The organism is Rhodococcus olei (assembly GCF_039540555.1).
Lineage (GTDB): Bacteria > Actinomycetota > Actinomycetes > Mycobacteriales > Mycobacteriaceae > Rhodococcus_G > Rhodococcus_G olei.
In genome coordinates, this window is the sequence record NZ_BAABFB010000023.1 from 1 (window position 1) to 115,343 (window position 115,343).

Below are 115,343 nucleotides of genomic sequence, written 5' to 3' on the forward strand. Positions count from 1 at the left end.
CAACGCGACCGAAGGCTTCGGCATCGTCGCCCCGCTCGCCGCCGCCGGGACGCGGCCATCCTGGGGCCGGCTGGCCCTGCTGGGTCTGATCGCCGGCGGTCCCACGTTCCTGGGTACCGTCGTCGGTCAGCACGTCACCAACAACACCCTCTCGATCGGATTCCTCGCTCTGGCCGCCGGATCGATCCTCTACGTGGTCATCGAGCTGCTCGCCGTTGCCCGCAAGAGCGGAATGAAGGAACTGGTGGCCTGGGGCATCCTGCTCGGCGTGGTGTTGGGCTTCGTCACCGATGCGGTGGTCACCGCTGCCGGTGCCTGACCAGCTGGCGTCGCCACACCGACCTCGATGCACGGGCGGTAAGGGAGCGATCGAGGGCCGAGTGCGCGAAACTCGACGAGGACAGGTTGGTGTTGGCCGAGGACACCCTGCCGGTACACCGGCCGATCCGGCCATCGGTGACGACGCCGGAAGATGCCCGGTCAGTGGCCCTGGGGCACAACTCACGCTCGGCGGTGGACGGTGGACGGTGGACAGGGCGGTGGCCCAGCCGATGGAGATCGGCCTGCGCGTCCGCCAGGGCCACTTGGTCCCCTTGTCAGCTGTGGCGTGCTCCGGGCTCGCCGGCTCTGGGCGGCTCCACTCCGTGGGGTCAGGTGGCCGTGGCAGACGGGCCGGGCACCGGCATTCGGTGGTCAGGTTCCGTTGTCCTGGTCGTGAGGACCGGTCGCTTCCGCTGGCAACCCGGAATCGCCGCTGGCGTCGCCTGTCGCCCGCGAATCTGGACCACTTGTTTGACACGTGTCCGCACCGAAGTAGAAGACGACGACTGTTGCGGTGAGATAGGTGAAGTTGCTGATGAGCGTCTGGGTCAGGGGGAGAGAGCGCGTCCTGCTCGCTGGGTTGGACGTGCACCGCGTTTGGGGCAGGTTTCGCCGGGGGTGGCTCCTTGCATGAATGCTGTGATGGTGGCTTGGTCTCCGCCGACCCCACCGTTGTGCGGATCCGCGCCTTACGAGCCGCCAGCCGCTCCGGTCAACCGGGAGGCTGACCCCGCCGGGGCTCCTCGTCGAGCACTACGGCGGCTGTGCTCCTACCGCGTCACCAACTATGTTTGTGTCTTCGCGCGGTGCCGGGCACCCCGAGTGGAATGCTCGGCTCGTGTGGGATCGTCTGGAAGCGCAGTGGGTGGATCCCACATGACGCCTTCGTAGGTGTGTAGGACGACGCGTTCGGTGGCTGCCAACGACACCGCATCCGATGCAACCGCGTACGCGCATCGGGGGGCGGAGGTGCTCGTCACGGTCACCATGTTCCCGCCCTGGGGCCCTGACGACCTCGAGGAGGCCGCACACCCGCTGCGGGCGCACGCGGTCGGCGCCTACCGCAACTTCGAGTCTCCCCCTCCCCTGTCACGTTCGACCGGGCGTTCCCCGGTGCGACGGGTGAACGCGTCCGCGAACTCGCCGCGCGCTACGACCCGGAGGGGGTGCTGCGCCGGGTCGGTGCTGTGTGAAGTGCCAACTCGTGGCGCCAGCGCGGTGCCACCGTGCCGCTTTGCGCGCTCACTTCGCCTGGGCGAGTCGGACCGCGTCGGCGCCGGCGGGAAAACGCAGTAGACCGGTCGTGTCGTGGACGGCCCGCCACACCGTCTCGGCGACGTCGCTCTCCTTGGTGTACAGGTCCTGGCTCGCGAAGTCGTGCATGACACTTTTCGCCCACGGTGCGTAGGGCTCCGGGACGAGCTCGTCCACCGGCCCGCCGTTCGTCGCCCGGGCCGCGAAGTTCGTTGTCAGGCAGGCGCCCGGCTCGACCACCTTCACCTGAACCCCGAAGGGAGCGAGCTCGAGCGCGAGGGATGCACTGAATCCCTCGACGGCCATCTTGCTCGCCTTGTAGACAGCCGAGAGCGGCATGTGTCCGAGTACCACGCTGGAGGTCACGTTGACGACCACGCCGGAGCCGCGCTCGCGGAACTGTGGCAGCACCGCCTGCGTCGTCGCCATCACGCCGAACGTGTTGGTCTCGAATACTTCCCGCACGCGGGCCATGGGAGTCCCCTCGAACACGCCGATCGACGGAACGCCTGCGTTGTTCACCAGGACGTCGACGGACCCCGCGGCTTCGAACGCGGCGACAATGGTCTCGGGCTCGGTCACGTCGAGCTCGACGACGCGGAGCCGGCCCGACTCGGGCAAGACACCCGCAGGCCGGGTGCGCGTCGTGGCGATGACGTTCCACCCCTGCGAGTGGAAGTGACGAGCGATCGCCCGCCCGTATCCGGACGAGGCGCCGGTGATCAGAACTGTCTTCATGTTGCGATCCTTGGGATGTGGTGGGATCCGCGGATCGGAAAGACATCTTCCTGCTCCGGCGGACCTGCTGACCTTCCCATTGAATCGCTGTGACCAGTGCAATCAGTAGAACTATCGGACCTTGTTCTTGCATGATCCTCCCACGGTCAGGCCAGGACGCCTGCCGGGGTGCGGGCGGTGTCGCGCAGGCGGGCCGCGTCCCGGCTCGGAGGTGCACCGAACTGGCGGCGGTACTCGCGGCTGAACTGTGACGGGTTGTCGTAGCCGACGCGGCGGCCGACTCCGGTGACGTCGCCCGGGTGGGTGGCGAGCAGCAGTCGAGCCTCCTGGAGTCGAAGCTGTTTCTGGAACTGGATGGGGCTCATCGCGGTCACCGCCTGGAAGTTGCGGTAGAAGGCGGACACGCTCATGCCGGACAGGCGGGCCACGTCCTCGACCCGGAAGGGCTGCGCGTAGTTCTCGCGGATCCAGCGAACGGCACGGGAGACGTGGGCCAGGCCGCTGTCGGCGAGGCCGAGCTGGCGCACGGTCGCGCCCTGTTCCCCGGTGATCAAGCGCCACAGGATCTCTCGTTTGATCAGCGGGGCGAGCACGGCGCGGTCGTGGGGTTCGTCGAGCAGGCGTAGCAGCCGGACGACCGCATCGAGCAGTGCCGGCGGGGCGTCGCTGACGGCGAGCGCCGACGGCGCACCCCCACCGTCGCGGGGGATGTCTCCGGGGCCGGCCTGCAGCAGCAGTTCGGCAACCGCGGACGGCTCCAGCGTGAGACCGAAGCCCAGCGCCGGCTGTTCGGGGTCGGCCCGGGTGAACTGTCCGGTGACGGGCAGGTCGACGGATGCGACCAGGTACTGGCCCGCCCCGTACTCGTAGACCCGGTCACCCAGCGCGAGACGTTTGGCTCCCTGGGCGATGACGGCGAGCACCGTGCCGGACATCGACGGTGTCGGCGGATCCGAACGATCGATCTTCGAGATCAGAACGCCGTCGATGGCCGTGGTCCGGTCGGGGCGGGTATGCCGGGCCAGCAAGGTGCGGAGCTCGTCGAGGTACATGCCTCTATTGCAGCACTGTTTGGCACCGCCAGCTCCCGTGATCGCGAGGATTGTGCAAGCAGTAGCGAGCATCGTTCTAACATTTCCACAGGTCAGGCCGGTTCAATGGAGCCATCCCATTTCCAGAGCTGGACAGGAATACACCATGATCGCCAACTATGGCTTCAACGCCACCCTGACCGCAAAGCCCGGCTCGGGTGACCGGCTGGTCGACGTGCTGCTGAACGGCCTGAACGAGGGCAGACCCGGCGCGAGCGAACACTGTGTCGTCTACCTCGTCTCGCGTTCCGCGTCCGACCCCGACGTCGTCCACGTCACCGAGGGCTGGACCAGCGAGGAGGACCACCACCGGATCTTCGCCGGCGAAGCCGCACAGGCCATCGTGGCGCAGATCGGCTCACTGCTGGCCACGGAGTCCGAATACACCGACTACGTCCCGGTCTGCGGCAAGGCCGACTTCTGATCCCGCGGAACGAAACCCACCCGTCCAACCGTCCGACACCACCGAGAGAGGCCTACGGCCATGACCCTGGCACGACCCGCCCTGGACCCCGAACTGCGCGAGCTCCTGGCCGACATGCCACTGATGTCCGAGCTCAGCCAGGAAGTTCTCGCCGAGCTGCGCCGGCTCCCCTCGACGCCTGTCGAGTCCCTTCTCGCCGACCGGAAGGTGGACCGGCGGGAGATCACGGTGGCCGCCGAGGACGGCACACCGATGCCGTTGTCCGTCTTCAGCCCTGCGAACCCCGACCGCATCTCGCCGGCACCCTGCATCTACTGGATGCACGGCGGTGGAATGGTTATGGGCGACCGCTTCTCGCAGATCGACATACCCCTGGACTGGCTCGACGAGTTCGGGGCGGTCGTCATCTCGGTGGACTACCGGCTGGCACCCGAGGCCACCGGCAGCACCCTCGTCGACGACTGCTACCAGGGACTGCGCTGGGTCACCGAACACTCCACCGAACTGGACATCGACCCCGCGCGGATCGTCGTCGCGGGCGTCAGCGCGGGTGGCGGCCTGGCCGCCGGTGTCACCCTGCGGGCCCGCGACCTCGGTGGCCCGGCGATCGCCGCGCAGGTACTGGTCTGCCCCATGCTCGACCACCGCAACACCAGCACGTCCAGCCACCAGTACGCCGGCGTTCCCGGCGTCTGGACCCGCGAGATGAACGAGTTCGGATGGCGCGCAGTCCTGGGCGACCTCACCACCGACGAGGTGTCCCAGTACATCTCGCCCGCGCTCGCCGACGACCTCTCCGGCCTGCCGACCACCTACATCGACACTGGCTCCGCCGAAGTCTTCCGCGACGAGGACATCGACTACGCCACCCGCATCTGGACGGCCGGTGGCCAGGCCGAACTCCAGGTCTGGGCGGGCGGCTTCCACGGCTTCGACACCCTGTACCCGCAGGCGCAGATATCGGCCACGGCCCGCCGAACCCGCACCGACTGGCTGGCCCGACACCTTCCCGCGTACGCCGCCGAATGAGGACGTAGCTGACTCGGACGTCCCGATCGTTGGCCAGTGTCCGGGGGAGGCGTGCGCGGAACCCCGGGGGACGGGCCAGGGATCACCACCGGTGCGAGCGCTGCCTGCCCCGAGGACTGTCGGAGTTGCCCACAACGAGGCGCGCATCGCAAGGAGAGAATCATGAGCACGAGTCCCATCGATCCGCAGCGCATCACTGTCGACGGCCTGTCGATCCGGTATGCCGAGAGCGAGAACCGCGGTCCCGCCGCGCTGTTGCTGAGCCCGTGGCCCGAGAGCGTGTATGCCTTCGAGTCATCCTGGGCGGCCATGGCGGAGAACCTTTGGGGGGACCTTCACCCAGCTCCTGGTCAACCGCGGCCTGGGAGCCGCGGCCGTGACGATCGACTCGGCGCCACCCGAGGGCGTGCGGGTCAATCCGCCGTTCCAGATCAAGTCCCTGTTCCCGGTCTTGTCGAACCCGGCCAACCGGCACCGGGCAGTGGGCTTCACCAAGGAGCAGTTCCACTACGCGTTTGCCAACACCTGTAGCCGTGAGGAGTCCGACGCGGCCTACGACCGTCTCCACATCCCTGCGCCCGGCAGCTGGGTGTGGTCGTACGGCCTGATAGCGAACTGGAAGCCGGGGCATCAGGAGACCTGGGTCGACTACGACCTGGACGACCGTGCCCCGCTGCTGTTCATCAGCGGGGGCATGGACCACCTGATACCGCCCGCGGTGATCCGCTCAAACGCCAAGAAGTACCGCAACTCTGAGGCGTTGACCGAGGTCGACGATTCTCCGGACCGCTCACACTTCACCGGCCTCGGCGGAGGTGGCCGGCGTGAACACCCTCACCGGCGAAGGACTGAAGGAGGTGCTCCAGGATGCGAATGTGGTGGTCGATGTATCCAATTCGCCGGCGTTGGCCGACGACGACGTCATGGCAATCGGGCCGCGCAGCTGCGGATCCGGATCGTCGGCACCTGCTATGTCACGCGAATTCTGGTGCGCGACAACGTGGTGTTCGGTGCGTACGGGTTCGGTCTCGACGACGGCGGGCGGTACCTGATCCTGGCCGACGCGGTGATCCTCGCCGCGGGCGGGCACACCCGGATCTGGCGTCGCACCTCCTCCAGGCGCGACGAGAACACCGGGGGAGCGGTTCATGGCACGGTACGACCTCAACCGAACAGTTCGGGGTGTTCGGTGATGTATTGACCGACCGTTGACGCGGGCTGTCCGGTGATTTTCTCCATGTCATCCGTCGCGCGGTCGTAGCGTCCAGCTCGGTGTAGCAGCGCCATAGTGGCCAGGTGCTGTTCGAGGTGGGCGGGTAGACCGAGTGGTTTGAGTACGTTTTCGACCCAGGTTTCATGGGAGATGTCGGCGCCACGTATCGGTCGGCCCAGGCCTCGGGTGTATTCGGTGGCCAGGCCGTCGATGTCCAGGCTTGTCGGGCCGGTCAGTTCGTAGATGTTGCCGATGGCCGGCGCGGGATTCTGGAGCACTAGTGTGACTGCGCGGGCTACGTCGCTGGTGGCGATCGGTGATGTTCGTCCTGCACCGAAGGGTAGGGCAAGCAGGTTGTTTTCCCGCAACGAGGGTGCGGCGAACCGGGTGAAGATCGGGTTGTCCAGAAAAGCAGTCGGCCTGACGTGCACGACCGGGATCTGCGACCAGTTCATGACATGTTCGGCGAGGTAGTGCAGACGATGCTGGTGGGATTCGCCCTCGCTCGTCAGGGTCATTTGCGAGACGGTCATCTGGGACATATTGACCACCGCTTCGAGGTGGCCGTTTTCTCTTGCGGCGTCGCAGATTACGGCTGTGGCCGTGAGGTAGTCCGGTGAAACACTCATAGAGAAGAACATGCGGTCGACGCCCTCCATCGCCGGGACCACGTCGCGGGGTTCTGTCAGGTCCGCGACCACCACCTCGGCGCCGAGTGCGCGCAGCGGGTTGGCTCGCGCGTCGTCTCGGTGCACCAACGCCCGAACGCGGTGCCCGCCAGTGCGCAGTCGCTCGACAACCTGTGTGCTGACACCTCCGGTACCACCGCCGGCGCCGGTGATCAGGTATAAGGGATCAGCCATACCCGCCGCCTTACGGGGTGCCTTCCCAGTGTTTGGCTAGCGGTGTCCCGATGAACCTTTCCAGCATCGCCCGGGAGAGCTCCAACACGGAACTGCGCGGACGGTGGTTGACGATCAGCCGCTGGGCTTTTCCGTCAGCGTTGAATGTGACCAGAACGACGACGCAGAGCGGAGCGCCGTGCACCGCCGATGCGTAGTCCTCGAGGAAACTGTTGTCGCCGCACGGGCCGGCGTACCGGAAGTCCTGGAACTCGTATATTTCCCGGGCTGCCACCACGACCTCGTGGACGGCTTGTGCGCCCTGGATGGCTCCGTCCCACGCAGGGCCTTCACCGGTGACATCGTCGGCAAGGTTGTCGAGCCACGCCGGGTAGTACGGTTTTCCCTGATATGTCGACGCCACGCTGACCTCCATCCGTGCCCGTTCGCTGGCCGACTGTTGACGGCTACCTGTCGGGTGCGTTTGTTGCTAGGGGGTTCCGTGCCAGTACTTCGCGTACGGGGTGCCGGCGAATTTCTCCAGCATCAGGCGCGAGAACTGCAGCATTGCGCTGCGTGGCCGGTGGTTGACCACGACACGCTGCGTCTTTCCGGCTGAGTTGAGGGTGACCAGGACAACCACATGGGTGGGCATGCCGCGGACCGAACTGGAGTAGTCTTCGAGAAAGCTGTCCACGCCGCACGGGCCGGCGTAGTTGAATTGCTGGTCGTGGTAGAGCTGGCGGGCCGAAGTGAGGATGGTCCGAACATCATCGGCGCCATGCGCGGAGCCGTCCATCGCTGCGGCCTCCAGGGTGACGTCGTCGGCCAGATTGTCCAACCACGTTGGGTGGTAAGGCGATCCCATGTACGTCAAGCGGCGCCTCCTGTCGGAGTCGGCAGCGAATCTGTCCGGTGGTGTGACGGTCGCGAGTCGAGACGATGTGAGTATGCCCCCACAACGTGCCGTTTAGATGGGATCGGTAGAAATCGGTTGCTCCGAAGGCATTTCGTGCCGCCCGTCTGTGGGCGGTTGGCGCGTGGGTTGCTGCATCCCGGTAGGTCGATCGATTGCCGCCCAATCGACCCGGAGCACATGGCCTCCGGCGCACACTGTTCTCGACACAGGACGCACGACAAGAGGGTGGGCGCCCGTGAACGCAGTCCGAGCTGCCGCTGTTCGACCTAGCCCTGTGCGTTACCGTCGCGACGGAGCTGTCAATCGGGTTGTCGCCTGGGGTCGCCGCGGTGGCGGCAGGCGTGGGAGTCGCTCGGGTCGGAGGCCGGTCGCGCCGCACTCCAGCAGCAGGCGTGGGTGAAGATCGCCATCGCCGAACTGGCCGGCGTGAATCCGCACCACGAGATCGACCGGGCCTGACGACGCGCACCATGACCCCGGTGCGGTCACCCACAGCCTGTAGGTGGCTTTGACGGCGATCTGTCGTGCGACATACGTGCATCGGTAGGCGGGGTTCGGGGGTATCCAGGTCGCGGCGTCGCCGTCGCCCTTGCGTTGGTTGGTGGGCCCGTCGACCGCTTGCAGGTTCAGGGGGTCGTTGGCGAAGTCACGGCGGGTGCGTTCGTCGAGCTGCTGGGCGCCCTTATGCCCGGCGTCCGCCAGGGCGACGACATGGTCGATCTCCACAGCGTTCGACGTGTCCTCGACGCGGGTGAAGGCGATGGTGGTGCCCGTGTACGGGTCGTCGAGCACTCCGGTGGCGACGGTGCATCCGTTCGTTCCGGGTTTGAGGGTGATCTCTCGGAGGTCCCGCCGAAGGATGTCGTTGCGGGTGTCGCAGCCGTTGTGTCCGCCGTCGACGGTGACGTCGTCGGACCAGGTCTGTCCGAATAGTTTCCGGTCGTATCCGGTCATCGGGGCGCGCCCCTTGACCGGTAACGTCTCGAGCCTGTCCTGTGCGGCGGTCGCGGCATCGGGGGTGTCGGCGGATGCAACCGGTGCCGGTGCCGCCATCGGGGTCGGCTGGGAGGTCGTCGGTTCGGCCACGTTCGTCGAGGCATTCACCGACGTGGTCGTCGGAAGGGTCGACGTTGCAGGCGGCGGCTCGGACGATGCCGGGGTGTGGTCAGCGAGCTGGTCCCGCGGGGGCGCGGGGGCCACGGCGCCGCCGATCGCCGCGAACGCGCCCGCACTCACCCAGGCGGCGGTCCTGCGGCGGGTGATCCGCATCCAGTCCAGGTGCCCGCGAAGCAGTGCCAGGATGCGGTCCGGGCAGTTGATGGCGTGCGGAGGTCGACGACGACCACTGCGCCGTGTCCGTCCAGAGCGCTGGTGACCGGGTCGGCGCTGATGACCGAGGCGGCTCGCCAGTTTGGCGGCGGCTGCGGACGAGATGGCGGGAGCTCGCGGAGGTCGGTCCCAGGGGGTCAGCGCACTGAGAGCGATGACCGGATCCGGCCGACCGTGAGGTACGTCGCGATCATCAGCAGTCCGACGTAGACGTCGTTCTCGAACCAGCCGAACACGGTCTGCTTTTCCGCCGTGAACGTGGTCGGGTAGTAGAAGACGCTGACCGCCAGCAGGACGACGAGGTAGGCGAGCACGCCGACCTGGGCCCAGGCCTGCTGTCGCCGGGCGAGCCACACCGAGCCGAATCCGACGGCGTAGAAGAGCCAGGCGGCAGGTGTCGTCATGGTGAAGGTCGGGTCGGCGATGCCCGCGATCGCCGCGTACCCGGTGTGGACGGCGGACAGTGTGAACGCGGCCGCGAGCACCCGCGGGACGGCGCTGGTGGTCGCGGTGGCGGGGGTGGTGGCGGTGGTGGTCGGCATGGACGGCTCCTTGCTCGGGCGACCCTCGCGGTCGCCGTACGGCCCGATCGTCGGTCGGAAGCCCGGCGGGGCGACAGCCACAGCGGCGAACTGTGGGGGCAGCGTGGGGGTCGCGTGGCTGGGCGCCGGGCGCTGCGCCGCACAGGCTGGATGTGTACCGAACACACCCATCCTGGAGGTCAACATGAAGGTCGTCAGCCCCACCACCCAGTCCCGCCCCGACGTCAACGAGATGGTCGTGATCCACCGCGCCTTCCGGCGCGAGTTCACCGCGCTGCCGAAGCTGATCCGGGCTGTCGCCGAGGGTGATACGGCGCGGGCCGCGCTGGTCGCGGAGCACCTCACGCTGATCCTCGACGGGCTGCACATGCATCACACCGGCGAGGACGCGGTGCTGTGGCCGCTGCTGCAGGTGCGTGCCGCCCCGTCGACGGCACTCGTCGAGACGATGCAGCACCAGCACGAGCTCGTCGACGGCCGCACCGAGGAGGTCCGGACGCAGAGTGGCGTCTGGGCGCAGGCCCCGACGTCGATCGGCGGCGAGCAGCTCGCGCAGCTGGTCGACGACCTGGCGGCCGCGCTCTTCGAGCACCTCGAGCTCGAGGAGCGGGAGATCCTGCCGCTGGTGTCGCGACACATCACCGGCGAGGAGTGGCAGAGCCTCGGAGACCACGGTCGCGATGCGATGTCCACCCGGCAGCTCCCGCTGATGTTCGGTGCCATCCTCGAGGAGGCCGACGCCGACGAGCGGGGCCGGATGCTGGCGCAGTTGCCGGCCCCGGTGCGTCTGATCCTGCGCACCATGGGCGCCCGTCAGTACCGGCGCTACATCACCCGCGTGCGCGCCGCGTGAGCCCGGCGACCAGGTCGGCGAGCTCGGGCGCTGCTGCGGCGCGGCCGGCGTTCCAGGCCGCCTGGAAGGCGTCGTCGCCGAGGAGGCTGCGCGTGGTGGCGAGGTCCTGCGCCGCGAGCTCGCGGGACACCGGGAACCGGGGGTCGACCGCGTCGGTCACCGACAGGGACGCCGACGCAGCGAGGAGTGTGGCAGCGGCCCGCGGCTCGTCCAGCCGCACGGCGACCCCGGCCAGGGCGGGCAACGCGTAGCTCAGGGGCCAGCTCATCCGGGCGTCGAGCGACAGGGTGATGGACTCGCCGAGCAGGGCTGCCGTGCCGGCGATGTCACCCCGGAGAGCGGTGACCGTGGCCCTGCGCGTCAGGCAGGTGGCGAGGGTGAAGTCGTTACCGAGGCTCCGTGCGATCTCGAGCGCACGGCCGAGCACCCGGTCAGCCTCGTCCAGGTCGCTGCGGACCAGTGCGAGCTGACCGAGCGCGACCAGCGTGTGCGCCTCGACCCACGTCAGGCCGGCTCCCGAGGCGCCCGCCAGCGCCTCGTCGAGCAGGTCGCGGGCCTCGTCGAGCGCTCCCACGAAGACCGCGGCGTGCCCTGCCAGCGTCGCCGCCTCGGCCGCGAGGCCGGCCTCGTCGACGCGACGGGCGATCGGGACCACGGCGTCGGCCACCTCCCGCATCCGGGTGATGTCACCGGTGGCGAACAGCAGACCCATCCGGCCGATCAGTCCCCTGGCCCGGACAGCGTCGGAGGCCGGCGGTTTCGCCCGGTCCAGCCACTCGAGCCCCTCGCGGGCATGCCCTCGCAGAGCGAGGTAGAGCCACAGGGTGGCCGCCAGCTCCGCGGCATCGTCGTCGCGGTCGAGTTCGAGCAGACGCAGGTACGACGAGCGCACGTTGGCGTGATCGGCCTCCAGCCGGTCGAGCTCGACCCGCAGATCCGGACCGCGCAGCCGCGGGCCGGCGGCGAGGGCGCTGGAGTGGAACCACCGGGCGTGGCGATCGGCTGCGGCCGCCGCACCCCCGGCGGCAACGAGTCGCTGCCCGGCGTACTGCCGCACCGGCTCGAGCAGCCGGAAGCGCGGTTGGTCATCGGTCGGCGCGCTGCGGGCGACCAGTGAGTGGTCGACGAGCACGGTCAGCGGGGCGAGCACGTCGGCGATCCCCGTCACCGCGGCGGCCGCATCGAGGGTGAAGCCGCCGGAGAAGGCCGCGAGCTGCTCGAACACCGCGGCGTCGGTGGGGGCGACGAGGTCGAGGCTCCAGCCGAGCGCGGCCGTCATCGTGCGCTGGCGCTCCGCGAGGTCACGCGGCCCCGGGGGCGCCCCGTGGACCTCGAGGCGAGCGAGCAGCGCCGCCGGGGTCAGCAGCCGCGCGCCCGCCGCGGCGAGCTCCAGCGCCAGCGGCAGCCCGTCGAGGCGACGGCAGATGGCCGCCAGGACCGGGGCATTGTGTGCGTCGAGCGTCAGATCGGCTCCCGCCGCGGTGGCGCGGTCCAGGAGGAGCTGGACCGCCGCGGCAGTTCGCACGTCGTCGTACCGGTCGCTCCGGGGGAGGGGCAGCGGGCCGAGACCGACCTCGTGCTCGGACCGGACGCGCAACGCGGCGCGGCTCGTGACCAGCAGCACGAGCCCGGGGCACCGGGTCAGCAGGTCGGCCACCGCGGGCGCCGCGTCGAGGAGGTGCTCGAAGTTGTCCAGGAAGACCAACGCGCGGCGGCCCGCGAGCGCGGCGACCAGCCGGCCGGTGACACCGCCCGCGCCGCGCTCGGGCAGGTCGGCGGCGGCGGCGAGCTGCGGCAGGACCTGCGCCGGATCGCGGACGAGGGCCAAGTCGACGGCGACGGCGACGTCGTAGGAAGGAGCCAGCTGCTCCAGAACCGCGAACGCCACCCGGGTCTTGCCGACGCCGCCCGGTCCGGTGACCGTGATCAGGCGCCTGCCGGACGACACCAGCGCCGCGATGCGCTCGATGTCGCCGTCCCTGCCGATCAGGTCGGTCGGCGGCGCGGTCACCGACCAGGTGCCCGCGCTGCGAGCGGCGGGACGCGCGGACGCGGGAACCGCAGCGCCGAGGAGGGCGCGGTCGGCGTCGTCGAGGTGGAGCGCGGCGGCCAGTGCCCGCACCGTGTGCGGGTAGGGCCGCTTGCGCTCCCCGCGCTCGAGCGCGCTCACGGCTTTCACCGAGAGACCGGCTTGCTCGGCGAGTTCCTCCTGGGTCAGGCTGCGGGACGTGCGCAGACGCCGCAGGACGGCACCGAAGCTGTTCTCGTTCGCCTGCGCCACGGCAGGGACGCTAGTTCACTGGCGGCACCATGACACGATTCAGGGGTAAGCCAGGTGTGGCGTGAGGAGCAGTGCAATCGCCGAGGTTATGCAACCGGGTGGCGAGGGTGGGGACCGCAAATAGGGGTTGGCCCCGGCATTGGGAATCGCCTCGGCCCCGCTTCGAAAGTCGAGGGTCAGGCCGTCAGTTGTCCATCGTGCGCTTCCTTTCCCAGTCGGGTCCAGGGCCGGGATCGCCAGATGCAGGTATTTGAGGATGGATTTTGCTCGTTCGGAAAGTAGCCGCTGGCCCGCATCGCGCGCCTGGTTCGGTCAAACTGATCCGGCCCCACCCGGGCGGCTCGGGTTGGACCCAACCGAGCCTTGCTCGGTGACGGTGTGACGGCTTGAAATGGCCCCACCACTGTCCGGCGTGGTGCCCGGTCCGCGTGTGCGGGGGATCTCCACCGCCGAATACGCCTGTCTGGAACCACAGGACGGGCACGACGAGCCCGTCGGCGACCCGCCGCACTGCGTGTATCTACGCGGGGGTGATGCGCGAGCACCTTGCTGGAGGAGACGGACCGGCCGCGGATCGCGACACCGTACGACCTGTCGGTCAGGTGTGGTCTCGCCGGCAACGCCGTCGAGCGTGAGTTCCCGCGGGGCCCCCGGGAAGTCTGGGCGACGTCCGTGCAATCGTCTCGGGCGGCGGTTGTCGTGCGGGACCGTGTCAGAACTGGAAGCGGGTCAGGCCGCCAGGCTCGGTTGTCGAGGTCACGATCGCCGAGCGTGGCTCAATGCGGTACACGTTCCACGGCGGCGGCCCCTGCGCCGGCGCGTTGAACGGGGCGGTGATGCCCGACCCGCTCTCGTCCGGCTCCGCCGGCCAACCCTGGTCCGCCCACGCCTTCGCGATGCGCGCCACCGCGCCCTGCTCGGTTACCCGCACCGCGTCACCCTCGAGCACGACATCCGCGCCGCGGATCGACACTGCCACCGAACATCGGCGATCGCGCGCGACGTTGCGCCCCTTGCGCGTACCCGAGCCTGTCTGGAACCAGAACGTGCCGTCCACCCAGAGGGCACCGACCGCAGTCACGTGCGGACTGCCGTCCTCGTTGACGGTGGACAGCCACGTCGTGCGGGAGTTCACTGCATCTGGACCCGGCGCCGCCCCCGCATCGAGCGTCTCGACGACGGCGGCCCAGTCCACCGGGGGCAGCCCATCGGTCTTACCCAGATTGATGGTCTCCATCTCATGAACGTACCCGCCTGTATGTTCCCGCAAGCACAATCGGCGACGAGACTGGCGGCCAAAATGTCGGCGCTCCGAACGAGCTGGCAACGCGGTGATGTCGGTGGACGTGGAACACTCCGCCTGGGAATGCCATAGTCGCTCTTACCGGCCCTGCCACTGCAACGGCCCGCTTGGGTAACACCGAAGCCTGTGGGTCGATTGTCGTACACGGTGACCGCGTGTGGTCACAAGGGCGGGCAGGGGAACACGGGAGGGTTTGGTGACCGAGGCCAAGAAGTGCGCGCGCTGCGGCCATGCGTGGGCGATCGCTCGGCACGAGCTCTGTGGGCAGTGCGAGTCACGGCAGAGGGCCGCTGATGCGTGCAAGGCACGGGAACAAGCCGCCGTACTGGCAGCCGGCGTCAACGTGACGTCAAGGACTGGGGTGAAGCCGTGGCGGTTGCCGCTTGCCATCGCGGCTGTGGCCGGTGTGGTCCTGGTTGTCACCGTGGTCGTCAGTGGAGGTTCTGATTCGGGTGACCCGTCAGTGGTGGCGGATCCGACGATGACGGAGGTGTTCACCACCACTGAGACACCGGATCCATACCTGGTGGAGTCGGATCCGACTTTCACCGATGCGGAGATCCGGTCTGTGGCTGCAGAATCGGCCTACATCGCGACTCTCGACGAGGAGGGCGTGCCGTACAACAGCCGGTCCCGAGTCATCGAGCTCGGTAGGACTGCATGCGAATCGTTGACGATCGCCATGAGTCAAGGCGTGGACCGGAGAACTGCCCAGTTGCTCCTTGCCGATCAGTACCAGCAGGCATCTGATGGTTACAGCCTCCAGCAGACCCTTACGTTGGTTGCAGCGGCATCCGGCGCGTTCTGCGCACGCTGACCTAGCGGGACGGTCAGCTGAACGGTGTGTGGGCCCGGTGATTTCCCGTCGAAGAGCGCTTCAATCAGTTCGGGGTAGGAGTTGGTGGCCTCGTTGCCGTTTGCGGCTGAACAGGCGGAATTCGCTGTCTCGGACGGTGGTGATCGCGCGCTGTCCGTCCCACCTCCGTTCGACGGCCCCGGCGAAGGTGATCCATTGTCGTGGCGGCGTATCCCTGGACAGTCAACAGGCTGCGGAATTCGGGGATGCCCGCGACGACTTACGGGCGATCGTGTCACGAGTGGGGCAGGCGGCCCGGCGCGATGGGCGGGAACTCGTCCTGGTCCTGATCGTCGACGGCGATGTCGTCGAGTTCGGCGGCCAGTTCGAGGCCGGGGCGCGCCATCTGTGGAGCAGGGGGAGCGGCAGACCCAACCCCGCCCGCCGTCGCGGTACTCGCTTGTCGACGGAGCGATCCCAACATCGACTGTCGACGCCCTCCACAATGTCGATTCCCCCGTCGAGCCACCTAACGGTTCTCAGCCCTGAAGGCGGTGTCGTCAAGGTCGAGTACCTGAAATGCACTCGGCCGCAAGCCTTAACAGAAGTCTGACGAACCTATGGCGCCTCGGCGAGACGGTCGCGAGCCGGCCGGGGAGGGGACCGACCCCATGCGGACACCTCGTCCCGGACACCTCGTCCCGGACGACACTGGTGGACGAAGGTGCGAGTCTCACTGACGCAGCGGCCCGCAGCCCCCAATGAGAGTCAGCGGGTCCGGCGATACGGCAGACTCGTTACCGGTAGCGGCGGGCAGGCCTGGGCGGCAGCAGCGGAGCCACCCGCTCCCACAGATCATCCGGAACAAGATCGACAGACACCGCCCGCACCTTGCCCAAAACCCCCGAGTCACGCCATCTGCCACGCCGAACTCATTCTGAAACGGTCAGTAACCACGCGGCATTGCGATTAACACGGCATTGATCGCCTCGGCGAGGTCGGCCACGTACCACCCATTTCGGCGGAGGTGCGCTACCGTGCCAGCTGCGCCTCCTCGTCGAGCCGGCCGAGCTTGTACGGGTTCGCGATAGAGAAGATGCGGGTGATTTGCCCGCCCTCGATCTCGAAGCTGATGGCGCCGGCGAGCGCGCCGTCGACCTCGCCGCGTATCGCCGGATGGCCGTTCACCCACGTGGGCCGCGCCTCGAACGGCAGGCCGAGCTTCGCGAGGCCGCCGATCAGGTAGCGGGTGATCTTGTCGGCGCCCACGATCGGGTGGCGTGCCGCGCCGCGCACGAAGCCGCCTCCGTCGGCGACCGACACCACATCAGGTGCGAGCACATCCATGAGGCCCTGCAGGTCGCCCGAGTTCACCGCCGCGACGAAACGGGCGACGACCGCCTCCTGTTCGGCTCGATCGGCTGTCATCCGCGGTCGCCGCGCGGCGACGTGCTCCTTCGCGCGGTGGGCGATCTGGCGCACGGCGGCAGGCGTCTTGCCGACCGCATCGGCGATCTCGTCGTACGACACGTCGAACACCTCGCGCAGCACGAACACTGCGCGCTCGGTCGGCCCGAGCGTCTCGAGCACCGTCAGCATCGCGATCGACACGCTCTCGGCGAGTGCCATGTCGTCCGCGACATCCGGGCTTGTGAGCAGCGGCTCGGGCAGCCACTCCCCGACGTACGACTCGCGCCGACGCGAGATCGCGCGTAGCTGGTTCAGTGCCTGGCGCGTGACGATCCGCACGAGGTACGCGCGCTCGTCGCGTATCTCGGCACGGTCGACGGCGTCCCACCGCAGCCATGCTTCCTGCAGCACGTCCTCCGCGTCGGCCGCTGACCCGAGCATCTCGTAGGCGACGGTGAAGAGCAGGTTGCGGTGGGTGACGAACGCGTCATCGGTCACGACGACGAGCCTACGACCTTGGCCGCGGCCTCCGACGACACCGGCCCAGCCCCGGACGTCGACGCAGGCGCAGACGCAGACCCGGCCGCCGTGGTCGCCAGGGGCGGCAGCTTGCAGGCGTCGGCGTAGCCCTCCGAGCGGATGCCGAGGGCGAGGTTCATGCGCGAACTCATGTTCATGAAGGCGATCTTGGCGGTGAGTTCGACCAGCGCGGCGGGGCCGAGCTCGTCGAGGAGTGCGGCCGACAACTCGTCGGTGACGGCGGGTGGTGTCTGGCTCATCGCCTCCGCGTACTCCATGACGTTGCGTTCGAGTGGCGTGAACTCCGATGCCTCGCGCCAGTTCGGCACCTGCCTCGCCTTGGCCTCGTCGAGCCCGTCGTTGTGCGCCTTGTAGTAGTTGAAGTCGAGGCACCAGCTGCAGCCGAGGTAGGCCGCCGTCGACATCACCGCGTAGCTCGCGAGGTTGCGGTCGAGTTCGTCCAGTGCCTCGATCTTGCGGCCGATGCCCATCGATGCCCGCATGAGCGCGGGATGGTGTGCGAGCACGCCCATCGCGTCCGGTACCTGGCCGAGCATCCGGCGGGCGGCGACCTTCACGACCGTGCCGAAGAGTCCGGTGAGCTCGGTCGGTGGGATGCGGCTCTGTGTGGTCATCGTGTCCTCCTGAGATCGTCGACGGCCGGGATTCGGTTTCCGGGCCATCCGTCGACATGAAGACACCGCTCGGCGCGCGGTTGTGACATCCGCCTCGAAATCGCCTCGCAGCGCGCGCCGCGTTCACCTGTCCGATTGAGCACGATGGCTGCTGTGAACAGGGGAGGCTGAGCATTCGGCGGAACAAGCCGCCCATAGTGCCGGTGATGGCGCTCGTTGAAACCGGATCTGTCGCACTTTCGTGATCCTGTTGTGGCACTGAGCTATCGAGCGGCTCCTCAGAAGTGTTGCCCGCTGTACGCGTGGCAGCGACCTCGTGCGTGGTCACCGCGATCTGATGTTGGCCCTCTCTGCGGCGTTCTGTATCGGCGTTGCGTTCGTAGACGGTCCCGGTCGATCGCCCCGTTGATCAGGCGTCGGGGTGGTGGCCGATGTCGAACAGGCCCGGGGTGTGCACGCACGGGTAAACGCCAGGCCTTTTCGCCGGGTGGCGTTTGCGGACGGCTTTTGCGTCGCTGTGGGTGTGGCAGCCGCGGTGTTGGCAGGTGGTGCACCAGGTCCAGTGGGCGGCGGGGTTAGCGCGGGAGTTCAGGCGGTACGGGAGCTTCGTTGTGTGTAGTGCCCTGGGATCGAGTGGGCTTCCGTGGCATCGAAGGGTGTTGCCCGAAATTCAGCCCGGCAGGTTGGCCCTGTACAGGTTCTCGATGGCCTTCCAGTGCCGGGCGGCGGCGTCGGGGTCGTAGGTGGCGTTGTCCGACACCGCGAAGCCGTGGTGCGCGGGGTAGATCTCGAGTGTGTGGTGGACCCCGGCCTCGGACAGCGCCGAGTCCAGCAGATGGGCCTGTTCGGGGGTGAAGGAGGCGTCGTCCTGCGCGCCGGCGACGTACACGACGGCGCTGATGCGGCCCGCCGCGAGGTGGGGGCTGTTCGGGTCGTCCGCGACGGCGATCCGGCCGCCGTGGAACGATGCGGCGGCGGCGACTTTCTCAGGGTGCTCACCCGCGGTGATCAGCGACATGCGGCCCCCCCATGCAGTAGCCCGTCGTTCCGACCCGGGAACCAGTGACCTCCGGCCGCGTGAGAAGGAAGTCCAGCCAGGAACCGGTGTCCGCGATGATCCGGTCCCGCGTCATCGTGCCGACCAGGCCGAGGAGGCGGGCCCGCTCCTCGTCGTCGGTGAACACGGTGGCCATGTCGAACGGCGCCCAGTCGCCGGAGCGGTAGTACGGATCCGGTAGCAGGGTCACGTAGCCCATGTCTGCGAGACGGTCGGCCATCACGCGGAAGGTTTCGCGTGCACCGCCGGCGTCGGGGAACACCAGCACCCCTGGCCACGGCCCGTCACCGTGGGGGAGGTGCATGGTGGCGGGGCATTGACCATCCGTGGTGGTGATCTGCACGTCGATGCGGGTCATGGGCAATCCTCCTGCGACCTCGATTCGTCCTTGCTCCGCGCGGTGCGACCACAGCTCGGGTCCGGCGTCGAGACGACAACATTGTCCCAGCTCGGTTTTGGTGTCGCATCGATCGCGATGAGCTGGAGTGCGAGCGCTGCGCACAGTGCTCGAGGACAGGATATTCCGGTATGGGTCAGCTAACCCGGACCAACATGCAGGCCGTGTGAACTGGACACTCGGAGGGGTGGTCGGGCAGGCGGCGATCGAGTCCGACCCCGCCGGTTGCTGTCCGGTCTGAGGGTCGTCAAACGGGAGAGGCTGTTGACGCGCAATTGATGTCGTAACGCCGTTACCGGTCGGCGGGTCCGTCGGGGGCGTCGAGGACGACGCCGAAGTCGGCAGATAGCGACTCCTCCACGAGATCGCGTGCCCACCCCGGCCGGCGCAGTTCGCCGGTGTCGACGACCTTGATCTCCGGTGCATGGCCCCGCTCCACCAGCAGCAGCGACCGCTCGTCGAACCCGTTGCGGCACCGGTACAGAACGCCCTGCGCGGTGGGAGTTCCGACGAGGATCGCGGTGCACGTGGCGCGGCTGCTGCCGTACTCGCGCCACGTGCGTCCGGTCAGTGAGGTGTCCTGGTTGATCGCGGCGAGCCCGGCCTGGGTGTCGAGGACCGCCACCGTCACCTCGTGTTGTAGGACCATCCGGGTCAACGACAGTTCGATCAGTGCTGCGGCAGACAGGATTCCGGACTTCGGGATGTCGGCGGACCGGAGAATGCCCTCGGCGACCACCGCCCCGACCGTCAGACCTACCTACAGGTACCCGCCCGGCGACGACCCACCGGAGCAGAGCGTGTCGTCGTGGACCGGGTCGAATCGGCCCTGTCTCGGGATCCGCTCCCGTCGCAGGTCGATCCCGCGGGGGTTGACGAGCGGCGCGATATTCGTGGAGTTGAACGAGTTCGCCGGGTGACTGCTGTGGGTGCGGTGGACGCGCCACAGCTCGGTGCCCGCGGGGATGACATGGGCGTGCGCGGGTCCGCCGTTGTAGGTGCGCACCCGGTCACATGCCCCGGCGGGCGGTGTCGAGGACGTTGTCGATCGCCATCTCGGTGAGGTCGCCGGCCTCGAGGTCCTCGAGCGGGGTGCGGCCGTCGAGGATGTCGGTGGGGGTGAGCCACCAGCTCGCCGCACCGTACGGGTCGTGGTCGACGTCGAGGTGCTTGTTTGCGTGCCTGACCAGCGGGTGGATGCGGTGCTGTGTGCGGTCGAGCTGGAAGGCCGGGTACCGGTAGTCCGGGCGGGTGCCGACCGGCAGTCCGATCAGATCGCCGGCCTTCCGGCGTTTCTGCGCCACGCTCCGCGTCGGTGCGCTGGTGGGGGCGAGGATGTGGGAAATGTCCATCGAGTCGAGGTGCTCGAAGGAGTCGAGGATCGACTCGCGTCCGGTCGCGCGGGCCCGTTCGCGGGGGCTGTCGGTGCGCCCGGTCACGGTTCCGATCAGGTCTTGAGCAAGTTGGAGGCGCTGTTGCTCGGTCAGCGTGGTCATGCCGAGCTCTGTGAACACCGCGACAAGATCGTCGTGAGCGGGGCTTACCGCGCGGGCGGCCCTGCGTCGTGTCGCCAGGGCCGGGTGGCCGCCGACCTTGTGGAGGGCTGCTGTGAGCAGTGTGAGGTTCGAGCGAACGGCGTGATCCGCGCCTGTCGCGGCGATCTCGGCGGCATACGCCTCGACCGTCGCAGCAGCGTCGCTCGGGTCGTGGGCGGCGCCGGCTGCGGAAAGGACGTCTGCGGCCATTCAATCCTCCACCGGGTACGTACCAAATTTACGTACCTATCGTACCTTCGAGTTGACGGCGATGTCGAGAGTGTCGGTGTGACGCCAGCCGGCTCGAGCCCTTCGACGTTCCGCGCAGGGAGCATCGTCAGGCGGCGACGCGATGTGATCCCGGGGGCGTCTTTCCGGGGCCTGACTGGTGAGGGGAGCCGCCGAGTCGTACCCGAGCGGCGGGCGCCGGTGACGATCGCGATCGCCGGGCCGGCCGGTGGATCCGCGCCACGAGATCGAGCGCGCCCGCCGCGCAGGAGCGCGGGCCCGCGTGCGCATGGCGTGACCCTCCCTACCCGTGGACCCGCCCCGACCCTGCCGCACAAAGGCTACTGGCCGAACACTCGGCTCCGGCCCGTTGCCGGGGCGGTCCGAACCCGCCGTGGATCGTGGTGCCGAGCCCGGTCGAACAGATGATTTTCGGCCGGCCGTCTTCGCGTGCCGGCCGACCGAACGGTTGTGATCGTTCCGGAGCGGGCGAAGCCCAGGACACGCCGTGTGACCAGGGGAAGGTCGCCGATCGGGGCGCGTGGCAGTGCGTTCCGCGAAAGGGCGTAGGCCGCCGAAACACCTGCCACCAACGGAAACTGGACGGTCGCCCAGGGTGGCGTCGGCCGCGATCGTGATGTAGAAAATATGCCTACGGGATCCAAATTTGATGTGCGTCACACTTTGATGTGACCGCTGGACACACCCGGAAGGCGCCTGAACACACAGCTCCGTCGGGGAGCTGGACCGCTCGCGGTCCTGCACGGACTAGATGGAAGGGCCGAAGCTTTTGCTGTTGCCGATGTCGCCGACCGATTCGATGTTCCTGCTCGGCGAGTCCCGCGGCCATCCGATGCACGTCGGCGGCCTGGCGGTGTTCGAACCGCCGGACGGCGCCGACGCCCGCGACGTGCGGGCGCTGCTCGATGCGGCCCTCGCGCGTGGCGAGGTGGCCCCGCTGCTGCGCAAACGCGCCGCGAGATCGGTGACCTCGCTGGGGCAGTGGGGCTGGGAGCACGAGACCGACGTCGACCTCGGCCACCACGTCCGCCACGACGCGCTGCCCGCGCCCGGCGGCACCACCGAGCTGATGGACCTGGTCTCCCGCCTGCACGCCGGACTGCTCGACCGCAGCCGCCCGCTGTGGGAGTTCCACCTGATCGAGGGCCTCGCGGACGGCCGGTTCGCGGTGTACATGAAGATCCACCACTCCCTCGCCGACGGGGTGTCGGCGATGAAGCTGCTGCGCAGCGCGCTCACCGAGGACCCGGACAAGCGCGGGATGCCCGCGCCCTGGGAACCGGTGGTGCGGGAGCGGCACCTGGCCGCGGCCGGCGCACCGACCCCGGGCGGGGTGAGCCCGCTGGACCTGCCCGCTGCGGCGCTGCGCGCGGTGAGCGGTGCCGCCCGGGAGGTGGCCGGGCTGCTGCCCGTCCTCGCCGGCACCGTCGACCGGGCGCTGCACCACCGCGGGGGCGCGCTCACTCTGTCCGCACCGAGCTCGATGCTCAACGTGCCGATAGGCGGGGCGCGGCGGTTCGCGGCCCGGTCCTGGCCGCTGGAGCGGCTGCGGCTGGTCGCCAAGCACGCGGACGCGACCGTCAACGACGTGGTCCTCGCGATGTGCTCGGGGGCGTTGCGCACGTTCATGGGCGCCCTCGGCGCGCTGCCCGAGCACCCGCTGATCGCGATGGTGCCGGTCTCGCTGCGGGGCGAGAAGCGGGAAGCCAAGACGGGCAACGAGATCGGGATGCTCTCGTGCAACCTCGGCACCCATCTCGACGACCCGGCGCTGCGGCTCGAGACGGTCCGCGCCGCCATGAGCGAGGGCAAGGACGCGATGGCCGTGATGAGCCGCACCCAGGTCCTGGCCGCGAGCGCGCTCGGCACTGCCGCGTTGGCGTTGGGCATGTTCGGGATCGGCGGCCCGGTCCGGCCGCCGAACGTGATGATCTCCAACGTGCCCGGACCGCAGGCGCCGCTGTACTGGAACGGCGCCCGCATGACCGCGCTGTACCCGCTGTCGATCCCGGTCGACGGGCAGGCCCTGAACATCACCTGTACCAGCACCGGCGACGAGATCGCGTTCGGGCTCACCGGCTGCCGCCGCGGCCTGCCCGGCCTGGCGCCGATGCTCGATCACCTCGACGACGAACTCGGCGCTCTCGAACACGCCGTCGGCCTCTAGCAAAGAATCCGGAACCCGGACCAGACAGGACACGCATGCCCGACCGCACTCCCGACCGGAACCCGACCCCGCCCCCTTCCCGTCTGCGGGCGCCGTCCGCGATCGCGGTCGGCGCCGCCGTGCCGGCCGCCGCCCCGGCCCTGGCGGTGACCGGCTCGATCGCCTTGTGCGCGCTGATCGCGGCGCTCGTGATCGCCGCGGTCGGCCTCGCCGCACTGATGATCTGACCGCCCCGGTGAACGACTCACCGCCACGGGCCGTGTTCGACCGACGACAGGAGAAGGTCACGTGTATCCGACACCGACGACGACCCGGCCCACCGCGGGTGGTGGCCCGATGAGCACCGCGGAGATCAAGGCCCGCGTCGAGGCCATGTACCCCAGTGAAGGCAGCGAACCAAGGGAGAGGGAGTCGGGATGAATTCGAACGTGGCCCAGCTGCTGGCGGTCCTGGCCGCCGGGATCGGCGGCACCGCGATGCTCCAGGGCGCCTTCCGGCAGGCCCCCGGCGGCCGTGGCCCACGCCGCCGCTCCTTCCGTGCGGGGGAACACCTCCTGTACCCGCACGGATAGAGACCGACAACGGAGTCCCCGCCGACCGCATTCGGCCACCGCCCGGGCAGGGGGCGTGCGGTGATCGTGGCCGGCCGCGCGGGCGGGGCCCGAATGGCGCCGGACCCGGGCCTTCGCCCGGGTGAACCGGTCGCACGTCCGGGTGGACGCCGGTGTGCGGTCGCGTGAGGGGTCGCGACCGCCCGCCGGAGGCACGCGGTCACAGTGACGGGGTGTCGAGTGGCGGCCGGTCCCGCCCCGGGATGGAAAAAGTGTGTGACGCCGGTCGCATTCGTGTGACGGAGAGGTACGGACACCATGCGTTCGGCGTCGCAGCCTCTGCCCGCCGTGGTCGGGCCGGCCGGGACCGGTGCCTCGCGCGTGGACGTGGCGGGAAGGGTTCGGGTGAGCACACCGACCAAGAGGGTGTTGTTCGTCGGGAGTCCCGGCGCCGACGAGCTGGGGCAGCGGGCGACGCTGCGCGGGTGGGCGACGCAGCAGGGCTTCGAGTGCACCCGCACCCCCCACCGCCGCCGGGGTGCGATACATCGTGGCGACCGACGAGGTTCTGGGCGGGATCCGCTCGCCGGAGCAGGAGCGGATCCTCCGCGACGTCGACGCCGCCGGCCTGCGGTGCCTGAGCATTCACGCGGCATACGGGCGGACCGACCGCAAACTCCTCCCCGGTCGGTCCGGTGTGACGCGAACGTGCTCGAACTGCTGGTGGTGCTGTCGGCCGCGATCGGCGACGTTCTCACGATTCGGGCTGCAGTGATGCGGCGGAGGGCACCGACCGTCCGGTGTACGGGGAAGCGCAAGCCCACGAAACACGCGGCTCTTCCGTCACCGAATCCGTGCGATCAAGCAAGGCCGGCGGCTTGGACCACACAACGTCGGAAGACCCATAGCTCGGACGTTGTCGACCGTTGTTGGCGGGTGGTCGGCACACGCCGGGATTCGTCCTCGCCTGGTTCGGGCCCCGCGTCCCCACCGTGCTGGTCGGCCGCTCATCGCTGCGGGCACGGTGTTCCGGGTGCACGGACATGGCGGCCCCGCTCGATCACACCGGGGTCCCCGGCCGGTGTCGAACATCCAACGGTCGCTACCCGGACAACAAGACGATGGGTGCATGCGCCGGTCACCGCGCGAGAGGACGGTCCACCGTTGGCACCCATAGCGTTGGTCAGGTGCCGGTGAGTGTGACCACCACCGACGACCCCTTGAGCGCGACCGTGCCGGCCGGTGGCTGTTGGCTGCTGACGGTTCCGGTGGTCGGACTGCCCGGTGCGAGTTCGAACTTCAGTGAGGTCATCCCGAGAGCGGTCTTGGCGTCGTCGTGGGACTTGTGGTCGAGATTCGGCACGGTTTCGGTTCCGACGGTGGCGTTGAGCAGGTCCTGACGGGCCTGCTCGGAGGACTTCGTGGAAAAGTAGAACGCGACCGCGGCGCCGACGCTGGCGGTCAGGGCGCCGATCAGTGTGCTGCGCAACGCGGTGTCGTCGACGGCGAAGGTGAACGCGCAGAACAGCACCAGTCCGACCACCAGGCCGACCGCGATCCAGCTCCGGACGAAGCTGGCCGCAGGTTCCTTCCGCCCCTTCCCCGACATCGTTGATCGTGCCCACAGGACGATCAGTCCGGAGGCCAGCACCGCGACCGCGGTGATACCGGCAACGAGAAGGGTCTGACCCCATGAGAGGGTCGCGGCGGCGGGGTTGACGGTGCTCGGCTGTGCCCACATTCGTCGTCTCCCTGTCGGACGCGTGTTTGGGTGTCGGCATCGAGCATCCCGCATGTGACCGTGTAGCACTGGGCTTTTGCGCAACCGCAGCCGTGGGCGCGGGCGGTGTTGCGGGCCGGGCGCCGGGCGGGGGACGTGGCCGAATGTGTCTGGTGGTGCGCGGACGTCGCCGACCGGTGACGGTCATTCGCTCCGGAATCTCAAATTCGGCCCGATTCTCGGCATCTGTTACGGCGACCCCGGCCACCACGGTCGGTGAGCCTTCGCGCGGGGTGCGGCACGGTCGACGACCCCGCCAGGCGAGCACCGGAACGGTCCAAATGCCGTCCAGGTCGGCATGGATACTCGAGCCGGATGAGCAGTCGACGACGGGTGGAGGGTGCGGTGCGACGGTTGAAGGAGGCAAGGACGACGGATGTCATCGCAGCCGGGCGGGCCGACGCGCCGGCGGACATCGCGGGCCTGCCGAGACTCGAGCGAGGACAGCGGCTGTACATCGTAAAGGGCACTGCTGGGCGGCCGCGGTCGAGGACTTCACGTCGACCGAACCGGATGCACCGGTGTGGTCGTGTGCTCCCGGCTGGCGGCACGACGACCTGCTGCTGACGATCCTCGGCACGACACCGCGGGTGTTCCTGTGCCTGGAATGGGCCGACGGCAAAGACAACGGCACAGAGATCAATGTGCGGGAGTCGATCATCACGGTCCCGAACGGACTGTCCGTCAACGCGGTGCAGGATCAACTGCCGTTCGAGATCCGCGCCGGCCGCTACTACTCCGGCGTGCAGGGCGATCAACTCCTCACGGCGCTCGAGTCGGAGTTCTGGTCACCGTCACCGTGGTTCGCGCCGGCCGTGCAGTACCCGGGCCCCATCTGAGCTGAGCTTCCCCCGGGTGGCCCCCTGCTCTCGGACAGGGCCGCACCGGCCCCGGAAAGTCGTGTACCCACCCCAGGGGCGAACCGTTGTGGCGCAGAGCGGTCACAACGTAGCCGCCATCCGTCGTGGTGTTCCCGCAAGCCGATTGGCCAACGGAACACCACGACGGGTGGATCACCGCCCTGTTCCCGGGTGTTCCGTCGAGGTGTTCCGCGAACTGTTCGGGTGATCCCCCGTCAAACTGCTTCCTCGAGCACGTCATTGACCAGGACGAAGGCCGAACCTCGCTGGATTCTTGGCGATTTCTACCGGTACCCGGTGTCGGCAGTGGCACTTCATCTGTCGTGGGCACTCCAGCGATCCGCGAGCATCCGGAAGATTCTGGGCCGAATGGTTGAGGCGGGCGGAACCGGCGGGATCTGGCGACGACCGACCAGGCGATCACCCGCCGTGGAGCCTCGTCGGGACCCACGATCCAGCAGGGGAGATGTCATCTTGGTTGTTCACGCCGCGCACACGTCCTGGCGCCGTCTCTACTGCCTCGGCGACATCGGCGACTGTCGTGATGCGCGAGGATGCTCTACCCGAACGCATGTTCGAATCTCGCCTGAAGCGCCCGGGCCAGGGCTTTTGCTCGATCAGACGATCTCGCTGCGCGCTTCCTCGACCTCGTGAGGACTCCGGTCGGGGCGGATGATGACGTCGGTGGTCCGGGGTCGGTCGACGCATCCGGGAAACGTGACGTAGCTTCGGCGCGTGGGGGTGTCGACGGAGGATGCGGCCGACGCCACGGCCGGTTCGGCCACCACGAGAATCAGAGGGTCCCGGCGCCGGCGTGCAATGTCGGCCGCGTCGACAGTGGATCTTCCCCAACGGTGCAGAGAGTGGTGTTCCATGGTTGAGAGACTCGAAGTGGCGCGCGACATCGCCGCCTCCCCTGCGGAGGTGTACGCCGCGATCTCGGACGTCACCCGAATGGGGGAATGGTCCGAGGAGTGCCATGCCTGCCACTGGCACGAGGGCGTCGACGGTCCGCTGCCCGGCGCAACCTTCGACGGACACAACCGCAACGGTGAACACGAATGGACCACGCAGGGCCGGGTCGTCGAAGCGGAGCCGGGCCGCAGCTTCGTGTTCGAGTGCTCGATGTACGGCGTCCACTACGCCACCTGGGGATACCGCATCGAGCCCGTCGCGGGTGGATCCCGGGTGACCGAGTGGAGCGATGACCTGCGGTCGGAATCCGCGCGGGAGTACGGCACGCGGGTGTCTGGCGTGGCCGACCGGGCCGCCCGCAACCGTCAGACCATGGGCGGGACACTCGATCGGATGGCGGCGGCACTGGAACGGTGACGCCGGCCGAGTCGTCCTGTCGGCGCGCGCCCCGGGTCAGACGCGCGGCTGGCCGGTGCGCACGCAGGACGTCACCGCGGCGACCCGGGCGGTGCGGACCGCCGCCCACAACGGTCGCAGGGTGTCGTCGCGGGCGGCGGCGCCCGCCGCGGTCTGTGCCCGGCCCGACGACTCGCCGGCAACCGTCAGGATCGCCGCCACCTGGTCGGCGGTGTCGAGGATGCGCAGCGCCCGCGCCGGGGTGCCGTCCGGTGTCGTCTGCCGGGACGTGTCGGCGAGGGCGTCGGCGATCCGGGCGCGCGGGTCGCCCTCGCCCGCGTCGAATCCACCGTGCATCGACGTCAGTGCGTCGGCGGCGTCGCGGACCGCCTCGCGCAGCGCGAACTCGGCCTCGCCGAGGCCCGGCTGCTCGACCGCCCGGGGGATCTCCGGGACACCGAAGACCGTCCACCGCAGCACGTCCGGCCCCTCCACGCTCGGCACCACTCCGAGCCCGGGCGCACCCGGCGCACCCACCATCACACCCTGCCCGGCCGCCAGGGCCGCCGCGGCGAACTCGGTCCGCGCCGGCAGTCCGCGCACGTCCCCGGGGGCAGGAAGCACCAGGATCGGTGCCGCTGCGGGCTCGGCCGTGGTCATCGAGCGCAGCGCCCGCAGCAGCACCACCGGGCCCGCGTCGGTCGGGTCCGGCCACGGCAGGTCCCACCGCAGCGCGACCTCGGCGTCCGCGGCGCCGACCAGGTGCATCGGCGCCCACGCGTGGACGGCGTCGATCACGTCGTCGGGCGCACTGGCACCGGCGAGCCAGGACGCGGACCACAGGGTCAGGGTGATACTCGGGCAGGACACGGTAACCAAGCTTAGGACGCCGGGGCGGGTGACGGCACTAGCCTGGACCCTCGTGAGTGGACGCGACATGTACGGCGGCAACATCTTCGACGGGCACACCCGGCGGCGGGCCCGCGAGTACCCGAAGGTGCCCGCCGACCGCGGCCTCGTCGTCGAGGATTCGGCCACCGGCTGGTGCGGTGCAGTCGTCGGAATGGAGAAGACGTACGACGGCGACTACGTCCGCCTCGAGGACTCCCGCGGACAGACTCGACTGTTCGCGATGCGCGAGGCGGCGTTCCTGATCGACGGCAAGGCCGTCACCCTGATCCGGCCGACCGTCACGCGCCCGGCCGCGCCGACTCGGTCCGCGTCCGGTTCCACCCGTGTCGAGGGGCTGAAGGCGCGGACCGCGCTGCCCAGTCGGATCTGGGTGGAGGGCGTGCACGACGCCGCGATCGTCGAACGGGTGTGGGGTCACGACCTGCGGGTCGAGGGTGTCGTCGTCGAGCAGCTCGAGGGTCTCGACAACCTCCCCGAGCGACTCGCCGCGTTCGGGCCCGGGCCGGGTCGCAAGGTCGGTGTCCTCGCGGACCATCTCGTGGAGGGCTCGAAGGAGACCGCGCTGACCCGGGGGCTCGGTCCGTACGTGATGGTGACCGGTCACCCGTACATCGACGTGTGGGAGGCGGTTCGGCCGAAGGCCGTCGGCATCGACGCCTGGCCGACGATCCCGCGCGGTCAGGACTGGAAGACCGGGGTGTGCCGTGAATTGGGCTGGGGGACACCACAGGACGGGTGGCGTCGTGTGTACGGTGCGGTGTCGAGCTTCCGGGATCTCGAAGCTCCGCTGATCGGGGCGGTCGAGCGGCTCGTCGACTTCGTCACCGTCGACTGACGTCAGCGCGGCGGTCGCGGTCCTCGCGGCGGGTGGAACCGCGAGCGGTTCGGTTGTGCGGCAACGAGCGTGAGCGGGTTGTGTTGGAGCGCAAGCCCGCCGACTTCACCTGGCCTGCCTGCGACCCGGATCCGGGTGGTTAGATGGGGGCGTGGCGGCACTGGTCTGGTTGGTGGCAGGCGTTCTGCTCGCCGCCGCGGAAGCGGCGACGGGGGACTTCTTCCTGCTGATGCTCGCCGGCGGGGCGCTCGTCACCGCCGGAGTCTCCGCGGTCACCGATGCCCCCGTGTGGATCGACGCGGTGGTCTTCGCGGTCGTGTCCCTGGCGCTCGTCGTCGGTGTCCGCCCCGCCCTGTTGCGCCGGTTCGCGAAACCCCCGATGCTGGCGACCAACACCGCGGCGCTGCCGGGCAAGCATGCGCTGGTGCTCGAGGAGGTCTCCGAGCACCGCGGGCAGGTCAAGCTCGACGGCGAGGTGTGGACCGCCCGCCCGCTCGATCACACCGAGGTCTATCCGCCCGGCACCACCGTCACGGTGATGGAGATCAACGGCGCCACCGCCGTCGTGTGGCGCGGACCCTAGACGCACGTCCGACCGGACACAGGGGTGACCGGTCGCCGGACCGACTGGAAGGAATTCGTATGGCCGCCCTGATCGTCCTCGCGGTGATCGTCGTGCTGGTGGTGATCGTGGTGGCGAAGGCCGTCGCGCTCGTCCCGCAGGCCGAGGCCGCCGTCATCGAACGACTCGGGCGCTACCAGCGGACCGTGTCGGGGCAGTTGACCCTGCTGGTCCCGTTCGTCGACCGGGTCCGGGCGAAGGTCGACCTGCGGGAGCGGGTCGTCTCGTTCCCGCCGCAACCGGTGATCACGCAGGACAACCTGACGCTCAACATCGACACGGTCGTGTACTTCCAGGTGACGAACCCGCAGGCCGCGGTGTACGAGATCAACAACTACATCGTCGGCGTCGAGCAGCTCACCACCACGACCCTGCGCAACGTGGTCGGCGGCATGACGCTGGAGGAGACACTGACCTCCCGCGACTCGATCAACGGGCAGTTGCGTGGCGTGCTCGACGAGGCCACCGGCCGCTGGGGCCTGCGGGTGGCGCGCGTCGAACTCAAGAGCATCGATCCGCCGCCGTCCATCCAGGAGTCGATGGAGAAGCAGATGAAGGCGGACCGCGAGAAGCGCGCGATGATCCTCACCGCCGAGGGCAGCCGCGAATCCGCGATCAAGACCGCCGAGGGTGCCAAGCAGAGCCAGATTCTCGCCGCCGAGGGTGCGAAGCAGGCCGCGATCCTCACCGCGGAAGGAGAGCGGCAGTCCCGCATCCTGCGGGCGCAGGGTGAGCGTGCCGCGAAGTACCTGCAGGCACAGGGCCAGGCGAAGGCGATCGAGAAGGTGTTCGCCGCGATCAAGTCCGGCAAGCCGACCCCGGAACTGCTTGCATACCAGTACCTTCAGACACTGCCGCAGATGGCGCAGGGTGACGCGAACAAGGTGTGGCTGGTGCCCAGCGACTTCGGGGACGCGCTCAAGGGGTTCGCGAAGACGCTCGGCGCGCCCGGGGAGGACGGGGTGTTCCGGTACGAGCCGAGCGCCGAGGAACCCGTCGCGCCCGTCGACGACTCCGAGGAGGTCGCCGACTGGTTCGAGTCGAAGACGGACCCGTCCGTCGCGCGGGCCGTCGCGGCCGCGGAGGCGGTCGCGCACGCACCGGTCGACACATCCCTGATGCCGGATCCGGAACTGCGGTCGCGGTCGGCACAGCATGCACTGCCGCCGCAGGTGGAGCCCGCCGGCGGCGAGGTGCCGCCGGGGCTCCCACCGGAGGGGCACCCCGGATCGGTGTGACGATCCGCCGGGTCCGGACGGTCCGTCCGTGCGGACCCGGCCACCCGCCACCGGCCGCGCGGCCGTCTATCGCATAACCCGGTCGGACGCGGGTATCTCCCGTTCACATGCAGAGTTTCTCCTGCTTGTGAATTGCGAGTAAGGTCAGTCGACCATCGATCTCGGATCGGTGAGCGACGAGGGAGAGCGACTGTGCCGGTGAAGAGACCCCGCGACCGCAAGCAGCAGATCCTCGCGGCGGCGAGTGAGCTGTTCCGCGAACACGGATACCACAACGTGTCCGTCGCGGACGTCTCGACCAAGGTCGAGATCACCGCGTCGGCGCTCTATCGGCATTATCGCAACAAGAACGACATGCTCTACAACGCGGTGTTGGACGGGCTCGGATCGCTGCGGGACGCGGTGGGCGGCGCCGCGGATCTGTCCGAGCTGCTGTCGGCGATGGCGGCCCGGTCCGCCGACCGGGTGGACCTGCCGCTGCTGTGGCAACGGGAGGCCCGCTATCTGGACGCCGACCAGCGCAGGGAACTGCAGAAACAGCTCGGCGTCGTGACCGCGCGGGTGGCCCACCTGATCGCGGCGGACCGTCCGCGGCTGCCCGAGCGGGACCGGGAACTGCTCGCCCTGTCCCTGCTCGCGGCCTTCGGTAGCGTCGCCGGCCTGCGCGTGCACCTGTCGCGCCGCCGCATGGAGGCCGTGCTCCGCCAGATCGGCGAGCGGATCGCAGGGTGCCCGCTCGGGCACGGAGCCGATCGGCCTGCCCCGGCGGAACCGACTGTGTCGATGCCGGTTTCGCGACGCGAGCAACTGTTGACCGAGTCGATCCGGCTCTTCGACCAGCGGGGCTACCAGTCCGTGCTCACCGAGGACATCGGCGAGGCCTGCGGCACCACGGGGCCCAACGTCTACAACCATTTCGACGCCAAGATCGACATCCTCGTCGCCGCCGTCACCCGTGGTTTCGACCGCCGGGGTGTGGGTGCGAGGTTGGCGTTGTCCCGCGCCACCGATCCCGCCGACGGGCTGCGGAAGTTGTTGGCGGCGCACATCGAGTTCGCGCTCGAGGACGGTCACCTGATCGGGTTGATGGCCACCGAACTCGACGCTCTCCCGGCGAACATCCGCAAGGTGGTCGCGCAGCAGCAGCGCGACCACCTGGACCAGTGGGTTCGGATCCTGGCGTCGGTGCGGCCCGAACTCGAGCGTGCGGAGGCGCGGATCACGGTCAACGCGGTGCTGACGCTGGTCGCGAACGCGGCCCGGACCCGGGCCCTGCGCGCTCGCGTGGACCTCGGCGACCGGCTCGACGAGATCGGTCTCGCGGCGCTACTCGGCACCGACGATCCCGCCGGGGTGCGGGCCGGCGCGGCCGCCACCGACGCGCGGTGACGCGCCGCCGGGACGTCAGCGCCGGCGCCGGCGCTCGTGCTCGGCGAGATCGGTGAGACGAACGTTGTAGTGCAGCATCGCGATCGCCGTCGGATCGTCGAGGTCGTCGGTGGTCACCGTCGCCTCGCGCCGCGGCGGCAGCAGACCGGCCGGGATCTCGGTGGGCAAGGTGCCCTGCCGGATCGGCCGTCCCGGCAGGGCCCGCCAGGCGAGGTACGCGACGAGCACGAACGCCGCGAACACCGGCCACAGCATCACGAGCAGCCAATCGGGCCCGGCCGTGCTGTCGGCCGCCCGCACGCCGTGCACGACACCGGTCGTCAGCAGGCCGGCCGCGACCAGGCCGGCCACCGCGGCCGGGACTTTCGAACTCGGTTGCGTCACAGCCGCATGGTAGCGAGCCCGGAGGCAGATCGGGTCAGGTGATCAGTGCCTTGGCGACTCCGCACACCGCGACCGCCCAGAGCACCGAGGTGAACGTGCCGATGATGAACTGTTCGGACGCGTGCGGCTCGCGCAGTTCGGGGTACCGGGCAAGCCCCTTGACGGCCAGGACCACCGCGAGACCCTCCGGCCAACCGGCGAGGATCGCCACCGCCACCGCGACTCTTTCGAGCACGCCGATCGTCCGGCCGCCGCGGAGCGGGCCGGCGTCGGGCCTGGCGCCGGTCTCGTCGCGGCGCCGCGCGATCCGGAACACGGCCCGCACCAGCGGAGCGCCGCCGGTCGCGGCGGCCAGCACCGCGGTCACCAGAGTCGCCCCGAGCGCGAACCCGGTGACCGGTTTCGTCGCGGTCGCCGCCAGTGCGGCGCCGCCGAGGGCGAGTGCGGTAGTCGTCGGGCTGATCCATGCCGGAACCCGCCTGCTCGCCAGGGCGATCGGCGCCAGCGCGGCGAGTCCGAGCAGGGCGATGGCCAGCGCGGTCACCGGTCGGCCTCCACGAGCAGTCGTGCGGCGAGCCGGCGTCCGGCCACCTCGGCCTGCCGGCCTGCCACCGACAGCCGTTGCGAGACGGCCTGTTTGCTGATTCCGAGGCGCTGTGCGGCCTCGGCCTGGGTCAGGCCCGCGGCGACCGCGGCGACCGCGGCGCGGCCCGCGTCCGAGCGCCGGGACACGGTCAGCGACAGCAGCATCAGCGCGGCCTCCGCGTCCGCGACGCGCCCGGTGTCGACGCCGGGCGGTCCGGCGACGGCGATCGCGCCGGGGAGTCCCTTCGCGCGGTCGACCGCGGCGCGCGCGGCCTCGAACGCCGGTCCGCGTCCCGCGCGGGTGCTCGCCGGCAGTGGCATCCGCACCGGGCCAACGCCGATGCCGACGCTCCAGGACCCCGTGGTGGCGAGGTCGAGGGCGATGTCGACGACCTGGTCGGCGCGGTCGCTGACCGCCTGGACCTCGTCGCCGGCGGTGCGTTCGAACCCGCGCAGCAGGGGAGCGGCGTCGTAGTGGTCGAGCAGATCCGGGACCCGGTCGACGTCGCGGCGGCTGCGGCGCTGGTCGATCGTCAGCACGAACATACGACAAGGCTAAAACCTTGATATGGCAAGGTCAAGGTTCAGGGCTTTACATGATCCATGTCCGGGTGAGGCCTTGACCGCTGCGGTTCGGCCGGTGTCCGCTCGGGGCCGGCCGGGACGCCGAGCCGGGAGTCGAGGACCAGCCCGACGACTCCGATCGCCAGGCACAGGGCCGAGACCGCGAGCAGGGCGGGGGAGGTGCGCCCGCCGATCGCGTCGCCGAGCACCACGACCCCGATGGTGCCGGGCACGATGCCGACGAACGTCGCGAGGAGGAACGGCACGAACCGGATCGACGACAGCGCCGCACAGTAGTTCGTGATCGAGAACGGGACCGGGGCGATCAGGCGCAGTGACCCGACCGCCAGCCAGCCGCGGCGCGCGAGGCGGTCGTCGATCTTCTGCACCGCGGGATGCGTCAACCGGGCCGCGACCGCGTCCCGGCCCACGGACCGGACCAGCACCAGCGCGATCGCCGCGCTCACGGTGGTGGCCGCGACCGCGACCGCGATCCCGGCCGCGGCACCGAACAGCACTCCGGCCGCGAGCGTGAAGACGGTCCGGGGGAACGGTGCGACCGTGACGATCGCGTGCACCGCGAAGAAGGCCAGCGGAAATGCGGGACCGAGGGAGTCCGACCACTGCCGCATCTGCTCGATCGACGGATGCGGAAGGAGCATGGCCACCGCGGTGAGGGCGAGCAGGGCGGCGACCAGGCCGAGTGTCTTCGGCGTGCACAGCCGCCGGAACGCGGCGGTCAGCACGGGGTCGGTGACGACTGCGGGGCGCGCTGCGGATCGGCGGCGGGGCTCATACCGCGAGGTTACCGAACGGTAGGCGATCCACTGGTCAGGGCCGGAAAGGGTCGGGTTAGCATCACAGAAAACAACGACTGTGTCCGAATATCGAGAGGAAGCAGACACCGTGTCACAAGCTCCAGTGTCACACGCTTCACAGGCCGAGGAGGCCGCCCGCGACTACGCGGCCTGGCAGCAAGCGGTGGCCGCGGTGCTCGCGAAGGCCCGCAAGGTCGACGTCGCCGAGCTGCCGGCCGACCCGGAACACCTCCTCGACACGACCACCTACGACGGGGTCACCGTCACGCCGCTGTACACGCGGCGCGTGGAGTCCGCCGAGGCGCCGCTCCCGGGTGTGTTCCCGTTCGTCCGGGGTCGCGACGCGCACCGCGACGTCAACCGCGGCTGGCTGGTCAGCGCCGCGTTCGGGGCCGGCGAGGGTGACCCGAAGAAGGTCAACGAGGCCATCCTCGACGGCCTCGAGAACGGCGTCAGCGCGGTCTGGCTCGGTGTCGGCGGTGACGGGCTGTCCGCCGACGCGCTGGGCGAGGCGCTCGACGGCGTCCTCCTCGACCTCGCGCCGCTCACCCTGGACGCGGGCGCCGACGTCGCCGCGGCCGCCGAGCGGCTCTACGCACTGATCGACGAGCGTGCCGCCGCGGGCGACGGGGTCACCGACCGCTCGGCGATCGCCGTCGCGCTCGGTGCCGCCCCGCTCACCGACCGGTTCGCCGGGGCGGACACCGGCGTCGACCTGGCCGGCGCGGTCGCGTTGGCCGGTGCCGCCGCCGCGCGCCCGGAGACCGTCCGCGCGATCACCGTCGACGGCACCGCGTTCCACAACGCCGGCGCCTCCGACGCCGAGGAGCTCGGTGCGTCCGTCGCGGCGGGCCTGGAATACGTTCGCGCGCTGGTCGACTCGGGCATCGCGATCTCGAAGGCGTTGGGGCAGATCGAGTTCCGGCTCGCGGCCACCGACGACCAGTTCCAGACGATCGCGAAGTTCCGCGCCGGCCGTCGACTGTGGGCGCGTGTCGCGCAGGTGTGCGGCGCGCCCGAGTCCGGTGGTGCCCCGCAGCACGCGGTCACCTCCGCCGCGATGATGGCGCAGCGCGACCCGTGGGTGAACATGCTCCGCACCACCCTCGCCACGTTCGGTGCCGGTGTCGGCGGAGCCGACTCGGTGACGGTGCTGCCCTTCGACGCCGCGGTCCCCGCGGGCACCCTCGACACCTCGGTGTCCTTCGCGGCCCGCATCGCCCGCAACACCCAGCTGCTGCTGCTCGAGGAGTCGAACCTCGGTCGCGTGCTCGACCCGGGCGCCGGCTCCTGGTACGTCGAAGACCTGACCGAGCAGGTCGCGGCCAAGGCGTGGGAGTTCGTCCAGCAGATCGAGGCCGCGGGCGGCTACGCCGCGGCACTCGACTCCGGCCTGGTCGCCGAGCGCGTCGCCGCCACCCGCACCCGGCGGGACGCGGACATCGCGCACCGCCGCACGGCGGTCACCGGCGTCAACGAGTTCCCGAACCTCGCCGAGGCCCCGCTCTCCGACGCCCCCGCGCCGCTGGCCGGCGTCGCCCGCTACGGTGCCGCGTTCGAGGCCCTGCGGGACCGCTCCGACCGGTTCCTCGCCGAGCGCGGCCACCGGCCCAAGGTGCTGCTCGCGGCGCTCGGGCCGGTCGCCGAGCACAACGGCCGCACCACCTTCGCCGCGAACCTGCTCGCCTCCGGCGGCATCGAGGCGGTCAACCCCGGCACCCTCGACCTGGCCACCGTCGCCGGGATCGTGCGGGAGTCGGAGACCACGATCGCGGTGCTGTGCGGCACCGACAAGCGGTACGGCACCGACGGCGTGCCCGCGGTCGACGCGCTGCGCGCCGCCGGCATCGAGACGGTCCTGCTGGCCGGATCCGAGAAGACGTTCGCCGACGCGCGGGGCGCGGACCGGCCCGACGGCTTCCTGACCGCTCGTATTGACGCAGTGTCGGCCCTGACCGGTCTGCTCGACACCCTGGGAGCGAAATGAGCATCAAGCACGAGATCGGCAGCTTCGCCGACGTGCCGCTGACCGACCCCGCAGCGCCGGCGCCGTCCGCGCCGACCGAGTCGGAGGTCGCCGCGCACATCGAGGAAGCGGCCAAGGCGAACAACTACACCGTCGAGGACGTCGTCTGGTCGACGCCCGAGGGCATCGACGTCAAGCCGGTCTTCACCAAGGCCGACCGGGACGCCGCCGAGGCGTCGGGCTACCCGCTCGACAGCTTCCCCGGCGCCGCGCCGTTCCTGCGCGGGCCCTACCCGACGATGTACGTCAACCAGCCGTGGACGATCCGGCAGTACGCCGGCTTCTCCACCGCCGCCGAGTCGAACGCCTTCTACCGCCGCAACCTCGCGTCCGGTCAGAAGGGCCTGTCCGTCGCGTTCGACCTCGCCACCCACCGTGGCTACGACTCCGACCACCCGCGCGTGCAGGGCGACGTCGGAATGGCCGGTGTGGCGATCGACTCGATCCTCGACATGCGGCAGCTCTTCGACGGCATCGACCTCTCGCAGGTGTCGGTGTCGATGACGATGAACGGCGCGGTGCTGCCGATCCTGGCGCTGTACGTCGTCGCCGCGGAGGAGCAGGGCGTCACGCCCGAGCAGCTGGCCGGAACCATTCAGAACGACATTCTGAAGGAGTTCATGGTCCGCAACACGTACATCTACCCGCCGAAGCCGTCGATGCGGATCATCTCCGACATCTTCGCGTACACCAGCGCGAAGATGCCGAAGTTCAACTCGATCTCCATCTCGGGCTACCACATCCAGGAGGCCGGTGCGACCGCCGACCTGGAGCTGGCGTACACGCTCGCCGACGGCATCGAGTACATCCGCGCCGGCCTCGACGCGGGCATGGACATCGACAAGTTCGCTCCGCGTCTGTCGTTCTTCTGGGCGATCGGCATGAACTTCTTCATGGAGGTCGCCAAGCTGCGCGCCGGGCGTCTGCTCTGGAGCGAGCTCGTCGCCAAGTTCGACCCGAAGTCCAGCAAGTCGCTGTCGCTGCGCACCCACTCGCAGACCTCCGGCTGGTCGCTGACCGCGCAGGACGTGTTCAACAACGTCGCCCGCACCTGCGTCGAGGCGATGGCCGCGACCCAGGGCCACACGCAGTCGCTGCACACCAACGCGCTCGACGAGGCGATCGCGCTGCCGACCGACTTCTCGGCCCGCATCGCCCGCAACACCCAGCTGCTGCTGCAGCAGGAGTCGGGCACCACCCGGCCGATCGACCCGTGGGGCGGCTCGCACTACGTGGAGTGGCTGACCAACGAGCTCGCGAACCGGGCCCGGGCGCACATCGCCGAGGTCGAGGAGGCCGGCGGCATGGCGCAGGCCATCTCGGAGGGCATCCCGAAGCTGCGCATCGAGGAGGCCGCGGCCCGCACCCAGGCCCGCATCGACTCCGGCCGCCAGCCGCTGATCGGCGTCAACAAGTACGTGCCGGACGAGGACGACAGCATCGAGGTCCTCAAGGTCGACAACACCAAGGTGCGTGCCGAGCAGCTCGCGAAGCTGCAGCAGCTGCGCGCCGAGCGCGACGAGGCCGCCGCCCAGGCCGCTCTCGCCGAGCTGACCCGCGCCGCCGGTTCCGCTGACGGCGGCATGGAGAACAACCTGCTCGCGCTCGCCGTGAACGCGGCCCGCGCCAAGGCCACCGTCGGCGAGATCTCCGACGCGCTGGAGAAGGTGTACGGGCGTCACCAGGCCGAGATCCGGACCATCAGCGGGGTGTACCGGGACGAGGCCGGAAAGTCGGAGAACATTTCCACCGCAACGGAACTCGTCGAGAAGTTCGCGGAGTCCGAGGGTCGCCGCCCGCGTATCCTCGTCGCGAAGATGGGCCAGGACGGCCACGACCGCGGCCAGAAGGTGATCTCCACCGGCTTCGCGGATCTCGGCTTCGACGTCGACGTGGGACCGCTGTTCCAGACCCCCGAGGAGGTCGCCCAGCAGGCGGCCGACGCCGACGTGCACATCGTCGGTGTGTCCTCCCTCGCCGCCGGGCACCTCACCCTGGTGCCTGCGCTGCGGGAGGCCCTCGCCTCGGTCGGTCGACCCGACATCATGGTCGTGGTCGGCGGCGTGATCCCGCCCGGCGACTTCGACGAGCTGTACCGGGCCGGTGCCGCGGCGATCTTCCCGCCCGGCACGGTCCTGGCGGACGCCGCGATCGGTCTGCTGCAGAAGCTGTCGGAACAGTTGGGACACGATCCGATTGCCGCCGGTTAAGCGTCCACCCCTGGACCTGACCGCCCTCGGCGACGCGGTCCTCGCCGGCCGGCGCGGGGAGATCTCGAAGGCGATCACGCTGGTCGAGTCGACCCGGACGGACCACCGGGAGCAGGCGCAGCAGCTGCTGCTGCGCCTGCTCCCGCACGCGGGCGGAGCGATCCGGGTCGGCATCACCGGAGTCCCCGGGGTCGGCAAGTCCACCACGATCGAAGCCCTCGGGATGCACCTGATCTCGTTGGGGCACAAGGTCGCCGTGCTCGCGGTCGACCCGTCGTCCACGCGGACCGGCGGGTCGATCCTCGGTGACAAGACCCGGATGCAGAACCTGTCGGTGCAGCCGAACGCGTTCATCCGGCCGTCCCCGACCTCGGGCACCCTCGGCGGGGTCGCGAAGGCGACCCGCGAGACGATGGTGCTGCTCGAGGCCGCCGGTTACGACGTGATCCTGGTCGAGACCGTCGGTGTCGGGCAGTCCGAGGTCACGGTCGCGAACATGGTCGACACGTTCACGTTCCTGACCCTGGCCCGCACCGGGGACCAGCTGCAGGGCATCAAGAAGGGCGTGCTCGAACTCGCCGACATCGTCACCGTCAACAAGGCCGACGGCAGGCACGAGTCCGAGGCGCGTGTCGCGGCGCGGGAACTGGCCGGGGCGTTGCGGCTGATCTACCCGCACGACGCGCTGTGGAAGCCGCCGGTGCTGACGATGAGCGCGCTCGAGAACATCGGTGTCGACAGGTTCTGGGACGAGGTGCTGCGGCACCGCAAGGTTCTCGGCGACGCCGGTGAACTCGAACGCAAGCGCCACCAGCAGCAGGTCGACTGGACGTGGTCGATGGTCCACGACCAGCTGCTGCGGCGCCTCGACACCGATCCCGCGGTCAAGGCGATCCGGCACGACGTCGAGAAGCAGGTCCGCGACGGTTCGATCACCGCGGCGCTCGCCGCGCACCGCATCCTGGACGCGTTCGACACGTAGACGGCCGCGGAGCCCGTGAGTGGCCCTCGCCCCGACCGGGACGAGGGCCACTCACGGGCGCGCGAGCGCGGTCCCGATCAGGTCGTGGCCGAGGTCGAAGCGGATGCCGTCGGGGTTCGTCAGACCCGGTCCGCGGTACCAGGATTCGTCGGCCTCCGGGTGCGGGCCGACCAGGCCGACGCGGCCGTTGCCGTACGGTGTGACCACGGCCGCGACGGTCTCGTTGGGGTAGCGCGCCAACACCGTCGCACCGACCGCGTCCCAGTCGCCGCCCGGAACCGCGAACGCCGCCCCGTCCTGGAAGAACATGTGGCGGGGCCGCCCACGCCAGCTCACGTCGACGACGGTGTCGGCGGTGTCCGCGACGGTCGCGTCGTCGGTGCCGATGTACTGCCGCACCCGGCCGGGGAACAGCCGGTAGCCGGGATCGCTGCCGGCCAGGTACGCACCCAGACAGAAGCCGAGGTAGGTCCCGCCGGCCTGCACCCACTCCCGCAGACACGGTGCGTACGCCCGCGTCCGCCGCCACGCCGGACCCACCGTCCCGCCGCCGGGCTGCGCGTACAGTGTTGCGCCGGCGAGGGATTCGGGGGTCACGTCGACCTCCTCGTCGGGCCCGACGTACACGGCGCGGAGCGGGGTCGGAGCCGTCTCGAGCAGGTTCGCCACCGACTCGGCGCACCCGGAGCAGGTTGCCGGGCCGCGGTGGACCAGCGCGACGGGACGGTCGTCCCGGCGGGTCGCGTGCGGCAGCCCCAGTGCGGCGACCGCGCCCACGGCACCGACCCCGGTCGCGCCGATCAGGAACCGGCGCCGGCTGACCGGGCTCACGCGCGGTGCTGCCGGGTGGCGAGGCGGTTCTCGACGCCGCGGCGGACGCGGGTGGTGACGACCCGGACGAGTCCCTCGAGGGGGCCGCGGCCCGCGGTGGCCCGCCACGCGAGCGCGGCGACCGCCATCACCGTCACCTGCCGCAGGTAGCCCTCCCACGGTCCGTACACGTCGAAGTCCGAGTTGACGAACATGATGTGTCCGACGTAGATGGTCAGCGACATGCTGCCGACCGCCACCAGCGGGGCGGTGACGATCCCGATCACCCGGGCGGCCGGCGGCCCGATCCGGAACAGCAGCAGGCACGACCCCAGCACCAGCAGCGCGCTGCCGAGCGTGTTCGCGAGATCGAGGGAGGTCCCGGTGTGCGGGCCGTTGACGGCCAGCCACCACCACGTGTCGACGGGCACGGTGCCGTCCGCGCCGAAGGCGAGAATCTCGGCGACGGTGTCCGGGTCGGACGCCGCCTCGAGGTGCGCGAGGCCGTCGAACGGGTGCAGGAGAATCCACGACACCGTCGCGGACAGCGACATCAGCAGCGCGCCGATGCCGACCAGCCAGGCGTCGACCCGCCCGGAGGTGAGGTCGAGCCTGCCGATCACGATGCCGACGACGACGTACGTCATCCAGACGACCACGGGGAACTCCCCGGTGAACAGCAGGTTCACGAGCGTCTCGAACGGTTTGAGCGACAGCGTCTCCCACGACAGCTGCCGGGTGAAGGGTTCCGGCAGGTGTGGTCGGATCACCTGGCCGAGCACGGGTGTCAGCGCGGCGCCGAGCACCGCGATCACGGCCAGGGCGCGGGTGCTCAGGTACACCAGCGGCACCGCGAGCAGGAACATCACCGCGTAGTAGGTGAGAATCACCACGCCGTACTCGATGTCGGTGTAGCCCAACGTCAGCCCGATCACGCCGATCACGACGGCCCGGGCGGCGAGCGCCGCGGCGACACCGTACGACCGGGGTCCGCGGGGTAGGCGCCGGCGCCCGGACAGGAACGCGATCGCGACGCCCGCGAGGACCGCGAACATCGCCGACGCGTGCCCGGCCGAGATCGTGTAGGACAGGGTCGGCTCGCCGCCCTCGGTGTAGTCGTCGAGCGAGTGCACGGCGATCATGCCGAGGACGGCCAGCCCGCGTGCCAGGTCGACGCCGGTCAGGCGCGGGCGGCGGCGCCGCTCGGTGGACGGCACGGAATCTCCGGGGGCGGACAGGATCTCGGAGGTCATCAGGTCATCACCGCATCGATGAGGTCGAGGCCGGCGGCGGTGCCGGCGGCGGGGGCGGGCAGTCCGGAGTCGGTGAACCAGTCGGCGTCGGCCTCGGGGTGGGGACCGACGACGGCGACCCGCCCGGCGCCGAACCTGGCGGTCAGTGCGGCGACCTGGCCGTTGGCGTATGCGGCCAGCACGTGCAGTCCGGGCGGGAAGGGCCGCGTCAGTTCGAAGACCGGACCGTCCTGGAAGTACATCGGTTGTGGCCGGCCCCGCCACCGGACGCGGACGACCGTCGCCGCGGGCCCGACGACTTCGGAGCGGGCGGTGGCGATGTACCGGTCCGTGTCGCCGGGCAGCAGGTCGAAGCCGGGAGTGGCGCCGGCGAGGTACCCGCCGAGGCAGAACCCGAGGTAGCGGCCGCCCCCGGCGACGTAGTCACGGATCGTGTGCCGGTGCCGGCGCATCCGCCGCCACGCGGGTGCGAGCCGGTCGCCGCCGGGCTGGGCGTAGATCGCAGCGGCGTCGAGGACGTCGGGATCGAGGTCGAGTGCCTCCTGCGGCCCGACGTAGCCGATGTCGAAGTTCCATCGGCTGCGTGCCAGCAGCGCGGCTACCGCTTCCGCGCAGCCGGGCAGCGTGGCCTCGCCGCGGTACACGAGGGCGAGCGGTCGGCGATGCGAATGCCTCACGGGCGTACCACCTGTGCCGGAACGCCCTCCCACCGCGTGTGGGCGGGCAGCTCGTCGCCCTTCATCAGCAGCGACAGCGCCGAGAGTTCGGCCTGCTCCCCGACGACCGCGTCGTACAGCACGACGGCCCGGGTGCCGACGGTGGCGCCGGGGGCGATCGTCACGGTGGACATCTTCATCACCCGGTCCTCGAACAGATGGGTCTGCAGGGACACCCCGGCGCCGACCGCTGCGTCGTCGCCGACCCGCACCAGATCGAACTCGGTGAGGTACGTGGTGCCGATCCACACCCGCCGGCCCATTCCGGCGCCGAACCAGCGCAGGATCATCGGGAGGAACGGTGTGCCGGTGAGCTGGTTCAGCAGCACCGGCACGGCCGCGGATTCGTACATGCCGGTCGCGAACTCGGAGCGCCGCACGAACGTCGCCCACAGCGGCTCCACCCGCGGTCGATAGGTGCCGACGAGGTTCCTCTTGACCGCGGCGCAGAACAGCACGACGCCGAGCGCGGTCGCCAACGCCAACGGCGGTGCCCACAGGATCGTCCAGAGCAGCGACGTGCTGCGGGCGATCAGCGACAGTCCCAGCAGGTAGAAGTAGAGACTGATGCCGATCACGGTGGGGGGAAGCACGATTCGGAAGAACTCGATCCACAGTCGGTGCGCGACGACGGCGCGGCCGGGGGAGAACGTTTCCTCCTCGGAGTAGTCGCCGCTGTCCTGCCTGGCCGGCAGGACGAACGCGGGGTTGCCGAGCCAGGACGTGTCCGGCGGGACACCCTCGGCCGGCGGCACGGTGAGCACGCCGACGAGCGAGCCGTCCCCGGTGGCGGTTCCACTCGGCAGCACCGCGGCGTTGCCGACGAACGCGCGAGTGCCGATTCCGGTGGGCGCACACGTCATCCGGCCGTTGCAGAACGTGGTTCCGCCGAGGCTGGCCATGTCGGCGACGAAGCTCTGCTCGCCGACGGTGAGCAGATCCGGATCGATGTGCGCGACGGTGGACACCTCGGCGCCGGGACCGACTCGGGCGCCGAGCAGCCGCAGCCACGGTGCCGTGTAGAGGGTCGCGTACAGGGTGTTCGTGTAGAGCAGGCTCATCTCGAGCAGCTTGTCGGTGGCCCACTTGCGCACCCCGAGAGGCGAGGCCTCCGGGTGGGTGCCGACCGGGAGCGTCGGCAGGATCAGCTTCTTGCCGACGGCGACGAGGGCGCAGACGCTGGCCACGTAGACGGCGCCGGCGGCCAGCGTCGCGAGCAGGGAGGCGACCATGCCGTACTCGAGCAGCACCGCCCACACCAGCACCAGGCTGGGCACGATCGTCGTGATCGCGAGCACCTCGAGACCGATCACCCCGAAGCCCGTCAGCACCAACAGGATCGGCGTCCATCCGGGCGCCGGACCGGCCGCGGCCATCGTCTCGACCCGCGGATCGAGGGCGGGAACCGGCCGCGGCGGCGATCCGGACCAGCGGGTGCCGTCCGGTATCGCGAGACCCTCACCGAGGACCGACTGGTCACCCAGCATCGCCCCGGCGCCGACGGTGGTGCCGGGCTCGAGTGCACAGTTCGCGGCGACGTGGGCGTGCTCGCCGACGACGATCGGGGCGACGACGACCGTGTCGCCGACCACCCGCCACGGTCGGATGTCGGTGTTCGTTCCGATCGACGCGCCCGTCCCGACGGTCACCAGCGCGGGGAACGACACGGTCGACGTGCCGATGTGGGTGTCGGCGCCGACGCGGGCCCCGAGGGCCCGCAGGAACGGCGCCATCAGGGGGGACCCGCTGAGCACCTGCGCCGGTGCCAGCATCATCAGGTGGTCGACCATCCACAGCCGCAGGTAGGTTGCCCCCCAGAGCCGGTGGCGCCCGGGTTCGATTCCGGCGGACAGCGGCCGGATCGCCAGGACCGGAAGGATCCACCGCACGACCAGGTAGGTCGGGACCGTCGCGACGAGCAGGTCGACCAGGGCCTCGAACGAGGGCTGGCCGTGGTGGGCGTCGTAGACCACCGACACCGGAATCGTCACGACGAGGAGCACCAGCAGGACGAACAGTGCCTGGACGGCACCGGACCGGCGGACCGCGGCGTCGCCGACCGGATCCCGGTCGGTGCGGTCGTCCGGCCGCACCGGAGGCGGGGGAGGCCCTCCCGCCCCGCGCGGGCAGGCACCGGGCACGGCACCGGCCATCGCCCGGATCGTCGGGTGGGTGTAGACGTCGCGGATGCCGGCACCGGGATGCATCCCGCTCTCCCGCAGCCGCGTCACCAGCTGTGCGGCGGCGAGGGAGTGACCGCCGAGGTCGGTGAAGAAGTCGGCCTCGACGGACACCTCGTCGGCGGGCAGTCCGAGCAAGTCGGCCCACAGTCGGCGCAGCTCGTGCTCGACGTCGGTGCCGGCGGGGACGACCGGCCCGGCCGGCCCGGCGAGCCGGCGGCCGGTGGGGGCGGGCAGCCGGGGGCGGTCGACCTTGCCGCTGGGCATCATCGGCAACTCGTCGACGACGTCGAGGAACGTCGGGACCATGTAGTCGGGCAGCCGCCGGCCGATCTCCGAGTGCAGGCGGGTCAGCAGCGCGGCGACGGCGTCGGGGCCGGCCTCCGCGCCGGGCATCAGGACCACCCACGACGCGAGCTGCTCGACGTCGGCGACCGTGACCAGCGACACGACCGCGCTCGCGACGGCGTCGTCGACGAGCAGAACGCTCTCGATCTCGCCGAGATCGACGCGGTGGCCGCGGATCTTGACCTCGCTGTCGGCGCGGCCGAGGTACTCGATCTCGCCCCATTCGGTCCAGCGTGCGAGGTCGCCGGTGCGGTAGATCCGACCGGTGATGCCGCTGTCCGGGACGTCGAGGAACCTGTCCGCCGTCAGGTCGGGGCGGCCGACGTAGCCGCGTGCCACACCGGGGCCGCCGATGCACAGCTCACCGACTTCGCCGTCCGGGACCACATGCCGGTCCTCGTCGAGGATCACGCACGAATACGTCGGCAGTGGCACTCCGATCGTGACCGGCCGGCCGGGAACCAGCTCGCACCAGGTTGCCGTCACGGTGGCCTCGGTGGGGCCGTAGGTGTTCAGGATCCGGCGTCCGGGACGGCCCCAGCGCTCGACGAGTTCGCGTGGGCAGGCCTCGCCGCCGACCAGGATGTTGCGCAGCAGCGGAAGTTCCCGGGGGATCGTCGCCAGCAGCGTCGGCACGCAGTACAGAACGGTGACCGTGTTGCGGTCGAGGAAGTCCGCCAGTTCTCCGCCGAGCCGGCCGGCGCCGGTCGGGCCCGCGACGAGGGTGGCGCCCACTGCCCAGGTCGGCCAGATCTCCTCGATCGAGAAGTCGAACGAGATCGTCATCCCCTGGTACACGCGGTCCGTGGGACGCACGTCGTAGACGGTGGGCACGATGTCGAGGAAGTTGCAGATGCTCGACTGTGCCACCTCGACGCCCTTCGGTCGGCCCGTCGAGCCCGAGGTGTAGATGATGTAGGCGGCCGGGTCGCGGTGGGTGACGTGAAAGACGGGCCGGGTCACCGGCTGGGCCGAGATCAGCTCGGCTTCGCCGTCGACCTCGGTCCACGGGACCCCGAGGGGCGCCAGCAGATCGGCGAAGGACGCGCTGGTGAGCACGAGGTCGACGCCGGCATCGCCGGTGATGTAGTCGACCCGGTCCGCGGGCGAGGCCGGGTCGATCGGCACGAACGCGGCACCGGCCTTGAGCACTGCGAGCAGTGCGATGTAGGTGTGTGGCGACCGCTCGAGCAGGATCGCGATCCGGGCTCCGACGCCGGCGCGGAGGCTGATCAGGTGATGCGCCAGCTGGTTCGCTCGCCATTCGAGTTCCGCGTACGTGAACGTGCTGCCCTCGCACTCGAGTGCGAGGGCGCCGGGAGTGCGGTCGCAGGTCGACTCGAACACGTGCTCGAGGCGGCGTGGCGGGGCCGGCGGTCGCGGGGCATGGACCGCTGACCGCTGCGGGTGCGCGATCGGCATCAGCATCCTCACAGTCAGTAAACATCTGGCAAATATTGGTTCGGCGCGGGCGATTGAATCACGTCGGTGGAGCGCGGACGCGTGTCCGACATGTCGCCCCGGGGGCCGGGCGGCGAGGTTTGTCGGACGCTCGGACCGGCCCCAAGTCGGTATTCGTGCAGGAAGTATCCGAGTTCCGTCGGGTGGGGCCCGCGGTCCGGGGATCGCGCGGGCGGGGCGCCCGGTCTCGGGTGAATCACCCGCGAAATCACCCGGCGGGGCTTCCCGACGTGAGTGGTCTCACGCCAGTGACGGGCACCGCCACGCGACCGGCAGATATCGTTAAGCTAAATTCGGACATGGCGTCGGGGTAATCGAAGGGGGAGGCCGATGACACCTGCGCCGACGCCGTGGGCGCGTCCACGCCTGCTGCGCCGAATGGGCGAGTCGCCTCTGACGGTGCTGTGGGGGCCGAGCGGATACGGAAAGACCACGCTGATCGAGTCGTGGCTGTCGAATCACCCGGACACTCCGGCGATCCGGATCGGCGCGCCGCCTCCGGGCGGCGCGCCGGAGGCGTACTGGACCGGGGTGAGGCGTGCGGCGGCGGATGCGTCCACGAGCGTCCTGGTGCTCGACCTTCCGGACCGGATCGCCGACCCGAACGCCTGGAGCCGGTTGCTCGCGCTACGCGCCGCCCACCCGCGCCGCCGTGTCGTCGTGGCCGTGCGCGACCACACGTTCGTCGCGGACCGGCGGGCCGCGGCCGCGAACGCGGCGGTCGTCACGCCGGCGGAACTGGAGTTCACCGAGACCGAGATCGCGGACCTGCTCGACCGCGGCGGATCGCCGCCGTCGGCACGAACGGCGCGTGACGTGTGGCGCCGCACCGCCGGCCACCCGGCCCTGGTCGCGGTCGCGGAGGGCGTGATCCGGGTGTTCGGCAGCGACCTGGACTTCGAGCGCGAGCGTGCCTACGCCGCGCTCGACGCACAGTTCGACGACTTCGTCGCGCACCGTCTGCTCGCTCCCGGACTGTCCCCGGGGTTGCGCGAGGCGGCCGGCACGATCGCGACGGTGCGTCGACCGACCACCGGATCGGTGCGCGCGCTCGGAATCGAGGACGCCGCGGCGGCCGTCACCGCGCTCGAACGAGCCGGCCTCCTCAGGTGGATGCCCCCGGCACCCGTGCCGTACTGGGTGTACCCGCCCGCGGTCCGCCGGTCACTGCTCCGCATCGCGGCGGCCGAGGGGACTCGCCCGCCTCGTGAGACGTCGCTCCGGCTCGCCCGGTGGCTCGCGGACAACGGTGATCCCGTCGAGGCGCTGCGGCACGCGACCGACGGAGAGGACTGGGACCTGGTCGTGGAGGTTCTGGCGGCGCACTGGATCGACATCGCCACCACGAGGCTCGGCGTGCTGACCAGGGCCCTGACCGCGCTGCCGGACCGGGTCGTACGATCGCGAGCAGCGCTGCACTACGCGCGGGAACTGGTGGTCCGGCTGGAGCCGGGCGAGCATGGATCGGCGCGTCCGGTGCCGGACGTCGACCCCGCGCTGTCGGACATCGCCGAGCGGGACTCGGTCGGGCTCGCCCTCGCGACGGGTGCGCTGCGGTCGACGGTGATGCGGTGGACCGGTGACTACGACGCGGCGGTCCGAGACCACCCGGTGCTCGTCGAGTTCGCGACCCGCGTCGCGGACGGTCTCGAGGGAGAGCGCCGGGCGATGCTCGGGGCGGTGTGGATGCACCTCGGCCTGGCCAGCCAATACCGCGGTGACCACCTCGTCGCGGCGGACCTGTTCGAACGGGCCGCCGACGGGAGATCCCGTGGCCCGAGTGACTTCGCGGCACGGCAGTCCGCGGGACAGCTGGCGCTCCTGAACGCGGTCCTCGGTGAGAGTCGGCGCGCGGTCGGCTGGCTCGACCGTGAATCGGTGTTCGGGGACCGTCCGGGATGGCTCGGTGCGATGATCCGGCTTCCGGCGGTGACCGCGCGCCTGCTGCTCGCGTTGGACCGCCTGGACCTGGCGGCCGCCGAGGCGGCGCGGGCAGAGCTGCCGGAGCTCGCCGGGAACGTCGAGAACTGGGCGTTCGTGGTGTACGCGCACAGTCAGTTCGACCTGATGTGCGGTCGGCCCGACGCGGGACTGGACCGGCTGCACCGCAACCGGGCCGAGTTCGGAAAGTGGTTCGGCCCGGCCGCATTCGCGCGTCCGCTGCTCGGCTCCGCAGCGATGGACCTGCGCACCGCGGCCGGGGAGGGCGCCGCGGTGCTCGAGCGGGCGGAACGGGTCAGCGGGCCGATGCACCCGATGATCCGGCTGTCGGCGGCGCGCGCCGCGCTGCTGACCGGAGACGCCGCGATCGCACTCCGGCACACGACCGTCCTGGCCCGCCGCCGCAGCATCCACACCCGGGTTCGACTGGAGGCGTTGCTGATCCAGGCGACCGCCTCGCTGGAGTCCGGCGATCGCGACGCGGCCCGGGTCGCGTGGAACCGCGCTGTCGCGTTGTCGGAGGACAGCGGGCTCCTGCGGCCGTTCGTGACCGTGCCCGCGGACATCCGCAGCGCGTTGTCGGAGGCGGGTGGCACGATGCCGGCGGGCTGGGCCGCGGCCGCCGGGTGGGGCGACGGTCCCTACCCGCCTCCGGTTCCGGTCGTGCACCTGACCGACCGCGAGGCGACGGTGCTGGACGGTCTGGTCCGCGGCGACAATGTCGCGCGGATCGCGCAGTCGCAGTTCGTGTCGCCCAACACCGTCAAGACGCAGCTCAAGAGCCTGTACCGGAAGCTGGGCGTGCATTCGCGCGCCGAGGCGGTTCGGGAGGCCCGGCGCCGCGGGCTCGTCTAGGAGGTCGGCCGCAGCGCCGGCCCTGGGCCGGCCGCACCGATGAACTGCTGCATCAACGGCAGTTCGGCGAGCCTGTCGAACGGCCACGGCAGCTGCACCCGCGCCGGCCGTGGCGCCGGCGTGGTCGTCGGGGGGACGGCAGTGGCGATCGGGGGGACGGGCGTGGTCGCCGGTGGAACGGCCGGGCCGGGCGCCGCGCCGGTGTTCGGAGCGACCGGGGCGGCGACGGTCCCTGTCGGCGCGGACGGCGCGGTGGTGGTGGTCGGCGCCGGCGGCGCGACCGGAGCCGGGGCCGGGGTGACGGCCGGCACGGCAGTGGTCGTGGGTGCGGCCGCGGGGACGGCCGGGACGGTCCCGGACCTGTTGCCCCGCACGGTGGTCTCGATCAGGTCGTACGCGAGCTGGGGGTTCACCGCGCCGTCCGCGGACAGGCCGTCGTCGACGAACCAGCTGCGGTCCGCCTCGACGTGAGGCCCGGTCACCCCGACTCGCCCACTGCCGTAGTCGACGGCGAGCGCGGCGATCTCCCCGCCCCTGTAGGTGCCGAGGACCGTCGCGGTGTTGCCGGGCTCGAGATCGAACGCCGGGGGATCCTGGAAGTAGGTGGTGTACGCGGTGCCCCGCCAGACGACCTCGGAGCGGTGCGGCGCGGTGTCCCACACCGTCGCGCCCTGCTTCGCGCTGTACTGCGAGGTGTCGCCCGGTAGCAGGTCATAGCCGGGGGTCGCGCCGGCCAGGTAGCCGCCGACACAGAATCCGAGGTAGTTGCCACCCTTGGCGATCCAGTCCCGGATCAGCCCGGCGAACGGCTTCATCGCCTTCCACGCCGTGCTCAGACTCGGCCCGCCCGGCTGGGCGAACACCGTGGCCCGCGCGAGGGTGGCCGCGGTGATCGGTGTGTCCTTCGGGCCGACGTACTCGACCCGGAATCTCGACGGCGAGTTGCGCAACACCGTCGCAACCGATTCCGCGGTCCCCGGTACCGAGGCCGGGCCGCGGTACACCAGCGCGAGGGGCTGGGCCTGCGCCGTCGAGGTGCCGGCCTGGGCGGCGGCCGCGACCGGCACCCCGAGCAGGGCCGTCACGACTGTCAGGACGATCAGGACCCGCCGGTGAAGGTGCACCCGTACCTCGCTTCGTTCGCTCGTGGCCGCCTGCGGGCGAAAGCCGACGGTGCCGTTGAGGTTACAACGCCGCAACTAGTTGCGAGACAATTGCCGCATACCGGAACCGACCCGGTCCACGAGGTGGTCGAAGAACGCGACGGGATCGGTACCGACCGCGATGTCGGCGTTCGGGGCGCGACCCCACATGCCGTGCCAGTCCGCGACCGTGCACCCGCGGGTCAGTCGACCGGTGAGCTCGACGTCGACGGTCGCGGGCCGGGTCCGCGCCCAGGTCGGGTCCAGGGCGAGTGCCGCGGCGAACGGGTCGTGCATGTGGGCGAGGAAGCCCTGACCGTGATCGCGGTGGAACTCGAAGTAGAAGCGCACCGCGTCGGACAGCACCCGGAGTGCCGGATTGCCGGTCCGCGAACGTGTTCCGGGCGGATCCTGCTCGGTGATCAGCTCCACCGGGCTGCTGCCCGCACGTTCCGCGATCCGTCGCAGGTGCTCGGGCTTCATCTCGATCGTCTCGGTGATGTCCAGCGGGCACACCAGTGGGCGGCGGTCCGGTGGCGCGGCGGAGAACGCGTCGAACACCTCCCGGGCCGCCTCCGGATCGACCGAGATGTTCCACTCCGCCTTCGGCGTGGTGTTCCCGGGATGGTTGAACGCCCCACCCATGACGACCAGCCGGCGCAGCAGTACCGGCAACGCCGGCTCGATCCGCAGTGCCAGTGCGAGATTGGTCAGGGGTCCGGTCACCAGCCCGGTCACCTCGCCCGGTCGCGACCGGGCGATCTCGACCCACGCCGTCGCCGAGTCGCGGTCGGAGAGCGGGCGGGTCGACGCGGTCAGCTCGGCGTAGCCGAGTCCCTGCGGGCCGTGGGTGTCCTCGGTGGTGCGCAGGTCGTCGTCCAGCGGGACCGCCGAGCCGAGCGTGACCTCGATGTCGGGCCGCCCGCACAGGTCCAGCCAGGCGAGATTGTTGGCGGCGACCTGGGCCGCCGGAACGTTGCCCGCCGTGCTCGCGACGGTGAGGATCTCGGCGTCGGGGCTGGCGAGCAGGTAGAGCAGTGCGAGTGCGTCGTCGATGCCGGTGTCGACATCGACGATCAGGGGTACCGGTGTCGCCATCGGCCGATCATCTCAGATCCAGTGCGGTGCATCGGCTCCCCAGTCGTGCGCGGGGAACGGGTACTCGGGGTGACCGGGCAGCGCGGGGCGGGCGGTGGTGATCGCACCGTGGGTGACGACGGCCGCCGGTCCGGGTGCCAGTGCCTCGGTGGGATCCCCGACGCGACCGGTCAGGTCGAGGAGCGTGCGCGCCGTGCGGGCCAACGACACCGAGACCTCGCGTCCGCCGCCGCCGGTGCCGCGCAACGCCAGTGCGTCCACGATGCCTGCGGCCAGCAGGTGCCCGCTCGCGTGGTCGAGCGCCTGCACGGGCAACGCCCCCGGATGCACACCGCCCTCGACCAGGGAGATTCCCGACGCCGCCTGCACGATGCTGTCGAAGCCGCGGCGCCCCGCCCACGGTCCGGTCGTCCCCCAGGCACTGACCGAGGCGTGTACGAGACCGGGACGTTCGTGCAGACCGAACCGGTCGAGCGACCCCGGCCGGTAGCCGGTGACGAGCACGTCGGCGGTCGACAACAGCTCCCGCAGCGTCTCGAGCTCCTCGGCGACGGTCAGGTCCAGCAGTGTCGACCGTTTGCCCTGCCCGGTGTCGCGGTGCTGCCAGTCGATCTCGTGCAGGTGTGGCGGGTCCACCCGCAGCACCTGGGCGCCGAGCAGGGCCAGATCGCGTGCCGCGACCGGTCCGGCGAGCACCCGCGTCAGATCCAGGACCCGCAGTCCGGCGAGGGGCCGCGCCGGATCCGCGACGGACAACGCGACCACGGAGGGCGGCGCGGAGGTCGCCGTCGACGAGACCAGCGGACCGTCCGCCGACGCCAGTCCCTGTGGGTGCTCGGCCCATTCGCGTTCCGTCCGGACCCGCGCCGCGACCGCGTCGGCGTCCGCGCACCGGTCCTCGACGTCCTGCGCGGTCAGTTCCCCGATCCGCGTCGACACCGTCCCGGGATCGGCGTCGGCAGGCAGGTCCAGCGCGGCGAGCAGTCGCGTGCGGTGATGCGGATAGTTCGCGTGGGTGCGCACCCACCCGTCGGACGCCGCGAAGAACCCGGACATCGGCGCGAACCCGGCCACCGGCTCGGCGTCGACACGCATCACGCGATCGCCCGCGAACGAGGCCGCGACGCGCTCCGCGTCGAGCGGCCAGGGATGCGGGTCACGGCCACGGGATGCGAGCAGCCGGTTCACCGCCGACGCCAGCGCACCGACCGACCCGAGTGCCAGCGCCGCGGTCGGCAGTCGCGACGCGAGGAACCCGGACGGCGCCGGGTAGCGGACCGTGCCGGGATCGGCGGGCAGCCCGCACCCGCGCTCGTACTCGTCGTGGACCAGTTGCGGTGACACCACCTCAGCACCGTACCCCGCTCCCTACGATGACCCGGTGATCCTCGATCGGCCGCCCCGCCGCTCCGCCACACTCACCGCAGCCGGATTCGCGACGGTCGCGGTCGTCCACCTCGGTGCGCAACTCGCCGACGCCGGCGCGGTGTCCCGCGTCAGCCAGTGGCTGCTGATGCCCCTGCTCGCCGCGACGATGGCGCTCGCCACAACGGCACCGCGATCCCGGCTCGTGCGGACGACGCTGCTGGCGCTGGCGTTCTCGTGGCTCGGGGACACCGCCCCGTCCCTGTTCGACGGCGACGCGGCGTTCCTGGTGATGATCGCCTTCTTCCTGCTCGCGCAGCTCGCGTACGTCGTCGCGTTCCTGCCGTATGCGGCGGCGTCGGTCGCCACCCGGCCCGCGGTCGTGATGTACCTCGCCGCTGTCGCCGGACTGGTCGTCGCGTGCGCGCCCGGCGCCGGCGTCCTGCTGGTCCCGGCCCTGATCTACGGCCTCTGCCTCGGCACCACCGCCGTCCTGTCCACCGGTCTCGGCCGGGTCGCCGGGACCGGCGGCGCGCTGTTCCTGCTGTCCGACGCGATGATCGCGCTCGGTGCGTTCGCCGAGTGGTTCACGCCGCCGGCCGAAGGGTTCTGGGTGATGCTCACCTACATCGCCGGTCAGACCCTGCTGGTGTGGGGGGTCCTGGCCACCGACAAGGCAGAGTCGGCGCCGGAGCGACTACGTCCTCCGGACGGTGAGTTCGGCGCCGGAGCGACTACGTCCTCCGGACGGTGATCTCGAACCCGGCGCCGCGTAGTCGCTCGACGAGACGGTAGCCGATCGCCGTCGCGGGCGTGAGAACACCTGCCGCGTCCGGCAACACGTCGTGGTCCAGCGCGAGGGCGAGCGCGGATTCACCCAGCATCACCGCGGTGGCCGCGTAGCCCGGGTCGCCCTGCGCCCGGATCCGCGCCACGTACCGGGCGCCCGTGGTCGTGGTCGTGTGTACGTCGCTGGTGAAATGTCCCGTCCGCCGGGTCTTCTCGCTCGGGCCCGCGCCCGGCTTCGGCAGCACCCGGTCGAGAACCCAGCGGGTCGGGGGAAACGACAGGCCGGCGATCAGCCCGCCGAGCCCGGCGGCGACTCCCGCCGCGAGCACCGGCGACAGGGGAGAGGACCCCACGCTCATCACCTCCCGGTAGCGGAACGTGCGGCCGTACGCCCAGTTCCGCAACGCGTTGCTGCGCCGGACCACCCGGGTGTTCGTCGACGCCATGAGGAACGGGGCGGTCATCCCCTTCAGGTCCGGCGAGATGTCCGAGCCCTTGACCAGTTCGGCGTCGGGCTGCCGTCCCAGGTCCGGTTCCGCGGCCACGTCGGGGCTCAGCGAATACGGTTGCAGCGCAACCGAACGCGCCCGCCTGTCCGACTTCACGGTGTCGACGAGGGTGCGCATCGAGTCGATGGTGCCGCCGCTGATCCCGCCGCGCAGCGACGCCACCAGTGTGGTGTCGGCGAGGGTGCCCTCGCCGTCCGCGGCCACCCGTTCGTGCAGCACGTGCACCCCGAGGTCGGACGGGATCGAGTCGTATCCGCAGGCGTGCACGATGCGGGCGCCGCTCGCGGCGGCGACGTCGTGGAACCGGTCGATGGATTCGCGGCCGAACAGCACCTCGCCGGACAGGTCGGCGTAGTCGGTGCCCGCCTCGGCGCAGGCCCGGACCAGGTCGATGCCGTACTTGGCGTAGGGGCCGACGGTGGTGACCACGACATGGGTCGCGTTCGCCAGTGCGGTCAGCGAATCGGCGTCGTCGGCGGACGCGACCAGCACAGGCCAGTCCGCGGCCCCGGGCAGTCCCTCCCGGACCCGCACGAGCCGCTCGCGGGAGCGACCGGCCAAGCCGATCCGGGTACCGGCGGGGGCGTGGCGGGCCAGGTATTCGGCGGTGAGCCTGCCGACGAAGCCGGTGGCGCCGTAGACGACGACGTCGAGGTCGCGCGTGCGGGTCATGGCCCGACCCTACTCGGAGCTCGGGGCGCCCGAGGTTCAATCCCAGGTGTGGACCGGCCCTGCCGAATGCATGCGGTCGAGGTACTCGGCCAGCATCGAGTTCAGTGCCGAGTCCCGGCTCTCTCCCGCCTTCTCCCGCGCCGCCACCGTCGCGCGCTGCCATTGCGCCCCGTTGCGGCGGGTCCTGCAGCGGTCCTCGACGATCCCCAGGTACGTGTCGCGGACGGCGGGTGCGACCCCCAGCGCGTCCAGCCCCTCGTGTGCGAGTGGCAACAGCGTCCCCGACACCAGTTCCCCCGGGGCGATGGCGCCGATGTCGGGCCAGAACACTCGCGCGTCGAACCCGCGCCGTGCTCCGGCTCGAAGATTGGCGGCGGCCGCCTCGAACGGCATGCGCGACCACGACGGTCGGTCCGCATGCGCCAGCGAGTACACCGTGCCGTAGTAGAACGCCGCGTCCGCGACGGTGTCCCGGACGGTCGGACCGCCCGGCAGCACCCGATTCTCCAGGCGCAGATGGTGGTCGGTGTCGGTGGTGTCGTAGATCGGCCGGTTCCAGCGGTAGATCGTCCCGTTGTGCATGCGCAGTTCGGCGAGTTCGGGGGTGCCCCCGGCCGCGACCACGGCGCCGGGCTGCTCGTCCGTACACTCCGGGAGCAGCGACGGGAAGTATCGCGAGTTCTCCTCGAACAGGTCGAAGATCGACGAGATCCACCGCTCCCCGAACCACACCCGCGGCCGGACGCCCTGATTCTTCAGTTCGAGCGGCCGGGTGTCGGTTGCCTGTTCGAACAGCGGGAGACGGGTCTCGTGCCACAGTGCGAGGCCGGCGAAGAACGGCGAGTTCGCGGCCATCGCCACCTGCACTCCGGCCAGCATCTGCGCCGAGTTCCAGTACGCGCCGAATTCGCGCGGTGACACCTGCAGGTGGAGTTGCGTGGACGTGCACGCGGCCTCGGGGAGGATCGTGTCGGTCAGGGTCGCGAGCCGTTCGGCGTCCCGACGGCCCGGCAGGGGCACCCCGGTGATGTCGAGTTCGATGTCCTCGCCGCGGGCCGCGAGGATCTGCCGGGCGAGCGCGGCGTAGCGCGGGTCCGGCGACATCCAGCGTTTGTCGAGATGTCGTCGGCGCAGGGTCGGCAGGATGCCGATCATGGCCAGGCGGCCGCCGCCCGACCGGGCGCGTTCGTCGGCGTGGTTGAGCGTGTTGCGCAGCTGGTCCTCGAGTTCGGCGAGGTTGGTGCCGTCGAGGTGACGGGGCGGGACGTTGACCTCGATGTTGAACTGGCCCAGTTCCGTCTGGTATGCGGGGTCCGCGATGGCGGCGAGCACCGACTCGTTCGCCATGGCCGGTTCGCGGTTGCCGTCGACGAGATTCAGTTCGAGTTCGAGCCCGACCGTCGGGTCTCCGGGCTGCGCCTGTTCCCTGGCGAGCAGTTCCGCCAGGGCGTCGAGGCAGTCGTGCACCTTCTCACGGAACACCTGCCGGTCCTTGCGGGTGAACACCACCCGGGTGACCTCGCGGCCCATGCGCGTCTCCCTCGGTCGACATCACATGTGAGGCCCAGTATTCCCGAGAGGACGCGGGGATGCGCGTGGTGGCGGGACCCCGAGGTGGCGGGACCCCGAGTGTGCTACCAGGGTGAGGGCTCGAAGTCCTTGAGGAAGCAACCGTACAGGTCGACGCCCTCCTCGCCCTGGACGATCGGGTCGTAGACGCGGGCGGCGCCGTCGACGAGGTCGAGGGGGGCGTGGAAGCCCTCGTCGGCGAGCCGCAGCTTGGTGTAGTGCGGGCGCTCGTCGGTGATCCACCCGGTGTCGACGGCGGTCATCAGGATGCCGTCCTGTTCGAGCATCTCCTTCGCGCTGGTGCGGGTGAGCATGTTCAGGGCGGCCTTGGCCATGTTGGTGTGCGGGTGGCCCGGGCCCTTGTACTTGCGGGCGAACTGGCCCTCCATCGCCGAGACGTTGACGACGTACTTGCGTCGGGCGGGAGCGGCGGCCATCGCGGGACGCAGCCGGTCGACGAGGATGAACGGGGCCACCGAGTTGCAGAGCTGCACTTCGAGAAGTTCGATCGGGTCGACCTCGCCGACGGTCTGCACCCAGCTGTTGGTGTGTGCGAGGTCGGGTACGAGACCGCCTGCGTCGATCGCGATGCCCTGCGAAATGCGTTCGGGGGTGGCCGATCCCGCGACCATGGCCAGTTCGCTGACCTGGTGGACGATCGACTGCGTCGCCGCGGGCAGGGAGCCGGCGAGGGCGGCCGGATGGGCGTCGCTGGTCTTGCCGAACGTGACGACCTCGGGCAGGTGCCCGGCGGGCAGCGGACCCGACTCGGCCTCGACGAGTGCGGAGTAGGCGCCGGGGGAGCGGCGCACGGTCTGGGCGGCGTTGTTGATCAGGATGTCGAGCGGTCCCTGTGCGGCGACGTCGTCGGCGAGCGCGACGACCTGAGCCGGGTCCCGCAGGTCGATCCCGACGACCCGCAGGCGCTGGATCCAGTCGGCGCTGTCCTCCATCGCGGTGAAGCGGCGGATCGCGTCGTTCGGGAACCGGGTGGTGATCGTCAGGTGGGCACCGTCGCGCAGCAGCCGGAGCGCGATGTACATGCCGATCTTCGCGCGGCCACCGGTGAGCAGTGCGCGCCGGCCGGTCAGGTCGGTGGACGCGTCCCGCTTGGCATGGCTGCGCGCGGCGCACTCGGGGCACAGCTGGTGGTAGAACGCGTCGACGACGGTGTACCGCTGCTTGCAGATGTAGCAGGGGCGCGGCCGGATCAGCGTGCCCGCGGTGGAGCCGACGGTCGGCGACGAGATCAACACGCCGGCGGTCTCGTCGTCGATCCGGTTCGGGGAGCCGGTGGCGGTCGCCGCGACGACCGCGCGGTCGGCGGCGGACTTCGCGTCCCGCGCCTCGATTCGCTTGCGGCGCTTGAGCCGTTTGAACATCCTGCCGCTTGCGCGCTGCAGCGCGATCGAGTCGGGGTGCTCGGCGTCGAGCTCCCCGGCCGCGGCGAGGACCCTCAGACAGGTCTCCAGGTCGGTGGGATCGATGCCTGTCGTCGGTTGTGCCATCGGTGAAGGTGCTCAGTCCTGATCTCGTCGCTGCGGTCCGGGGAGAGTCTACCGACTCCGCGTCGACCAGCCGATTCGGGCGGATCGGGGCGGCGCCGCGGAAGCCGTGACATCCGGTCGTGGCGCGAGGAGGATGACCGTTGTCGGGGAATGGTCGGGGGATCGTCGGGCCTGCGACGGCCCGACCGCACGAAAGGCCAGCATCATGGACAAGCCGAATCGCCTTTCCTCTTCACGAGAGACCGCGATCGTCAACGCGGCCACCGTGGCGACCGTCGAGAAACCCGTGCAGAAGGACGGTCCGTATCTCCCCGAGCTGACCGACATCGACCAGCTCGTCCGGGCGCCCGAGGCGCGCCGTGACTTCAACGTGTCCGGATCCGGGGTCACGGTCGCGGTGCTGGACACCGGCCTGAGATCGACGCACGTCGACTTCGCGGGCCGGGTGCTGCCCGGCCGGAACTGCACCGGAGGCGCGGTCGACGACACCGCCGACCGGTACGGCCACGGCACCAGCGTGAGCGGCATCGTCTGCGCCGGACGCATCCACACCGGAATCGCGCCGAACGCGCGGATCGTGCCGGTGAAGGTCCTCGGCGACGAGGGCGAAGGCTCCTTCACGCACGTGCGCGACGGGCTCGAGTGGGTGCTCGAGCACTGGGCGCAACTGGGAATCTCGGTGGTGTGCATGCCGTTCGGTGCGTCCGACAACCGCACGAGCGACGGCGACCTCGCCGGGGACGAGATCGGGTCGCTGCTGCACCAGCTGACCGAGCGCGGCATCACCTGCTGCGTGGGGTCCGGCAACGAGTACTACGCGCACGGCGGACTGCAGGGCATGAGCTATCCGGCGATCTTCCGGCAGTGCCTGAGTGTCGGCGCGGTGTACGACGCGGACGAGGGCCCGTTCCGGTACCCGGACGGCGCGAAGGCGTTCTCCACGGCGCCGGACCGGATGACGCCGTACTCGCAGCGCCTGCACCACAAGGTCGGCGGGCCGTGCGCGACGGACATCTTCGCGCCCGGATCGCCGGTGACGTCGACCGGAATGCGCAACGACACCGGTGAGTCGCTGCAACTCGGCACCAGCCGCGCCACGGCGGTCACCGCCGGGGTCGTGCTGCTGCTCCAGTCGTACTACCTGCGCACCACCGGGGAGCTGCCGACCGTCGCCGACGTCAAGAGGTGGGTGCTGCGCGGAGCCGAGGTCATCTACGACGGTGACGACGAACACGACAACGTCGGGCACACCGGTCTGACGTTCTCCCGCCTGAGCGCGTCCGGGTCCCTGTTCTCGTGCGCGAAGGAGCTGGCGATGCGCGAGCTCGCCGGAAAGGAATGAGGCACAACAGGATTGGTGGCAACCCACTGACGACGAAAGCCCCGGACCGAGGTCCGGGGCTTTCGTCGTCTGTCTCAACTCAGAGTGCGCGAGGGGGGACTTGAACCCCCACGTCCATTAGTAGGACACTAGCACCTCAAGCTAGCGCGTCTGCCATTCCGCCACTCGCGCTTGCACACTCTTTGTTTCGCTCGCCGCTCTCGCTGCGTGCTGGGAAAGATTAACCCAGTCGGGCCCAAAGGCCAAAATCGCCTCGTTTCCGCTGGTGAAAGGGGGTCGCGCGACGGCGATGACGCGTGCGGGAGCCGGGCACGGTGGTAGGAAAGGGGGGTGCCCGACATCGACAAGTCATCCCCGTCCGGAAAACCCGCCCGCGGCGCCGCCGAATCCGAGGTCGTCGACCTCGTCAGCGCGCTGATCCGGTTCGACACCTCCAACACCGGCGACCTCGCCACCACCAAGGGCGAACGCGAATGCGCCGAATGGGTCGCGGCGAAGCTCGAGGAGGTCGGCTACGAGACCGTCTACGTCGAGTCGGGGCACCCGGGTCGCGGCAACGTCTTCGCCCGGCTGCCCGGAGCCGACCCCGGTCGAGGCGCGCTGATGATCCACGGGCACCTCGACGTCGTTCCCGCCGAACCCTCCGACTGGAGCGTGCACCCGTTCTCCGGGGCCGTCGAGAACGGCTACGTGTGGGGTCGCGGCGCGGTCGACATGAAGGACATGGTCGGCATGACCCTGGCGTTGGCCCGGCAGTTCAAGGCCGAGGGGACGGTGCCGCCGCGCGACCTGGTGTTCGCGTTCCTCGCCGACGAGGAGGCCGGCGGCACCTGGGGTTCGCACTGGCTGGTGAAGAACCGGCCCGACCTGTTCGAGGGCGTCACCGAAGCGGTCGGGGAGGTCGGCGGCTTCTCGCTGTCGGTGCCGCGGCCGGACGGCAGCGACGCGCGGCTGTATCTCGTCGAGACCGCCGAGAAGGGGCTCGGCTGGATGCGGCTGACCGCGAAGGCCCGGGCCGGGCACGGCTCGTTCCTGCACGAGGACAACGCGGTCACCATCCTCGCCGACGCGGTCGCGCGGCTCGGCAAGCACACCTTCCCGCTCGTCGTGCCCGACTCGGTCGCCGAGTTCCTCGGTGCCGTGAGCAACGAGACCGGCCTGGATTTCGATCCCGGGGCTCCCGACATCGACACCGTACTCGAGAAGCTCGGCCCCATCGCCCGCATCATCGGCGCCACTCTCCGCGACACCGCGAACCCGACGATGCTCGACGCCGGCTACAAGGCGAACGTCATCCCGCAGACCGCGACCGCGGTCGTCGACTGCCGGGTGCTGCCCGGCAGGCAGGCGGCGTTCGAGAAGGAGGTCGACGCGCTGATCGGACCCGACGTCACGCGCGAGTGGATCACCAAACTCGACTCCTACGAGACCACCTTCGACGGTCACCTGGTCGACGCGATGAACGCGGCGATCCTCGCCAACGACCCGAACGGCCGGACCGTGCCCTACATGCTGTCCGGCGGCACCGACGCGAAAGCGTTCGCCACGTTGGGGATTCGCTGCTTCGGGTTCGCCCCGCTGCAGCTGCCTCCGGAGCTCGACTTCACCGCCCTGTTCCACGGCGTGGACGAACGGGTGCCCGTCGACGCACTGGAATTCGGCACGCGGGTGCTGGGGCACTTCCTGCTGAACAGCTGACCGCGTCGTCCGATCGCGTCGCGCGGACCTCGGCGAAGCCGAAGCGAGTCCGAGTCGGGAATGTCGGAGTGTGCAGCAAAAATGGGCGGCATGAGCTCACCGCAGATCACCGCAGTCCTTGGTGACATCACCAACGTGCGGGTCGACGTGGTCGTGAATGCAGCGAACGGGGCCATGCGCGGTGGCGGTGGCGTGGACGGCGCGATCCACCGTGCCGGTGGTCGGACGGTCCTCGCCGAGTGCATTGCGCGATTCCCGAACGGCTTGGCAACGGGCGACGCCGGTTGGACGAAGGCCGGAAAGCTGCCTGCTCGCTGGGTGGTCCACACGGTCGGACCAAACCACCGCGCCGGCGAAACCGACCGGGGCCTCCTCGAGTCCTGCTATCGCAGAGCTCTCGAGGTTGCCGACGAACTCGGCGCCCGGAGCGTTGCCTTCCCGCTCATCAGCACGGGGTCCTACGGGTGGCCGCGTCGAGATGCGATCGCCGTGGCAGTGGCAACCATCGCCTCGGCCAGGACATCGGTGACCGAGGTGCAACTCGTGGCCTTCGACGTGAACGCATTCGAGGCGATCGAGGGCCAGCTTGCCCGCGTGACTGCGCTGCGGATCCTGGAGGGCGTACGAGTGCTCCATCAGCGCGGTTACCACGCCGTACGAATTCTTCCGGGCATGAGCGCCTCGGGTATGCATTGGCGGGTCAGTGTGACCCACTGTGCCAACCTCCACGACGCCGCGGGCCACCCGAGCATTCGGGACTGGGATCGCGCGATCAACTACACCACTGGCGCCGGTGCCGCGTTTGCAGGCGGACGAGTCACTGCCGCCACCGACCCCTCGACTGTCGCCGATCTCGCGTTGCGTGCGCTCCCGGAACTTGCGACGGTCTGGGCGGATCCGGGATACGTGCGGTGGTACGAGCAACTGATGGAGATCGTCGAGGGGCATGGCGGGCTTCCGATTTCGTACGCCGACCACTTCGGCGGCGTGGACGGTTGGGAGATCGGTTGGGGCAGCGGTGTGCGTCATCCCCATCCACCTCAGCCCCCGGTTGCCTGAACGAGCCTGGGCTTCATTGGGCGTCTGCTGTCCGGGGGAACGACGCACTAGAGTCTGGTACCCGGTGCTCGAGCACTTCTTGTCGAACAGCTGAAGCGGTCTCACGCCGGCTGATCGGCCGAGCCGCCCCTTCGACGAAAGGACCCGCATGTCGCACGATCCGTACGGACCGCTCCCGGACCTGCCGACGTTCACGCTGACCTCCGAGCAGATCACCGAGGGTGGTGAGGTGCCCGCCGACCAGCGCAGCGGCATCTTCGGTGTCCCCGGCGGCAAAGACGTCTCCCCGCAGCTGTCCTGGTCCGGGTTCCCGCCCGAGACGAAGAGCTTCGTCGTCACGATGTACGACCCCGACGCGCCGACCGCGTCGGGCTTCTGGCACTGGGCCGTCGCCGACATCCCGGCGTCGGTGACCTCGCTCGCCGAGAACGCCGGCGACGCCGGCGGTGCCGGACTGCCCGCAGGCGCGATCACGCTGAAGAACGACGGCGGCGGCCACCGCTACCTGGGTTCCGCGCCGCCGGAGGGCCACGGCCCGCACCGCTACATCTTCGCCGTGCACGCGCTCAGCGTCGAGAAGGTCGACGGCCTGACCACCGACTCGACGCCGGCGTTCCTCGGTTTCAACCTGTTCAGCCACGCGATCGCCCGCGCGACGCTGACGGCCACGTTCGGCCGCTGATCCACGCGATGGGGTGAACGGGGGTTCGTGTGCCGGATTCCGTCGGCGGAAGTCACATGAACCCCCGTTCATCGCGTCGGGGAGGTGGGCTCAGGCGCGGGACGCGGCCCCGACCGCGTCGGCGAGGGACGCGTAGCCACCGGCGTGCAGCCGCTCGGCGAGGCCCTTGTGGATCTTCTTCATCCAGAACGGACCGCCGTAGATGAAGCCGGTGTAGCCCTGAATCAGGGAGGCGCCCGCCAGAATCCGCTCCCACGCCTGGTCGACGGACTCGATGCCGCCGACCGAGATCAGCACCAGCCGGTCACCGACCCGCGCGTACAGCCGGCGCAGGACCTCCACCGACCGGTCCGCGACCGGCGCCCCGGAGATGCCACCGGCTCCCAGCGCCGACACCTCGTCGGCGGGCGTGCGCAGGCCGGCGCGGGAGATCGTGGTGTTCGTCGCGACGATGCCGGCGAGCCCGAGCTCGACCGCCAGATCCGCGACCGCATCCACGTCCTCGTCGGACAGATCCGGGGCGATCTTCACCAGCACCGGCACCTCGACACACGACAGCACCGCCGCGAGGATCGGGCGCAGCGACTCGACGGCCTGCAGGTCGCGCAGCCCCGGCGTGTTCGGGGAACTGACGTTCACGACCAGGAAGTCCGCGAGCGGCCCGAGCAGCCGCGCGCTGGCCGCGTAGTCGTCGGCCGCGTCCTCGGCGGGCACCACCTTCGTCTTGCCGATGTTCGCGCCGATCGGCACACCGGTCTGCCGCCGGCGCAGCTGGTTCGCCGCGTTACCGGCGCCGTGGTTGTTGAACCCCATCCGGTTCAGCAGCGCGCGGTCCGCGGGCAGCCGGAACAGCCGCGGCGCCGGGTTGCCCGGCTGCGCCTGCGCGGTCACCGTGCCGACCTCGGCGAACCCGAAGCCCAGGGCGCCCCACACGTTCACGCCGGTCGCGTCCTTGTCGAAACCGGCCGCCAGGCCCAGCGGCGCCGGGAAGTCGACACCGAAGACACGGGTCCGCAACACCGGATCCGGCACCGTCAGCACCCGCGCGACCAGCGACCGCACCGGGCCGAGGAACGTCACCAGGCGCATCGCGCGGAACGCCAGGTGGTGCACGCGCTCCGGCGGTATCAGGAACATCAGGCGCAGCAGCAGGTGGTACACGAAGGATCTCCTCGAATGTCCGTACTCGGGCGGTCGGTGACTCGGGCGGTCGGTGACTCGGGCGGTCAGTGGCCGGCGACGTCGATGCGCTGCACGCCCTCGCCGGTCGCCGACGCCACGAACACCACCCCGGTGTCGGAGTCGACGGCCACCGAATTCGGCTGGCGGACCGTGGGGTAGCGGTGCTTCTCGACCGGGATCCCGGTCGACAGGTCGAACCCGACGACCTCGTTCGTGCCGGTGACCGTCACCCACACCAGGCCCGTCTTCTCGTCGACGGCGACCCCGAACGGCGAGTTCGGCACCGGGAACCGCTGGTGCATCATCAGCGGGTCGGTCGTGAACGAGAGCAGCTCGCCGCCGGTGGTGTCAGTGACCAGGATCCGCCCGAAGCCGTCGGTGGTCAGGTTCGTCGCGCCCTCGCCGGCCCGCAACGCCAGACCGAGATTCCCGTCGGCGAGATCGACCTCGGTCACCGACGTCTGCCTGCGGTCCAGCGCCGCGAGCCGGTCACCGGTGACGCCGAGCGCGTCCACCGACACCAGTCCGTCGGCGCGGTGCGACTCGGTGCCGTTCGCGTCGACCTCGTGCACCACGCCGTCCGCGGTGCCGACCGCCATCCTGCCGTCGCCGAGCAGCGCGACCGACTGCACGTCACCGTCGACCGGGGTCGTGGCCGTCTCGCCGGTCGCGAGATTCACCCGGACCACCGACCGGCCGGCCGGCACCGCCACGGTGCCGTCCCGTGGGGCGCCGAGCGCGGCGACACCGCCGGGCAGCGACACGTCCCGCAGTGCGCCGTCGGGCAGCGGAGTGCCCGGTGCCGTCGCAGGCAGGATCAGCAGTCGCCGACCGTCCGGTGTGAGCATCGCCACGGTGTCGGTGGCGCCGTCGAACACGGCCGCCGAGACCGGGTTCCCGACCGGGATCACGGCACCGGCCGGCTGCGTCGACACCGCCGGGGACACCGCTGCCGTCGCGGCCTCGATGGTCTGGACCTTGTCCGTCCCGCTGTCCGAGGAACAGCCGGTGACCAGCAGTAACAGCGCCCCCGTCAGGATGGTCGTGGTGCGCACGGCAGGTCCCGGCATGTACGTCTCCTCATGGTGTCGCAACTGGTTCGTGGTGTTCACGCGAACGAGGTCGTCGTCCAGCATTCCCGATCGGACCCGACATCCCGAAACCGGCATCGGGCTTCGACGCCCTGTGCGGGTTACCGTGGGTGACAGCCACGGGGGTGGACGGTCGCCACGACCACGGGGGAGGACGCGATGGACCCGGAGGGCACCGCACGGTTCGTGCTCGAGGACCTCACGGTCGGGGCCCACGCGCACGGTTTCGGCTGCACCGACACCGGGCAGACCTTCGCGTTCCGGGTTCAACGCAGCACCCTGCACATCGAGGTGTACCGCGCCGACCTCGACGCCGACGTTCCGGATCCGTCCGACATCGTCGCGGTCGCCCACTGTTCCGTCAACGACGTCGACCTCGACGACGAACGCAGCGTGTCCGCGCTGGTGCGCGACGTCGTCGGTGGCGCGACACCCGTCGCCGTCGGCGGAGACGGCCTGACCCTGCGGGCCCTGCTGGCACGACTCGGCGCCGTCATCGACAGCATCACCGACACCCGCTGACCGCGCGGCGCAGCCGCGGTCACACCGCGCGGCTCAGCCGCGGCGCGGCAGGACGAGCTGCGCACCCGTACGCGGATGCGTCACCACCTCGACCGGATGGCCGTAGACACGACTGAGTCGATCCTCGGTGAGCACCTCACGGGGCGTGCCGACCGCGGCGAGCCGGCCCGCCTCGAGGACCGCGACCCGGTCGGCGTAGGCGGCCGCCAGCGCGAGATCGTGCAGGACCACCACGACCGCCGCCCCGGCGCGCGCCCGGCCCGCGGCCAACTGCAGCACCGCCTCCTGATGGCCCAGGTCGAGGGCCGCGGTCGGCTCGTCGAGCAACAGCGTCGCGGTCCGCTGGGTGAGCACCCGGGCCAGCGCCACCCGGGCCTTCTCGCCGCCGGACAGGGCGGCGAACGGACGGTCCGCGAACCCGGTCACGTCGCAGGCCGCCATCGCCTCCGCGACCGCGGCGTCGTCCTCGTCGCGCAACGGGGTGCGGATCCACGGCGTGCGGCCCATCCGGACCACCTCACCGGCGGTGAACGAGAACCCGACCGTGTGCTGCTGCGGCAGCACCGCGCGCCGGCGTGCCATCTCGCCGCCGGTCCATTCGCCGAGCGGGCGGCCGTCCAGCTCGACGTGCCCGCCGCTGACGTCGCAGTCGCCGGACAGCGCGGCCAACAGCGTCGACTTGCCTGCACCGTTGGGGCCGACGAGGGCGAGGACCTCACCGGCGAGGACGTCGAGGGACACCGACTCCAGGACCCGGCGGCCCCCGCGGTCGACGTTGACCTCGGCGGCGCGCATCGTCACGGCACCGGGGGCGGTCGGTCGCGGGACGGGTACCTCGCGGGCGAGCAGGTCACGAAGGCGAGCGGTCACGGTCACGCCCAGCCCCCCTGTTGCCGGCGGGTGCGACGCAGCATCCAGAAGAAGAACGGCCCGCCGATCAGCGACGTCAACATGCCCAGCGGCAGATCCGCGTTCGGGACCAGGGTGCGGGCCCCGAGGTCGGCGGCGAGCAGCACGATCGCGCCGCACAGCGCGGACGCCGGGATCAGCAGCCGGTGGCCGGGCCCGACGATCATGCGCATCAGGTGCGGGACCACCAGGCCGACGAACAGGATGATGCCGGTGAACGCCACCGACGCGGACACCAGCAACGCGACCACGACGATCGCGACCTGCCGAAGCCGCTCGACGTTCACCCCCAGGTGCGCGGCCGCGGACTCGCCGAGCGCGAGCAGGTCCAGGCGGTGGGCCAGCAGCATCGTCACCCCGATGCCGATTGCCGCCATCGGTGCGACGATCGCGACCGCCTGCCAGGTGGCGCCGTTGAGGCTGCCGAGTTGCCAGAAGACGATCTGGTCGCGGGCGGCGGGGTCGGCGACGAAGGTGAAGAACGCGATCAGGCCGCCCGCGAACGCGTTGATCGCGACCCCGGTGAGCACCAGCGTGACCACCTCGGTGCGGCCCTCGGATCGGGCCAGCAGGTAGACGAGGATCGTCGCGACGAGGCCGGTGAGGAACGCGGCCGCGGCGACCGCCGACCCGGCGACGAACGCGCCGCCGGTGACGATCACCAGGCTCGCGCCGACCGCGGCACCCGCCGAGACACCGATGACACCGGGTTCGGCGAGCGGGTTCGCGAACACGCCCTGCAGCAGCGCGCCGGCGCACGCGAGCCCGGCGCCGACGACGATCGCGAGCGCGACCCGCGGGAACCGGACCTGCCACAGCGTCACCTCGCCGGCCGGGTGCGCCGGCATCGGCCCGATGTCGAGACCGACGCGGTGCGCGATCGAGCCGAGCACCTCCGCCGGGGACGTCGGGACCTGCCCGACGCACGCGGACACCACGGCGAGAACGAGCAGCCCCAGGGTGAGGGACGTGAGCACCACCGCGGCACGGGGCCGCCGGGAGGGCGGCGCCGCCACCGGTGCGGTGTCGGCGGGGGCGGTCACTGCGACGCGGTGCCGTACAGCGCGCCGGACAGGGCGCGGAGCACGTCGCCGGTGCGGGGACCGAAACTGAGCAGCACGCCGTCCTGCATGTCGACGACCCGCTGATTGCGGCCGGCGGGGGTCTGCGCGACACCGGGGATCTTCGCGAGCCCGTCGATGCCGCCGATCGAGTCGAGCCCGTTCGTCATCATCAGGAACACGTCGGGGGCGGCGGCGATCAGGGCCTCGCTGGTGATCGGCGTGAACTGCTGGGTCAGCCCGGACGCCGTCCCCGCGTCGACGCCGCCGAGGGCGTCGATCAGGGAGTCGGCGCCGGAGCCGGGGCCCGCGAGCATCGTGATCGACGTGCCACGCATGTACAGGAACGCGATCTTCGGCGGCGTGGCGTCGGCCGGGGTGAGAGCCTTCGCGGCGTCGATCTCGGTGGTCGTGCGGTCCGCGAGCGCCTTGCCCTGGTCGGGGACCCCGAGTGCGTCGGCGACGGCCTGGATCTGCCCGGGGACGCCGGCGAGGGTCCGGGTGGGGTCGAAGAAGACGACGGGGATCCCGGCGGCCCGCAGCTGCTCCTGAACCGAGCGCGGTCCGATGCTGGTGTCCGTCAGCACGACGGTCGGGTGCAGGTTCAGGATCGCCTCGGCGGACATCGAGTGCCCGGACGGGGTGATGTCGGGAACCTGCTCGACCGCCGGGAACTTCGCCGCGGTGTCCCGGCCGACGAGCCGGTCGCCGAGGCCGAGCGCGTACACCGTCTCGGTGAGGGTGCCGTACTGGTCCGCGGCGACGATGCGGCTGGTGTCGGTGATCGTGACGTCGACGCCGTCGTGGCCGCGCACCGTCACCGGGAGCGCGGGCGCCGGGGCCTGCGCGACCGGCACCGGATCGAGGGAGTCGAGGGTGGCGGTGGTGCGGCCGGCCGGCCCGGCGCTGTCGGACGAACCCGAGGTGCACCCGGTCGCGAGGGCGGCCGCCGCGACCAGGGCCACCATCGCCCGGAGCGCGGTGCGACTGCGCAAGCCGATCACTTGACCAGGTAGGTGTCGATATCGGCCTCGAGGTCGGCGAACAGGGCGCCGTTGAGGTCGTACGCGAGATTGACCTCGTCGATCAGGCGCTGCTGCTCGTCCGCGGTCAGCGGCGCGTCGTCGAGCTTGGCCCGGTAGGCGTCCTTGTACAGCTTCGGCTTCTCGATCCGGTCGAAGATGTAGAAACGCAGCCCGTCGGTGGTGTAACCGTAGGCGCGTTCGAGCATGCGGCGGATGATCTGGCCGCCGGACAGGTCGCCGAGGTAGCGGATGTAGTGGTGCGCCACGAAGCCGGCCGGCCAGTCGAACGCGACTTCGTTCAGGCGGTCGATGTACCGCTGGGTGGCGGGCAGTGCGGTGACCTGGTCCCGCCAACCGGCGCCGAGCAGGAATTCGAGATCCGCTTCGAGTGCGTCGGTGCGCAGCAGTTCGTCGCCGAGGAACGGGGCGACGACCGGGTGGTCGGCGTGGGCACGGCCGGCGTCCTCGAGTGTCCGGTACACCAGGTAGGTCTGTCCGATCAGGGCTGCGTGCGCGGCGGGGGTGAGCTTGCCGGCGAGCAGCTCGCCGACGAAGCGGGACTGCTCGGTGCGGCGGTGGGCGGCGTCGGTCTGCGTCTTGATTCGCTCGGCCAGGCCGGGTGTCGTCGTCGCTGCCGAGTCGAGCGCTGTCATCAGTTCCCCTTGGTTACGAAACGCGGTGTCGGTAAGACGGATTGTCAACAGGTTAGCCTGCCCTATCCGATTCGTGCTCGCGGGAGGACCACCAGATCCAGCGTCGCGGTCGCACCACGATCACCGGGCCCGCCGGCGCGGCCTCGGTGTACTGCGGGTACTTGCCGACCAGCGCGCGGATTCCGGTGTCGCCGGGCGCGGTGGTGGCGTCCACCACGTCCGCGTCGCCGTCCACCCGAACCCACCAGAGCCGCGTCCAGTCCTCGTCGTATCCGTCGACCAGCAGGCTCGCGCGGTGACGCGCGCGGACGTGGTCGAGTCGGCGCAGGTGCCGCGTCGACTTCGGCTTGTCGTCGACGGCGGTGTACACCCGGCCGCCCGCGACCGCGAACACCACCGGAACCAGGTGGGGGAGCCCGTCGGCGGTGACGGTTCCGAGCGTGGCCACCCGGGCCCGCTCGAACAGGTGTCGTGCCTGTTGCTCCTGCACGCTGCCCAGGCTAGGGATCAGGCGCTGACGTCGTCCAGTGCCGCCGCGATCGCGTCGGGCAGTTCGAGTTCCTCGGCCGCGAGGACACCGGTGTGCTGCGCGTAGTCGCGGGCACCGACGATCGCGCTGGCGACGCCGGGCCGGTCCCGCACCCAGGCCAGCGCGACCGCGAGCGGGGAGGCGCCGAGACCGTCGGCGGCGGTGACGACGGCGTCGACGACGCGGGCGGTGTCCGGTGTCAGGTAGCCGGCGACGGCGTGCGCGCCCGACTCCGAGGCGCCCCGCGAGTCGGCCGGGATGCCGTCGCGGTACTTGCCGGTCAGCACGCCACCGGCGAGCGGAACCGCGGCGAGCACGCCGACCCCGTGGTGCTGCGCCGCCGGGACGAGCTCGTCCTCGACTCCGCGGGCGAGCAGCGAGTACTCGGCCTGCGTCGCGGCCAGTGACGAGGAGGCGGCGGCGGTCGCCAGCTGCCAGCCCAGGTAGCCGCGGGCACCGACGTAGCGCACGCGGCCGGAGTCGACGGCGTAGGCGAGTGCGGACGCGACCTCGTCGATCGGGGTCTGAGGGTCCCACGTCGCGACCTGCCAGAGGTCGAGGTGGTCGGTGCCGAGGTCGCGCAGCGTCGCGTCCAGCTGGGCGAGGAGCCCGCGGCGCGAGCAGTCGACGCCGCCCGGATGGACGCCGCCGCTGCTCGAGATCACCAGTTCGGTGCGGGGGATGACGTCGTCGAGCAGTTCCGCGAGGACCCGCTGGGCCGCGCCGCCGCCGTAGAAGGGTGACGAATCCACCAGTGTGCCACCGGCTTCCACGAAGCCGAGCAACTGTGCCGCGGCCTCGTCGCCGTCGGTGTCCCGACCCCACGACAGGGTGCCGAGACCGATCCGGGACACGCGCAGTCCACTGCGTCCGAGCGTGCGCTGCTTCATCGTTCGATCACCACAAGATCGGAAGCGTAGTGCCGTGGCGCGGTGCGCGGCACCTTGACTCGCCGGGTGCGGAGCACCGTGACTCGCGGTCGCGCGTGGTCCGGTCGTCTTGGGTACGGTGCACCCCGTGAAGCGTCACCCGACCCCGTTCCCGTCCCCCCGTTCCGCCACATCCGCTCCCGAGGACGGACGGCCCGCCCGGTGACCGGCGAGTCGATGACCTGGCTGCAGGCGATCGTCCTCGGAATCGTCCAGGGCCTGACCGAGTTCCTGCCGATCTCGTCGTCCGGGCACCTGCGCATCGTCTCGGAACTGTTCTGGCAGGACGACGCGGGCGCGTCGTTCACCGCGGTGACGCAACTCGGCACCGAGGCGGCCGTGCTCGTCTACTTCGCGCGCGACATCGCACGCATCGTGATGGCCTGGCTGCGCGGCCTGCGCGACCCCGCGAAGCGCGGTCACGACTACAAGATGGGCTGGTACGTCATCGTCGGCACCATCCCGGTCGGTGTGCTCGGGTTCGTGTTCAAGGACCAGGTGCGCACGGGTGCCCGCAACCTGTGGCTGATCGCGACGATGCTCATCGTGTTCGCGCTGGTGATCGCAGCCGCCGAGTACTACGGACGCAAGAAGCGGCCGATCGAGGAACTGACGCTCAAGGACGGCATCGTCATGGGCTCGGCGCAGGCGCTGGCGCTGATCCCCGGCGTCTCCCGCTCCGGCGGCACGATCAGCGCCGGCCTGTTCCTCGGGCTGACCCGTGAGGCGGCGGCGCGGTACTCGTTCCTGCTGGCGATCCCCGCGGTCACCGCGGCCGGACTGTTCTCGTTGCCCGACGCGTTCGCGCCGGCGGGGGAGGGCCTGAACGCCAGCGGCGCCCAGTTGATCGTCGCGACGATCATCGCGTTCGCGATCGGCTACGCGACGATCGCGTGGCTGCTGCGATTCGTCGTCAACCACTCGATGTACTGGTTCGTCGGATACCGCATCATCCTCGGTGTCGTGCTGCTGGTGCTGCTCGGGACGGGAGCCCTCGCCGCCACGTAGGGCGTTGCCCGACCGCCCGTCCGCGTTGTCGTCGGAGATGCACGCGACGGTGCCGGCTCGTCCTCCGTGTCCGGGCGGCGGTCGTTCCGCCCGGCGCATCCGGACGGAGTGGACAGACACGTCCTAGGCTGTCCCCATGACGGTGATCCTGCTCCGGCACGGCCGGTCCACGGCCAACACGTCGGGCATCCTCGCGGGCCGCAGCTCCGGCGTCGATCTCGACGATCTCGGCCGCGAGCAGGCGGAGTCGCTGGCGGCGCGGCTGGCCGGGCTCGACGTGGCGGCGATCGTGCGGTCGCCGTTGCTGCGCTGCGAGCGGACCGTGGCGCCGCTCGCGGCCAAACTGGACCTGACGCCGGTGGTCGACGACGCGCTCGCCGAGGTCGACTACGGGCGGTGGACGGGGCGGCCGATCAAGGAGCTGCTGGACGAGCCGCTGTGGAAGGTGGTCCAGCAGCACCCGTCGGCCGCGGCGTTTCCCGACGGCGAGGGGCTCGCGCAGGTGCAGGCGCGGGCCGTCGCCGCGGTGCGGACCCACGACGCGGCGCTGGCGGCCGAGCACGGTCGGGACGTGCTGTGGATCGCGTGCAGTCACGGCGACGTCATCAAGGCGGTGCTCGCCGACGCTCTCGGCGCACACCTCGACGGGTTCCAGCGGATCGTCGTCGAGCCGGCATCGATCAGCGTCGTCCGCTACACCCCGACGCGCCCGTTCGTGCTGCGGACGAACGACACCGGCGCCGACCTGTCCGGGTTGAACGGATCGGCGAAACCGACGGGTGTCGGGGCGTCCGACGCGGTCCCCGGCGGTGAGGTGGGGACCGACGGAAAGGGCGGATAATGGGACCGGGTGGGACCCGAGTGGCAACCCGAGCGTGTGACGACCCGACCGTGTGGAGGTGCTGAATGTCCCGAGCGATTCACGTCTTTCGCACGCCCGACCGCTTCGTCGCCGGCACCGTCGGCGAACCGGGGGACCGCGCGTTCTATCTGCAGGCGGTGCACGACACCCGGGTGGTCAGTGTGCTGCTCGAGAAGCAGCAGGTGCAGGTGCTCGCGGACCGGATGGGTCTGTTGCTCGACGAGGTGCACCGGCGCTTCGGCACCGCGGTGCCGCCGCACGAGGCCGAGCTCACCGACACCAGCCCGCTGGTGATGCCGATCGACGCCGAGTTCCGGGTCGGGACGATGGGGCTGGGCTGGGATTCCGACGCGGGCGCGGTCGTCGTCGAACTGCTGGCGGTGTCGGAGTCCGAGGTGGACGAGTCGGTGGTCCTCGACGACGTCGAGGACGGACCGGACGCGGTGCGCGTGTTCCTGACCCCGGAGCAGGCCCGCGAGTTCGCGGTCCGGTCCGAGCGGGTGATCTCCGCGGGTCGGGCGCCGTGCCCGCTGTGCGGGGAACCGTTGTCACCGGAGGGTCACGTCTGTGTGCGGACCAACGGGTACCGGCGCGGGGCGACGTTCGCCCGACCGGACGGTGAGAGCTGAACCGTTGACGAACCCGAACGACTCGACACCCGACGGCGACCTGCTCGTGACCGGCGAGCTGACCGTGCTCGGCCGCATCGTGTCGGCGAGCAACGCGACACTGGTCTGCGAGGCCCGCGCCGACGGCCGCAGTCAGAGGTGTGTGTACAAGCCGGTGCGTGGCGAGCGGCCGCTGTGGGACTTTCCCGACGGCACCCTCGCCGGCCGGGAGGTCGCGTCGTATCTGATCTCCGAGGCGTTGGGGTGGGGCGTGATCCCGCGGACGATCCTGCGGGACGGGCCGTACGGGCCCGGCATGGTGCAGCGGTGGGTGGACACGCCGGAGTCGGCGGGGGAGCGCGGCGAGCGTCTGGACCTGGTCGACATCTGCCCGCCGGACCGGGTGCCCGAGGGCTGGTTCCAGGTGTTGCTCGCCTACGACGGGGAGGGCGAGGAGGTCGCGCTGATCCACGCGGACGACCCGCGGCTGCAGCGGATCGCGGTCCTCGACGTACTGCTCAACAACGCGGACCGCAAGGGCGGGCACGCACTCGAGGGCGTCGACGGGTCCGTGTACGGCGTCGACCACGGGATCTGCCTGCACCGGGAGAACAAGCTCCGCACGGTGCTGTGGGGGTGGGCCGGGCAGCCGATCGGGGGCGTGTTGCTCGCCGACATCGAGGCGTTCGCGACGGCACTGGACGGCGACCTGGCGGACCGGCTCGGCGAGCACGTGACCGTGGCCGAGGTCGACGCGCTGCGGCGCCGGACCCGGGACCTGCTCGCCGACCCGGTGATGCCGCAGCCCAGCACGCATCGTCCGATACCCTGGCCCGCCTTCTGATTCGCGGCTCCCCGGCACCGCCGGAGAGTGACTCCCCGGCGGTGCCGGACATCGTCTCCGATAGGCTCGGCGGCATGCAGTCCTGGTCCGACATCGCCGTTCCCCCCGTCCCCGGTCAGGGCCCGCCGTTGCGGCTCTACGACACTGCGGACCGCCGGGTGCGGCCGGTCACGCCGGGGCAGACGGCGACGATGTACGTGTGCGGCATCACCCCGTACGACGCGACCCACCTCGGCCACGCCGCGACCTACCTCGCGTTCGATCTGGTGAACCGGCTGTGGCGCGACGCCGGACACGACGTGCACTACGTCCAGAACGTCACCGACGTCGACGACCCGCTGTTCGAGCGCGCCGAGCGGGACGGCGAGGACTGGGTGGTGCTCGGGATGCGCGAGACCGCCCTGTTCCGCGAGGACATGGAGGCGCTGCGGGTGCTGCCGCCGCGCGACTACATCGGTGCCGTCGAGTCGGTGAACGAGGTCGTGGAGATGGTCGGCAAGATGCTCGCCGCCGGCGCCGCCTACACCGTCGACGACGCGGAGTACCCGGACGTGTACTTCCGGGTCGACGCCACCGAGCAGTTCGGCTACGAGTCCGGCTACGACCGCGAGACGATGGAACGCTTCTTCGCCGAACGTGGCGGCGACCCGGACCGTCCGGGCAAGCAGGACCGCCTGGACGCGCTGGTGTGGCGGGCGCAGCGGCCCGGTGAGCCGTCGTGGCCGTCGCCGTTCGGTCCCGGCCGTCCCGGCTGGCACATCGAGTGCTCGGCGATCGCACTGAACCGGATCGGCGCCGGGTTCGACCTGCAGGGCGGCGGCAGCGACCTGATCTTCCCGCACCACGAGTTCTCCGCCGCGCATGCGGAATCGCTTGTGTGCGAACGCCGTTTCGCGCGGCACTACGTGCACACCGGCATGATCGGGCTGGACGGCGAGAAGATGTCCAAGAGTCGCGGCAACCTGGTGTTCGTCTCCAAGCTGCGCGGCGAGGGCGTCGACCCGATGGCGATCCGGCTCGGCCTGCTGTCCGGGCACTACCGCACCGACCGCGCGTGGACCGGCGAGGTGCTCACCGCGGCGCAGGAGCGTCTGGCGCTGTGGCGGCGCGCGGCGGCCCTCCCGACCGCGCAGAACGTCGAGGACACCATCGCCCGGATGCGTCAGCACCTCGCCGACGATCTCGACACCCCGAAGGCGTTCGACGCGCTCGACGGCTGGGCCCGCCGGGCCGTCGACCACGGCGGGTCGGACGCCGCCGCGCCGGGCCTGTTCTCCGACGCGGTCGACGCGCTGCTGGGAGTCTCGCTGCGCTGACCGGCGCGCACTCGCCCTCGGTCGATACCGACTCCTCGGTATCGACCGAGTCACGGACGACGACTGCCGAGTCCCGATATCATGTACGGGCAGCCCGTGGCACTCCGACGATGACGTGACAGCATCTGCGTGAGGATTCGGATGAAGGATTTCTCATCGCCCGATCCAAACCAAGAAGCCGCGCAGCCGCAGGTCGTCGGACACCACCCGGACGGCTTGTCGGATGCGTTTCCGTTGTCGGCGGTCCAGAGACGCGTGTGGTTCGGTCAGCAGCTCAGCCCGACGGCGCCCATCTTCATCGCCCAGTACGTGGAACTGCACGGCGACCTCGACGTCCAGCGGTTGCGTTCGGCGGCGGTGACCGCGGCACGTGAGTTCCAGTCGCCGTTCCTGCGCCTGGTGGACGTCGACGGCGAACCGAGCCAGGTGGTCGACCATTCGATCGACACCACGATCGAGTTCTTCGACTTCCGGCCGGAGACGGACCCGCTCGGTGCCGCGCACGCGTGGATCGACAACGACTACGCCACCCCGATCGATCTGACGCGCGACCGCCTGGTGGAGATGACGATTCTGCAGGTCGGCGACAGGGACTATCTGTGGTACACGCGAATCCACCACGTGGCGCTCGACGGCTACAGCGGTATGACGATGGTGAACCGAATCGCGGCCCTGTACACGGCAGCCTCCACCGGGGTCGAGCCGGAACCGAACCGGGCTCTCGATCTGTACACGCTCTACGAGCTGGATCAGAAGTACCGCGCATCGAGCCGGTTCGCGGCCGACCGGAGGTACTGGGCCGAGCACGTGCGCGGGATCGAAGCCGGTTCCACGCTCGCGCACCGGGACGGACCGGCCGCGGTCCGCAGCCGCCTGGAGAGCGCGCCCCTGACCGATGCGGCGCTCGATCGGTTGAACTCCTCCGACTCCCTGGTCGGTGCCACCCCAGCGGCCGTCCTGGTCGCGGCATTCGCGTGTTACCTGTCCAGGATGACGGGCGACCGTGACGTCCTCGTGAACGTGCCCGTGTCGGCGCGCACCACGGCGCCACTGCAGCATTCCGGTGGCATGCTCGTCAACGTCGCTCCGCTCCGGATCACCGTCGATCCCGACGACACGGTTGCCGACCTCATCCGACGGGTGCAGCTGGAACTGATGGGTGCCCTCCGTCACCAGCGGTGCAGCCTCGAGGACATCCGGCGCGACGCCGGGTTGACCGGACCACGGGAGGGCCTGTCCGGGCCGATGGTCAACGTGATGCTGTTCCGGCAGGAGATCACCCTCGGGCCGATCGTCGGCGAGTACCGCATCGTCACCTCGGGGCCGGTGCAGGACCTGCTGGTCAACATCTACCAGAGCGGCACACCCGTCCGGACGCTGGTCGACTTCCGTGGCAACCCCAACCGGTACGGCGAGGAGGAGTTGCACACCCACCACCGGCGCTTCGTCGAACTCGTGGAGGCCCTGCTGGCCGCCGAGCCGAGCGCCGTGTTGGCGGACATCCATGCCGAGTCGGCCCGGATCGGGGCGCGCATGCTGCGCGAGCGTGCCGAGCTGGCGTTCTGGACGCAGGAGCTGGCCGGGCAGCCGGAGTCCGCGGTGTTGCCGCGCGCCGGCCCGGCGGCGTCCGTCGGGACCGGACGGGGCTCGGTCACCCGCGCGCTCGACCGCGACCTGCACGCCGCGGCGACGGCGCTCGCCCGTCGTCTCGGCATCGGGCCGTTCACGATGCTGCACACCGCACTGGCCGCGGTACTGAGCAGGCTGACCGACACCGACGACATCGTCGTCGCGGCTCCGGTGCCGGGCCCGCCCGACCGGTCGACCGAGGCGAACCCGGACGGGTCCGCCACCACTGCCGCCCGCAACACCGTGGCCCTGCGCTCTCCGATCGACCAGTCCGCCGCGTTCACGGCGCTGGCGCGCGAGATCGGCGAACGGGAACGTCGGGCCTTCGCCCACTCGGAGACTCCGTTCGAGCAGGTCGTCGAGACCCTGGGAGCCCCCCGCCCGCGCGTGGCGTTCGGCGTCCGTGCCGGTGGCGTCGCCGCGGCACCTCCGGAGAGCACCGACCTCACGGTCGACCTCACCGAGCGCGTCACCGCGGACGGCATGCCTGCCGGTGTCGACGCGCGACTGACCTACGACAGGGCCGCGCTCGACGAACGAACCGTCACCGTCCTGCTCGATCGCTTCGAGCGCCTGCTCACCGGGGTCACCGAGGATCCCGACCGGCCGGTGGGGGACGTGCCGATCCTGGCGGTTGCGGAGTCCGCGGGGCTGACTCCGGTGGCGGGTCCGACGGGTGTCGCCCCGCGGACCCTCGCCCGGATCCTCGCCGATGCCGTGGCCGTCGACCCGGACCACGCGGCGATCGTCGCCGACGGGCGCACACTCACCTACCGTGACCTCGACGAGCGCGCAGACCGGCTGGCCGGGCGTCTGCTCGATCACGGCGTAGACCCCGATTCCGTTGTGGCCCTCGCGATCACGCGCTCCATCGAGTCGGTGGTCGCGGTGTGGGCGGTGGCGCGGGTCGGCGCCGCATTCCTGCCCGTGGACCCGGGTCACCCGGCGGAGCGGATCGAGCACATGCTCGCGGACTCCGGTGCCGTCCTCGGCCTGACCGTCCGAGCGCACCGCGGCCGACTGCCCGACAGGGCCACCTGGCTGGTCCTCGACGACCCCGTCGCGGCGTCGGTTCCCGCGTCCGCCCGCACCGCGCCGGCCCGTCCGATCCACCTCGACGATGCGGCCTACGTGATCTACACGTCCGGGTCGACGGGGCGTCCCAAGGGGGTGGTGGTCACCCATCGCGGGCTGGCGAATCTGGCCGCCGAGGAACGCGAACGATTCGCCGTCACCGCGGACTCCCGCACACTGCACTTCTCGTCGCCGAGCTTCGACGCGTCCGTGCTCGAACTGCTGATGGCGGTGGGCTCCGGCGCGACGATGGTCGTCGCCCCGCCCAACGTGTACGGGGGCGAGGAGCTGGCGGACCTCTTGCGCCGCGAGCGGGTCACGCACGCGTTCATCACCCCCGCCGCGCTGGCGTCCGTCGATCCCACCGGACTCGACGACCTCGAATGCGTGGTCACCGGCGGTGACGTGTGTCCGCCCGCGCTGGCCCGGCAGTGGGCCGTTCCGACGTCCCCGAGTACCCGCGAAGCCCCGACATCCCCGAGTTCCCGCGCAGCAGGTCGCCGGATGTTCAACGCCTACGGCCCGACCGAGGCGACCGTCGTCGCCGGTGTCAGCACCGCGTTGCGGGCCGGTACCCCCGTGACCATCGGCGGGCCGTCCCGCGGGTGCGGCGAAATGGTCCTGGACCGGCGGCTCCAGCCGGTGCCGGTGGACGTGGTGGGGGAGCTGTACCTGACCGGCGACGGTCTGGCCCGTGGGTACCTGCATCGGCCGGGGCAGACCGCCGACCGTTTCGTGGCGAACCCGTTCGGCGCGGCCGGGGAACGGATGTACCGGACCGGCGACCTGGTGCGGTGGACGCGGGCGAGGGGCGCGACCGCGACCACGACGGCGCTCGAGCTCGAGTACCTCGGCCGCAGTGACTTCCAGGTCAAGATACGCGGCTTCCGGATCGAGCTCGGCGAGGTCGACAGCGTGCTCCGGTCCCATCCGACGGTCGCGTTCGCGGTGACCACCGGGCACACCGGTCCCTCCGGCGACGTCGTCCTGGTCGGCTACGTCCTGCCCGCGACCGGTGCCGCGATCGACGAGGCCGAGCTCCTCGCTCACGCCGCCGAGTCTCTGCCCACGCACATGGTCCCGGCCGCCCTCGTCACCCTCGACCGGGTGCCGCTGACGCCCGCGGGCAAGGTGGACCGAAAGGCGTTGCCGGAACCCCGGTTCGGTGGATACGCCGCCGAGTATCGGGCGCCGCACACGTCGACGGAGGAGACGGTCGCGGCGGTGTTCGCGGACCTGTTCGGTGCGGCGCACGTCGGCGTCGACGACAACTTCTTCGATCTCGGCGGCGACTCCCTGGTCGCCACCAGGGCGATCGGACGGGTGAATTCCGCGCTGCCGGTGCAGCTGACCGTGCGCGACCTGTTCGAGGAACCGACCGTTGCGGGACTGGCGCTGCACATCGACCGGACCCTCGAGGGGGCGGGCCCCGAAGGACCGGCACGGGACCGGCCCGCGCTGGTGGGGCGGGAGCGCCCGGACCGGCTTCCGCTGTCCCCGGCGCAACAGCGAATGTGGGTGGTGAACCAGTTCGACACCGCGTCGCCGGTCTACAACATTCCGTTCGCGGTGACGTTGACGGGCGCGCTCGACCGCGCGGCGCTGCAGGCGGCACTGGGTGACGTGATCGAGCGTCACGAGGCCCTGCGGACGGTGTTCCCCGTCGACGCACGCGGCCCGTACCAGGTGATCCTGCCTGCGTCGGGCGTGGCAGTGGACCTGGCCCCCGTCGTCGTGGACCCGGACCGGGTGCAGGAGTCGGTCGCGGCGCTGGCCGCCGCCGGTTTCGATGTCCGCGAGCAGATTCCGCTGAGAGTCACCCTGTTCCGGACCGGGCCACGCCGGCACGTCCTGGCCGTGGTGCTGCACCACATCGCGGCGGACGGGCAGTCCGTCGGAGTGCTGGCCCGAGACGTGGCGGCGGCATACGCGGCCCGGGTGGCCGGCGGTGCGCCCGAGTGGGATCCGCTGCCGGTGCAGTACGCCGACTACGGTCTGTGGCAACGCGAACTGCTCGGCGCGGAGGGCGATCCGGAGTCGCTCGCGGCCCGCCAACTGGCCTACTGGGGTGACCGGCTGGCCGACCTGCCGGCGGCGATCTCGCTGCCGCACGACCGTCCGAGGTCGGCACGTGCGGCCGCGTCCGGCGACCGGATCGCGTTCGAGGTCGAGGCGCGGATCCACCGGGACCTCGTCCGGATCGCACGCGCGCACGACTGCACGCTGTTCATGGTCCTGCACGCCGCGCTCGCGGTGCTGCTGGCCCGCCTCGGCGCGGGGCCCGACGTCGCGGTGGGGACACCGGTCGCCGGCCGCGGCGAACCCGAACTGGACGAGTTGGTCGGCATGTTCGTCAACACGCTCGTCCTGCGCAGCGACGTCCGGCCCGACGCGACGTTCGCCGACCTGCTCGCACAGGTGCGCGAGACCGACCTGGGGGCCTTCGCGCACGCCGATCTGCCGTTCGAGCGCCTGGTCGACGAGTTCGCCTCGGACCGGTCTCCGATGCACGCGCCGCTGGTGCAGGTGGTGCTCGAGTTTCAGCACGGCGAGCCCAGGGCGGCGGCGATGCCGGGCCTGTCCGCCGAGGCGGTCGAGGTGGATCCGGGTGTCGCCAAGTTCGACCTCCAGCTCGGTGTGCGGGAACGGTTCGACGACGCGGGTCACGCCGCCGGCATGTCGGCGGTACTCGGATTCGCGACCGCTCTCTTCGACCGGACCACGGTCGCCGCGATCGGCCGCCGGCTGGTGCGGATCCTGGCCGCGGTGGCCGCCGATCCGACCGCGGTGGTGGGTGACATCGAGATCACCGCCGAGCAGGAGCGGGCGCTCGTCGCGCGGGAGCGGCCCGTGGCGGCGGCGCAGGCGACCACACTGCCGGAGCTGGTCTCGCGTGCCGCGGCACGGAACCCGGACGCGTGCGCGGTCGTCGCCGGGAGCGCTCGTGTCGGCTACTCGGACCTGGCTGCGCGCGCGAACAGGCTGGCCCGCTTGCTGATCGGCCGGGGCGTGGGGCCGTCGTCCCTGGTGGCGATCGCGATGACGCGCTCGGCCGACCTGCCCGTCGCCCTGCTCGCGGTCCTCACGGCCGGCGCCGCCTACGTCCCGGTCGACGTGGACTATCCGGAGGACCGCATCGCGTACATACTTGCCGACGCGGCTCCGGTGTGCGTCCTGGTCGACGGCGCCGCGAGCGTTTCGGCTCTGCGTCGCAACGACATCCCGGTCGTCGATCTCGGCGACCCCCGGGTCGGGGCCGCGATCGACGACCTGTCGCCCGAGACGGTGACCGATGCCGACCGGACCGCGCCGCTGCACCCGGACTCGCTCGCGTACCTGATCTACACGTCCGGATCGACCGGACGGCCCAAGGCCGTCGCGGTGTCGCACCGCAGCGTGACCACGCTGTTCGCCAACGCGCAGGACCTGTTCCGATTCGACGGCGACGACGTGTGGACGATGTTCCATTCGTACGCCTTCGATTTCGCGGTGTGGGAGTTGTGGGGAGCGCTGATCCACGGTGCCACCGTGGTGCTCGTCGATCACACCACGGCTCGCTCGCCACGCGATCTGCTGCGCCTGCTGCAGGACGAGGCGGTCACGGTCCTGTGCCAGACGCCGAGCGCCTTCCACCAGCTGGCCGACGCCGACCGCGGGCGCGTCGACGAGGGGGACGCCGCGGTCCTGCGGCTGCGGTACGTGATCTTCGGCGGGGAGGCGCTGGATCCGGCGCGGCTCACCGCGTGGTTCGCACGCCGAGGGGATTCGGCGCCGCAGCTGGTGAACATGTACGGGATCACCGAGACGTGCGTGCACGTGACCCACGCCCCGCTGACCCGGGCATCGGCGGACCGTGGCCGGGGGGCGATCGGCCGGCCGTTGCCGGGGTTGCGGGTGCGTGTGCTCGACGAGCGACTGCACGTGGTCCCGCCCGGTGTGGTGGGGGAGCTGTACGTGTCGGGCACGCAACTCGCGCGGGGCTACCCGCATCGCGTGGGGGAGACCGCGGCGCGGTTCGTCGCCGACCCGTGGGCGTCCGGCACCCGGATGTACCGCACGGGCGACCTGGGCCGGTGGCGCATGGACGGCACCCTCGAATACGTCGGTCGCCGGGACGACCAGGTGCAGGTGCGCGGATACCGGGTGGAGCTCGGCGAGGTGGAGTCGGTGCTCGCGGCGGTGCCGGGGGTGGCGTCCGCGGTGGCGCTCGCGGACGCCGGGCCCGTCGGGATCCGGCTGGTCGGGTACGTGGTGCCCGACGGCGGTGCGGTCCTCGATCCGGACGAGGTACGAGCGTCCGTCGCCCGGTCGCTTCCGGGCTACATGGTGCCGTCGACGGTGATGATCCTGGACCGGCTGCCGGTCACCGCACACGGCAAGCTCGATCGCGCGAGCCTGCCCGCTCCCGGTGTCGCCGAGGACACCTACGTCGCGCCGCGCGACCCGGTCGAGGAGATCGTGGCGGGTGTGATCACCGAGCTGCTCGGCGTCGAGCGGGTCGGGGCGGACGACGGCTTCTTCGCGCTCGGCGGCAACTCGTTGGTGTCGGCGCAACTGGTCGCCCGGATCAACGACGCGACCGGCGCCGCGCTCGGCATCCGGGACGTGTTCGACGGCCCCACCGTCGCCGAACTCGCCCGGCGGGTCGGAGGGGCGGGCACCGGGGTGCACCGGCCGCCGCTGAGCCCGCGGGCCCGGCCGGACCGGATCCCGTTGTCCCCGGCACAGCAGCGGATGTGGTTCGTCAACCAGTACGACCCGCAGTCTCCGGCGTACAACATCTCGTTCTCGCTCCGGCTGTCGGGCGGCCTCGACGCCCCGGCGCTGCGGGCCGCGCTCGGCGACGTCGTCGCCCGGCACGAATCCCTGCGCACGGTCTATCCCCTCACCGACGACGGGCCCTGCCAGCGGATCCTGCCGGCCGGGTCCGCGGAGCCCGGACTCGAGATCGTCTCGGTGCGCGACACCGACGACCTGCGTGCCCGGGTGCGGGCGACGGTGTCCCGCGGCTTCGACGTCGCGGAGCAGATCCCGTTGCGGGCACGACTTTTTCGGCTCGACGAGACGAACCACGTGCTGACCGTGGTGCTGCACCACGTTCTCGCGGACGGCTTCTCGCTGAACCCGTTGGCGCGGGACGTGGCCGAGGCCTACGCGGCGCGCCTGCGCGGTGCCGCACCGCAGTGGCAACCGTTGACCGCGCAGTACGCCGACTACACCCTGTGGCAGCGGGATTGGCTCGGAAGCGCGGACGACGCGTCGTCCCCGCTCGCCAGTCAGCTCGACTACTGGACCGCCACGCTGGCGGGTCTGCCCGAGGTACTGGACCTGCCGAGCGACAGACCCCGGCCGGCGAACCGCACGCAGTCCGGTGGGCGCGTCGAGTTCACGGTCGACGAGCCGCTGCACCGGAGGCTGATCGCGCTCGCCCACCGGCACGATGCGAGCGTGTTCATGGTGGTGCACGCGGCGTTGGCCGCCCTGCTGTCCCGGCTCGCCGGCACCGACGACATCGCGATCGGCACCCCGATCGCCGGCCGCGGAGCCGCCGCTCTCGACGACCTGGTCGGGATGTTCGTGGGCACCCTCGTCCTGCGATGCGAGGTCGACGGAGCGTGCGCGTTCGGTGAGCTGCTGCGCCGGGTCCGGGAGACCGATCTGGGCGCGTTCATGCACGCGGACGTCCCGTTCGAACGGGTGGTGGAGGCGCTGGATCCGCCGCGCTCGCAATCGCACACACCGTTGTTCCAGGTGATGCTCGAGTTCCGGACCATCGCGCGGCCGGAACTCGTGCTGCCCGATCTCCGGGTGGAGGCACTCGACTCCGGGCAGGAGGTCGCCAACTTCGACCTTCAGCTCGCCGTGGCCGAGGAGTTCGACGCCGCGGGCGGCGCGGCCGGCATGGCCGCCGGCCTGGTGTTCGCCACCGACATGTTCGACGAGGCCACCGCGCACACCCTCGCCGAGAGGTTCGTGCGGATCCTGGAGACGGCGGCCGACTCCCCGGACATGCCGGTGGAGGACATCGACATCCTGGGCGGTGCCGAGCGCGACGCGCTCACCGCGGTGGCAGGGGTCCCGGGCGCGCCGCCGCGCACGTTGGCCGCGATGCTCGCGGCGGGCGCGGCACTCGATCCGGATGCGCCCGCGATCCGATTCGACGGCCACGAGATCTCCTACCGCGACCTCGACCGTGCGTCGACCGGGCTCGCCCGCAGCCTGATCGACACCGGAGTCGGACCGGGATCGGTGGTGGCGCTGGGCATGCCTCGCGGTGTCGAGTTCGTGACGGGTCTGTGGGCCGTCGCGAAGAGCGGCGCCGCCTTCGTCCCCGTCGACCCGGCGCACCCGGCGGAGCGGATCGCCTTTCTGCTGGGCGATTCCGGTGCGGCCCTCGGACTGACGGTCGCGGGGTCCCGGGACGCCCTGCCCGACGAGCCGCGCTGGTGGACGCTCGACGCCGACCGCCTGATCGGCGAACCCACCGCCGCCGCACCGATCCACGACAGCGAACGGACCGCCCCGCTGCGGCTCGACGACGCGGCCTACCTGATCTACACGTCCGGGTCGACGGGAATTCCGAAGGGGGTGACGGTCACCCACCACGGTCTCGCGGCGTTCTCCGACCACCTGCAGCGGCGGTGCCTGACCACGCCCCGCTCGCGGACACTGCACTGCGCATCACCCAGCTTCGACGCGTCGATCCTCGAGCTTCTCCTCGCGTTCGGCGCCGGCGCGACGATGGTGATCGCACCGCCCACGGTGTACGGCGGCGACGAGCTGAGGGAGCTGCTCGCGGCCGAGCGGGTGACCCACTGCATGCTCACGCCGACGGCGCTCGCCGCAACGGATCCGGCCGGCCTCGACGACCTGGTGTGCGTGCTGACGGGCGGCGAGGCGTGTCCGCCCGACGTGGTGGCCCGCTGGGCCCCGGGACGGCAGATGTACAACGCCTACGGTCCGACGGAGGCGACCGTCGCCGCCAGCGTCAGCGATCGGTTGCTCCCGGGCGATCCGATCACGATCGGCGGCCCCGCACCGGGATTCCGGGTGCGGGTGCTCGATCGCCGGCTGCAGCCGGTGCCGGTCGGGGTGCCCGGCGAGCTGTACCTGGCCGGCCCGGCGCTGGCCCGCGGCTACCACCGGCGCCCGGGGCTGACGGCAGGCCGGTTCGTCGCCGAACCCGGCAGGGATCCCGGACAACGGATGTACCGCACGGGGGACATCGTGCGCTGGACCGCCGACGGTCGGCTGGTCTGTGTCGGGCGCGCCGACCGGCAGGTCAAGGTGCGCGGCACTCGGATCGAGCTCGGTGAGGTCGAATCGTGCCTGACGGCAGACGGATCCGTCGCTCAGGCGGTGGCCGACGTCCGCGCGGTCGGGCGCGGCGGCGACCGGCTGATCGGGTACGTGGTGGCCGCCGCGGGGGCCGTGGTGGACACGGCGCGACTGCACGAGGCCGTTGCCGCGCGGCTGCCCGCGTACATGGTTCCCGCGCACATCGTGGTGCTCCCCGAGCTGCCGATGACCGTCCACGGCAAGCTCGATCGGACGGCACTGCCGACGCCCGACCCCTGGGCGGAGGTGTCGGTGGACCGGGCACCGATGGGTGCGGCCGAGGAGAACCTCGCTCGGCTGTTCGCGGAGGTTCTGGGTCTCGACACGGTCGGGATGAACGACTCGTTCTTCACGCTGGGCGGCGACAGCATCATGTCGATCCAGCTGGTGGCGCGGGCGAAGGCGGCGGGACTGTCGCTCACTCCGCGTGACGTGTTCGACCACCCGACCGTCGCCGGGCTGGCCGCGGTGGCCGACTCGCACGCCGCCGACTCGCGGCTCGGCGCGGTGCCGTCGATGCTCGCGGAGGTGCCCGGCGGCGGTGTCGGCGACGTGCCGCTCACCCCGATCCTCGCCTGGATGCTCCGCCGGAGCGCCGGCCGGATCGACAGGTTCTCCCAGTCGGTGTTGCTGGCGCTGCCCGACGGCGTCGACCGGGTCACGCTCGAGACCGCCGTGCAGGCCGTGCTGGACACGCACGACATGCTCCGGGCCCGGCTCGCGCCCGAGGGCGGCGCCGACGGTCACACCCCCCGGCGCTCCGCTAGCCCCGGCTGGAGGATGACGGTTTCCGGTGTCGGCACGGTCAGCGCCCGGGACGTGATGACGCGGGAGGCGGTGGAGTCGGTCGACGACCCCGCGTTCGACGTCCGGTCGGCCGCGGCGGCGGAGTCCGCGGCCGACCGGCTGGATCCGGCCGCAGGCACGATGGTGCAGCTCGTGTGGTTCGACGGGCCGTCCGGCGCCGGACGACTGCTGCTGGTCGTCCACCACGCCGTCGTCGACGGCGTGTCCTGGCGTGTGCTGGTCGAGGACCTGGCGTCGGCGTGGTCGCAGGCGTCCGCGGGACGGGTGCCGGCGTTGCCGCCGGTGGGCACCTCGATGCGCCGGTGGGCGCTCGCACTGGGCGAGGCCGCCCCGCGGCGGGTCGGCGAACTGCCGATGTGGGAGCGGATCCTGAGCGGCGACGACCCGACGATCGGGTCGCGGCCGCTGGATCCGGCACGCGACGTCGCGGCCACGAGCGAGGTGCTGACGTGGGAGGCCTCGCCCGAGATCACCGATGCCGTGCTCACCGCGCTGCCGGAGTCGCTCCATGCGACCGTGCTGGACGGGCTGCTCACGGCCCTCGCGATGGCGGTGGTTCGCTGGCGCGACGACCGGGGCGCCCCGCGGTCCGACGTCCTGCTCGGCGTCGAGGGACACGGGCGCGAGGAGGCGGCGGTGCCCGGTGCGGACCTGACGCGCACGGTCGGGTGGTTCACGACGCTGTCGCCGGTGCGCCCGGACCTGTCGTCGATCGATCTCGGCGAGGCGTTCGCCGGCGGCGCGGCGGCGGGTGCGGCGGTCAAGCTCGTCAAGGAGGAGCTGCGGGAGATCCCGGACCGCGGGATCGGGTACGGGTTGCTCCGCGAGCTGCCGGGACATCCGGGGACACGGATGCGTGGGTGGCGCGAGCCCCAGATCGTCTTCAACTACCTGGGCCGGATGGCCGGCACCGCCGGCGGGGGCCGGATGGCCGGCACCGCCGGCGGGGGCCGGATGACCGCGGGGACCGGCGACGAATCGCAGGCGTGGCTGCCCACCACACGCCACGGGCTCGGCGGCGCTCGCGATCCGCGGATGCCCGTGACGGCCGTCGTCGACATCGCGGCCGGGGTCGCGCCGCGGCCGGGAGGCGCTGTCCTGCAGTCGTCCTGGACGTTCCCGGCCGGAGTTCTGGATGCCGGCGACGTGCGCCGGCTCGCCGACCTGTGGGGCCGGGCGCTGGGTGCACTGGCCGCGTACGCCCACAGCCCCGGTGCGGGTGGGCTCACCCCGTCGGACGTCGATCTCGTCCGGCTCGACCAGTCGACGATCGACGCCCTCGAGGCACGGCACCACGGGCTGACCGACGTGTGGCCGCTGACCCCGCTGCAGTCGGGACTGCTGTTCCATGCGCGCCTCGCGGAGCACTCCGTGGACGCCTACCTCGTCCAGCTCGTCGTCGAGCTGCACGGCCGCCCGTCGCGGGAGCGACTGCGCCGGGCCGCGCGGACACTCCTCGATCGCCACCCGAACCTGCGGGCGGGGTTCGTGGAGGACGACGCGGGCGACGTGTACCAGGTCGTTGCGGGCCGGGTTCCGTTGCCGTGGAGTGAGATCGACCTGACCGGCCTCGACGGACCGGCGGTTCGGGAACGGTGGCGGGAGCTCCTCGAGGAGGATCGCGCGACACCGTTCGTGATGGACCGTGCGCCACTGGTGCGCTTCACACTCGCCCGGACGGGTGCGGACGAGCATCGGTTGCTGCTCACCCACCACCACATCCTGCTGGACGGCTGGTCGACGCCGCTGATGCTCGCAGAGCTGCTCACCCTGTACGCCGCGGACCGCGAGCCGCCGGCCGGGCCGGTGGGTGACTATCGCGACTACCTGCGGTGGCTGACCGCGCAGGACCACGTGTCCGGCGTCGCGGCGTGGCGCCGGGCCCTGGCCGGCGCCGACGGTCCGACGCTGCTGGTGTCGCCGGACGAGGCTGTCGTGGCCCCGTCCGGACCCCGGGAGGTGACGCTGACACTGCCCGCCGAGGAGACCGCCGCACTGGTGGCGTCGGCCCGGACCCGCGGGGTGACGGTCAACACCGTCGTGCAGGTCGCGTGGGCGCTCGTCCTCGGCGAACTGACCGGTCGCACCGACGTGGTGTTCGGTGCCACGGTGTCGGGTCGTCCGCCGCACGTGCCCGGGATCGAGTCGATGATCGGTCTGTTCATCAACACCGTGCCGGTGCGGATCGGGTTCGATCCCCGCGAAACCGTCGGCGACCTGCTCGGTCGAGTGCAGGCGGAGCAGGCGTCGATGCTCGATCACCATCACATCGGGCTCGCCGACATCCAACGCGAGGTGGGTCCGGCGGCCACGTTCGACACCCTGACCGTCTTCGAGTCGTACCCCGTCGACCGCTCCGCGCTGGTCGGCGGCGGCACCGACATCGCCGGCCTGCGGGTGGCGGGGGTCGAGGGTTTCGACGCCACGCACTATCCGCTGACCGTGCTGGCGAGCGTCGACGACCGCCTGCGACTGACCCTGAAGTACCGGCCGGACCGGCTCGACGCGGCCGAGGTGGAATCGATCGCCGACCGGCTGCGACGCGCGTTCGCGGCCGTGACGGACGAGACGGCGTTCCCGGTTGCCCGGGTCGACCTGCTGTCCGCGGACGAGCGGGACGCGGCGGCGCCGATCCGCGGCGGTGCGGCGAGCCCGCCGCGCTTGCTGCCGGAGATCCTGGTCGCCGGGGCCGCGATCGATCCCGACGGGATCGCGGTGGACGCGGAGACCGCGCGGCTGTCGTACCGGGACCTCGACGCGGAGTCGAATCGCCTGGCGCGGTACCTGATCGGTGCGGGGGCCGGGCCGGGCGCGGTGGTGGCGATCGCCCTGCCGCGGTCGACCCGTTCGGTGACGGCCGTGTGGGCGGTGGCGAAGACCGGCGCGGCGTTCGTCCCGGTGGATCCGACCTATCCGCGCGACCGCGTCCGGCACATGCTCACCGATTCGGGCGCCGCGGTGGGGCTTGCCTTCGCCGCCGATCTGGAGAGCCTGCCGGACTGTGCGCGCTGGCTGGTGGTGGACGACCCGGGGTGCGAGGCGCACCTCGCCGCGCTCCCGGCCGATGCGGTCGACGACGCCGAGCGGCCGAGTCCCCTGCACGTCGACGACGCGGCGTACCTGATCTACACGTCGGGATCCACGGGCCTGCCCAAGGGCGTGAGCGTCACCCACCGCGGCCTGTCGAGCCTGCTCGCCGCGCAGCACGACCGCTATGCGATCCCGACGACGGCGCGCTGCCTGCACGTGTGCTCGCCGAGCTTCGACGTCTCGGTTCTCGAACTGCTGCAGGCCGCGACCGCGGGCGCATGTCTGGTGATCGCGCCGCCGCGCGTGTACGGCGGGGGCGATCTCGCCGCACTGCTGCGCCGTCAGCGAATCACCCACGCCTGCATCACCCCTGCCGCACTCGCCACCGTCGAGCCGGACACCTTCGACGACCTCGACGTGCTCGTCGTCGCGGGCGACGCCGTCGGTCCGGAACTGGTCGCCGGCTGGGCGCCCGGACGAACGATGATCAACGGATACGGGCCGACCGAGTCGACGATCCTGACGACGATCAGCGCGCCCCTGGAGCCCGGGGCGCGGGTGCCGATCGGTGGCCCGGTCCGGGGCACCGACCTGCTCGTCCTCGACGGCTTCCTGCGGCCGGTCCCGGCCGGCGTGCCGGGTGAGTTGTACATCGCGGGAGCGGGACTCGCCCGCGGATACCACCGTCGGGCCGCGTTGACCGCCGCGCGATTCGTCCCGGACCCGCTCGCCGCGCCCGGCAGCCGGATGTACCGCACCGGTGACGTCGTCCGGTTCCGGCCGGACGGGGAGCTCGACTATCTGGGCCGCAGCGACTTCCAGGTCAAGGTGCGGGGCATGCGCGTCGAGCTCGGCGAGATCGACGCGGTGTTCGCCGCTCACCCGGCCGTCGGGTTCGCCGTCACGACCGCGCGGGCACGCGACGCCGGCGACCCGATGCTGGTGACGTACGTCGTGCCGACGTCCGCGGACGGTGTCGACACCGCCGAGCTGACGGCCTTCGCGGGCAGGCGCCTGCCGCCGAACATGGTGCCGGCCACCGTCGTGACGCTCGACACGGTGCCGCTGACCCCGGTGGGCAAGCTGGACCGGGCCGCGCTTCCCGCACCGGGCTTCGCCTCGCTGACACCGCGATTCCGGGAACCGGGCAATCCCACCGAGGTCGGGCTGGTCACCGTCTTCGCCGAGGTGACCGGCGTCGACCGGGTGGGAGTCGACGACGACTTCTTCGCGCTGGGCGGCAACTCCCTCAGCGCGACGCGGGCCGTGGCCCGCATCAACCGCGCGCTGGCCAGCAGGATCGGCGTCCGTGACCTGTTCGAGTGCAAGACCGCGGCCGCGCTCGCGCCCCGCTGCACGAGCACCACCGCACCACCCGCCGACCAGTTGCGCACCGGCATCCGCCCCGACCGCATCCCGCTGTCCCTGGCCCAGGAACGCATGTGGTTCGTCAACCAGTTCGACCCGGCATCGGCCGCGTACACCGTGCCGATGGTGCTGCGGCTCTCGGGGAGCCTCGACGCGTCGGCCCTGCGGCGGGCGCTGGTCGACGTGGTGGAGCGCCAGGAATCGCTGCGGACGGTGTTCCCGGCATCGGCCGCCGGACCGTCCCAGGTGACGGTGCCCGCGCCCGGTGTCGTCGGGGACCTGACGCCGGAGCCGGTTCCCGCGGACCGGGTGTCCGCCCGCATCGGCGAGATCGTGCACGAGGGATTCGATGTGGCACACGAGGTTCCGGTGCGGGTACGTCTGCTGCGTACCGCGGCCGACGACCACGTCCTGGTACTCGCGGTCCATCACGTCGTGGCCGACGGGTTCTCGATCGGACCCCTGGCCCGCGACGTCGCGACGGCGTACGCGGCACGAGCCGGCGGCGGCGCACCGAGCTGGGTGCCGCTGGCCGTCCAGTACGCGGACTTCGCCGTGTGGCAGCACGCGGCGCTGGGGTCCCGGGACGACCCGGACTCGCGCGTCTCCCGGGAACTCGCCTGGTGGGAGGACCAACTCGCGGGGGCGCCGCCGGTGACCGAGCTGCCGGTCGACCGCCCGCGCGAGCTCCGGCGCTCGACCCGCGGCGGACGGGTGGGGCTCTCGGTGGATCCCGGCGTCCACCGCCGGCTCGTCGACCTCGCGCGCCGGCACGACTCGACGGTGTTCATGGTGGTGCACGCCGCACTCGCCGTGCTGCTGTCCCGAGTGGGGGCCGGCCGTGACGTCGTGGTCGGAACACCGGTCGCCGGGCGGGGCGAGGCCGAACTGGACGACGTGGTCGGGATGTTCGTGAACACCCTGGTGCTGCGCACACCGGTCGATCCCGCGGCACCGTTCGACGCGGTGCTCTCCGCGACACGCGAGGCGGACGTGGACGCGTTCGCGCACGCGGACGTGCCGTTCGAGCGACTCGTCGAGAGATCGGCCGCGGCGCGTTCGACGACGTACGCCCCGCTGTTCCAGGTGATGCTCGAGTTCCGGAACGTCGAGCCGCCCCGCGTCCGGCTGCCGGGACTGACGGTCGAGGTGTGCGACGTCGAGATGGGCGAGGTGAAGTACGACCTGCAGTTCGGTATCGGCGAGCGGTTCGACGAGTCCGGGGCCCCGGCGGGACTGGCGGGCGACCTGCTGTTCGCGTCCGACGTGTTCGACGAATCCACCGCGACCGCACTCGCGGACATGTTCGGTCGAGTGCTCGCCGCCGTCGCCACCGACCCCGCCGTTCCGGTCGGAGACATCGACGTCACGGGGGCGTCCGGGCGCGAGCACGCGGCGGAGCTCGCGTCCGCACCGGAGCTTGCCGGACCGGCGAAGGCGACGCTGCCGGCGGGGCCGGCGAAGGAGACGCTGCCGGACCTGTTCGCCGCGGCGGTCGCCGCCGATCCGGCCACGGTCGCCGTGGTCGCTCCCGGCGCGCACCTGACGTACCGGGAGCTCGACGAGCGTTCGAACCGGCTGGCACGCTGGCTGATCGATCGCGGCATCGGTCCGGAATCGGTGGTCGCGGTGATGATGGAACGATCGGCCGACCTGGTGGTCGCGCTCGTCGGGGTCGCCCGGTCGGGTGCGGCGTACCTGCCGGTGGACCCGTCGTATCCGGCGTCGCGGATCGGGTTCGTGCTCGAGGACGCGGCACCGGCCTGCGTGCTGGTCGACGCGAGCGTGCCGTCCGATGTCGTGGGTGTCGCTGTGCCCGTGGTGCGGCTCGACGCCGCGGACGTCCGCGCACAGCTGGACGCCCGGGACGCCGCGCCGGTGACCGACGCCGACCGGACGGGTCCGCTGCACGCGGATTCCGTTGCCTACGTGATCTACACGTCGGGTTCGACCGGTCGGCCGAAGGGTGTCGCGGTGACTCACCGGAACGCGGTGACCCTGCTGACCGGCGCTCGCGCCGTCCTCGGCTTCGGCACGGCCGACGTGTGGACGATGTTCCACTCGTGCGCGTTCGACTTCGCGGTGTGGGAACTGTGGGGGGCCTTGGGGTTCGGCGGCCGGTTGGTGGTCGTCGACCACGACACCGCGCGATCTCCGGACGAGCTGCGTCGCCTCCTGGTGGCCGAGTCGGTGACGATGCTGAGCCAGACGCCGTCGTCGTTCCATCAGTTCGCGCAGGCCGATGCCGACGCCGGGCCCGGCGACGGCGCCCTCGCGCTGCGCTGGGTGGTGTTCGGCGGCGAGGCGCTCGACGTCGCCCGCCTCGGGGGATGGGTCGAGCGACACGGCGCCGCCGCACCGGCACTGGTGAACATGTTCGGGATCACCGAGACCTGCGTGCACGTGACCTGGCGGGTGCTCGACGAGGCGACGGTCGTCGGGCCGCGCTCCGCCGGATCGGTGATCGGACGCGGTCTCCCCGGGGTACGGGTGTGGGTGCTCGACGAGCGCCTGCGTCCCGCGCCGGTCGGGGTCGCCGGTGAACTGTACGTGTCGGGCGCACAGGTCGCGCGGGGGTACCGGGGACGACCCGGACTGACCGCGGGACGCTTCGTCGCCGACCCGTTCGCGGCGTCGGGCCGGATGTACCGCACCGGGGACCGCGCCCGCTGGACCTCGCACGCCGAGCTCGAGTTCCTGGGGCGCAGCGACTCCCAGGTCCAGATCCGAGGGTTCCGGGTGGAGCCCGGGGAGGTCGAGTCGGCGCTGTCCGCGGTACCGGGTGTCGCGTCGGCGGTGGTGCTCGCGCGACCCGGTCCGGTCGACGGCGCCGCGCGCCTGGTGGCCTGGGTGGTCCCCGAGTCCGGCGCGGTCCTGGATCCGGGTGCGGTCACCGAGTCCGTCGGCCTGCGGCTGCCCGCCTACATGGTGCCGTCCGTGACGACGGTCCTCCCGGAGTTCCCGGTCACCACGCACGGCAAGCTCGACCGCGCCGCACTTCCCGAACCGCGACCCGAGACCGTCGGTGGACGAGCAGCCGCCACCGACACCGAACGCGTGCTGGCGACACTGTTCGCGGAGGTCCTCGGTGTCGAGACGGTCGGTGTCGACGACTCGTTCTTCGGGCTCGGCGGCGACTCGATCATGTCCATCCAACTGGTGTCGCGGGCGAAGGCCGCGGGGGTGACGTTCACACCGCGCGACGTGTTCGAGTGCCGCACCGTCGCCGGCCTCGCCGCGGTCGCCGACCGCACCGAGCCCGCGGGCGCCCTGGTGCTGCCGGAACTGCCGGGCGGGGGCGTCGGCGACGTGCCACTGACCCCGATCATGCGATGGGTGGTCGAACGTTCGCGGGCGGAGGGCGGCGGCGACTTCCGCCGCTACTCGCAGTCGGTGCTGCTCGCGGTGCCCGCCGGGCTGGACGGCGACACCCTCACCCGCGCGGTGGGCGCCGTCCTGGACCGGCACGACATGCTGCGGTCCCGGCTGCGCCCGGACGCTCGCGCGGAGTCCGGGTGGCGGCTCGAGGTGCGTCCCCCGGGCGCGGTGCCCGCCGACACGGCTGTGCGGCGGATCGCGGTCGACAGTGTCGCCGGATCGGAGTATGCGACCCAGGCCGCTCTCGAGGCGGCCGCGGACCGACTGGACCCGGTGTCCGGCAGCATGATCCAGCTCGTGCACCTCGTCGGGCGCGACGGAGCCCGGCTGCTCGTCGTCGCCCACCATCTCGCGGTCGACGGGGTCTCGTGGCGGATCCTGATCCCCGACCTGGCGCTCGCCGCCGCACAGGCCGCCGACGGCGCGGAACCGGACCTGCCTGCGGTCGGCACGTCGATGCGGACCTGGGCGGACGGGCTCGTCCAGGCGGCGCGCGAGCGCGCGGGCGAGCTGGACCTGTGGCGGTCGACGGTCCCCGGCACAGCGGAGGGGCGCGCTGTGCGCGAACTCGATCCGTCGGTCGACGTCGCCGGCACCCTCGACCGTGTCGAGGTGGAGTTGCCTGCCGACGTGACCCGGGGACTGACGACGACGGTGCCGCGGGTGTTCCACGGATCCGTCGACGACGGACTGCTCACCGCGCTGGCTGTGGCGCTCGTGGCCTGGCGGCGCGGCCGGGGTGTCGACGGCGACGGCGTCGTCGTCGCGCTCGAGGGACATGGCCGGGAGCCCCAGGTGGTGCCCGGCGCCGACCTGTCCCGCACGGTCGGGTGGTTCACGTCGATCCACCCGGTGCGGCTGGATCTGTCGGGAGTCGACGTCGACGAGGCGTGCGGCGGTGGTCCCGCCGCCGCCGCGGCGGTGAAGCGGGTCAAGGAGCAGCTGCGTGCACAACCCGATCACGGGATCGGGTACGGCCTGCTCCGGTACCTGAACGACGAGACCCGGCCGGAGCTGCGCGGGCTGCCGGAGCCGGAGATCAGTTTCAACTACCTCGGTCGGCTCGCCCGCGGTCCCGAGGCGCACGGAGACGGAAGTTGGCTTCCGGTCACGGATTCCGGCGTGCGCGACGCCGTGGCGACGACGCTGCCGGTGGCCTTCGCGATCGACGTCAACGCGATGACCGTGCCCGGGCCGGACGGCCCGCGGATCAGGGCGACCTGGGCCTTCCCACGTCGTGTGCTCGACGCGGCGGACGTGGAACGGCTCGCGCAGGGGTGGATCGGTGCGGCCCGCGCGGTGGTCGCGCAGGCGAACACGCCGGGTGCCGGCGGGCGGACACCGTCGGACCTCGATCTGGCGTCCCTGGACCAGTCGGCGATCGAGCGGTTCGAGCACCGGTTCCCGGCACTGTCCGACGTGTGGCCGCTGACCCCGATGCAACGCGGCATGTTCTTCCACGCCGAACTCGCCGACGCCTCGGTGGACGCGTATCTGGTGCAACTGATCCTCACCCTGGGCGGCGACGTCGACTCCCGGCGCCTGCGGCGTGCGGTCCGGGGCCTGCTCGTCCGGCACGCGAACCTGCGCACGGCGTTCGTGCGCGCGCCGGACGGGGAGGCCGTGCAGATCGTCCAGGACGGCGTGGCCGTTCCGTGGACGGAGACGGACCTGCGCAGCGCCTCGGCCGAGCCGGCGGCGGTGCGGTTCGGGGAGATCCTGGCCGAGGACCGCACCCAGCCGTTCGCGATGGCGTCGCCACCGCTGCTGCGCATCCATCTGGTGCGCCTGCCCGACGGAACCAGCCGGCTGGTCCTGACCAACCACCACATCCTGCTCGACGGGTGGTCGACACCGCTGCTGCTCGCGGAGCTCGTCGTCCTCTACGTGAACGACGGCGACACGTCCACGCTGCCGCGGGTGCGGCCCTACCGCGACTACCTCGCGTGGTTCGCCGCGGCGGATCGGTCGGTGGCACTGCGCGCCTGGACCGATGCCCTCGAGGGACTGGACGAGCCCACCCTGCTGGTCCGTGGCGGGCCCGCCACGACCGCGCAGTCCACCCCGTCCCGGGACGTGCCGTACGAGTTGGACGCCGCGGCGACCGAGCGGCTGCGGGCCCTCGCGCTCGAGCACGGACTGACGCTCAACTCCGTTGTGACGGTCGGGTGGGCGATCGTCCTCGGGCTCCTCACCGGCCGCGACGACGTCGTGTTCGGTGCCACCGTGTCCGGGCGGCCCCCGCAGGTGGCCGGCATCGAATCCATGGTCGGGTTGTTCATCAACACCGTGCCGGTGCGGATCCGACTCGATCCGGCGGAGACCCTGGGCGCGCTGCTCGACCGGGTGCAGGCGGAACAGGCAGCTCTGCTCGACCATCACCACGTCGGGCTCACCGACATCCAGCGCGCGGCGGGACCGGGCGCCGGATTCGACACGCTCACGGTGTACGAGTCCTATCCCGTGCCCGGCGAGCTGTCCGCGGACGCCGACATCGCCGGAATGCGCGTGCAGGGCGTCGAGGTCCGCGACTCCGCCCACTATCCGCTGAGCGTCGTCGCGTCCGCGACCGACCGGCTGCGGCTGACGATGAAGTACCGGCCGGACCTCCTCGACCGAGCCGAGGTCGACGGCGCCGCCCGCCGGCTGCTGCACGTGCTGCGGGCGATCGGTGCGGATCCGGGTCGGCGCCTGGCCGGACTGGACCTGCTGACCCCCGACGAACGCCGGATGCTGGCGCCGGTGCGGGGGACTGCGCGCAGCACGGCCCGCACGCTCCCGGAGATCCTCGGGTCCGCGGCCGCCCGCGACCCCGATGCTCTCGCGTTGGTCTGCGGCGGGCGCGAGCTCACCTACGCCGACCTCGACGCCCGGTCCAATCGTTTGGCGCGGGCGCTGATCGACCACGGTGCGGGACCGGAAACCTATGTTGCACTCGGTATTCCGCGGTCGTTCGACTCGGTGGTCGCGATGTGGGCGGTGGCCAGGACCGGGGCCGCGTTCGTCCCGGTGGACCCGGACTATCCCGCCGAGCGGGTCGCGCACATGCTCGCCGACTCCGGTGCCGGCGTCGGACTCACCCTTGCCGCCCATCGGCAGCGGCTGCCCGACACGCTGCCGTGGCTCACACTCGACGACCCCGCGTTCGCGGCGGACTGCGCGTCCCGATCGGCGGCGCCGGTGACCGATGGCGACCGCACGGCGCCCCTGCGGGTCGACAACCCGGCGTACCTGATCTACACGTCCGGCTCCACCGGCCGGCCCAAAGCGGTGACCCTCACCCACCGCGGCCTGGCGAATTACGCTGACGCGCAGCGGGATCGGTGTGGGGTGACCGCGGACGCCCGGACGCTGCACTTCTCGTCGCCCAGTTTCGACGTCTCGCTGCTCGAGTACCTGCTGTGCTTCGCGGCGGGCGCGACCATGGTGATCGTGCCCCGCACCGTCTACGGCGGCGCGGAGCTGGCCGCCGAGCTGAAGGAGCAGCGCGTCACGCACGCCTTCATCACGCCCGCCGCTCTCGCCTCGATCGACCCGACGGGGCTCGACGACCTGCGGTGCGTGATGGTCGGCGGGGAGGCGTGGCCGCCGGATCTGATCGCGGACTGGATGCCGGGGCGGCGGATCCTCAACGTGTACGGGCCGACCGAGACCACGATCGTCGTGAACATCGAGGACTGTGAGCCGGGAGTCGTGCCGATTCCGTTGGGCGGGCCGATCCGCGGTGTCGCCGAGGTGGTGCTGGACGCGCGGCTGCAGCCGGTGCCTGCGGGCGTCGAGGGGGAGATCTACATCGCCGGCCCCGGTCTGGCCCGTGGCTACCACCGGCGGGCAGGCACGACCGCCGGACGTTTCGTCGCCGACCCGTTCGGGCCGCCCGGCGGGCGGATGTACCGCACCGGCGATGTCGGGGTGTGGACCCGGGACGGGAAGCTCGAGTACCGCGGGCGCAGTGACTTCCAGGTGAAGGTCCGGGGCTTCCGCATCGAACTCGGCGAGATCGACGCCGTCCTCGCTGCGCATCCCGACGTGCGCTTCGCGGCCACACTCGGTCGCCCCGGGCCGGGCGGTGAGACCGCACTGGTCTCCTATGTCGCGGCGGCCGACGGGCGGGACGTCGCGGTCGACAACCTCCGGGCGCAGTTGTCCGGGAAGGTCCCCGACTTCATGGTGCCGTCGTCGATCGTGGTGCTCGACGAGATACCGCTCACCCCGACCGGGAAGCTGGACCGGCGGGCGCTGCCCGACCCGGTGTTCGGCCACACCGCGACGGCGTTCGGTTCGCCGACCAACCCGGTGGAGGAGGCGGTGACCGAGGTGTTCGCGACGGTGCTCGGGGTGGACCGGGTGGGGACCGGCGACGACTTCTTCGAGCTGGGCGGCAACTCACTGTCCGCGACGCGTGTGGTCGCGCGACTGCGGGAGAGCCTCGGCATCGAACTGGGGGTCCGCGCGCTCTTCGCGGCCCCGACCGCTGCGGCACTCGCCGAGCGCATCGAGCACGCGGAGCCGGGCACGTCGAGCCGGCCCGTCCTGGAGGCGGCCGAGCGGCCGGACGAGATCCCGCTGTCGCCGGCGCAGCAGCGGATGTGGTTCATCAACCAGTTCGATCCGGCCTCGCCCGCGTACAACCTCCCGCTCGTGGTGCGCCTGACCGGGGCCCTCGACGGCCACGCCCTGAACGCGGCGCTGACCGACGTCGTCGACCGGCACGAATCGCTGCGCACCCGCTTCCCGGCCGGGCACGACGGCCCGGTCCAGCAGATTCGCCCGGCGGCCGAGTCGGTGCCCGTCCTGCGACCGGTAGCCGTCGTCGACGAGCAGGACCTCGCCCGCCGGATCCACGCCGAGGTGTCCGCCGGGTTCGACGTCACCGCCGCCGTGCCGATCCGCGGCGCGTTGTTCGTGCTCGGCGCCGACGAGCACGTCCTGGTCCTGATCGCGCACCACATCTCGGTCGACGGGTTCTCGATGGGGCCGCTGTCGCGGGACCTGGTCCGGGCGTACGCGGCGAGGGCGGCGGGCCGCGCGCCCGACTGGTCGCCGCTGGCGGTGCAGTACGCCGACTACACACTGTGGCAGCGCCGGTTGCTCGGCGACGACCACGACCCCGGGTCGGTGGCCGCGCGGCAGCTCGACTACTGGACGTCGACGCTCGCGGGGGCGCCCGACCTGCTCGGTCTGCCGACGGATCGACCGCGCCCACTCCAGCAGTCGTTCCGCGGCGCCCGAACGGGTTTCGCGATCGACCCCCGGCTGCACCGCAGGGTCGAGGACTTCGCCAGGCGGCACGGGACGAGCGTGTTCATGACGGTGCACGCCGCACTCGCGGTGTTGTTGAGCCGTCTCGGTGACACCGACGACATCGTGATCGGCACCCCGGTCGCGGGTCGCGGGGAACCGGCGCTCGACGACCTGGTGGGAATGCTCGTCGGTACGCTCGCGCTGCGCACCCGGATCGACCCCGAGCAGTCGTTCTCCGATCTGCTGGCCGCCGTGCGGGAGGTGGACCTCGGCGCCTTCGGGCACGTCGACATTCCGTTCGAGCGCGTGGTCGAGGTGGTCGACCCTCCGCGGTCGACGGCGTACTCGCCGATCTTCCAGGTGGCGTTGGAGTTCCAGAACGACACGCGAACCCGCCTCGACCTGCCGGGGCTGACGGTCGAAGGACTCGACCCGCCCTCCGGTGTCGTGAAGGAGGACCTCGAGTTCGTGTTCGCCGAGCAGTTCGACGAGTCGGGTGCCCCGGCCGGCATCGCCGCGAGCATCGAGTACGCGACGGATCTGTTCGACGTCGACACGGTGCGCGGTTTCGCCGACCGGTTCCTTCGGATCCTCGACTCCGCGCTCGCCGATCCGCACGGCGCGGTCGGTGACATCGCGATCCTGCGCGACGACGAACTGCGCGACCTCGTGCCTGCTCGGGGCGGCCCCGACGACCCGGAGATGCTCCTGCCGGAGCTGCTGGAGCGCGCCGGGCGCGACCCCGATGCGGTCGCGGTCGACCGGGGCGGCGTCGAGATCTCGTACGGCGAGCTGGATCGGCGGTCGAACCGGTTGGCGCGGCTGCTGATCGGCCGCGGCGCCGGTCCGGAGCGCTATGTCGCCCTGGGGTTGTCGCGGTCTCTCGAGTTCGTGCTCGCCGTGTGGGCGGTCGCGAAGAGCGGGGCGGCGTTCCTGCCGATCGATCCGGACTACCCCGCGGCGCGGATCGAGCGCATGCTCGACGATTCCGGCGCCGTGCTGGGGGTGACGGTCGACGGAGCGCGGGACCGTCTGCCGGACGGCGCCGACTGGGTGGTGCTCGACGATTCCGACACCGCGGAGTTGCTCGCGGTCATGTCGGACGCGCCGGTCGTCGACGCCGAGCGGATCCGCCCCGTCCGCGTCGACCATCCCGCGTACCTGATCTACACGTCCGGGTCGACCGGCGTCCCGAAGGGCGTCGTGCTCACCCACCGGGGACTGGCGAACCTGGCCGGCGAGGAACGCACCCGCCTGGACGTCACCGCAGGGGACCGCACCCTGCACTTCGCGTCCCCGAGCTTCGACGCGTCGGTGTTCGAGATCGTGATGGCGCTGAGCGCCGGCGCGACCCTGGTGGTCGTCCCGCCGGACGTCCACGTGGGTACCGAGCTGGCCGCTGCCCTCGACACCGGCGGCGTCACGCACGGATTCGTCACCCCGACCACGCTGGCGGCGGTGGATCCCGACGGGCTCGACTCGTTGCGGACGCTCGTCGTCGCCGGTGAACCGTGCGCCCCGGACCTGGTGACGCGATGGGCGCCGGGCCGCACGATGCTCAACGCCTACGGCCCCACCGAGACCACGATCATGGCGAACATCAGCGCTCCGATGGTCCCGGGCGCGCCGATCACGTTCGGCGGACCGATCCGTGGGGTGTCCGAACTGGTGCTCGACGCGCGCCTGCACCCGGTGGCGTACGGCGCGGTCGGCGAACTGTACATCGGCGGCGCGTCCCTCGCCCGCGGCTACCACCGTCGGCCCGCGCTGACGTCCGGCCGCTTCGTCGCCGACCCGTTCGGCCGGCCCGGCGGGAGGATCTACCGCACCGGGGACCTGGTCCGTCGCCGGACCGACGGCACGCTCGAATACGTCGGCCGCAGTGACTTCCAGGTGAAGGTCCACGGTTTCCGCATCGAGCCCGCAGAGGTCGACGCCGTGCTCGCCGCGCAGCCGGGTGTCGGGTTCGCGGTGACGATCGCCCGCACCGGACCGGCCGGCGACACCCTGCTGTGCTCGTACGTGCGCGCTGCCGAGAACGCGCACGTCGATCCCGACGAGCTGCGCCGCGCTGCGGCGCAGCGACTTCCGAGCCACATGGTCCCGGCGTCGGTGACGGTGCTCGACCGGCTCCCGTCCACCCCGACCGGCAAACTCGACCGGGACGCGCTGCCGATGCCGGAGTTCACGTCGGCGGCCGCCGCGTTCCGGGCGCCCGCCGGTCCGGTGGAGTCGGCGATTGCGGGCGCGTTCGCATCGGTGCTGAAGGTGGAGCGGATCGGCGCCGACGACAGCTTCTTCGACCACGGCGGCACCTCCCTGCTGGCGACCCGCGTCGTGGCCGAGCTCCACGAGCGCCTCGGGCGGCAGATCTCCCTGCAGGCGCTGTTCCTGGATCCGACGCCGGCGGGGATGGCCGCCCGGATCGGTGACACGGCCGCCGCCGGCGTCGAGGACGCCCTCCGGGTCGTGATTCCGCTGCGCGGCACCGGAACCGGCCGTCCGCTGTTCTGCGTCCATCCCGGTATCGGGTTGTCGTGGGGGTACGCCGGGCTGACCCGGTACGTGCCCGCCGACCGGCCCGTGTTCGGACTGCAGTTGCCCGCGATCTCCGGCGGCCCGGGGTACGGGTCCATCGAGGAGCTCGCGAGTCGGTATGTCGACGAGATCCGCACGCTCGCCCCGACCGGGCCGTACGACCTGCTCGGCTGGTCCCTCGGTGGCGTTCTCGCGCACGCGATGGCCGTCGAGTTGCAGCGGCGAGGGGAGTCCGTCTCGACCCTCGCGGTCATGGACAGCTACCCGGACGACGGCTCGGACCCCCTGCTCGGGCGGCTCGAGCTCGCCGACCTGCTGCGCGGTCTCGGGTTGGATCTTGGTGCGCCCGAGCAGAATCGGGACCTGACCTACGCCTCGGCGGCGCGCCTGCTCGGCGAGTTCCTCGGCACTCGGGGGATCACCGCCGCGCACCTAGAGCGGATCAACGACGGGTACGCGAACTCGCGACTGCTGGTGCACCACCACGTGCCGGGTGTGTTCGACGGCGACATTCTGGTGTTCCCGGCGCAGCGCGGGCAGGAGGGAGGCGCCGACCGGTCCGCGCAGGAGTGGCGGCCGCTCGTCACCGGTGGTGTCGACGAATGCCCCGTCGACAGCGGGCACAACGAGATGATCGAGCCGTCGTCCCTGGCCGTGATCGGTCCCGCGCTCGCCGCCCGCCTCGAGCGTCGAACCTGAGCGGTGGGGGTCCCCGGATCGGCGCAGGGACCGGCCGGCCGGATCAATTCCTGTGGGCGCGACGGGCGCCGCGCTTGCGCTCGCGGGCCAGATCCCAGAGGTAGTGGTCGAAGTCGACTTCCATCGTGTGCCGCGGCGAGCTGTAGAACTGCCGCTTGTTGCGGTCGTGGTCGACCGCCATCTGTGCGCGGATCTCGGCGTCCGGCGGCGGCCGGTATCGGCCGGTGAGGGTGTCGGCGATCCACGCGCTCTGGGCCTCGGCGAGCGGCATCACCGCGCCGATCGGTTGCAGGAGCCCGATGAAGTAGAGCCCCGGAAGGTCCGGGTGCACGGTCCGCTTCCACAACGGCAGGTCGTTGTCGCGGGCGCGGATCAGGTCCGGGTCCAGGAACGGGAAACTGACCCGGTAGCCGGTGGCCCAGACGATCAGGTCCGCCCGGGTGCGGCTGCCGTCGGTGAACACGACCGCGTCGCCGTCGAACCGCTCGATGCCGGGGCGCGGGGTGATCGCGCCGGCCCGTAGCCGCGCACGCACCTGTTCGGACTGCACCGGGTGGGACTGTCCCGGACGGTGTTTCGGCCGCGGCAGGCCGAATCGGGTGAGGCTTCCGGACGCGATCGCGCCGATCGCCAACCGGGTACCGGTCACCCACCACGGCATCCAGCCCGGTAGCGCGACCTGGTCGGCAGGGCGGCCGAACAGCATCTTGCGCAGCACCCACTGGCTGCGCCGCACCGACAGGGTGGTGCTGCGCGCGACCCGGGAGGCGTCGACCGCGATGTCGAGCGCCGAGTTGCCCATCCCGACGACGACCACGTCGCGTCCGGCGAGCTGCTCGGCTCGTCGATAGTCGTGGGCGTGGATCTGCGTGCCGGTGAAGGTCCCCGGGTAGGCGGGCTCCGGCCAGCGGGCGTCCCAGTGGTGCCCGTTCGCGACGAGGACGGCGTCGTAGGTGCGGACGCGTTCGCCTGCGGGTCCGGTCGTGCGCACCGACCAGGTGCCGTCCGGGGTGGGCCGCACGTCCAGGACGGTGGTGTCGAACGTGATGGTGCCGCGGAAGCCGAAATGCTCGACATACGACTCGAAGTAGGCGCGGACCTGGTCGTGCCGTGCGTACGGCGGGTAGTCGGCCGGCATCGGGAAGTCCGAGTACGCCATCCGCGGGCAGGAGGTGTTGATCTCGAGCGACTCGTAGCAGGCGGACACCCCGTTCGGGTTGTCGAAGACCCAGTTGCCTCCGATCACACTGCCCTTCTCGACGCAGTCGAACGGAATTCCGGCGAGGTAGAGCGCCTTGGCCGCGGCGATGCCCGACGCCCCCGCGCCGATGACGCACGCGCGCGGCAGGGACTCGTCGACAGGCACGGGCGCGGTGACCGCCGGGGCACCGTGACCGGGTTTGACGAGGTAGGCCACGCATCCATGGTGACACGAGAACCGCCGCGCCACCGTGACGAGCCGCACGAGGGTCTGCCGGGCCGACCGGCGGGGTCAGCGGGCCGCGTCCTCGAACGCGACCGCGGCCGCCGACGCACCGCGGAGCGCGGCGACGTCCGAGGCTTCCTCGCGCAACCGTTCGCGGAGATCGGCGTTCAGCGGCCGGAACGTCGTGACCGCGAGGGCCAGGGTGCGACCTCGTTTGCGGGGCCGCCGGATTCCGGCGATCGTGCCGTCGGCCGGCACCGTGCCCGGCGCGCCGACCGAGGTCCACACCTCGCGATGGTGTCGCCGGTCGACGAGGGTGTCGCGATCGCGCATCTGGGTGTGGGGGTCACCCGGTGGCGGCAACCGCACACCGCCCGCGGGCGGCGCCGACCGCAGGGCGTCCACGTCGTCGGCGAGGAGGCGTTGCGCCGGGTCCGGTCAGGCCGGTGCGATGTTCTGGTTGACGTGGAAGACGTTGTCCGGGTCGTGCTGTCGCTTGACGTGGGTGAGCCGGTCGTAGTTGTCGCGGTACGCGGCGCGGACCCGGTCCTGACCCTCGTCCATCAGGAAGTTGACGTAGGCGCCGCCGGCGGAGGTCGGGTGCAGCGCGGTCCAGTAGTCCTTCGCCCACCTGGTGATCAGGTCGGCGTTGGCGGGGTCGGGATCGACACCGACGATCACGCCGGCCCAGCCTCCGTCCCGGTACGCGAACGAGGTCTCGTCCGCGGGGACGCGGCCGGCGGCACCATCGATCGGGTACAGGTGCATCGTCGAGTGGCCGGTCGGCAGCCCGGCGCCGAACCGTTCGTGCACGGCGATCGCCTCGTCGGAGATCTCCCGGAAGAAGTCGGCGCGCCAATACCATTGCAGCCCAGCCGGGTACAGCCCGTCGAAGGCGCTCTGCAACGCGGTGAACGGCAGCGGATGCAGGCCGACGAGCAGCGGGTCGCCGAACGTGCGGATCGGCTCGAGGACCTCGTCGGCACGGTCGTGCGGGCCGGTGTAGCACCAGACGATGCCGCAGGCCTTGCGGCCCCACAGCTGCTCCGGGAACGGCGGCGCGGGCGGCACGGTGATCAGGCCGATCCAGCCGCTGAGCTCCTCCGGCAGCGCGGGCAGCAGCTCGCGGTACCAGCGCATCACCGCGCCGGTGTCGGCGATGTCGTACAGCACTGGTCCGCCGATGACGGTGCCGTGCTCGCCGATGTCGTGGCAGCGGAACGTGAACGAGGTGACCACGCCGAAGTTGCCGCCGCCGCCGCGCAGCGCCCAGTACAGGTCCGGGTGGCGGTCGGCGTCGGTGTGCACGAAGGTGCCGTCGGCGAGGACGACGTCGGCGCCGAGCAGGTTGTCGACAGTCAGGCCGAAGCGCCGTGACAGGTAGCCGATGCCGCCGCCGAGAGTCAGTCCGCCGACCCCGGTGGAGGCGAGGAACCCGGACGGGGTGGCCATCCCGAATGCGACGGTGGCGTGGTCGACGTCGCCCCACACGCAGCCGCCGTCGACCCGCACGGTGTGGTGTTCGGGATCGACGGTGACGCTGTGCATCTGCGACAGGTCGATCACCAGGGCGTCCTCCCAGACGCCGAGGCCGCCGGCGTTGTGGCCGCCGCCGCGGACGGCGAGGGTGAGGTCGTGGTCGCGGCCGTACCGCACGCAGGCGATCACGTCCGCGGCGTCGCGGCAGTACGCGATCGCGGCGGGCCGGCGGTCGATCATCGCGTTGTACACCGCGCGGGCGCGGTCGTAGTCGGGGTCGGTGGGGGTCACGAGGTGCCCGCGCAGTGCGGTGGCGAGCTCGGCGTGGTCGAGTGCGGTGGTCATGGCTGCTGGTCCTCCGGGATGCGGGGCGTCCGGGCATCGGACGTCGATGGGGCCGACGCTAGGCGCGGGGCGTTCGCGAAGCGTTCGCGTCGCCGTCGGGGCCGATCTCGCCGCGGCGGCGCAGCACCTGCGGCAGCCACCACCACTCCGCGCGGGCGCGGGCCGCGGCCAGTGCCGCGTCGAGCACCGCCTGCGCGTCACCTCGCCTGCCTGCCCGGACGTGGACGTCGGCGAGGAGCGAGAGCCAGTACGGCATCCGGGCGAACGCGCCCGTCGCGCGGAGCCGGTCGATCCCGGCGGTCATCGGATCGAGCCGCGACCGCGCCCACCCGTCGAGGACCAGGCCCCACTCGCGGTAGTAGGCGAAGCCGTACCGGTCGCACAGCGACCGCAGTTCGGTGGCGGTGTCGCGCAGCCGTGGCGCGTCGTCGCACATCTGCGCGGTGATCGCCCCGTATGCGAGCGCGACCGCGAGGCTGTACGGCCGATCGAGGTCACGGGCCAGCGCGATCGCCGAGGCCGCCGCGGTGCACGCGTCCTCGGTCCGCCCCTGCAACGCCAGCGCGTGCGCCGACCAGGCGCGAGCGTGGACGTCGTAGCGCGCGCCCACCCACAGGGTGCGGGCTCCGCCGGTCAGTTCGTCCGCCAACGCGAAGTGCCGCAACGCGTCCGCCGGTTTCGCGAGGGTGACCGCGGTGCCGCCGCACGCGAAGTGCGCGGACCCGAGCGCGTCCGGGTCCGCGAGTTCCCCGGCGAGGGTCAACGCGCGGGCGGAGACGGCCTCGGCGTCGAGGTTGCGTCCCTGCACGAACCGCGACGCCCACAGCCCGACCAGCCCCGCGACGAGCGACTCACGGCGGCCGAGTCGCTGCGCGAGGTCCACGGCCCGTTCGAGGACCTCCTGCAGGTCGGGGGACGCGTAGCCGCGGGCCGCGGTCAGCGGCGCCGCGGCCGCCTCGAGGACGCCCAGTTCCCGGCGGCGAGCCTCGGCACCGGCCAGTCCGGCACGCACGGCCGCGAGCGCATCCCGGTGCAGCCGGATCGCGTCGTCGTACCCGAACGTAGCCGACGCGATCTCGGCGGCCCGCACGAAGTGCGGGACCGCGCGATCGGGCCGCCCGCCCGCGACGTACTGGCCGGCGAGTTGCGCGCGGTACGGGTCGAGGTCGTCGGCGTGCACCAGCTGCAGTGCCTGCGCGAGCCGCCGGTGCAGCAACCACCGGTGCGGCGGGTCGACCCGCGCGTACGCGGCGTCGCGCAGCAGGTCGTGGGTGAAGTCGTAGCCGCGGCCGGTTTCGCGGAGAATCCGCTGCCGCCACAGGGTGTCGACGGCGCGGACGACCGCGGTCGGGTCGAGGTCACCGGCCTCGACCAGCAGGTCGAGGGTGACGTCGCGGCCCGCGGCCGCGATCAGCGCGGCGATCGCGGCGGCGTCGGGTCCGGCGGAGGTCAGGCGTGCGTCCAGGGTGCGGCGGAGCCGGTCGGCGGGTACGCCCTCCGGGTCGCCCTCGGCCGGACGGTCACCCGCCCGCATCGCCTCGACGAGGTAGAGCGGAAACCCGCCGGTGCCGGCGCGGATCAGGGCGTGGTCGCCGGGCGTCAGCGCGCGCCCGGCGAGCGAATCGGCCAGCCGGGCGGTCGCGGCCTCGTCGAGCGGGGCGAGCGGCAGCACGGTGACCGGTACCCGCGACGGTGGGAGGTGTCGCGCCACGGCCGCGGCCTCCTCCCTCGTCGTCGCGGCGACGAGCAGCGGCGCGTCGGGGTGGGCGGTCACGAGGTACCCGAGGAAGTCCAGGGTCTCGGGATCGCACCACTGCAGATCGTCGACGACGAGCAGGGTCGGGCGGCCCCGCGGCAGCACCGCATGCGCCAGGCCCTCGACGAACCGGCGCCTGCGCCACGCATCGGCGATGCCCAGGTCGCCGCCGGATCCGGGGTCCGGGCCGGGGCCGGCCCCGGTGAGCCGCCCGACCTCGGCGCGCGATCGCGGGTCCAGCGTCGCGGTCCGCTCCGCGAACGCCGGGCCGCGCAGCCAGTCCGCGACCGGGCCGAACGGCATCGCACCGGCGACCGCATAGCAGCGACTGTGGGCCACCAGCGCGCCACGGGCGCGCACCCGGGCCGCGAAGTCGGCGACGAGGCGGGTCTTGCCGACACCCGGCTCACCGCGGACGACGACGAGCGCGGCGTGTCCGGCGGCGGCCCGCCGCCACGCCGCGTCGAGGGCGCCGAGTTCGGCGTCGCGCCCGACCAGCGGACCGGTCGCGGGGACCGCGGGCGACCTGCGGCCCCCGTCGCCCAGAAGGCGATCGAACACCCGCCGGGTTTCCGGATCCGGTTCGACGCCGAGTTCGCGCTCGAGCAGCGCGGCGCACCGGTGGTAGGTGCGCACCGCGCCGGCCCGGTCGCCGAGCTCGGCCTGCGCCGTCATCAGCGCGCGGTACCCGGTTTCCTCGAGCGGCCGCAGCGCGATGCGCCGTCGCGCCGCCTCGACCGCCGCCGCGGCCGGCCCGGTGTGCCGCCGGACCTCGACGAGCAGGTCGCACACCTCGACGCAGCGCTGCTCGAGATCGGCCCGGACCGCCGCCGCCCAGTCGTCGTCGGTGCCCGGCAGGAACGCCCCGCGGTACGACCCGAGCGCGGCGGCGCCGTGGCCGTCGGTCGCCGCGTCGTCTCCCCGCTCCGCGGCCGCGCGGGCGGCGGCCGCCTCGGTGTCGAACGTGCGCACGTCGACGGTCACCGCGTCGCCGTCGCGCCAGCACAGATCGGTGCCGGTCACCACCAGCGACGGTGCGTCGTGGAGCGCGCGACGCAGGTGGTGCAGTTCCCGGCGCAGGTTCGTCAGCGCCTGGCCGTCGGGCGAGTCGGGCCAGAACGTCTCCGCGATCCGCTGCCGTGACTGCGGCACCCCGGCGTGCGCGACCAGGTAGGCGAGCAGCGCAACGGCCCGCGGGGACCGGGACGCTGCGTCCCCGGTCTCCGTGTCGACGATCGCCCGCTCGCCCAGGAGGGCGACGTGCAGCATGGTGCGGCCTCCTGAGAGTTCAGGGTAGCCGCGCTGCGGCCGCCTAGACCCCGGCCAGGTCCAGTCCGCCGGGTTCGAGCACCCGCCGCCGCAGCGGCGACCCCAGCGCGCGCGCGAGGTCGGTGCCGTCGTGTTCGGACATCAGCATGCCGCCGTCCCACACCATCAGCGTCGCGCTGACCGAGTGCTCCGGGGTCGAGTGCGACAGGTCGTAGTGCGCGCAGCCCGGCACGTCGGCGTACGTGACCCACAGGTCGTAGCCGGTCATGAACAGGTCCAGGTCGAACTGCACGCTCAGGCCGAGCAGCTCGCTGCGGCCGTTGTCGTCGACACCGGCGAACGCCTCGTCGAGGCCGAGCAGCCGCGGTGCGTGCGGGTCCGCGGACGACAGCATCGCGTGCGCGGCAGCGAACAGCGGCAGGTGCAGCGACACGGACTGTTCGCCGCCGGACAGCGCCCCGTGCCGCGCCGCGGTCAGCCGCTCCTCGGCACCGTCCCCGGTGGTCAGCGTCAACGAGAACACCCGCCAGCGCCGGTAGTCGAGTGCCTCGGTGAGGATCTCCGGGTACGCCCGCTCCGGGTGCGCGGCCCGCAGCGCGCGGATGCGGGTCGCGAAATGGGCCCGGATCGTGGCCAACTCCTCGGGGCCGAGCGCGGAGGCGTCACGGTCGAGCAGCTTCGACACCGCCCGCGCCGGTTCGTCGAGGTTGTCGGCGAGCACCCAGTGCACGCCGATCGTGTTGCCGGAGGACATCCGGCGCTCGCGCATCTCCGACGACATCTGCGCGATCAGTTCGCGGGCGTCGACGGTGCGTTCGTGGATCTGCTGCGCGAGCCCGGTCAGCAGCGCGTCCTCGAGGATCCGCCGCTCCGAGTCGGTCAGCAGCAGCTGCTGCTCGTCGCGGGCGCGGGCGATCATCGCCGCGAACTCGCCGATCGAGGACCGCCCCTGGTCGTGCTGCACCGTCACGGTGGTCAACCCGTCCGCCGCGTCCCACCGCAGCCGGTAGTCCTGGCCCGCGGACGCGAGCCGGGCGTCGAAGTCCTGCAGCGCACCGGTCAGCGCGGACCGGGTGGACTTGCCGGCCGCCTCGGACACCTTGACGGCCGCGGTGGCGGCATCGAGGTCCGCGTGCAGTGCCGCGACCTCGCCGGGCACGACCGTGACCGGCACCGCGTCCTCCGCGTCGGTGTGCGCCGGGTCGGTCTCGATCCGGTACACCAGCTGGTCGGTGGTCAGCCACGCCGCGTCCGACGCCGGCCACGTGTGGGTTCCGGCCACGCCGAGCAGGTCGAGCAGGTCGCGCCGCGCGTACGGGGCCAGACGCTGGGCGTCCGAGCGGGTTTCGGTCAGGGCACCGCGCAGGGACTCGACGGCCGCGCCGTGCGCGCCCTCCGCCCTGCCGATCGCGCCGATCGCGGCCTCCTGCGCCTTGCGAGCCGCGCGCTGCTCCGCGGTGGACGACTCGATCCGGGCCCGGGCCCGGGCGATGTCGGCGTCGATCTCGTCCGCACCCGCACCGAGCTTGTCCCGCAGGGTCTCGAGCCCCTGGACCTGGAGCGCGAGCTTCTCCTGCGCGATCGCCGCCTCCTCGGCGAACTCCTCGGCGACGTCCCGGGCCTCGGCGTGCCGGTCGTCGGCCTCGCGCTGGTGCTCGATCTCCTTCTCCCGGTCCCGGCGGCACCGCACCACCAGGTCGCCGCGGGTCTCGAAGTGCCGGATCGCGGCCGCGAGCGAGTCGAGGCCGGGTTGCCATCGGGCGGCACCGCCGCCGGGATGCGGGTCGGGCACCCGGTGCCGGGCCGCGACGTCGCGCATCTTCCGGTCGTGCACGGCCAGATCGGCGATGGCCTGGTCGAGTTCGCGCTGGGTTGCCCCGGCGGCCTCGTCCCGGGTACGGAGCGCACCGGCCGCCTCCGACACCGTCCGCAGCGCGGTGAGCACCGACGAGGTGCGCGGCAGCGCGCGGCCCGCGGCGGTCAGCGCGGTGACGAGGTCCGCGGCGGCCGCGGCGTCGGCGAGCGCCGCATCGTGGTCGCGCCGTGCCTGCTCGATCGCGGTGTCGAGTTCCCGCAGCCGCTGCTCGCGGCGGCGCTGCCGGGCGGTGGTGCCGACGAACTCGGCGTCCGTCTTCGTGTGCCGGCCGACCTGGACGCCCACGGCGAACCGCCCGTCCACGCCGACCGCGACGACCGCATCCGAATCCGTCTGCAGCGCAATGGAGGACAGCAGCGCCGCGACCCGTCCCTCGGGGACACCCGCATCCGGCTCGGGCACCAGGACGTCCGCGAGCGTCGGCCCGGTGGGCCGCAGCTCCGGAGGCAACGGCACCAGGAACCGTTCCGAATCGTGTTCGGGGAGCGGTCCGTCCGCGGCCGGTACCCAGCCGTCGAGCAGGTTCGCGCCCGCGAGGGCGGCCTCGATTCCTGCGCCCTCGGTGGCGGACACCCCATCGGCGAACCGGACCAGCCGCCACAGCGGGGCGCCGCTGTGCCCCGACCGGTCGTCGGTGCGCGCGGCGAAAGGCGGTGGTGCGTCGTCGCGTTCGTCGGCGACCCGGGCGCGGTCCGTCGTCAGGTCCGCAACCGTGGCCGCGGCCCGCTCGGCGGCGGACTCGGCGCGGGCGCGGCGCGCCCGCACGTCGTCCAGCGGCTCGTCGGTGTGCTCGGCGAGGATCTCCGGGAAGCCGGGCGCCTCCTCGTCGCCGATCGTCGCGACCGCCTCGTGCAACGCGACGAACAGATCGCTCGAGACCCCGACCCTGGCGTACAGCGTCGAGTGGCCGGTCCACCAGCGCCGCACCGCGGTCGCGCACTCGGAGCGGGCCAGTGCGGCGGCCGCCTCCGCCTCCTTGACCGCCGCGGTCGCGACCTCGAGCAGTTCACGCCCACGGTCGGCGGCCCGCTCCGCGCGCTGCCGTTCGGTGGTCGCACGCTCGACGGCGGACAGGGCCTCGCGGACCACGCGCACGTCCCCGGACCGTTCCTCCGCGTGACCGCGGACCGCGGCCGTGATCTGGTCGCCACGGTCGGTGTCCGGCAGCGCCGCCCACGTGATGCCGGCATCCTCGGCGGCGGACTGCAGGTCGGCCTCGGCTCGGGCCAGCGCGTCGATCGCGAGGGTGACGCGGGTCGCGGACTGTGCCGCCTCCTCCGCCCGCTGGGCGAGGCCGGTCTGGGCCTTGCGGGCCCGATCGGCCTGCTGGTCGGTGGACTTGCGCAGGTCCGCGACCACCGCGGCGAGATCGTCCAGCTGCTGTTTGCCCTCGTAGGCGCCGGACCGCTGCAGGGTGTCGAGTTCGGCGCGGGCCAGGTCCAGCGCCCGTTCCGCGGACACCAGACGCTCCTCCGCCTCCTCGCGGCTGCGCTGTCGGAGCGCGCGTTCGGCGACCGCGTCGGTGAGGGCGGTGCGTGCCGCCGCGACGGACTCGAACCGGCGCGCGACCTGCTCGACGTCCGTGCGCGCCTGCTGCCGGAGGTACTTCGTGTACACGCCGACGAACGCCTGGGTGGCCTGATCGGCCTCGGTGAGGCCCTCGAGTGCCCGCCCAACCTCCTCCATGTCGCTGAACGAGCGGGCCGCCTCGAGCACCAGGTGATCGTCGAGCGGCCGCAGACCGTCGGTCAGCGCCTGCGACAGGCCCTTCGGGTCGAGATTCTTCGCCAGCTGCGGCCGCCGCAGCGTCAGGATCAGGGTGATCAGCTGGTCGTAGCGCTGCGCGCCGAGTCCGAACAGGCGCGCGTCGATCGCGGCCCGGTAGTCGACCGGCCGGTCGCAGATGGCGTCGCCGCCGATCTGCTCGGCGAGCTGCTTCTTGGTCACCGGCTGGTCGCCGGAACCGAGCAGCGAGAAGTCCACACCGACCCGGCCGTCGGCGACGAAGTGCCAGCGGGTCACCTTGTCGTTCTGCCTGCTCGCCCGCATTCCGATGCCGACGGTGACCGCCTCCGGATCGTCCGCGCTGCCGCGGGCGAACTCCATCCACACGTACGCGTGCACGCTGTCGTCGCCGCGGTAGAGCAGGTTGGACTTCATCGTCCGTTCCTCGCCCGCGAACGGGTTCAGCCGGCGCGGCTCGATCCGGCCGTCGAGGACGAACGGGAACAGGACCTCGAGCGCCTTCGTCTTGCCGGAGCCGTTCGGGCCGCGCAGCACGAGGCGCCCGTCCGCGAACGAGAACTCCTGGTCCCGGTAGTCCCACAGGTTGACGATCCCCGCGCGGGTCGGTCGAAAACGAGCACTTGCCATGCGAAGTCAGCCTCTACTTCTCGTGTTCGGGAACAGCAGCGGGAACGGGGGCGGTCAGCAGGTCCGGTTCGGCGGCGCGTTCGCGGACGGTGACGACGACGCCGCGGTAGCGGGCCAGCGCCGGGAGCACCAGCACGCCGCCGTCGACTCGCCGCAGCAGCCGCTGCCCGTCGAGAAGATCCACCGCCCGCCGGCGCAACCCGTCGGTGTCGGCCTGCCACTGCGCCGCAAACGTCCGTCCGAACCGCTCCACCAGGTCCGCGACGGTCGCCGCGATCCAGCTGTCCTCGACGAACGGGTACAGCGGCGGCGGTGCGGCCGGGATGCCGGCGACGTCGTCCGGTGCGTCGGGAGCGTCGACGAGCTCGAGCAGCACGCTCGCCTGCGGGATCGCCGCATCGAGCTGACCGACCAGATCGGCGGTGCGACCGGCGGGCAGCGGCAGCCGCACCGGCTCGGGGGCGTCGGGGTCCAGGACACGGTCGGCGATCTCCCCGGCGAGCAGCAGGGCCACCTGCGCGATCGTCCCCGTGCCCGGGAACCGGACATCGGACAGCCGCCCCGACGGGTCGATCAGGGCGATGCCCTCCGCGCGTCGTTCGGCCACCAACCCGGTCAGCAGTTCGACGTCGGCGGCGGTGCGGGGCAGGGCGAGCTGGAGCCGTTCGCCGTCGTCGAGTTCGTCGGCGTAGACGACCGGCTGCTGCACCAGCGCCCGGCGCACCCGGCGCGCGGTCTCGCGGGCCGCGGACTCCTCGGTCGGGGCCGCCAGCAGGGCCCGCACCGTCGACAGGTGCTGCAACGCCCGCGGCGGCCGGAACAGTGCGATCACCACCGACCGGTCGATGTCGTAGAGCGCTTCTCCCGCTTCGGGATTCGATGCCCAGCCGAGCGCGTCGCCGTCGGCGAGGGTGATCGCGCCGCGGGCGGCGAGCCAGCCCACGGCGTCGACGAACGCGTCCCGGTCGGCGGCGCGGTCCGTCGACAGCTCGACCGACGGCACCTGGGACGCCTCGGCGGCGACGTGCTCGGCGAGCTCCGACAGGGTCACCTGGCTGCCGGTGCGGCCGAGCGCCGCGAGGGCCAACGCGAGGTAGGCGTACCGGCGGCGGTCGAAGGCGCGGTCGCCGGCGGTGCGGGCCGGTGCGGTCGGGTCCAGCCGGTCGGCGGCGGTGAACAGGCGGGCCGTCGTCTCGGTGACCTCGAGCCGGTACCCGAACAGCTCGAGCAGGTCGTCGCGCAGTTCGGTGGCCCAGCGGCGCAGCAGCGGCAGCGCGAGCGCATCCGGATACGTCGCCGTGACGAGATGGTTGGCCAGAACGACCCGGGCCGCACGCTGATAGGACTCCAGCAACAGCGGCGAGATCTCCCGTGCCCTCACTGCACGCTCACCCGCAACCGGTCCAGGTGCAGCCGCCCACGCACCGTCTGCACGGTGGTCGACTCGTCGTTCGGCTCCAGCGTCAACCGGACCCCGTTCTCCGATCCGGTGGATCCGCGGACGGTGCCGCTGACCGCGACGCGGGCGGTCAGCGCGGCGGTGAGCAGGCCGAGCAGCACCTCGGTCTCCTGCTCGTCGAGGACACGGTCGTATGCGCCACCCGCGGCCAGGGACCGGGCGGCCTCGGCGCGGGCCCGTTGCGCGGCCAGCTGGACGTCCCGCAGACGGCGGATACTCGCGTCGTTGCGCTGCACCCGGCTCGGTGCCCCGACCGCCGCATTGCGGCCCGTCTCGGCGAGGGTGCGGGAGATCTCGACCGGCGGTGCGTCCCACCAGGACCGCGAGTCCGGGATGATGTCGGCGTCCGGGTGCACCATCGACAGGTGCCGTGGCCGGCCGAGGTCGAACACCGCCTGGAACAGTGCGTGCGCGGCGTCCTCGGTGGGGGCGGCGGCGAACCAGCCGGCGAGGTGCCGCAGCTGGCTCTCCCGGCTGACTCCGCCGCGCCGGGTCTCGGTGACGCGGCGCAACAGCGAGAGCACCGCCGCGATCGCGCTCATCGTGCCCTCCCGCAGCCGCTCGGACTCGCTCACGCCGTCGGCCGCGACGAACCACTGCGTCAGGCCCGCCCACCGCGACGTCCAGTCCGCCTCCCGCTCCTCGAGGGTCAGGAACACCCGCTCGTCGCTGGCCGCGGCGCGGGCCAGCAGCCGTGGCACGCCGGTCTCCTCGACCGCGGCGATCGCCGCCGCCAGTTTCGGTGCGT

At 71.5% G+C, this 115,343-nt stretch carries 75 protein-coding genes, 1 tRNA gene and 2 pseudogenes (1 of these 78 running past the window's edge); 31 read left to right on the forward strand and 47 right to left on the reverse strand.

What is annotated here, in order from left to right:
- On the forward strand, window positions 1–319 hold a 319-nt coding region (locus ABD951_RS04790), incomplete at its 5' end, for a ZIP family metal transporter (RefSeq protein WP_486374949.1).
- Window positions 320–1,563: 1,244 nt separating this feature from the next.
- Here the strand turns inward: ABD951_RS04790 and ABD951_RS04795 are convergent.
- Together ABD951_RS04795 and ABD951_RS04800 are read right to left on the reverse strand one after the other, a co-directional pair.
- Window positions 1,564–2,313 (reverse strand): SDR family oxidoreductase, encoded by a 750-nt coding sequence (locus ABD951_RS04795; protein WP_345342605.1) that lies wholly within the window; start codon window positions 2,311–2,313, stop codon window positions 1,564–1,566.
- A 146-nt stretch (window positions 2,314–2,459) separates the two neighbouring features.
- Window positions 2,460–3,365: an AraC family transcriptional regulator gene (locus ABD951_RS04800; RefSeq protein ID WP_345342606.1), complete on the reverse strand. Its 906-nt coding sequence runs from the start codon at window positions 3,363–3,365 to the stop codon at window positions 2,460–2,462.
- 145 nt (window positions 3,366–3,510) lie between these two features.
- Here ABD951_RS04800 and ABD951_RS04805 point away from each other — a divergent pair, with 145 nt between their 5' ends.
- The 3 genes from ABD951_RS04805 to ABD951_RS04815 all read left to right on the forward strand — a co-directional run bounded on the left by ABD951_RS04805 (window position 3,511) and on the right by ABD951_RS04815 (window position 6,058).
- The gene (locus ABD951_RS04805; protein ID WP_345342607.1) at window positions 3,511–3,828 is read left to right on the forward strand and encodes a putative quinol monooxygenase; all 318 of its coding nucleotides are present in this window, start codon (window positions 3,511–3,513) and stop codon (window positions 3,826–3,828) included.
- Between the two features lie 60 nt (window positions 3,829–3,888).
- Complete coding sequence (locus tag ABD951_RS04810) at window positions 3,889–4,857, forward strand: alpha/beta hydrolase (RefSeq protein WP_345342608.1); 969 nt, start codon at window positions 3,889–3,891, stop codon at window positions 4,855–4,857.
- 376 nt (window positions 4,858–5,233) lie between these two features.
- Complete coding sequence (locus ABD951_RS04815; protein WP_345342609.1) at window positions 5,234–6,058, forward strand: hypothetical protein; 825 nt, start codon at window positions 5,234–5,236, stop codon at window positions 6,056–6,058.
- Here ABD951_RS04815 and ABD951_RS04820 read toward each other — a convergent pair.
- The 5 genes and pseudogenes from ABD951_RS04820 to ABD951_RS04840 all read right to left on the reverse strand — a co-directional run bounded on the left by ABD951_RS04820 (window position 6,022) and on the right by ABD951_RS04840 (window position 9,702).
- Window positions 6,022–6,933 carry an NAD(P)H-binding protein gene (locus ABD951_RS04820; protein WP_345342610.1) on the reverse strand — a complete coding sequence of 304 codons (912 nt, stop codon included), beginning with the start codon at window positions 6,931–6,933 and terminating at the stop codon, window positions 6,022–6,024. The two genes, ABD951_RS04815 and ABD951_RS04820, sit on opposite strands and share 37 nt — an antisense overlap.
- A gap of 10 nt (window positions 6,934–6,943) precedes the next feature.
- Complete coding sequence (locus tag ABD951_RS04825; RefSeq protein WP_345342611.1) at window positions 6,944–7,348, reverse strand: hypothetical protein; 405 nt, start codon at window positions 7,346–7,348, stop codon at window positions 6,944–6,946.
- Window positions 7,349–7,402: 54 nt separating this feature from the next.
- Window positions 7,403–7,753 (reverse strand): hypothetical protein, encoded by a 351-nt coding sequence (locus tag ABD951_RS04830; RefSeq protein WP_345342612.1) that lies wholly within the window; start codon window positions 7,751–7,753, stop codon window positions 7,403–7,405.
- A gap of 561 nt (window positions 7,754–8,314) precedes the next feature.
- A pseudogene (locus ABD951_RS04835) lies at window positions 8,315–9,100 on the reverse strand (HNH endonuclease family protein); the annotation flags it as partial.
- Between the two features lie 197 nt (window positions 9,101–9,297).
- Window positions 9,298–9,702, reverse strand: a complete 405-nt coding sequence (locus ABD951_RS04840) for a hypothetical protein (RefSeq protein WP_345342613.1) — start codon at window positions 9,700–9,702, stop codon at window positions 9,298–9,300.
- 184 nt (window positions 9,703–9,886) lie between these two features.
- Between ABD951_RS04840 and ABD951_RS04845 the strand changes: the two genes are divergently transcribed.
- The gene (locus ABD951_RS04845) at window positions 9,887–10,555 is read left to right on the forward strand and encodes a hemerythrin domain-containing protein (protein WP_345342614.1); all 669 of its coding nucleotides are present in this window, start codon (window positions 9,887–9,889) and stop codon (window positions 10,553–10,555) included.
- On the opposite strand, the gene ABD951_RS04850 is transcribed toward ABD951_RS04845, so the two are convergent.
- Window positions 10,533–12,836 (reverse strand): ATP-binding protein, encoded by a 2,304-nt coding sequence (locus ABD951_RS04850; RefSeq protein ID WP_345342615.1) that lies wholly within the window; start codon window positions 12,834–12,836, stop codon window positions 10,533–10,535. The two genes, ABD951_RS04845 and ABD951_RS04850, sit on opposite strands and share 23 nt — an antisense overlap.
- 712 nt (window positions 12,837–13,548) lie before the next feature.
- The gene (locus ABD951_RS04855; RefSeq protein WP_345342616.1) at window positions 13,549–14,073 is read right to left on the reverse strand and encodes a pyridoxamine 5'-phosphate oxidase family protein; all 525 of its coding nucleotides are present in this window, start codon (window positions 14,071–14,073) and stop codon (window positions 13,549–13,551) included.
- Between the two features lie 262 nt (window positions 14,074–14,335).
- Between ABD951_RS04855 and ABD951_RS04860 the strand changes: the two genes are divergently transcribed.
- The gene (locus ABD951_RS04860; RefSeq protein ID WP_345342617.1) at window positions 14,336–14,956 is read left to right on the forward strand and encodes a DUF732 domain-containing protein; all 621 of its coding nucleotides are present in this window, start codon (window positions 14,336–14,338) and stop codon (window positions 14,954–14,956) included.
- A 1,011-nt stretch (window positions 14,957–15,967) separates the two neighbouring features.
- On the opposite strand, the gene ABD951_RS04865 is transcribed toward ABD951_RS04860, so the two are convergent.
- The 6 genes and pseudogenes from ABD951_RS04865 to ABD951_RS04890 all read right to left on the reverse strand — a co-directional run bounded on the left by ABD951_RS04865 (window position 15,968) and on the right by ABD951_RS04890 (window position 20,698).
- Window positions 15,968–16,843, reverse strand: a complete 876-nt coding sequence (locus tag ABD951_RS04865) for an RNA polymerase sigma-70 factor (protein WP_345342618.1) — start codon at window positions 16,841–16,843, stop codon at window positions 15,968–15,970.
- Complete coding sequence (locus ABD951_RS04870) at window positions 16,840–17,499, reverse strand: carboxymuconolactone decarboxylase family protein (protein ID WP_345342619.1); 660 nt, start codon at window positions 17,497–17,499, stop codon at window positions 16,840–16,842. Before ABD951_RS04870 ends, ABD951_RS04865 begins: the two co-directional genes overlap by 4 nt.
- A 670-nt stretch (window positions 17,500–18,169) precedes the next feature.
- Window positions 18,170–18,914: pseudogene (locus ABD951_RS04875) on the reverse strand (dienelactone hydrolase family protein).
- A 331-nt stretch (window positions 18,915–19,245) separates the two neighbouring features.
- Window positions 19,246–19,692: a hypothetical protein gene (locus ABD951_RS04880; protein ID WP_345342620.1), complete on the reverse strand. Its 447-nt coding sequence runs from the start codon at window positions 19,690–19,692 to the stop codon at window positions 19,246–19,248.
- 21 nt (window positions 19,693–19,713) lie between these two features.
- On the reverse strand, window positions 19,714–19,959 hold the full coding sequence (locus ABD951_RS04885; RefSeq protein ID WP_345342621.1) for a hypothetical protein: 246 nt from the start codon (window positions 19,957–19,959) through the stop codon (window positions 19,714–19,716).
- A gap of 4 nt (window positions 19,960–19,963) precedes the next feature.
- Window positions 19,964–20,698: a hypothetical protein gene (locus tag ABD951_RS04890; RefSeq protein WP_345342622.1), complete on the reverse strand. Its 735-nt coding sequence runs from the start codon at window positions 20,696–20,698 to the stop codon at window positions 19,964–19,966.
- An 808-nt stretch (window positions 20,699–21,506) separates the two neighbouring features.
- On the opposite strand from ABD951_RS04890, the gene ABD951_RS04895 reads away from it, so the two are divergent.
- The 3 genes from ABD951_RS04895 (at window position 21,507) to ABD951_RS04905 (ending at window position 23,476) form a co-directional block, all read left to right on the forward strand.
- The gene (locus ABD951_RS04895; RefSeq protein ID WP_345342758.1) at window positions 21,507–22,904 is read left to right on the forward strand and encodes a WS/DGAT/MGAT family O-acyltransferase; all 1,398 of its coding nucleotides are present in this window, start codon (window positions 21,507–21,509) and stop codon (window positions 22,902–22,904) included.
- A 35-nt stretch (window positions 22,905–22,939) separates the two neighbouring features.
- On the forward strand, window positions 22,940–23,131 hold the full coding sequence (locus ABD951_RS04900) for a hypothetical protein (RefSeq protein WP_345342623.1): 192 nt from the start codon (window positions 22,940–22,942) through the stop codon (window positions 23,129–23,131).
- Between the two features lie 189 nt (window positions 23,132–23,320).
- Window positions 23,321–23,476: a hypothetical protein gene (locus ABD951_RS04905; RefSeq protein WP_345342625.1), complete on the forward strand. Its 156-nt coding sequence runs from the start codon at window positions 23,321–23,323 to the stop codon at window positions 23,474–23,476.
- Between the two features lie 1,162 nt (window positions 23,477–24,638).
- Here the strand turns inward: ABD951_RS04905 and ABD951_RS04910 are convergent.
- On the reverse strand, window positions 24,639–25,196 hold the full coding sequence (locus ABD951_RS04910) for a PASTA domain-containing protein (RefSeq protein WP_345342627.1): 558 nt from the start codon (window positions 25,194–25,196) through the stop codon (window positions 24,639–24,641).
- Window positions 25,197–25,756: 560 nt separating this feature from the next.
- Between ABD951_RS04910 and ABD951_RS04915 the strand changes: the two genes are divergently transcribed.
- Both ABD951_RS04915 and ABD951_RS04920 read left to right on the forward strand, forming a co-directional pair.
- Window positions 25,757–26,074, forward strand: a complete 318-nt coding sequence (locus ABD951_RS04915) for a hypothetical protein (RefSeq protein ID WP_345342628.1) — start codon at window positions 25,757–25,759, stop codon at window positions 26,072–26,074.
- Between the two features lie 894 nt (window positions 26,075–26,968).
- Entirely contained in the window at window positions 26,969–27,427 is a 459-nt protein-coding gene (locus ABD951_RS04920) for an SRPBCC family protein (RefSeq protein ID WP_345342630.1), read from the forward strand.
- A 36-nt stretch (window positions 27,428–27,463) separates the two neighbouring features.
- Here the strand turns inward: ABD951_RS04920 and ABD951_RS04925 are convergent, their stop codons facing one another.
- On the reverse strand, window positions 27,464–28,276 hold the full coding sequence (locus ABD951_RS04925; RefSeq protein ID WP_345342632.1) for a hypothetical protein: 813 nt from the start codon (window positions 28,274–28,276) through the stop codon (window positions 27,464–27,466).
- 52 nt (window positions 28,277–28,328) lie between these two features.
- On the opposite strand from ABD951_RS04925, the gene ABD951_RS04930 reads away from it, so the two are divergent.
- From ABD951_RS04930 to ABD951_RS04945, 4 genes are all read left to right on the forward strand, one after another.
- Window positions 28,329–29,153, forward strand: a complete 825-nt coding sequence (locus ABD951_RS04930; protein ID WP_345342634.1) for a DUF3097 domain-containing protein — start codon at window positions 28,329–28,331, stop codon at window positions 29,151–29,153.
- A gap of 151 nt (window positions 29,154–29,304) precedes the next feature.
- Window positions 29,305–29,736: an NfeD family protein gene (locus tag ABD951_RS04935; RefSeq protein ID WP_345342635.1), complete on the forward strand. Its 432-nt coding sequence runs from the start codon at window positions 29,305–29,307 to the stop codon at window positions 29,734–29,736.
- 59 nt (window positions 29,737–29,795) lie between these two features.
- Window positions 29,796–31,013, forward strand: coding sequence for an SPFH domain-containing protein (locus tag ABD951_RS04940; protein ID WP_345342636.1), 1,218 nt, complete (start codon window positions 29,796–29,798; stop codon window positions 31,011–31,013).
- Between the two features lie 192 nt (window positions 31,014–31,205).
- Complete coding sequence (locus ABD951_RS04945) at window positions 31,206–32,402, forward strand: TetR/AcrR family transcriptional regulator (RefSeq protein ID WP_345342637.1); 1,197 nt, start codon at window positions 31,206–31,208, stop codon at window positions 32,400–32,402.
- Between the two features lie 15 nt (window positions 32,403–32,417).
- Here ABD951_RS04945 and ABD951_RS04950 read toward each other — a convergent pair whose 3' ends face one another.
- Genes ABD951_RS04950 through ABD951_RS04965 form a run of 4 tightly spaced genes read right to left on the reverse strand, consistent with a single transcriptional unit; the run spans window position 32,418 to window position 34,681 of the window.
- The gene (locus ABD951_RS04950) at window positions 32,418–32,786 is read right to left on the reverse strand and encodes a hypothetical protein (protein WP_345342638.1); all 369 of its coding nucleotides are present in this window, start codon (window positions 32,784–32,786) and stop codon (window positions 32,418–32,420) included.
- A 34-nt stretch (window positions 32,787–32,820) separates the two neighbouring features.
- Window positions 32,821–33,330 (reverse strand): hypothetical protein, encoded by a 510-nt coding sequence (locus ABD951_RS04955; protein WP_345342639.1) that lies wholly within the window; start codon window positions 33,328–33,330, stop codon window positions 32,821–32,823.
- A complete protein-coding gene (locus ABD951_RS04960) occupies window positions 33,327–33,917 on the reverse strand; it encodes a hypothetical protein (protein WP_345342640.1) in 591 nt (196 codons plus the stop codon). Before ABD951_RS04960 ends, ABD951_RS04955 begins: the two co-directional genes overlap by 4 nt.
- A 38-nt stretch (window positions 33,918–33,955) precedes the next feature.
- Complete coding sequence (locus ABD951_RS04965) at window positions 33,956–34,681, reverse strand: TVP38/TMEM64 family protein (RefSeq protein ID WP_425569777.1); 726 nt, start codon at window positions 34,679–34,681, stop codon at window positions 33,956–33,958.
- A gap of 175 nt (window positions 34,682–34,856) precedes the next feature.
- Between ABD951_RS04965 and ABD951_RS04970 the strand changes: the two genes are divergently transcribed.
- The 3 genes from ABD951_RS04970 to meaB are packed head-to-tail and all read left to right on the forward strand — an operon-like array spanning window position 34,857 to window position 39,971.
- Entirely contained in the window at window positions 34,857–36,740 is a 1,884-nt protein-coding gene (locus tag ABD951_RS04970; protein WP_345342641.1) for a methylmalonyl-CoA mutase family protein, read from the forward strand.
- On the forward strand, window positions 36,737–38,989 hold the full coding sequence (gene scpA / locus ABD951_RS04975; RefSeq protein ID WP_345342642.1) for a methylmalonyl-CoA mutase: 2,253 nt from the start codon (window positions 36,737–36,739) through the stop codon (window positions 38,987–38,989). Before ABD951_RS04970 ends, scpA begins: the two co-directional genes overlap by 4 nt.
- The gene (gene meaB, locus ABD951_RS04980; RefSeq protein ID WP_345342643.1) at window positions 38,976–39,971 is read left to right on the forward strand and encodes a methylmalonyl Co-A mutase-associated GTPase MeaB; all 996 of its coding nucleotides are present in this window, start codon (window positions 38,976–38,978) and stop codon (window positions 39,969–39,971) included. Before scpA ends, meaB begins: the two co-directional genes overlap by 14 nt.
- Window positions 39,972–40,022: 51 nt before the next feature.
- Here the strand turns inward: meaB and ABD951_RS04985 are convergent, their stop codons facing one another.
- From ABD951_RS04985 to ABD951_RS05000, 4 genes are read right to left on the reverse strand one after another with little or no spacing between them, the layout of a single operon-like run.
- The gene (locus tag ABD951_RS04985) at window positions 40,023–40,802 is read right to left on the reverse strand and encodes a BPL-N domain-containing protein (RefSeq protein WP_345342644.1); all 780 of its coding nucleotides are present in this window, start codon (window positions 40,800–40,802) and stop codon (window positions 40,023–40,025) included.
- A complete protein-coding gene (locus ABD951_RS04990) occupies window positions 40,799–42,034 on the reverse strand; it encodes a heparan-alpha-glucosaminide N-acetyltransferase domain-containing protein (protein ID WP_345342645.1) in 1,236 nt (411 codons plus the stop codon). Before ABD951_RS04990 ends, ABD951_RS04985 begins: the two co-directional genes overlap by 4 nt.
- Window positions 42,034–42,711 carry a BPL-N domain-containing protein gene (locus ABD951_RS04995; protein ID WP_345342646.1) on the reverse strand — a complete coding sequence of 226 codons (678 nt, stop codon included), beginning with the start codon at window positions 42,709–42,711 and terminating at the stop codon, window positions 42,034–42,036. The genes ABD951_RS04990 and ABD951_RS04995 overlap by 1 nt, the downstream gene beginning before the upstream one ends.
- A complete protein-coding gene (locus ABD951_RS05000) occupies window positions 42,708–46,700 on the reverse strand; it encodes a Pls/PosA family non-ribosomal peptide synthetase (RefSeq protein WP_345342647.1) in 3,993 nt (1,330 codons plus the stop codon). Before ABD951_RS05000 ends, ABD951_RS04995 begins: the two co-directional genes overlap by 4 nt.
- Before the next feature lie 369 nt (window positions 46,701–47,069).
- Between ABD951_RS05000 and ABD951_RS05005 the strand changes: the two genes are divergently transcribed.
- Complete coding sequence (locus ABD951_RS05005) at window positions 47,070–49,535, forward strand: LuxR C-terminal-related transcriptional regulator (RefSeq protein ID WP_345342648.1); 2,466 nt, start codon at window positions 47,070–47,072, stop codon at window positions 49,533–49,535.
- Here the strand turns inward: ABD951_RS05005 and ABD951_RS05010 are convergent.
- From ABD951_RS05010 to ABD951_RS05020, 3 genes are all read right to left on the reverse strand, one after another.
- Window positions 49,532–50,659, reverse strand: a complete 1,128-nt coding sequence (locus ABD951_RS05010; protein ID WP_345342649.1) for a BPL-N domain-containing protein — start codon at window positions 50,657–50,659, stop codon at window positions 49,532–49,534. The two genes, ABD951_RS05005 and ABD951_RS05010, sit on opposite strands and share 4 nt — an antisense overlap.
- A gap of 75 nt (window positions 50,660–50,734) precedes the next feature.
- Window positions 50,735–51,775 carry a nucleoside hydrolase gene (locus tag ABD951_RS05015; RefSeq protein ID WP_345342650.1) on the reverse strand — a complete coding sequence of 347 codons (1,041 nt, stop codon included), beginning with the start codon at window positions 51,773–51,775 and terminating at the stop codon, window positions 50,735–50,737.
- A 12-nt stretch (window positions 51,776–51,787) separates the two neighbouring features.
- Window positions 51,788–53,122 (reverse strand): CoA transferase, encoded by a 1,335-nt coding sequence (locus ABD951_RS05020; RefSeq protein WP_425569778.1) that lies wholly within the window; start codon window positions 53,120–53,122, stop codon window positions 51,788–51,790.
- 34 nt (window positions 53,123–53,156) lie between these two features.
- Between ABD951_RS05020 and ABD951_RS05025 the strand changes: the two genes are divergently transcribed.
- Entirely contained in the window at window positions 53,157–53,894 is a 738-nt protein-coding gene (locus tag ABD951_RS05025) for a lysoplasmalogenase family protein (protein ID WP_345342651.1), read from the forward strand.
- On the opposite strand, the gene ABD951_RS05030 is transcribed toward ABD951_RS05025, so the two are convergent.
- The 3 genes from ABD951_RS05030 to ABD951_RS05040 form a co-directional block, all read right to left on the reverse strand.
- Window positions 53,875–55,110: a saccharopine dehydrogenase family protein gene (locus tag ABD951_RS05030; RefSeq protein ID WP_345342652.1), complete on the reverse strand. Its 1,236-nt coding sequence runs from the start codon at window positions 55,108–55,110 to the stop codon at window positions 53,875–53,877. The genes ABD951_RS05025 and ABD951_RS05030 overlap by 20 nt on opposite strands.
- Before the next feature lie 36 nt (window positions 55,111–55,146).
- Complete coding sequence (locus ABD951_RS05035) at window positions 55,147–56,640, reverse strand: glutamate-cysteine ligase family protein (RefSeq protein WP_345342653.1); 1,494 nt, start codon at window positions 56,638–56,640, stop codon at window positions 55,147–55,149.
- Between the two features lie 104 nt (window positions 56,641–56,744).
- Window positions 56,745–58,187, reverse strand: coding sequence for an SDR family NAD(P)-dependent oxidoreductase (locus ABD951_RS05040; RefSeq protein ID WP_345342654.1), 1,443 nt, complete (start codon window positions 58,185–58,187; stop codon window positions 56,745–56,747).
- Between the two features lie 205 nt (window positions 58,188–58,392).
- Between ABD951_RS05040 and ABD951_RS05045 the strand changes: the two genes are divergently transcribed.
- Complete coding sequence (locus ABD951_RS05045) at window positions 58,393–59,529, forward strand: S8 family peptidase (protein WP_345342655.1); 1,137 nt, start codon at window positions 58,393–58,395, stop codon at window positions 59,527–59,529.
- Window positions 59,530–59,614: 85 nt separating this feature from the next.
- Here the strand turns inward: ABD951_RS05045 and ABD951_RS05050 are convergent.
- A tRNA-Leu gene (locus ABD951_RS05050) sits at window positions 59,615–59,700 on the reverse strand.
- A 168-nt stretch (window positions 59,701–59,868) separates the two neighbouring features.
- Between ABD951_RS05050 and ABD951_RS05055 the strand changes: the two genes are divergently transcribed.
- The 3 genes from ABD951_RS05055 to ABD951_RS05065 all read left to right on the forward strand — a co-directional run bounded on the left by ABD951_RS05055 (window position 59,869) and on the right by ABD951_RS05065 (window position 62,968).
- Window positions 59,869–61,227 (forward strand): M20/M25/M40 family metallo-hydrolase, encoded by a 1,359-nt coding sequence (locus ABD951_RS05055; RefSeq protein WP_345342761.1) that lies wholly within the window; start codon window positions 59,869–59,871, stop codon window positions 61,225–61,227.
- Window positions 61,228–61,317: 90 nt separating this feature from the next.
- Entirely contained in the window at window positions 61,318–62,286 is a 969-nt protein-coding gene (locus tag ABD951_RS05060) for a macro domain-containing protein (protein WP_345342656.1), read from the forward strand.
- Window positions 62,287–62,434: 148 nt separating this feature from the next.
- Window positions 62,435–62,968 carry a YbhB/YbcL family Raf kinase inhibitor-like protein gene (locus ABD951_RS05065; protein ID WP_345342657.1) on the forward strand — a complete coding sequence of 178 codons (534 nt, stop codon included), beginning with the start codon at window positions 62,435–62,437 and terminating at the stop codon, window positions 62,966–62,968.
- 90 nt (window positions 62,969–63,058) lie between these two features.
- On the opposite strand, the gene ABD951_RS05070 is transcribed toward ABD951_RS05065, so the two are convergent.
- Together ABD951_RS05070 and ABD951_RS05075 are read right to left on the reverse strand one after the other, a co-directional pair.
- Window positions 63,059–64,129: a quinone-dependent dihydroorotate dehydrogenase gene (locus ABD951_RS05070; RefSeq protein WP_345342658.1), complete on the reverse strand. Its 1,071-nt coding sequence runs from the start codon at window positions 64,127–64,129 to the stop codon at window positions 63,059–63,061.
- A 65-nt stretch (window positions 64,130–64,194) separates the two neighbouring features.
- Window positions 64,195–65,220 (reverse strand): YncE family protein, encoded by a 1,026-nt coding sequence (locus ABD951_RS05075; RefSeq protein WP_345342659.1) that lies wholly within the window; start codon window positions 65,218–65,220, stop codon window positions 64,195–64,197.
- A gap of 180 nt (window positions 65,221–65,400) precedes the next feature.
- On the opposite strand from ABD951_RS05075, the gene ABD951_RS05080 reads away from it, so the two are divergent.
- Window positions 65,401–65,763 (forward strand): hypothetical protein, encoded by a 363-nt coding sequence (locus ABD951_RS05080; RefSeq protein ID WP_345342660.1) that lies wholly within the window; start codon window positions 65,401–65,403, stop codon window positions 65,761–65,763.
- Window positions 65,764–65,796: 33 nt separating this feature from the next.
- Here the strand turns inward: ABD951_RS05080 and ABD951_RS05085 are convergent, their stop codons facing one another.
- Genes ABD951_RS05085 through ABD951_RS05110 form a run of 6 tightly spaced genes read right to left on the reverse strand, consistent with a single transcriptional unit; the run spans window position 65,797 to window position 70,830 of the window.
- Complete coding sequence (locus ABD951_RS05085; RefSeq protein WP_425569785.1) at window positions 65,797–66,681, reverse strand: heme ABC transporter ATP-binding protein; 885 nt, start codon at window positions 66,679–66,681, stop codon at window positions 65,797–65,799.
- Window positions 66,636–67,715 (reverse strand): FecCD family ABC transporter permease, encoded by a 1,080-nt coding sequence (locus tag ABD951_RS05090; protein ID WP_425569779.1) that lies wholly within the window; start codon window positions 67,713–67,715, stop codon window positions 66,636–66,638. Before ABD951_RS05090 ends, ABD951_RS05085 begins: the two co-directional genes overlap by 46 nt.
- Window positions 67,712–68,701 carry a heme/hemin ABC transporter substrate-binding protein gene (locus ABD951_RS05095; protein ID WP_345342765.1) on the reverse strand — a complete coding sequence of 330 codons (990 nt, stop codon included), beginning with the start codon at window positions 68,699–68,701 and terminating at the stop codon, window positions 67,712–67,714. The genes ABD951_RS05090 and ABD951_RS05095 overlap by 4 nt, the downstream gene beginning before the upstream one ends.
- 32 nt (window positions 68,702–68,733) lie before the next feature.
- Window positions 68,734–69,411 carry a biliverdin-producing heme oxygenase gene (locus ABD951_RS05100; RefSeq protein WP_345342661.1) on the reverse strand — a complete coding sequence of 226 codons (678 nt, stop codon included), beginning with the start codon at window positions 69,409–69,411 and terminating at the stop codon, window positions 68,734–68,736.
- A 52-nt stretch (window positions 69,412–69,463) separates the two neighbouring features.
- The gene (locus ABD951_RS05105; RefSeq protein WP_345342662.1) at window positions 69,464–69,901 is read right to left on the reverse strand and encodes a TIGR03668 family PPOX class F420-dependent oxidoreductase; all 438 of its coding nucleotides are present in this window, start codon (window positions 69,899–69,901) and stop codon (window positions 69,464–69,466) included.
- A 17-nt stretch (window positions 69,902–69,918) separates the two neighbouring features.
- Window positions 69,919–70,830 (reverse strand): aldo/keto reductase, encoded by a 912-nt coding sequence (locus ABD951_RS05110; protein ID WP_345342663.1) that lies wholly within the window; start codon window positions 70,828–70,830, stop codon window positions 69,919–69,921.
- 216 nt (window positions 70,831–71,046) lie between these two features.
- Here ABD951_RS05110 and ABD951_RS05115 point away from each other — a divergent pair, with 216 nt between their 5' ends.
- The 6 genes from ABD951_RS05115 (at window position 71,047) to ABD951_RS05140 (ending at window position 102,612) form a co-directional block, all read left to right on the forward strand.
- Window positions 71,047–71,877 carry an undecaprenyl-diphosphate phosphatase gene (locus tag ABD951_RS05115; protein WP_345342766.1) on the forward strand — a complete coding sequence of 277 codons (831 nt, stop codon included), beginning with the start codon at window positions 71,047–71,049 and terminating at the stop codon, window positions 71,875–71,877.
- A 136-nt stretch (window positions 71,878–72,013) separates the two neighbouring features.
- Entirely contained in the window at window positions 72,014–72,718 is a 705-nt protein-coding gene (locus ABD951_RS05120; RefSeq protein WP_345342664.1) for a histidine phosphatase family protein, read from the forward strand.
- 65 nt (window positions 72,719–72,783) lie between these two features.
- Window positions 72,784–73,368, forward strand: coding sequence for a DUF3090 domain-containing protein (locus tag ABD951_RS05125; RefSeq protein ID WP_345342665.1), 585 nt, complete (start codon window positions 72,784–72,786; stop codon window positions 73,366–73,368).
- 4 nt (window positions 73,369–73,372) lie between these two features.
- The gene (locus ABD951_RS05130; protein ID WP_345342666.1) at window positions 73,373–74,191 is read left to right on the forward strand and encodes an SCO1664 family protein; all 819 of its coding nucleotides are present in this window, start codon (window positions 73,373–73,375) and stop codon (window positions 74,189–74,191) included.
- A gap of 74 nt (window positions 74,192–74,265) precedes the next feature.
- Entirely contained in the window at window positions 74,266–75,507 is a 1,242-nt protein-coding gene (gene mshC / locus ABD951_RS05135) for a cysteine--1-D-myo-inosityl 2-amino-2-deoxy-alpha-D-glucopyranoside ligase (protein ID WP_345342667.1), read from the forward strand.
- A gap of 141 nt (window positions 75,508–75,648) precedes the next feature.
- Window positions 75,649–102,612 (forward strand): non-ribosomal peptide synthase/polyketide synthase, encoded by a 26,964-nt coding sequence (locus ABD951_RS05140; protein WP_345342668.1) that lies wholly within the window; start codon window positions 75,649–75,651, stop codon window positions 102,610–102,612.
- Between the two features lie 43 nt (window positions 102,613–102,655).
- Here the strand turns inward: ABD951_RS05140 and ABD951_RS05145 are convergent, their stop codons facing one another.
- The 7 genes from ABD951_RS05145 to ABD951_RS05175 form a co-directional block, all read right to left on the reverse strand.
- Entirely contained in the window at window positions 102,656–104,029 is a 1,374-nt protein-coding gene (locus ABD951_RS05145; RefSeq protein WP_345342669.1) for a flavin-containing monooxygenase, read from the reverse strand.
- 75 nt (window positions 104,030–104,104) lie between these two features.
- A complete protein-coding gene (locus ABD951_RS05150) occupies window positions 104,105–104,443 on the reverse strand; it encodes a DNA glycosylase AlkZ-like family protein (RefSeq protein ID WP_345342671.1) in 339 nt (112 codons plus the stop codon).
- A gap of 33 nt (window positions 104,444–104,476) precedes the next feature.
- A complete protein-coding gene (locus ABD951_RS05155) occupies window positions 104,477–105,862 on the reverse strand; it encodes an FAD-binding oxidoreductase (protein WP_345342672.1) in 1,386 nt (461 codons plus the stop codon).
- Window positions 105,863–105,920: 58 nt separating this feature from the next.
- The gene (locus ABD951_RS05160) at window positions 105,921–108,887 is read right to left on the reverse strand and encodes an ATP-binding protein (protein ID WP_345342673.1); all 2,967 of its coding nucleotides are present in this window, start codon (window positions 108,885–108,887) and stop codon (window positions 105,921–105,923) included.
- A 43-nt stretch (window positions 108,888–108,930) separates the two neighbouring features.
- Window positions 108,931–113,136: a TIGR02680 family protein gene (locus tag ABD951_RS05165; protein WP_345342674.1), complete on the reverse strand. Its 4,206-nt coding sequence runs from the start codon at window positions 113,134–113,136 to the stop codon at window positions 108,931–108,933.
- 13 nt (window positions 113,137–113,149) lie between these two features.
- Window positions 113,150–114,517: a TIGR02678 family protein gene (locus ABD951_RS05170; RefSeq protein WP_345342675.1), complete on the reverse strand. Its 1,368-nt coding sequence runs from the start codon at window positions 114,515–114,517 to the stop codon at window positions 113,150–113,152.
- Window positions 114,514–115,343: the 3' portion of a TIGR02677 family protein gene (locus ABD951_RS05175; protein ID WP_345342767.1), read on the reverse strand. The gene runs 607 nt beyond the window's last position; the window shows 830 of its 1,437 coding nt (coding positions 608–1,437); its start codon lies off the right edge, out of view; it ends in the stop codon at window positions 114,514–114,516. The genes ABD951_RS05170 and ABD951_RS05175 overlap by 4 nt, the downstream gene beginning before the upstream one ends.

What these genes read in the sequence shown, in the direction of transcription:
- ABD951_RS05125 (WP_345342665.1), top strand. Translation starts at nt 72,784, where the DNA reads ATGTCCCGAGCGATTCACGTCTTTCGCACGCCCGACCGCTTCGTCGCC.
- mshC (WP_345342667.1), top strand. Translation starts at nt 74,266, where the DNA reads ATGCAGTCCTGGTCCGACATCGCCGTTCCCCCCGTCCCCGGTCAGGGC.
- ABD951_RS05030 (WP_345342652.1), bottom strand. Translation starts at nt 55,110, where the DNA reads ATGACCCGCACGCGCGACCTCGACGTCGTCGTCTACGGCGCCACCGGC.
- ABD951_RS05065 (WP_345342657.1), top strand. Translation starts at nt 62,435, where the DNA reads ATGTCGCACGATCCGTACGGACCGCTCCCGGACCTGCCGACGTTCACG.
- ABD951_RS05045 (WP_345342655.1), top strand. Translation starts at nt 58,393, where the DNA reads ATGGACAAGCCGAATCGCCTTTCCTCTTCACGAGAGACCGCGATCGTC.
- ABD951_RS04920 (WP_345342630.1), top strand. Translation starts at nt 26,969, where the DNA reads ATGGTTGAGAGACTCGAAGTGGCGCGCGACATCGCCGCCTCCCCTGCG.
- ABD951_RS04855 (WP_345342616.1), bottom strand. Translation starts at nt 14,073, where the DNA reads ATGGAGACCATCAATCTGGGTAAGACCGATGGGCTGCCCCCGGTGGAC.
- ABD951_RS05080 (WP_345342660.1), top strand. Translation starts at nt 65,401, where the DNA reads ATGGACCCGGAGGGCACCGCACGGTTCGTGCTCGAGGACCTCACGGTC.
- ABD951_RS04910 (WP_345342627.1), bottom strand. Translation starts at nt 25,196, where the DNA reads ATGTGGGCACAGCCGAGCACCGTCAACCCCGCCGCCGCGACCCTCTCA.
- ABD951_RS05100 (WP_345342661.1), bottom strand. Translation starts at nt 69,411, where the DNA reads ATGACAGCGCTCGACTCGGCAGCGACGACGACACCCGGCCTGGCCGAG.
- ABD951_RS05120 (WP_345342664.1), top strand. Translation starts at nt 72,014, where the DNA reads ATGACGGTGATCCTGCTCCGGCACGGCCGGTCCACGGCCAACACGTCG.
- ABD951_RS05015 (WP_345342650.1), bottom strand. Translation starts at nt 51,775, where the DNA reads ATGGCGACACCGGTACCCCTGATCGTCGATGTCGACACCGGCATCGAC.
- ABD951_RS05110 (WP_345342663.1), bottom strand. Translation starts at nt 70,830, where the DNA reads ATGAAGCAGCGCACGCTCGGACGCAGTGGACTGCGCGTGTCCCGGATC.
- ABD951_RS04905 (WP_345342625.1), top strand. Translation starts at nt 23,321, where the DNA reads ATGAATTCGAACGTGGCCCAGCTGCTGGCGGTCCTGGCCGCCGGGATC.
- ABD951_RS05000 (WP_345342647.1), bottom strand. Translation starts at nt 46,700, where the DNA reads ATGCCGATCGCGCACCCGCAGCGGTCAGCGGTCCATGCCCCGCGACCG.
- ABD951_RS04845 (WP_345342614.1), top strand. Translation starts at nt 9,887, where the DNA reads ATGAAGGTCGTCAGCCCCACCACCCAGTCCCGCCCCGACGTCAACGAG.
- ABD951_RS05060 (WP_345342656.1), top strand. Translation starts at nt 61,318, where the DNA reads ATGAGCTCACCGCAGATCACCGCAGTCCTTGGTGACATCACCAACGTG.
- ABD951_RS04820 (WP_345342610.1), bottom strand. Translation starts at nt 6,933, where the DNA reads ATGGCTGATCCCTTATACCTGATCACCGGCGCCGGCGGTGGTACCGGA.
- ABD951_RS05115 (WP_345342766.1), top strand. Translation starts at nt 71,047, where the DNA reads ATGACCTGGCTGCAGGCGATCGTCCTCGGAATCGTCCAGGGCCTGACC.
- ABD951_RS04810 (WP_345342608.1), top strand. Translation starts at nt 3,889, where the DNA reads ATGACCCTGGCACGACCCGCCCTGGACCCCGAACTGCGCGAGCTCCTG.
- ABD951_RS04940 (WP_345342636.1), top strand. Translation starts at nt 29,796, where the DNA reads ATGGCCGCCCTGATCGTCCTCGCGGTGATCGTCGTGCTGGTGGTGATC.
- ABD951_RS05035 (WP_345342653.1), bottom strand. Translation starts at nt 56,640, where the DNA reads ATGGGCCGCGAGGTCACCCGGGTGGTGTTCACCCGCAAGGACCGGCAG.
- ABD951_RS05040 (WP_345342654.1), bottom strand. Translation starts at nt 58,187, where the DNA reads ATGGCACAACCGACGACAGGCATCGATCCCACCGACCTGGAGACCTGT.
- ABD951_RS05160 (WP_345342673.1), bottom strand. Translation starts at nt 108,887, where the DNA reads ATGCTGCACGTCGCCCTCCTGGGCGAGCGGGCGATCGTCGACACGGAG.
- ABD951_RS04890 (WP_345342622.1), bottom strand. Translation starts at nt 20,698, where the DNA reads ATGGCCGCAGACGTCCTTTCCGCAGCCGGCGCCGCCCACGACCCGAGC.
- ABD951_RS04800 (WP_345342606.1), bottom strand. Translation starts at nt 3,365, where the DNA reads ATGTACCTCGACGAGCTCCGCACCTTGCTGGCCCGGCATACCCGCCCC.
- ABD951_RS04960 (WP_345342640.1), bottom strand. Translation starts at nt 33,917, where the DNA reads ATGTTCGTGCTGACGATCGACCAGCGCCGCAGCCGCCGCGACGTCGAC.
- ABD951_RS05075 (WP_345342659.1), bottom strand. Translation starts at nt 65,220, where the DNA reads ATGCCGGGACCTGCCGTGCGCACCACGACCATCCTGACGGGGGCGCTG.
- ABD951_RS04990 (WP_345342645.1), bottom strand. Translation starts at nt 42,034, where the DNA reads ATGACCTCCGAGATCCTGTCCGCCCCCGGAGATTCCGTGCCGTCCACC.
- ABD951_RS04825 (WP_345342611.1), bottom strand. Translation starts at nt 7,348, where the DNA reads ATGGAGGTCAGCGTGGCGTCGACATATCAGGGAAAACCGTACTACCCG.
- ABD951_RS04805 (WP_345342607.1), top strand. Translation starts at nt 3,511, where the DNA reads ATGATCGCCAACTATGGCTTCAACGCCACCCTGACCGCAAAGCCCGGC.
- scpA (WP_345342642.1), top strand. Translation starts at nt 36,737, where the DNA reads ATGAGCATCAAGCACGAGATCGGCAGCTTCGCCGACGTGCCGCTGACC.
- ABD951_RS04870 (WP_345342619.1), bottom strand. Translation starts at nt 17,499, where the DNA reads ATGACCACACAGAGCCGCATCCCACCGACCGAGCTCACCGGACTCTTC.
- ABD951_RS04900 (WP_345342623.1), top strand. Translation starts at nt 22,940, where the DNA reads ATGCCCGACCGCACTCCCGACCGGAACCCGACCCCGCCCCCTTCCCGT.
- ABD951_RS05155 (WP_345342672.1), bottom strand. Translation starts at nt 105,862, where the DNA reads ATGACCACCGCACTCGACCACGCCGAGCTCGCCACCGCACTGCGCGGG.
- ABD951_RS05095 (WP_345342765.1), bottom strand. Translation starts at nt 68,701, where the DNA reads ATGGTGGCCCTGGTCGCGGCGGCCGCCCTCGCGACCGGGTGCACCTCG.
- ABD951_RS04840 (WP_345342613.1), bottom strand. Translation starts at nt 9,702, where the DNA reads ATGCCGACCACCACCGCCACCACCCCCGCCACCGCGACCACCAGCGCC.
- ABD951_RS05005 (WP_345342648.1), top strand. Translation starts at nt 47,070, where the DNA reads ATGACACCTGCGCCGACGCCGTGGGCGCGTCCACGCCTGCTGCGCCGA.
- ABD951_RS04795 (WP_345342605.1), bottom strand. Translation starts at nt 2,313, where the DNA reads ATGAAGACAGTTCTGATCACCGGCGCCTCGTCCGGATACGGGCGGGCG.
- ABD951_RS05140 (WP_345342668.1), top strand. Translation starts at nt 75,649, where the DNA reads ATGAAGGATTTCTCATCGCCCGATCCAAACCAAGAAGCCGCGCAGCCG.
- ABD951_RS05165 (WP_345342674.1), bottom strand. Translation starts at nt 113,136, where the DNA reads ATGGCAAGTGCTCGTTTTCGACCGACCCGCGCGGGGATCGTCAACCTG.